At 64.7% G+C, this 114020-nt stretch carries 111 protein-coding genes and 1 tRNA gene (1 of these 112 cut by a window edge); 63 read left to right on the top strand and 49 right to left on the bottom strand.

Going from position 1 to position 114020, the window contains the following annotated elements:
• From R4P47_RS07055 to R4P47_RS07035, 5 genes are all read left to right on the top strand, one after another.
• Positions 1-134 carry the 3' end of a DivIVA domain-containing protein gene (locus R4P47_RS07055; RefSeq protein ID WP_094640120.1) on the top strand. The gene continues 718 nt to the left of window position 1, outside the view, so only the last 134 of its 852 coding nucleotides appear in the window; its start codon lies off the left edge, out of view; its stop codon occupies positions 132-134.
• Positions 135-674: 540 nt separating this feature from the next.
• Positions 675-3812, top strand: a complete 3138-nt coding sequence (ileS, locus tag R4P47_RS07050) for an isoleucine--tRNA ligase (RefSeq protein WP_317784370.1) — start codon at positions 675-677, stop codon at positions 3810-3812.
• Positions 3809-4456, top strand: coding sequence for a peptide deformylase (locus tag R4P47_RS07045; RefSeq protein WP_317784369.1), 648 nt, complete (start codon positions 3809-3811; stop codon positions 4454-4456). The genes ileS and R4P47_RS07045 overlap by 4 nt, the downstream gene beginning before the upstream one ends.
• Positions 4457-4458: 2 nt before the next feature.
• Positions 4459-5817 carry a DNA polymerase IV gene (locus R4P47_RS07040; protein ID WP_317784493.1) on the top strand — a complete coding sequence of 453 codons (1359 nt, stop codon included), beginning with the start codon at positions 4459-4461 and terminating at the stop codon, positions 5815-5817.
• 197 nt (positions 5818-6014) lie between these two features.
• The gene (locus R4P47_RS07035; RefSeq protein ID WP_176460298.1) at positions 6015-6500 is read left to right on the top strand and encodes a hypothetical protein; all 486 of its coding nucleotides are present in this window, start codon (positions 6015-6017) and stop codon (positions 6498-6500) included.
• A 94-nt stretch (positions 6501-6594) separates the two neighbouring features.
• Here the strand turns inward: R4P47_RS07035 and R4P47_RS07030 are convergent, their stop codons facing one another.
• Together R4P47_RS07030 and R4P47_RS07025 are read right to left on the bottom strand one after the other, a co-directional pair.
• The gene (locus R4P47_RS07030; RefSeq protein ID WP_317784368.1) at positions 6595-7338 is read right to left on the bottom strand and encodes a hypothetical protein; all 744 of its coding nucleotides are present in this window, start codon (positions 7336-7338) and stop codon (positions 6595-6597) included.
• Positions 7335-8312, bottom strand: a complete 978-nt coding sequence (locus tag R4P47_RS07025; RefSeq protein WP_317784367.1) for a hypothetical protein — start codon at positions 8310-8312, stop codon at positions 7335-7337. Before R4P47_RS07025 ends, R4P47_RS07030 begins: the two co-directional genes overlap by 4 nt.
• An 89-nt stretch (positions 8313-8401) precedes the next feature.
• Between R4P47_RS07025 and lspA the strand changes: the two genes are divergently transcribed.
• The 4 genes from lspA (at position 8402) to dnaE (ending at position 14305) form a co-directional block, all read left to right on the top strand.
• Positions 8402-9034, top strand: coding sequence for a signal peptidase II (gene lspA, locus R4P47_RS07020; RefSeq protein ID WP_411567310.1), 633 nt, complete (start codon positions 8402-8404; stop codon positions 9032-9034).
• Positions 9031-9957, top strand: a complete 927-nt coding sequence (locus R4P47_RS07015) for an RluA family pseudouridine synthase (protein WP_032394372.1) — start codon at positions 9031-9033, stop codon at positions 9955-9957. Before lspA ends, R4P47_RS07015 begins: the two co-directional genes overlap by 4 nt.
• The gene (locus R4P47_RS07010; RefSeq protein WP_317784491.1) at positions 9957-10622 is read left to right on the top strand and encodes a hypothetical protein; all 666 of its coding nucleotides are present in this window, start codon (positions 9957-9959) and stop codon (positions 10620-10622) included. The genes R4P47_RS07015 and R4P47_RS07010 overlap by 1 nt, the downstream gene beginning before the upstream one ends.
• Positions 10623-10768: 146 nt before the next feature.
• Positions 10769-14305 (top strand): DNA polymerase III subunit alpha, encoded by a 3537-nt coding sequence (gene dnaE, locus R4P47_RS07005; RefSeq protein ID WP_317784366.1) that lies wholly within the window; start codon positions 10769-10771, stop codon positions 14303-14305.
• Here dnaE and R4P47_RS07000 read toward each other — a convergent pair.
• Positions 14276-14545 carry a hypothetical protein gene (locus R4P47_RS07000; RefSeq protein ID WP_317784365.1) on the bottom strand — a complete coding sequence of 90 codons (270 nt, stop codon included), beginning with the start codon at positions 14543-14545 and terminating at the stop codon, positions 14276-14278. The genes dnaE and R4P47_RS07000 overlap by 30 nt on opposite strands.
• A 157-nt stretch (positions 14546-14702) precedes the next feature.
• Between R4P47_RS07000 and R4P47_RS06995 the strand changes: the two genes are divergently transcribed.
• Positions 14703-15137, top strand: coding sequence for a nitroreductase family deazaflavin-dependent oxidoreductase (locus tag R4P47_RS06995; protein WP_269593913.1), 435 nt, complete (start codon positions 14703-14705; stop codon positions 15135-15137).
• Positions 15138-15243: 106 nt separating this feature from the next.
• Positions 15244-16599: a threonine ammonia-lyase IlvA gene (gene ilvA, locus R4P47_RS06990; RefSeq protein WP_317784364.1), complete on the top strand. Its 1356-nt coding sequence runs from the start codon at positions 15244-15246 to the stop codon at positions 16597-16599.
• Between the two features lie 27 nt (positions 16600-16626).
• Here ilvA and R4P47_RS06985 read toward each other — a convergent pair whose 3' ends face one another.
• Complete coding sequence (locus tag R4P47_RS06985; protein WP_317784363.1) at positions 16627-17151, bottom strand: TetR/AcrR family transcriptional regulator; 525 nt, start codon at positions 17149-17151, stop codon at positions 16627-16629.
• Positions 17152-17276: 125 nt separating this feature from the next.
• Between R4P47_RS06985 and R4P47_RS06980 the strand changes: the two genes are divergently transcribed.
• Positions 17277-18833, top strand: coding sequence for an MFS transporter (locus R4P47_RS06980; RefSeq protein WP_411567309.1), 1557 nt, complete (start codon positions 17277-17279; stop codon positions 18831-18833).
• On the opposite strand, the gene treZ is transcribed toward R4P47_RS06980, so the two are convergent.
• The 4 genes from treZ to R4P47_RS06960 are packed head-to-tail and all read right to left on the bottom strand — an operon-like array spanning position 18806 to position 27437.
• Complete coding sequence (treZ, locus tag R4P47_RS06975; RefSeq protein ID WP_317784489.1) at positions 18806-20551, bottom strand: malto-oligosyltrehalose trehalohydrolase; 1746 nt, start codon at positions 20549-20551, stop codon at positions 18806-18808. The genes R4P47_RS06980 and treZ overlap by 28 nt on opposite strands.
• A 26-nt stretch (positions 20552-20577) precedes the next feature.
• A complete protein-coding gene (gene treY, locus R4P47_RS06970) occupies positions 20578-22953 on the bottom strand; it encodes a malto-oligosyltrehalose synthase (protein WP_317784362.1) in 2376 nt (791 codons plus the stop codon).
• A 3-nt stretch (positions 22954-22956) separates the two neighbouring features.
• Positions 22957-25248 (bottom strand): glycogen debranching protein GlgX, encoded by a 2292-nt coding sequence (glgX, locus tag R4P47_RS06965; protein ID WP_317784361.1) that lies wholly within the window; start codon positions 25246-25248, stop codon positions 22957-22959.
• Positions 25249-25304: 56 nt separating this feature from the next.
• Positions 25305-27437 carry an acyltransferase family protein gene (locus R4P47_RS06960; protein ID WP_317784360.1) on the bottom strand — a complete coding sequence of 711 codons (2133 nt, stop codon included), beginning with the start codon at positions 27435-27437 and terminating at the stop codon, positions 25305-25307.
• A gap of 293 nt (positions 27438-27730) precedes the next feature.
• Between R4P47_RS06960 and R4P47_RS06955 the strand changes: the two genes are divergently transcribed.
• Positions 27731-28945 (top strand): MFS transporter, encoded by a 1215-nt coding sequence (locus tag R4P47_RS06955; protein ID WP_317784359.1) that lies wholly within the window; start codon positions 27731-27733, stop codon positions 28943-28945.
• Between the two features lie 214 nt (positions 28946-29159).
• Here the strand turns inward: R4P47_RS06955 and R4P47_RS06950 are convergent, their stop codons facing one another.
• Positions 29160-29957, bottom strand: coding sequence for a MerR family transcriptional regulator (locus R4P47_RS06950; RefSeq protein ID WP_317784358.1), 798 nt, complete (start codon positions 29955-29957; stop codon positions 29160-29162).
• A 147-nt stretch (positions 29958-30104) separates the two neighbouring features.
• Between R4P47_RS06950 and R4P47_RS06945 the strand changes: the two genes are divergently transcribed.
• Positions 30105-30974, top strand: coding sequence for a sensor domain-containing diguanylate cyclase (locus R4P47_RS06945; protein ID WP_317784357.1), 870 nt, complete (start codon positions 30105-30107; stop codon positions 30972-30974).
• Positions 30975-30977: 3 nt separating this feature from the next.
• On the opposite strand, the gene R4P47_RS06940 is transcribed toward R4P47_RS06945, so the two are convergent.
• The 8 genes from R4P47_RS06940 to R4P47_RS25090 form a co-directional block, all read right to left on the bottom strand.
• Positions 30978-31574 carry a CHAP domain-containing protein gene (locus tag R4P47_RS06940; RefSeq protein ID WP_317784356.1) on the bottom strand — a complete coding sequence of 199 codons (597 nt, stop codon included), beginning with the start codon at positions 31572-31574 and terminating at the stop codon, positions 30978-30980.
• A gap of 639 nt (positions 31575-32213) precedes the next feature.
• Positions 32214-32696, bottom strand: a complete 483-nt coding sequence (locus tag R4P47_RS25095) for an HNH endonuclease (protein WP_411567308.1) — start codon at positions 32694-32696, stop codon at positions 32214-32216.
• A 543-nt stretch (positions 32697-33239) separates the two neighbouring features.
• Positions 33240-34544: a phage major capsid protein gene (locus R4P47_RS06935; RefSeq protein WP_317784355.1), complete on the bottom strand. Its 1305-nt coding sequence runs from the start codon at positions 34542-34544 to the stop codon at positions 33240-33242.
• A 1-nt stretch (position 34545) separates the two neighbouring features.
• Complete coding sequence (locus tag R4P47_RS06930) at positions 34546-35157, bottom strand: HK97 family phage prohead protease (protein ID WP_317784354.1); 612 nt, start codon at positions 35155-35157, stop codon at positions 34546-34548.
• Between the two features lie 169 nt (positions 35158-35326).
• Positions 35327-35542, bottom strand: a complete 216-nt coding sequence (locus R4P47_RS06925) for an HNH endonuclease signature motif containing protein (protein WP_317784353.1) — start codon at positions 35540-35542, stop codon at positions 35327-35329.
• A gap of 758 nt (positions 35543-36300) precedes the next feature.
• Positions 36301-36558, bottom strand: a complete 258-nt coding sequence (locus tag R4P47_RS06920; RefSeq protein ID WP_317784352.1) for a hypothetical protein — start codon at positions 36556-36558, stop codon at positions 36301-36303.
• A gap of 343 nt (positions 36559-36901) precedes the next feature.
• A complete protein-coding gene (locus R4P47_RS06915; RefSeq protein WP_317784351.1) occupies positions 36902-37120 on the bottom strand; it encodes a hypothetical protein in 219 nt (72 codons plus the stop codon).
• Entirely contained in the window at positions 37117-37224 is a 108-nt protein-coding gene (locus R4P47_RS25090; protein WP_411567312.1) for a hypothetical protein, read from the bottom strand. The genes R4P47_RS06915 and R4P47_RS25090 overlap by 4 nt, the downstream gene beginning before the upstream one ends.
• Between R4P47_RS25090 and R4P47_RS06910 the strand changes: the two genes are divergently transcribed.
• The gene (locus tag R4P47_RS06910; protein ID WP_317784350.1) at positions 37180-37317 is read left to right on the top strand and encodes a hypothetical protein; all 138 of its coding nucleotides are present in this window, start codon (positions 37180-37182) and stop codon (positions 37315-37317) included. The genes R4P47_RS25090 and R4P47_RS06910 overlap by 45 nt on opposite strands.
• 258 nt (positions 37318-37575) lie before the next feature.
• Here R4P47_RS06910 and R4P47_RS06905 read toward each other — a convergent pair whose 3' ends face one another.
• From R4P47_RS06905 to R4P47_RS06885, 5 genes are all read right to left on the bottom strand, one after another.
• Complete coding sequence (locus R4P47_RS06905; RefSeq protein WP_317784349.1) at positions 37576-38061, bottom strand: hypothetical protein; 486 nt, start codon at positions 38059-38061, stop codon at positions 37576-37578.
• Positions 38061-38687, bottom strand: coding sequence for a hypothetical protein (locus tag R4P47_RS06900; RefSeq protein ID WP_317784348.1), 627 nt, complete (start codon positions 38685-38687; stop codon positions 38061-38063). Before R4P47_RS06900 ends, R4P47_RS06905 begins: the two co-directional genes overlap by 1 nt.
• 13 nt (positions 38688-38700) lie before the next feature.
• Entirely contained in the window at positions 38701-38946 is a 246-nt protein-coding gene (locus tag R4P47_RS06895; RefSeq protein ID WP_219519430.1) for a hypothetical protein, read from the bottom strand.
• Between the two features lie 1210 nt (positions 38947-40156).
• A complete protein-coding gene (locus R4P47_RS06890; protein WP_317784347.1) occupies positions 40157-40390 on the bottom strand; it encodes a hypothetical protein in 234 nt (77 codons plus the stop codon).
• An 80-nt stretch (positions 40391-40470) separates the two neighbouring features.
• Positions 40471-41895: a recombinase family protein gene (locus R4P47_RS06885; protein ID WP_317784346.1), complete on the bottom strand. Its 1425-nt coding sequence runs from the start codon at positions 41893-41895 to the stop codon at positions 40471-40473.
• A gap of 62 nt (positions 41896-41957) precedes the next feature.
• Here R4P47_RS06885 and R4P47_RS06880 point away from each other — a divergent pair, with 62 nt between their 5' ends.
• A complete protein-coding gene (locus R4P47_RS06880; protein ID WP_317784345.1) occupies positions 41958-42638 on the top strand; it encodes an NAD-dependent deacylase in 681 nt (226 codons plus the stop codon).
• A 38-nt stretch (positions 42639-42676) separates the two neighbouring features.
• Here R4P47_RS06880 and R4P47_RS06875 read toward each other — a convergent pair whose 3' ends face one another.
• Positions 42677-43057 (bottom strand): helix-turn-helix transcriptional regulator, encoded by a 381-nt coding sequence (locus R4P47_RS06875; RefSeq protein ID WP_317784344.1) that lies wholly within the window; start codon positions 43055-43057, stop codon positions 42677-42679.
• 62 nt (positions 43058-43119) lie between these two features.
• On the opposite strand from R4P47_RS06875, the gene R4P47_RS06870 reads away from it, so the two are divergent.
• From R4P47_RS06870 to R4P47_RS06860, 3 genes are all read left to right on the top strand, one after another.
• Positions 43120-43509 (top strand): hypothetical protein, encoded by a 390-nt coding sequence (locus R4P47_RS06870; RefSeq protein WP_317784343.1) that lies wholly within the window; start codon positions 43120-43122, stop codon positions 43507-43509.
• Positions 43510-43576: 67 nt separating this feature from the next.
• Positions 43577-45880, top strand: coding sequence for an accessory Sec system translocase SecA2 (gene secA2 / locus R4P47_RS06865; RefSeq protein ID WP_317784342.1), 2304 nt, complete (start codon positions 43577-43579; stop codon positions 45878-45880).
• Positions 45873-46280: an META domain-containing protein gene (locus R4P47_RS06860; protein WP_317784341.1), complete on the top strand. Its 408-nt coding sequence runs from the start codon at positions 45873-45875 to the stop codon at positions 46278-46280. Before secA2 ends, R4P47_RS06860 begins: the two co-directional genes overlap by 8 nt.
• 4 nt (positions 46281-46284) lie before the next feature.
• Here the strand turns inward: R4P47_RS06860 and R4P47_RS06855 are convergent, their stop codons facing one another.
• On the bottom strand, positions 46285-46872 hold the full coding sequence (locus R4P47_RS06855) for a TetR/AcrR family transcriptional regulator C-terminal domain-containing protein (protein ID WP_317784340.1): 588 nt from the start codon (positions 46870-46872) through the stop codon (positions 46285-46287).
• A 125-nt stretch (positions 46873-46997) separates the two neighbouring features.
• Here R4P47_RS06855 and bioB point away from each other — a divergent pair, with 125 nt between their 5' ends.
• Genes bioB through R4P47_RS06840 form a run of 3 tightly spaced genes read left to right on the top strand, consistent with a single transcriptional unit; the run spans position 46998 to position 48834 of the window.
• Positions 46998-47990, top strand: a complete 993-nt coding sequence (gene bioB / locus R4P47_RS06850; protein ID WP_068052684.1) for a biotin synthase BioB — start codon at positions 46998-47000, stop codon at positions 47988-47990.
• Between the two features lie 22 nt (positions 47991-48012).
• Positions 48013-48237, top strand: coding sequence for a hypothetical protein (locus R4P47_RS06845; protein ID WP_317784339.1), 225 nt, complete (start codon positions 48013-48015; stop codon positions 48235-48237).
• Entirely contained in the window at positions 48238-48834 is a 597-nt protein-coding gene (locus tag R4P47_RS06840; protein ID WP_317784338.1) for a DUF2567 domain-containing protein, read from the top strand.
• A gap of 10 nt (positions 48835-48844) precedes the next feature.
• Here the strand turns inward: R4P47_RS06840 and R4P47_RS06835 are convergent, their stop codons facing one another.
• Positions 48845-49555, bottom strand: coding sequence for an NUDIX hydrolase (locus R4P47_RS06835; RefSeq protein ID WP_411567307.1), 711 nt, complete (start codon positions 49553-49555; stop codon positions 48845-48847).
• Positions 49556-49622: 67 nt separating this feature from the next.
• On the opposite strand from R4P47_RS06835, the gene nadA reads away from it, so the two are divergent.
• The 5 genes from nadA (at position 49623) to R4P47_RS06810 (ending at position 53780) form a co-directional block, all read left to right on the top strand.
• The gene (gene nadA / locus R4P47_RS06830; RefSeq protein WP_052047833.1) at positions 49623-50681 is read left to right on the top strand and encodes a quinolinate synthase NadA; all 1059 of its coding nucleotides are present in this window, start codon (positions 49623-49625) and stop codon (positions 50679-50681) included.
• A complete protein-coding gene (locus R4P47_RS06825; protein ID WP_317784336.1) occupies positions 50678-52246 on the top strand; it encodes an L-aspartate oxidase in 1569 nt (522 codons plus the stop codon). The genes nadA and R4P47_RS06825 overlap by 4 nt, the downstream gene beginning before the upstream one ends.
• A gap of 1 nt (position 52247) precedes the next feature.
• A complete protein-coding gene (nadC, locus tag R4P47_RS06820) occupies positions 52248-53123 on the top strand; it encodes a carboxylating nicotinate-nucleotide diphosphorylase (RefSeq protein ID WP_317784335.1) in 876 nt (291 codons plus the stop codon).
• Positions 53124-53156: 33 nt separating this feature from the next.
• Entirely contained in the window at positions 53157-53531 is a 375-nt protein-coding gene (locus R4P47_RS06815; RefSeq protein WP_149406105.1) for an RNA-binding S4 domain-containing protein, read from the top strand.
• A gap of 66 nt (positions 53532-53597) precedes the next feature.
• Positions 53598-53780, top strand: a complete 183-nt coding sequence (locus R4P47_RS06810) for a hypothetical protein (protein WP_149406104.1) — start codon at positions 53598-53600, stop codon at positions 53778-53780.
• Positions 53781-53833: 53 nt separating this feature from the next.
• Here R4P47_RS06810 and R4P47_RS06805 read toward each other — a convergent pair whose 3' ends face one another.
• A complete protein-coding gene (locus R4P47_RS06805; RefSeq protein ID WP_317784334.1) occupies positions 53834-55549 on the bottom strand; it encodes an HNH endonuclease signature motif containing protein in 1716 nt (571 codons plus the stop codon).
• Between the two features lie 80 nt (positions 55550-55629).
• Complete coding sequence (locus R4P47_RS06800; protein WP_317784333.1) at positions 55630-56613, bottom strand: LysR family transcriptional regulator; 984 nt, start codon at positions 56611-56613, stop codon at positions 55630-55632.
• 78 nt (positions 56614-56691) lie between these two features.
• Between R4P47_RS06800 and R4P47_RS06795 the strand changes: the two genes are divergently transcribed.
• A complete protein-coding gene (locus R4P47_RS06795) occupies positions 56692-57108 on the top strand; it encodes a DUF5997 family protein (RefSeq protein WP_317784332.1) in 417 nt (138 codons plus the stop codon).
• Here R4P47_RS06795 and R4P47_RS06790 read toward each other — a convergent pair.
• Genes R4P47_RS06790 through rhtB form a run of 3 tightly spaced genes read right to left on the bottom strand, consistent with a single transcriptional unit; the run spans position 57105 to position 58272 of the window.
• A complete protein-coding gene (locus R4P47_RS06790) occupies positions 57105-57488 on the bottom strand; it encodes a YchJ family protein (protein ID WP_149406100.1) in 384 nt (127 codons plus the stop codon). The two genes, R4P47_RS06795 and R4P47_RS06790, sit on opposite strands and share 4 nt — an antisense overlap.
• Entirely contained in the window at positions 57485-57634 is a 150-nt protein-coding gene (locus R4P47_RS06785) for a hypothetical protein (protein ID WP_155289322.1), read from the bottom strand. The genes R4P47_RS06790 and R4P47_RS06785 overlap by 4 nt, the downstream gene beginning before the upstream one ends.
• An 11-nt stretch (positions 57635-57645) precedes the next feature.
• Positions 57646-58272, bottom strand: coding sequence for a homoserine/homoserine lactone efflux protein (gene rhtB / locus R4P47_RS06780; RefSeq protein ID WP_317784331.1), 627 nt, complete (start codon positions 58270-58272; stop codon positions 57646-57648).
• An 82-nt stretch (positions 58273-58354) separates the two neighbouring features.
• Between rhtB and R4P47_RS06775 the strand changes: the two genes are divergently transcribed.
• From R4P47_RS06775 to hisI, 12 genes are all read left to right on the top strand, one after another.
• Complete coding sequence (locus R4P47_RS06775; protein ID WP_317784330.1) at positions 58355-58822, top strand: SRPBCC family protein; 468 nt, start codon at positions 58355-58357, stop codon at positions 58820-58822.
• A 21-nt stretch (positions 58823-58843) separates the two neighbouring features.
• Positions 58844-59362 (top strand): DinB family protein, encoded by a 519-nt coding sequence (locus R4P47_RS06770; protein ID WP_317784329.1) that lies wholly within the window; start codon positions 58844-58846, stop codon positions 59360-59362.
• Positions 59363-59468: 106 nt separating this feature from the next.
• Positions 59469-60821: a histidinol dehydrogenase gene (gene hisD, locus R4P47_RS06765; protein ID WP_269593940.1), complete on the top strand. Its 1353-nt coding sequence runs from the start codon at positions 59469-59471 to the stop codon at positions 60819-60821.
• Positions 60818-61948: a histidinol-phosphate transaminase gene (locus tag R4P47_RS06760; protein WP_317784328.1), complete on the top strand. Its 1131-nt coding sequence runs from the start codon at positions 60818-60820 to the stop codon at positions 61946-61948. The genes hisD and R4P47_RS06760 overlap by 4 nt, the downstream gene beginning before the upstream one ends.
• Positions 61945-62568, top strand: a complete 624-nt coding sequence (gene hisB, locus R4P47_RS06755) for an imidazoleglycerol-phosphate dehydratase HisB (RefSeq protein WP_032394340.1) — start codon at positions 61945-61947, stop codon at positions 62566-62568. Before R4P47_RS06760 ends, hisB begins: the two co-directional genes overlap by 4 nt.
• A 61-nt stretch (positions 62569-62629) precedes the next feature.
• Positions 62630-63748 (top strand): MFS transporter, encoded by a 1119-nt coding sequence (locus R4P47_RS06750; protein ID WP_317784488.1) that lies wholly within the window; start codon positions 62630-62632, stop codon positions 63746-63748.
• Positions 63745-64374 (top strand): imidazole glycerol phosphate synthase subunit HisH, encoded by a 630-nt coding sequence (gene hisH, locus R4P47_RS06745; protein ID WP_094612626.1) that lies wholly within the window; start codon positions 63745-63747, stop codon positions 64372-64374. The genes R4P47_RS06750 and hisH overlap by 4 nt, the downstream gene beginning before the upstream one ends.
• Entirely contained in the window at positions 64371-64577 is a 207-nt protein-coding gene (locus tag R4P47_RS06740; RefSeq protein WP_094612625.1) for a hypothetical protein, read from the top strand. Before hisH ends, R4P47_RS06740 begins: the two co-directional genes overlap by 4 nt.
• Before the next feature lie 56 nt (positions 64578-64633).
• Entirely contained in the window at positions 64634-65368 is a 735-nt protein-coding gene (priA, locus tag R4P47_RS06735) for a bifunctional 1-(5-phosphoribosyl)-5-((5-phosphoribosylamino)methylideneamino)imidazole-4-carboxamide isomerase/phosphoribosylanthranilate isomerase PriA (protein ID WP_008715867.1), read from the top strand.
• Between the two features lie 7 nt (positions 65369-65375).
• Complete coding sequence (locus R4P47_RS06730; protein WP_317784327.1) at positions 65376-66206, top strand: inositol monophosphatase family protein; 831 nt, start codon at positions 65376-65378, stop codon at positions 66204-66206.
• On the top strand, positions 66203-66976 hold the full coding sequence (gene hisF / locus R4P47_RS06725; protein WP_317784326.1) for an imidazole glycerol phosphate synthase subunit HisF: 774 nt from the start codon (positions 66203-66205) through the stop codon (positions 66974-66976). The genes R4P47_RS06730 and hisF overlap by 4 nt, the downstream gene beginning before the upstream one ends.
• A 14-nt stretch (positions 66977-66990) precedes the next feature.
• Entirely contained in the window at positions 66991-67344 is a 354-nt protein-coding gene (gene hisI, locus R4P47_RS06720; protein WP_068052616.1) for a phosphoribosyl-AMP cyclohydrolase, read from the top strand.
• On the opposite strand, the gene R4P47_RS06715 is transcribed toward hisI, so the two are convergent.
• Both R4P47_RS06715 and R4P47_RS06710 read right to left on the bottom strand, forming a co-directional pair.
• Positions 67335-67841, bottom strand: coding sequence for a MarR family winged helix-turn-helix transcriptional regulator (locus R4P47_RS06715; RefSeq protein WP_068052632.1), 507 nt, complete (start codon positions 67839-67841; stop codon positions 67335-67337). The genes hisI and R4P47_RS06715 overlap by 10 nt on opposite strands.
• A gap of 88 nt (positions 67842-67929) precedes the next feature.
• The gene (locus R4P47_RS06710; RefSeq protein ID WP_317784325.1) at positions 67930-68391 is read right to left on the bottom strand and encodes a peroxiredoxin; all 462 of its coding nucleotides are present in this window, start codon (positions 68389-68391) and stop codon (positions 67930-67932) included.
• Positions 68392-68512: 121 nt separating this feature from the next.
• Here R4P47_RS06710 and R4P47_RS06705 point away from each other — a divergent pair, with 121 nt between their 5' ends.
• The 12 genes from R4P47_RS06705 to R4P47_RS06650 all read left to right on the top strand — a co-directional run bounded on the left by R4P47_RS06705 (position 68513) and on the right by R4P47_RS06650 (position 85207).
• On the top strand, positions 68513-70081 hold the full coding sequence (locus R4P47_RS06705; protein WP_317784324.1) for an anthranilate synthase component I: 1569 nt from the start codon (positions 68513-68515) through the stop codon (positions 70079-70081).
• Entirely contained in the window at positions 70078-70743 is a 666-nt protein-coding gene (locus R4P47_RS06700; RefSeq protein WP_094688506.1) for a TIGR02234 family membrane protein, read from the top strand. Before R4P47_RS06705 ends, R4P47_RS06700 begins: the two co-directional genes overlap by 4 nt.
• A gap of 79 nt (positions 70744-70822) precedes the next feature.
• Positions 70823-71632 (top strand): indole-3-glycerol phosphate synthase TrpC, encoded by an 810-nt coding sequence (trpC, locus tag R4P47_RS06695; protein ID WP_037192691.1) that lies wholly within the window; start codon positions 70823-70825, stop codon positions 71630-71632.
• A gap of 135 nt (positions 71633-71767) precedes the next feature.
• A complete protein-coding gene (gene trpB / locus R4P47_RS06690; protein ID WP_317784487.1) occupies positions 71768-73039 on the top strand; it encodes a tryptophan synthase subunit beta in 1272 nt (423 codons plus the stop codon).
• Entirely contained in the window at positions 73036-73839 is an 804-nt protein-coding gene (trpA, locus tag R4P47_RS06685; protein ID WP_317784323.1) for a tryptophan synthase subunit alpha, read from the top strand. Before trpB ends, trpA begins: the two co-directional genes overlap by 4 nt.
• Positions 73836-74855: a prolipoprotein diacylglyceryl transferase gene (lgt, locus tag R4P47_RS06680; protein ID WP_317784322.1), complete on the top strand. Its 1020-nt coding sequence runs from the start codon at positions 73836-73838 to the stop codon at positions 74853-74855. Before trpA ends, lgt begins: the two co-directional genes overlap by 4 nt.
• The gene (locus R4P47_RS06675) at positions 74848-75702 is read left to right on the top strand and encodes a TM2 domain-containing protein (RefSeq protein ID WP_317784321.1); all 855 of its coding nucleotides are present in this window, start codon (positions 74848-74850) and stop codon (positions 75700-75702) included. The genes lgt and R4P47_RS06675 overlap by 8 nt, the downstream gene beginning before the upstream one ends.
• 38 nt (positions 75703-75740) lie before the next feature.
• Complete coding sequence (locus R4P47_RS06670; protein WP_317784320.1) at positions 75741-76388, top strand: TM2 domain-containing protein; 648 nt, start codon at positions 75741-75743, stop codon at positions 76386-76388.
• Between the two features lie 266 nt (positions 76389-76654).
• Entirely contained in the window at positions 76655-81238 is a 4584-nt protein-coding gene (gene gltB, locus R4P47_RS06665; protein WP_317784486.1) for a glutamate synthase large subunit, read from the top strand.
• The gene (locus tag R4P47_RS06660) at positions 81231-82736 is read left to right on the top strand and encodes a glutamate synthase subunit beta (RefSeq protein ID WP_094640088.1); all 1506 of its coding nucleotides are present in this window, start codon (positions 81231-81233) and stop codon (positions 82734-82736) included. The genes gltB and R4P47_RS06660 overlap by 8 nt, the downstream gene beginning before the upstream one ends.
• Before the next feature lie 122 nt (positions 82737-82858).
• On the top strand, positions 82859-84277 hold the full coding sequence (pyk, locus tag R4P47_RS06655; RefSeq protein WP_082073683.1) for a pyruvate kinase: 1419 nt from the start codon (positions 82859-82861) through the stop codon (positions 84275-84277).
• Between the two features lie 105 nt (positions 84278-84382).
• Complete coding sequence (locus R4P47_RS06650; protein ID WP_300521631.1) at positions 84383-85207, top strand: acyl-CoA thioesterase; 825 nt, start codon at positions 84383-84385, stop codon at positions 85205-85207.
• On the opposite strand, the gene R4P47_RS06645 is transcribed toward R4P47_RS06650, so the two are convergent.
• Complete coding sequence (locus R4P47_RS06645; protein WP_317784319.1) at positions 85173-85691, bottom strand: DNA-deoxyinosine glycosylase; 519 nt, start codon at positions 85689-85691, stop codon at positions 85173-85175. The genes R4P47_RS06650 and R4P47_RS06645 overlap by 35 nt on opposite strands.
• A gap of 57 nt (positions 85692-85748) precedes the next feature.
• On the opposite strand from R4P47_RS06645, the gene R4P47_RS06640 reads away from it, so the two are divergent.
• The gene (locus R4P47_RS06640) at positions 85749-85952 is read left to right on the top strand and encodes a hypothetical protein (protein WP_141215240.1); all 204 of its coding nucleotides are present in this window, start codon (positions 85749-85751) and stop codon (positions 85950-85952) included.
• Here the strand turns inward: R4P47_RS06640 and R4P47_RS06635 are convergent.
• The gene (locus R4P47_RS06635; RefSeq protein WP_317784318.1) at positions 85928-86419 is read right to left on the bottom strand and encodes a DUF1772 domain-containing protein; all 492 of its coding nucleotides are present in this window, start codon (positions 86417-86419) and stop codon (positions 85928-85930) included. The genes R4P47_RS06640 and R4P47_RS06635 overlap by 25 nt on opposite strands.
• Positions 86420-86437: 18 nt before the next feature.
• On the opposite strand from R4P47_RS06635, the gene R4P47_RS06630 reads away from it, so the two are divergent.
• Positions 86438-87532, top strand: a complete 1095-nt coding sequence (locus R4P47_RS06630) for an AraC family transcriptional regulator (RefSeq protein ID WP_317784317.1) — start codon at positions 86438-86440, stop codon at positions 87530-87532.
• Here the strand turns inward: R4P47_RS06630 and R4P47_RS06625 are convergent.
• The 3 genes from R4P47_RS06625 to R4P47_RS06615 form a co-directional block, all read right to left on the bottom strand.
• Positions 87517-88248, bottom strand: a complete 732-nt coding sequence (locus tag R4P47_RS06625; protein ID WP_269593954.1) for an AAA family ATPase — start codon at positions 88246-88248, stop codon at positions 87517-87519. The genes R4P47_RS06630 and R4P47_RS06625 overlap by 16 nt on opposite strands.
• 3 nt (positions 88249-88251) lie before the next feature.
• Positions 88252-88428: a hypothetical protein gene (locus R4P47_RS06620; protein ID WP_188078653.1), complete on the bottom strand. Its 177-nt coding sequence runs from the start codon at positions 88426-88428 to the stop codon at positions 88252-88254.
• Positions 88429-88486: 58 nt separating this feature from the next.
• Positions 88487-88563, bottom strand: a tRNA-Leu gene (locus R4P47_RS06615).
• 120 nt (positions 88564-88683) lie between these two features.
• On the opposite strand from R4P47_RS06615, the gene R4P47_RS06610 reads away from it, so the two are divergent.
• Positions 88684-89316, top strand: coding sequence for an ANTAR domain-containing response regulator (locus tag R4P47_RS06610; protein WP_317784316.1), 633 nt, complete (start codon positions 88684-88686; stop codon positions 89314-89316).
• A gap of 173 nt (positions 89317-89489) precedes the next feature.
• Entirely contained in the window at positions 89490-90824 is a 1335-nt protein-coding gene (locus R4P47_RS06605) for an ABC transporter substrate-binding protein (RefSeq protein WP_068052226.1), read from the top strand.
• A 143-nt stretch (positions 90825-90967) separates the two neighbouring features.
• Here R4P47_RS06605 and R4P47_RS06600 read toward each other — a convergent pair whose 3' ends face one another.
• From R4P47_RS06600 to R4P47_RS06585, 4 genes are read right to left on the bottom strand one after another with little or no spacing between them, the layout of a single operon-like run.
• Entirely contained in the window at positions 90968-91768 is an 801-nt protein-coding gene (locus R4P47_RS06600) for an ABC transporter ATP-binding protein (protein WP_032394315.1), read from the bottom strand.
• Positions 91768-92862 carry an ABC transporter ATP-binding protein gene (locus tag R4P47_RS06595; RefSeq protein WP_230594646.1) on the bottom strand — a complete coding sequence of 365 codons (1095 nt, stop codon included), beginning with the start codon at positions 92860-92862 and terminating at the stop codon, positions 91768-91770. The genes R4P47_RS06600 and R4P47_RS06595 overlap by 1 nt, the downstream gene beginning before the upstream one ends.
• The gene (locus R4P47_RS06590) at positions 92855-93844 is read right to left on the bottom strand and encodes a branched-chain amino acid ABC transporter permease (protein WP_068052136.1); all 990 of its coding nucleotides are present in this window, start codon (positions 93842-93844) and stop codon (positions 92855-92857) included. The genes R4P47_RS06595 and R4P47_RS06590 overlap by 8 nt, the downstream gene beginning before the upstream one ends.
• A gap of 7 nt (positions 93845-93851) precedes the next feature.
• The gene (locus tag R4P47_RS06585) at positions 93852-95192 is read right to left on the bottom strand and encodes a branched-chain amino acid ABC transporter permease (protein ID WP_269593956.1); all 1341 of its coding nucleotides are present in this window, start codon (positions 95190-95192) and stop codon (positions 93852-93854) included.
• 263 nt (positions 95193-95455) lie between these two features.
• On the opposite strand from R4P47_RS06585, the gene polA reads away from it, so the two are divergent.
• Positions 95456-98197 carry a DNA polymerase I gene (gene polA, locus R4P47_RS06580; protein WP_317784315.1) on the top strand — a complete coding sequence of 914 codons (2742 nt, stop codon included), beginning with the start codon at positions 95456-95458 and terminating at the stop codon, positions 98195-98197.
• Between the two features lie 84 nt (positions 98198-98281).
• Here polA and trxA read toward each other — a convergent pair whose 3' ends face one another.
• The 3 genes from trxA to R4P47_RS06565 form a co-directional block, all read right to left on the bottom strand.
• On the bottom strand, positions 98282-98653 hold the full coding sequence (trxA, locus tag R4P47_RS06575) for a thioredoxin (protein WP_037192657.1): 372 nt from the start codon (positions 98651-98653) through the stop codon (positions 98282-98284).
• Between the two features lie 86 nt (positions 98654-98739).
• Positions 98740-99738, bottom strand: coding sequence for a GlxA family transcriptional regulator (locus tag R4P47_RS06570; protein WP_317548568.1), 999 nt, complete (start codon positions 99736-99738; stop codon positions 98740-98742).
• Between the two features lie 210 nt (positions 99739-99948).
• Complete coding sequence (locus R4P47_RS06565; protein WP_317784314.1) at positions 99949-100455, bottom strand: 2'-5' RNA ligase family protein; 507 nt, start codon at positions 100453-100455, stop codon at positions 99949-99951.
• 10 nt (positions 100456-100465) lie between these two features.
• Between R4P47_RS06565 and R4P47_RS06560 the strand changes: the two genes are divergently transcribed.
• Positions 100466-101563, top strand: a complete 1098-nt coding sequence (locus R4P47_RS06560) for an isocitrate/isopropylmalate dehydrogenase family protein (protein ID WP_317784485.1) — start codon at positions 100466-100468, stop codon at positions 101561-101563.
• 15 nt (positions 101564-101578) lie between these two features.
• Here R4P47_RS06560 and R4P47_RS06555 read toward each other — a convergent pair whose 3' ends face one another.
• A complete protein-coding gene (locus R4P47_RS06555) occupies positions 101579-102406 on the bottom strand; it encodes a class I SAM-dependent methyltransferase (protein WP_269593959.1) in 828 nt (275 codons plus the stop codon).
• A 215-nt stretch (positions 102407-102621) separates the two neighbouring features.
• Between R4P47_RS06555 and rpsA the strand changes: the two genes are divergently transcribed.
• Positions 102622-104100, top strand: coding sequence for a 30S ribosomal protein S1 (gene rpsA, locus R4P47_RS06550; RefSeq protein ID WP_027497255.1), 1479 nt, complete (start codon positions 102622-102624; stop codon positions 104098-104100).
• Positions 104101-104257: 157 nt separating this feature from the next.
• On the opposite strand, the gene R4P47_RS06545 is transcribed toward rpsA, so the two are convergent.
• The gene (locus tag R4P47_RS06545; protein WP_068050934.1) at positions 104258-104467 is read right to left on the bottom strand and encodes a hypothetical protein; all 210 of its coding nucleotides are present in this window, start codon (positions 104465-104467) and stop codon (positions 104258-104260) included.
• Between the two features lie 129 nt (positions 104468-104596).
• Here R4P47_RS06545 and coaE point away from each other — a divergent pair, with 129 nt between their 5' ends.
• On the top strand, positions 104597-105814 hold the full coding sequence (gene coaE, locus R4P47_RS06540; protein ID WP_317784313.1) for a dephospho-CoA kinase: 1218 nt from the start codon (positions 104597-104599) through the stop codon (positions 105812-105814).
• A gap of 16 nt (positions 105815-105830) precedes the next feature.
• Here the strand turns inward: coaE and R4P47_RS06535 are convergent, their stop codons facing one another.
• The gene (locus R4P47_RS06535) at positions 105831-106376 is read right to left on the bottom strand and encodes a DUF402 domain-containing protein (protein WP_269593961.1); all 546 of its coding nucleotides are present in this window, start codon (positions 106374-106376) and stop codon (positions 105831-105833) included.
• Between the two features lie 78 nt (positions 106377-106454).
• On the opposite strand from R4P47_RS06535, the gene uvrB reads away from it, so the two are divergent.
• Together uvrB and R4P47_RS06525 are read left to right on the top strand one after the other, a co-directional pair.
• Positions 106455-108617, top strand: a complete 2163-nt coding sequence (uvrB, locus tag R4P47_RS06530; protein WP_128645895.1) for an excinuclease ABC subunit UvrB — start codon at positions 106455-106457, stop codon at positions 108615-108617.
• A gap of 19 nt (positions 108618-108636) precedes the next feature.
• Positions 108637-109503 carry an SCO6745 family protein gene (locus R4P47_RS06525; protein ID WP_317784312.1) on the top strand — a complete coding sequence of 289 codons (867 nt, stop codon included), beginning with the start codon at positions 108637-108639 and terminating at the stop codon, positions 109501-109503.
• Between the two features lie 6 nt (positions 109504-109509).
• On the opposite strand, the gene R4P47_RS06520 is transcribed toward R4P47_RS06525, so the two are convergent.
• Positions 109510-110367 (bottom strand): ABC transporter permease, encoded by an 858-nt coding sequence (locus R4P47_RS06520; RefSeq protein WP_317784311.1) that lies wholly within the window; start codon positions 110365-110367, stop codon positions 109510-109512.
• A complete protein-coding gene (locus tag R4P47_RS06515; protein WP_317548565.1) occupies positions 110364-113237 on the bottom strand; it encodes an alpha/beta fold hydrolase in 2874 nt (957 codons plus the stop codon). Before R4P47_RS06515 ends, R4P47_RS06520 begins: the two co-directional genes overlap by 4 nt.
• A 184-nt stretch (positions 113238-113421) precedes the next feature.
• Between R4P47_RS06515 and R4P47_RS06510 the strand changes: the two genes are divergently transcribed.
• The gene (locus tag R4P47_RS06510; RefSeq protein WP_068050983.1) at positions 113422-113874 is read left to right on the top strand and encodes a universal stress protein; all 453 of its coding nucleotides are present in this window, start codon (positions 113422-113424) and stop codon (positions 113872-113874) included.
• Positions 113875-114020: the final 146 nt, after the last annotated feature.

The raw sequence follows: 114020 nt of genomic DNA, 5'->3' as shown, positions 1-114020 counted from the left end.
AGTCCTACCTGGAATCGCAGCTCGAAGAGCTCGAGAACCGCTCCTCGGCGCTGCCGGTGGACAACGGGCAGGACAACTTCAACCAGGACAGCCAGTCGTCGGGGTACAGCCAGTCGTACGCCAAGGGCAACTGACGCAGGAGTTCGTGCCGATGCTGCCGAACACGGCAGCATCGGACCCTGACGTCGCGTCGAACGGTGAGCGAGGAATCACGTGCTGGTCCTGACTCTCGGCGCAGCGGCTATCGGTTTCGGCTTTCTGGTTCTCGCGTTGATGACGGGGTCGGTTGTGTGGGCGTGGGCCTGCATCGTCGTGTGTATCGTGGGAGCAGTTCTGCTACTTGTCGGTGCACTGACGGGCAAACGACCACCGCCGGAACCCGATAAGTAATATGTGCTGATTTCTCCAGTTGTTTCAGGCGTCGATCCGGCTATCACCGGGGAGCCTTCGGAAGAACGACTCGGTTCGATGGGCAACCACCTCGAATCGACGTCCAGTAGAACCGAACGGGTGAGCCCGTCACAGCTCACGTGGAGAGGCTTGCTCCGGCGACGCAGTCGTCGGAGCCGAGCAAGCGGGGTGGTACCGCGGTATCCGACGTCCCGATCGTCGAATGTCGTCCCCGTGCCAAGAGGTGTCGCGTCCAGTACGCGTCCGGCACGGAGGAGACAGATATGACAGATGCGAGCGCACGTCCGAAGAATGCGTCGTACCCGCTGGTCGATTTGGCCGAGGGCCGATCGGGCAGTGTCCCGTTCCCCGATCTCGAGCGCATCGTTCTGCACGAGTGGGCCGAGGACGGCACTTTCCGAGCCAGCATCGACAATCGAGCGGGTGCCGAGGAGTTCGTCTTCTACGACGGCCCTCCCTTCGCGAACGGTCTGCCGCACTACGGCCACCTCCTCACCGGTTACGTCAAGGACCTCGTCCCGCGATTCCAGACGATGCGGGGCAAGAAGGTCGAGCGTCGCTTCGGCTGGGACTGCCACGGTCTGCCCGCAGAGCTGGAAGCGGAGAAGCAGCTCGGTATCAAGGACAAGTCCGAGATCGACGAGATGGGTCTGGCAAAGTTCAACGCCTACTGCAAGCAGTCGGTACTCCAGTACACCGACGAGTGGCGGGACTACGTCACCCGGCAGGCGCGGTGGGTCGACTTCGACAACGACTACAAGACCCTCGACGTCGACTTCATGGAGTCCGTCATGTGGGCATTCAAGACGCTGCACGACAAGGGCCTGATCTACCAGGGATACCGAGTTCTGCCGTACAGCTGGTACGAGCAGACACCCCTGTCCAATCAGGAGACCCGCCTCGACGACGCGTACAAGATGCGTCAGGATCCCGCGGTCACCGTCACGATGCCGTTGACGGCTCCCGGCTCGCCCCTGGACGGCGCGAACGCGTTGATCTGGACCACCACGCCGTGGACCCTGCCGTCGAACCTGGCGATCGCGGTGCATCCCGAGGTGCACTACGTACAGGTGCGAGGAGCCGACGGTGAGCGTTACGTGCTTGCCGCGCAGCGACTCTCGCACTACGCGAAGGAACTCGGCGAGGAGCCGGAGGTTCTGTCTGAGCACACCGGTACCGAGTTGGTCGGACTTGCTTACGCACCGCCGTACGATTTCTTCCTCGGCCACGAGAACTCGCACCGCGTGCTGCAGGCCGACTACGTCACGACCGATTCGGGCACCGGAATCGTCCACCTCGCACCGGCTTTCGGTGAGGAGGACATGGACGTCGCCACCGCGAACGGCATCGAGGTGGTGCAACCGCTCGACGCAGGCGGCAAGTTCACCTCGCTGGTGCCGCCGTACGAGGGCCTGATGGTGTTCGACGCCAATCCGGTGATCATCAAGGACCTCAAGGCCTCGGGTCGGTTGTTGCGGCACGAGACCATCGAGCACTCGTACCCACACAGCTGGCGCAGTGGTCAGCCACTGATCTACATGGCGGTGCCGTCGTGGTTCGTCGCGGTGACCAAGTTCCGTGATCGGATGGTCGAGCTGAACCAGGAGATCACTTGGGTTCCCGAGCACATCAAGGACGGCCAGTTCGGCAAGTGGCTCGAAGGTGCACGCGACTGGAACATCAGCCGAAACCGATACTGGGGCAGCCCGATTCCGGCGTGGACCTCCGACGACCCGGCCTACCCGCGGCTGGATGTGTACGGCAGCCTGGACGAGCTCGAGCGTGACTTCGGCGTGCGGCCGACCGATCTGCACCGGCCCTACATCGACGATCTGACGCGTCCCAACCCGGACGACCCGACGGGTGAGTCCACGATGCGCCGCGTTCCCGAGGTGTTGGACTGCTGGTTCGAGTCCGGCTCGATGCCGTATGCGCAGGTGCACTTCCCGTTCGAGAACGAGGAGTGGTTCTCCACGCACAACCCGGGCGATTTCATCGTCGAGTACAACGGGCAGACACGCGGCTGGTTCTACACCCTGCACGTGCTCGCGACCGCACTGTTCGATCGTCCGGCGTTCAAGACCGTTGCCGCACACGGCATCGTGCTCGGTGACGACGGCTTGAAGATGAGCAAGTCCAAGGGCAACTACCCGGACGTCAAGGAGGTCTTCGACCGCGACGGCTCCGACGCCATGCGGTGGTTCCTGATGTCCTCACCGATCCTGCGAGGCGGCAACCTCATCGTGACCGAGCAGGGCATCCGCGAGGGCGTCCGCCAGGCGCTGCTGCCGATCTGGAATGCGTGGAGCTTCCTTCAGCTCTACGCTTCGAGGCCCGGGCAATGGCGGACCGATTCTCCGCACGTGCTCGATCGCTACGTTCTGGCCAAGCTGTCGGCCACCCGCGACGCGATCACCGATGCGCTCGAGGGCAACGACATCGCCGGTGCCTGCGACGAGCTGCGCACGTTCTGCGATGCGCTGACCAATTGGTATGTGCGACGGTCGCGTTCGAGGTTCTGGAGCGAGGACGCCGACGCGATCGACACCCTGCACACCGTGCTCGAGGTGCTCACGCGCATCGCCGCCCCGCTGTTGCCGCTGATCAGCGAAGTGGTGTGGCGGGGCTTGACCGGTGGCCGCTCGGTGCACCTGACGGACTGGCCCGAGGCCGACGAACTGCCGTCGGATCCCGAACTCGTCGAGAGCATGGACGAGGTCCGCACCGTGTGCTCGACCGTTCTGGGTCTGCGCAAGGCACAGAACCTGCGCGTGCGGTTGCCGCTGCCCGAGGTGACCGTCGCGGCCGCCGATGCGGAGCGGCTGCGTCCGTTCGTCGACATCATCGCCGACGAGGTCAACGTCAAGAAGGTCGATCTGACCGAAGACGTTGCGGTACACGGAAAGTTCGAGCTCGTCGTCAATGCGCGTGCTGCGGGCCCGCGTATCGGCAAGGACGTCCAGACCGTCATCAAGGCCGTGAAGGCAGGCGATTGGTCCGAGGACGCGGACGGTGTGGTGAGCGCAGCAGGAATTGCGCTCTTGCCAGAGGAGTTCACTCGCAGGCTCGTTGCCGCCGAGCCCGAATCGACGGCACCGTTGCCCGGGAACGCCGGACTGGTCGTGCTCGATTCCGCCGTCACCGAGGAGCTCGAAGCGGAGGGCTGGGCCAAGGACCGCATCCGCGAACTGCAGGACGCGCGTCGCAATCACGGGTTCGAGGTCTCGGACCGCATCGACATCGTCATCGAGGTCCCCGAACATCGACAGGCGTGGCTCGACACGCACCGCGATCTGATCGCAGGTGAGGTGCTCGCACTCTCGCTCGTCGACGGACGCGTCGGCGACGACGGCAGCGATCTCGGTGAGGGAGTGCGGGCAGCGATCACCAAGTCGTCATGATCGACGGCGACGTATCGGTCGGTGCCGTCCGCGAGCTTCTCGCCGAAGCTCGCGGCGGCGTCGTGCCTATCGTCGCGGCGGGTGACCCGGTTCTGCGGTCCGGGGCTGCCCGCTATACCGGTCAGCTCGATTCCGAGACGTTCGCGGAGTTGATCGAGGTGATGCGCGCGACCATGCACGACGCGCCCGGTGTCGGCCTGGCCGCACCGCAGATCGGCATCCCGTTGCAGATCGCAGTGATCGAGGACCTGTACGACGTCGAAGCGGAGGTGTCCCGGGTCCGGGAGCGCACACCGCTTCCGTTCCGGGTACTGGTCAATCCCCGGTACACCCCGGTCGGATCGCGGACCGCAGGCTTCTACGAGGGTTGTCTCAGTGTTCCCGGTTATCAGGCCGTCGTGACGCGAGCGGCCGAGGTGCGGCTCGAGTGCACCGACGAAGCCGGTCGCGAGATCGACGAGGTGGTTGCCGGCTGGCCGGCCAGGATCGTGGCCCACGAGACCGACCATCTCCACGGCACCCTGTACATCGACACCGCGCACATGCGATCGCTGACGACGAGCGAGGTGTACGGCGAGCTGTGGTCGGATCCGACACCCGAACGGGCGGCGCAGGCGCTCGGCTTCACCGTCGATCTCGGCTGACGATGTCGAACATCGCCGACGACACTCTGCGGAGTCGCCGATGGGTGCTGCACCTGGACATGGACGCGTTCTTCGCGTCCGCCGAACAGCTCACTCGCCCCACATTGCGGGGCCGCCCGGTTCTCGTCGGCGGCGCGGGTGGGCGGGGAGTGGTGGCCGGTTGCAGCTATCAGGCGCGTGCGTTCGGGGCGCGTTCTGCCATGCCGATGCATCAGGCCCGCCGACTCGTCGGAGCCGGGGCCGTGGTGTTGCCACCGCGGTTCGTTCTCTACTCCGAGCTCAGCCGACGCGCTTTCGAGGCACTACGCGGACCCATGCCCGTTCTCGAACAACTCTCGATCGACGAGGCGTTCGGTGAGCCGCTCGAACTCGCCGGTGCGACGGTTCACGAGGTCGAGCAGTTCTGCGCGGGCCTGCGCGCACTGATACTCGCCGAGACCGGACTGGTCGCCTCGATCGGTGCCGGATCCGGAAAACAGATCGCCAAGATCGCGTCGGGACTGGCCAAACCCGACGGCATCACCGTCGTTGCTCCGGGAATCCAGGCCGAGTTGATGGCTGCCCTGCCGGTTCGGAAACTGTGGGGGATCGGACCGGTGGCCGGAGAGCGCTTGCGGCGCTTGGGAATCGACACCATCGGCAAGTTCGTGGCCACGCCGGAGTCCGAGGTGGCCTCGATTCTCGGGGCCACGATGGGTCCGAGCCTGCATCAGCTCGCACGCGGGATCGACAATCGCGTCGTGGCCGAGCGGGCCGAGGCCAAGCAGGTCAGCGCCGAGACGACGTTCGCGCAGGACGTGATCTCTCTCGCTCAGCTCCGCCCGGCCATCGAGTCCATCGTCGAGTCGACGCATCGCCGGTTGCTGAAGGACGGTCGGGGTGCCAGGACGGTGGTACTGAAACTGCGCAAGTCCGACATGAGCATCATCACCCGATCGGCAACGTTGCCGTACGCGACGGTGGACAAGCAGACCATCGTGGCCACGGCGCAGCGACTTGCCGTCGATCCGGTCGACGTCGGGCCGATCAGGCTGGTCGGCGTCGGGCTGGCCGGGCTGTCGGCCGTGCGACAGGGTTCGCTGTTTCCCGAGCTGGAGTACGAGCCTGCCGCGGATGCGACCGAGGAGTCGCCCGCACCGATCGAGGCAGCCGCCGATGTCGTCGTCCCGGACGGTCCGCGGTGGCAACCGGGCATGGACGTCCGGCATCCCGACTTCGGTCACGGCTGGGTGCAGGGGGCCGGTCACTCGGTGGTGACCGTGCGATTCGAGACGCGAACCAGCGGGCCGGGAATCGCGCGCACCTTCGCCGAATCGGACGAGAACCTGGTCGTTGCCGACGTTCTCGACAGCCTGAAGTGAGTTGTGGCGTCGCTGAGGAAACTCTGTGAGGTTTCACAGGTATGCCGATCGCGTTGTGACTCGGGCGTGTCGAGCTGACATAGTGGACCAGGTCCGAGACGACCCCATTCCAGACGACCGACGAGTCACAGAACGATCGAGACGTGACTCAGAGTGAAAAGGACAAGCACTTGAAGCTTCGTAACACCCGACGGGCAATGGTTGCCGGCATCGCCATCGCCGGAGCGCTCACCATGACCGCCTGCAGCTCCGGAGGCGACGAAGAGCCCACCGCGACGACGACGGCGGTCACAACGTCTGCCGCTGCCGCTCCCGACGCCGGTGCGTACCCGCCGGTGCCGACCGTGGAGGACCTCAACGCTCAGCTCGTACGCGGGCTCGACCCCAACGTTCCGGTCGAGGAGAAGGCCGCCCTGATCCAGGGTGCATCCGAGGACCCCGAACTGATCAACCAGGTCGCCGCCGCTGCCGTCGCCAACAACGCGCAGATCGAGATCACCAGCATCGACGATCTCGGCACCGGCGTCCTCAACGCAGGCATCACGATCACGCTCAACGGCCAGGCCAACCCCGGCACCTTCCAGTTCGTCCCCGAGGACGGCGTCTGGAAGCTTTCCAAGGACAACGCGTGCGGCATCGTCTCGCTCGCGCAGCTGACCAGCCCGGCGTGCCCCGCACCCTGAGTCCTGCCGATCGTCTCTGACCGACAAGAACACTGCCGGTGACATGTCCCCTCGGGGACGTGTCACCGGCAGTTTTTCGTGGGCCCGGCTCGATTCACATGCTCGGTGTCACCGATCGAATGCGTTCGACGGCAGCCTCGGCGACAGCGGTCACGGTCTCCGGTTCCAGGCCGGCCTGATCCGAGACGACGATCTGGACGACGGTCGAGTCGACCACGGCCACCACCACATCGGAGACCAAGGTGAACCCTTCACTGCTGGTGGTCAGGCGTACCGAGGCCGATGCGTCGCCGACCGAGGACTGCTCCCGGCCCGCCAACGCGTAGTCGACGCTCACCCCGTCCGCGTCCGTGCCGCTGAACGTCGTGCACCCCACCCAAGCCTGCTGGATCGCCGTGAAGGCCTCGGCCGTGCCCGTATCGGGGTAGCTCGCCGCATCCTCGTCGATCGAGGAGAAGTTCGGTCCCGAGAAGCGGACGACTGCGTTCGAGGCCGCACCGCCCCGCTGCTCCGAGATCGGTGCCAGTACCGCAGCGCACTCGGCAGGGTCGGTACCGGACTCGTCGGGTGAGTCGTACTCGGGAGCCGGGTCGAGACCGAGATCCTGGACGGGGTCGGGAATCGAGGAGAAACCGTCCGGAAGGTCGCCGAGACCCAACATCGCTGCGGCAAGGACACCGGAGTCGGTGATCGGGGCACCGAGCAGGGGGTCGGGTGCGGGGACGGAGCTGGGCGCGGGTGCAGGGGTCGGGGCCGGCTCGTCTGCGCTGCACCCGGACGCGGCGACGCCGAGGACAGACAGCGCCGCCAGCAGCTGCGTCGCGGTCCGCGCCGTCATCGGGCAGCCCAGGTGATCGAATCTCCGACGGTCTGACGCAGCACGGTCGTGCTTTCGGGGTCGGTGTACATCTGCTCTCCACCTGCGGTGATCGATCCGCCGACGGGAAGCGGTCGGGTCAGATCGATCTCGAGCGTTCCCGATCCGGTGAACGTGTAGGTCTCGATGTTCAGCGTCCCCGCGTCGTCGGGCAGGTTCCAGGTGGTCGATTCGGGTGTCTGGGTGATCGCGACGTCCAGGGTCGCTCGGTCACCGTCGAGTGCTCGCAGCGTGACCGTGGTGCGCTGGTTCAACGTGATGCCGCTCAGTACCTGTTGATCGACGGTCCATGTCGCGCCCACTCCCACCTCGGCCTCGGGGAAGTCGACGGAGCGGTACACCGCGGCGTTCAACGAGCGTTCGATCGCCGCGCGGGCGGTGTCGAGCGCGGCGTCGGCGGGGGTGATGTGCAGTGCGGTGATCGCTCCCGAGTCGGTGGTCGCCAGCCGTGCCGACGAGCCCTCGGATGCGGAGAGGGCGTCGGTCAGTCCCTCGTCGGGCGACGTCGCAGCTCCGATGGTCAGCTCGACGGACCGGGTAGCGCCGGTCGAGGCGTCGTCGTCCGGGACGGTGTCGGACGTCGATGCGGACAGGGGCACGGTCAGTTCGGGGCTGGAGAAGTCCTGTGGAGCCCCGTCGCTGATCTGCTGCGAGACGGTGGAGGTGGTGGTGAGGTCCACGTTCTGCTCGTTCGCGTCGGAGGTTTCGAAGGCCAGTACGCGTCGCGGTTCGGTGCCGGGGTCGACCACGGTGGTGGTCGTCGGCGTCACGGCGATCGTCACCTCGTTCGAGGACGCCGCCTGCTCGGGAGCGGGATCGGTGTCGGTGTCGGTGCTCGAACATCCGGCGACGAGGACCACTGCACAGCAGGCAGCGAGGAAACCGGAGCGGACGGTGCCGGAGCGGACGGTGCGGAAACGATCGGTCGACTTCACGGCCACCAGGCTACTGACACCGCCCGTGGAGACCGGTGGTGCGCGGCACGGATGAGGACCCGCCGCCGTCCATACGCCATGATGGACAGGTGAGTGAAGACCGCGCCGACGATCCGCCAGCCGAGACGAGTAGTGTTCCGGCACCGAACGAGACCGCGGACTCGCAGGTGACCGATACCGACAGCGCCGTGAATCGACTTCCGAAGCCGCTCAGGACGCGGTTGCTGATCGCGATCGCGGCCGTGATTCTGTTGTTCGACCTCGTGACCAAGATCGTGGTGGTGCACTACGTCAAGCCCGGCAACCCGATTTCGGTCGTCGGAGATGTCGTGACGTTGCGGTTGGTACGCAACCCCGGTGCGGCGTTCTCGATGGCCACCGGGATGACCTGGTTGCTCACGGTCGTGGCAGTCGCGGTCGTCATCGGTGTGATCAAGATCGGTCGGACGCTGCGATCACCGTGGTGGGCACTGGGATTGGGTCTGGTTCTCGGCGGTGCACTCGGCAACCTGATCGACCGTTTTTTCCGCGCACCGGGGCCGTTCCAGGGACACGTCGTCGACTTCGTGTCGGTGGGCTGGTGGCCGGTGTTCAACGTTGCCGACTCGTCCATCGTCTGTGGTGCGATCCTGCTCGTCGTGCTGAGCCTGTTCGGGTTCGAGCCGAACGGCGAACGGGTGACCAAGGCGAACTCCGATGCCGCAGCCGAGGCCGACAAGTGAGGGAATCGCGCTCGATGCCGGTGCCCGACGGTCTGGACGGAATGAGGGTGGACGCCGGTCTCGCTCGGCTGCTCGGGCTCTCGCGTACCGTCGCCGCGACCCTGGCCGAGGAGGGCTCGGTTCTGGTCGATCACGGTGCCGTCGGCAAGTCCGACCGGCTGGCCGCTGGTTCGTGGCTCGAAGTGACGCTGCCCGAGCCGGCCCGCGAGTTGACGATCGAGGCGGAGCCGGTCGAGGGGATGGAAATCCTCTATGCAGACGACGACATCGTGGCCGTCGACAAGCCCGTCGGGGTGGCCGCGCATGCCAGCGTCGGCTGGACCGGCCCCACCGTCATCGGTGGTCTCGCGGCCGCCGGTTTCCGGATTTCGACCTCCGGTGCGCACGAGCGGCAGGGCATCGTCCATCGTCTCGACGTCGGCACGTCCGGAGTCATGGTGGTCGCCACGTCCGAGCGGGCGTACACCGTGCTCAAGCGGGCGTTCAAGGCGCGCACCATCGACAAGCGTTACCACGCACTGGTGCAGGGCCATCCGGATCCGAGCAGTGGAACGATCGATGCTCCGATCGGTCGACACGGCAGCAACGACTGGAAGTTCGCCGTCCGTGCCGACGGCAAGCCCAGCGTCACCCACTACGACACGGTCGAAGCGTTCCAGGCCGCGAGCCTGCTGGACGTGCACTTGGAAACCGGTCGCACGCACCAGATTCGGGTGCACTTCTCGGCTCTGCGACATCCGTGCTGCGGCGATCTGACCTATGGTGCCGATCCGCGGCTGGCCGAACGGTTGGGCCTGGAACGGCAATGGCTGCACGCACGGTCGCTCGGCTTCGCGCATCCGTCCGACGGCCGCTGGGTGGAAATCGAGAGCAAGTATCCGGCCGACCTCGAGCACGCACTCGAGGTGCTTCGGAAGGCGTGATGCGCACCAGCGGAGTCTCCGGTGTGCTCGGCGGCGTCGTTGCCGCTGCGCTCGTCCTGGGGTCGCTCGCCGTGGTCGGCCACCTCAATCCGGTACGACAGCTGAGTGTGAGCACCGACCGGCTCGGCCCGGACAGCGGAGAGCAGGTGACCGACTACCTGGCCCGTGCCGAGGCGAGCCTGCGAAGCGACAACGCCGAACCTCGGTGGGGTTCGGTGTCGTTCGATCGCGAACTCACCGCCGAACAGGCCTATGCCGTCGCCGACGGGGTTCGTATCTCGCAGGTGCTCCTGCGTGTTCCGCTCGATCGCGTGCAGACTCCCATACTCACCGTCGGCGTGCCGGGCAGCGAACGGTCGGTACTGAATTCGGCCGCGCGCGCAGCGAGCCTGGCGACCGAATCGTTCGGGGTGGGGGATCGGCAGGCGCAGATCGCCGCAGTGTCGCAGCGACGTCTCCTCGACGGGTGTGCGTGTGTGGTGACGGTGGTGGTGCGCGGGACCCCTGCCGAGTTGACCGAGCTGGCCGGCCGCGCCGATGTGCGAGCGGTGCAGGCGCTTCCGCCGGATGCGGTGTCCGGCAAGTTCGCGGTCGAGCCACTCCTGCCGGAGTACGTCGACGTCGTCGGGCCGCTTCCGGACGACGGTCCCGTGCCGACCGAATGAGGTGAATCCTCGTCGCATCCGTCACACCTGTCACGTCCTCCCAGGACACACCGGCAGCGTGAAAATTCTGTCGGTTCGACCGCTTACAGTTAGTACGTTCGCGGCTCGTTTCTTCGCCGACGCTCGACCTTCAGGAGAGAACCTTCGTGGCCGATTCGTTCGTTCATCTGCACAACCACACCGAATATTCGATGCTCGACGGTGCCGCCAAGATCGGCGCGATGTTCGCCGAGGCAGCACGGTTGGAGATGACGGCAGTCGGCATGACCGACCACGGCAACATGTACGGGGCCAGCGAGTTCTACAACGAGGCCAAGAAGGCCGGAATCAAGCCGATCATCGGCATCGAGGCCTACATTGCCCCCGAGTCCCGGTTCAACAAGAAGCGCGTGCTGTGGGGTGACCGCAGTCAGAAGTCCGACGACGTCTCCGGTAGCGGTGCTTACACGCACATGACGATGGTCGCCGAGAACGCCACCGGGGTCCGCAACCTGTTCAAGCTGTCCTCGCTCGCCTCCATCGAGGGTCAGCTGGGCAAGTGGGCCCGGATGGACGAGGAGATCATCGCCTCGCACGCCGAGGGCATCATCGCCACCACCGGCTGCCCGTCGGGCGAGGTGCAGACTCGGTTGCGACTCGGCCAGGAGCGTGAGGCGCTCGAGGCCGCCGCCAAGTGGCGCGAGATCTGGGGCCCGGAGAACTTCTTTCTCGAACTGATGGATCACGGCCTGTCCATCGAGCGGCGTGTCCGCGAAGGCCTGCTCGACATCGGCAAGAAGCTCTCGATTCCGCCGCTGGCCACCAACGACTGCCACTACGTCACCAAGGATGCCGCCGAGAACCACGAGGCGCTGCTGTGCATCCAGACCGGTAAGACGCTCAGCGATCCCACTCGCTTCAAGTTCGACGGTGACGGCTACTACCTGAAGTCCGCCGCCGAGATGCGCGAGCTCTGGGACGATCAGGTGCCCGGTGCCTGCGACAGCACCCTGCTCATCGCCGAGCGAGTGCAGCCGTACGACGAGGTGTGGGCGCACCGCGACCGGATGCCGATCTTCCCCGTACCCGAGGGCCACACTCAGGGCACGTGGTTGCGCCACGAGGTCATGACCGGGCTCGAGCGTCGGTTCCCCGACGGACCGGCCGAGGACTACCTCGCGCGCGCGGAGTACGAGATCAAGGTCATCCTCGAGATGGGCTTCCCGGCCTACTTCCTCGTGGTCGGCGACCTGATCAACCACGCCAAGGCCGTCGGCATCCGCGTCGGGCCCGGCCGAGGATCCGCAGCCGGATCGTTGGTCGCGTACGCCATGGGCATCACCAACATCGACCCACTGCCGCACGGTCTGCTGTTCGAGCGATTCCTCAACCCCGAGCGTGTGTCGATGCCCGATATCGATATCGACTTCGATGATCGTCGCCGCGGTGAGATGGTCCGCTACGCCACCGAGAAGTGGGGCAGCGATCGAGTGGCCCAGGTGATCACGTTCGGCACCATCAAGACCAAGGCCGCCATCAAGGACTCCGCACGAGTGCAGTTCGGCCAGCCCGGCTTCGGAATCGCCGATCAGATCACCAAGGCGCTGCCGCCGCCCATCATGGCCAAGGACATCTCGGTGGCCGGCATCACCGACCCCGCGCACGAGCGCTACAAGGAAGCCGTCGAGGTTCGAGCGCTGATCGACTCCAACCCCGACGTCGCGACCATCTACAAGACGGCCAAGGGACTCGAAGGCCTGATTCGCAATGCAGGCGTGCACGCCTGCGCGGTCATCATGTCCTCCGAGCCGCTCACCGATGCCATCCCGGTGTGGAAGCGCGCGCAGGACGGCGCGATCATCACCGGCTGGGACTACCCGTCGTGCGAGGCCATCGGCCTGCTCAAGATGGACTTCCTTGGTCTGCGAAACCTCACCGTCATCGGTGACGCCATCGACAACATCAAGGCCAACCGCGGCATCGAGATCGACCTCGACGCTCTCCCGCTCGACGACCCGGCGACCTTCGACCTGCTCTCTCGCGGAGACACTCTCGGCGTCTTCCAGCTCGACGGCAGCGCCATGCGTGATCTGCTCCGCCGTATGCAGCCCACCGGTTTCGAGGACATCGTCGCCGTCCTGGCCCTGTACCGGCCGGGTCCGATGGGCATGAACTCGCACAACGATTACGCCGACCGCAAGAACGGTAGGCAAGAGGTCAAGCCGATTCACCCGGAGCTCGAAGAGCCGCTCAAGGTGATTCTCGGCGAGACGTACGGCCTGGTGGTCTACCAGGAGCAGATCATGCAGCTCGCGCAGAAGGTGGCCGGCTACACGCTCGGTCAGGCCGACCTGCTGCGTCGAGCCATGGGCAAGAAGAAGCTCTCCGAGCTGGAGAAGGCCTACGCCGGGTTCCGGCAGGGCATGTTGGACAACGACTTCTCCGAGGCGGCCATCAAGGCGCTGTGGGACACCGTGCTGCCCTTCGCGGGCTACGCGTTCAACAAGTCTCACTCCGCGGGCTACGGCCTGGTGTCGTACTGGACGGCATACCTCAAGGCCAACTACCCGGCCGAGTACATGGCAGGCCTGCTCACCAGCGTCGGCGACGACAAGGACAAGGCCGCGATCTACCTCGCCGACTGTCGCAAGCTCGGTATCACGGTGCTGCCACCGGACGTCAACGAGTCCGAACTCAACTTCGCGTCGGTGGGCAAGGACATCCGGTTCGGTCTCGGCGCTGTCCGCAATGTCGGTACCAATGTGGTCGCGTCGATCATCAGGGCGCGATCGGAGAAGTCGAAGTACACCGACTTCTCCGACTACCTCGGCAAGATCGACGCGATCGCGTGCAGCAAGAAGGTCACCGAATCCCTCATCAAGGCAGGTGCTTTCGACTCGCTCGATCATCCGCGCAAAGGTCTGATGCTCATTCACGCCGATGCGATCGACGCGGTGATGGGTACCAAGAAGGCCGAGGCGATCGGCCAGTTCGACCTGTTCGGCGGCGAGGACGCCGACGAGTCGATCTCCGCGGTGTTCAACGTCCGGGTGCCGGACGAGGAGTGGGAATCCAAGCATCGGCTCGCCCTCGAGCGCGAGATGCTCGGTCTCTATGTCTCGGGCCACCCGCTCCTGGGCGTCGAGCACATGCTGGCGGCGAAGTCCGACTGCAACATCCCGACCATCCTCGAGGGTGACATCAAGGACGGCACCCAGGTCACCGTCGGCGGCATTCTGGCCTCGGTGAACCGTCGGATCAACAAGAACGGTCTGACGTGGGCGTCGGCTCAGCTCGAGGACCTGGCCGGTGGTATCGAGGTGCTGTTCTTCCCACAGGCGTACTCGGTGTTCGGTGCCGATGTCACCGAGGACTCGGTGGTGCTGGTCAAGGGTCGGGTTTCGGTGCGTGACGACCGAGTTTCCTTGATCGCGAACGACCTTGCGGTGCCCGATCTTTCGGCCATCGGTATCGACAAGCCGCTCGCAGTGAGTCTACCGACGCGACTGTGCACCGCCGACAAGGTCGGCGCGCTCAAGCGGGTGTTGATCAGTCACCCCGGGACCTCGGACGTCCATCTGCGGCTGGTCAGCGGCGACAAGATCACCACGATGAAGCTGGACGACAGCCTGAGGGTGACGCCGACCTCGGCGTTGATGGGCGACCTGAAGGCGCTACTGGGGCCGGGCTGCCTGACGGGCTGACGCCGGCGCGGTCGAACCCAGCTCGGTCAGCCGCAGCGTCCACCAGGCGACTACGGCGACCGCTGCGCCGGCCAGCACGGCTGCCTGCAGCGAGCCTGCGATGACGAGGGTCGCGGCGAACACGAGAAATCCGAGTGCGATGGCTTCGAGCTTGTATACCGGCCACGCGGTGCCTGCCACGTCCGTGGTGCGCAGGGTAGGAGCGGGTCGACGGCTCACCTGGGTGCTCGTGTAGGTCATCGCGTTCTCCTCTGGTGCCACCGGCAGATTCGGGTCTCCGCTGCGGGAAGTTCAGACTATACCCAACAAAAGATTCGGTCTACCGAACTTGCCCTCCGGACTGGCATTGTTGGCGATCTCCTGGCGTCGCCACGTCGGTGGGTGTTGACTGAAAGCCATGCCATTGACAGGAGAATACGAACCGAGTTCATCCGACTGGGCCCGCGAGCAGGCCGAGCTGTACGAGAACTCCGGCGGAACCGAAGGCACGATGATGAACGGCATGCCGGTCGTGCTGCTGACCACGAAGGGCAACAAGAGCGGCAAGCTCCGCAAGTCGCCGTTGATGAGGGTCGAACACGACGGCGAGTACGCCATCGTCGCCTCCCTCGGCGGCGCACCGAAACACCCCGTCTGGTACCACAACGTCAAGGCCGAGCCACTGGTCGAGCTGCAGGACGGTCCCGAGAAGCACGACTACATCGCACGTGAAGTGACCGGCGACGAGAAGGCCGTGTGGTGGGAACGCTCGGTTGCCGCGTACCCCGACTACGCTGACTACCAGAAGAAGACCGACCGCGAGATACCGGTTCTGGTTCTCTCGCGCGCCTGAGTCGCCGTGGCCGGCGTTCCGGAGTCGAGCCTGCGGAACGACCCGGTGTCCAGCGTGGAACGGTCCCGGATGGGCAACCGTTCCACGCTGGTGGCAGCATGTCCTGGTGTCTTCATCCCCTGAACTCGCCTCCCAGCACTCATCGTCGGTAGCCGTCACCGCTGCCGACATCGATGCCGCTGCGGTGCGAATTTCTTCGGTGGTGGCCGCGACACCCCTGCAGCTGTGCGAGCGGCTGTCTGCGGAGACGGGCGCGAAGGTCTACCTCAAGCGCGAGGACCTGCAGATCGTGCGGTCGTACAAGATTCGCGGGGCATACAACCTGATGGATCAGCTGACGGACGCCGAGCTCGCCGTGGGCGTGGTGACGGCGAGCGCCGGGAACCATGCGCAGGGCGTCGCATTCGCATGCCGCACGATGCAGGTGCGGGGGAGGATCTACGTCCCGGCCAACACCCCGAAGCAGAAGCGTGACCGCATCCGGGTGCACGGTGGGGAGTTCGTCGATCTCATCGTCATCGGCGACACGTTCGACGCGGCGGCTGCCGCCGCTGCCGAGGATGTCGCTCGTACCGGTGCCACGATGGTGCCGCCGTTCGACGACCCCCGAACCGTGGCCGGCCAGGGCACCATCGCCGCCGAGATCGTCGACCAGCTCGGCGGCGCGCCGGATGTCGTCGTGATGCCGGTCGGCGGCGGCGGATGCATCGCGGGCATCTCGAGCTACCTGCGCGAGCGAGCACCGCAGACCTCACTGGTCGGCGTCGAGCCGTCCGGAGCCGCGTCGATGACCGCCGCACTGATCGCCGGTGGTCCGGTGACGCTCGCCGACATCGATCCGTTTGTCGACGGAGCAGCCGTCCGCCGCATCGGAGACGTGCCGTACGCCGCGCTGCGGTCGCTGGGAGCGAGTGTGGTCTCGCATGCCTCGCTGCCGCTGCTCACTGCGCCGGTGTTCAACAGTGCGGGCCCGGGCGCGTTCCTGATCACGCAGATCGACGAGGGCGCGATCTGCACGGCGATGCTGGCGCTCTACCAGAACGAGGGCGTCATCGCCGAGCCCGCGGGCGCACTCGCGGTGGCTGCGCTCGAGCACCTCGACATCGCCCCTGGCAGTACCGTCGTGTGCCTGGTCTCGGGTGGTAACAACGACGTCTCCCGTTACGGCGAAATCCTCGAGCGCTCTCTGGTCCACCTGGGGCTCAAGCACTACTTCCTGGTCGATTTCCCACAGGAACCCGGGGCGCTGCGCCGATTCCTCGACGAGGTGCTCGGCCCCGAGGACGACATCACGCTGTTCGAGTACGTCAAGCGCAACAACCGCGAGACCGGTGCGGCTCTGGTGGGCGTCGAACTCGGGTCGGCGGCCGGATTGAGCCCGCTGCTCGAACGTATGCGGGATTCGCACCTGCACGTCGAGCAGCTGGAGCCGGGCTCTCCGGTGTACCGCTACCTGACCTGAGTCGGCGCACCGGACCTACCCGCGGAGTTACCGGCCGAGGAGGCGATCGACCACCCGTCGATGCAGGTCGGGGTCCACGCCCGGGAGATCGAGAAGGGCTCCGAGGTAGATGCCGTCGCCGACGAGTCGGATGATCTCGGCCTGAACCGGATCGTCGATCTCGGTGCGCAGACCCTCGTCCCACAACCGCATCATCTCTGTGACGGCGTCCTGCACCTCGCCGGAATTACCGTCGACGCTGCGCAACGCGGCCAGGGTCGATCGATACAGCGCGATCTCCTTCTCGGAGATGGAGTCGGGTGGTTGCAGATACCACTCGGCCACCGAGGTACCGCCTGCTGCGGCGTCGGCGCGTTGCTTGTCGGCTTGGGCACCGAGTCGTCGCACCATGGCGGCAATCAGCGCGTCCTTGGTCTTGAAGTGATAGAGCAGGCCGCCCTTGGAGACGCCTGCGGCGGCGGCGACACTGTCGAGGGTCACTTTGGTCATGCCGTGTTCGATCAGCATCGATTCGAGTGCGTCGAGTATTCGGTCGCGGGTGTCCGATGACATGAAAGTCACTTTACCGGCTGGACGGTTCGCGGTACTCTCGATCACTGTACCGGCTGGACGGTCGGTACGTGTCGTCGCTTCGGCCGGCCTGTACGGTCGCCGAGCGCAGAACGTAGGAGATCGTGGTGAGTGACGTGCGCACCGGTTCGGTGCACGAGGTCGACGGAGCGTCCGAGCATCGGGCCGGCCCCCGAGATTGGCTCGGGTTGGTGGTGCTTGCCTTCGCGGTGCTGCTCATCGCTGTGGACGGCACCGTCCTCGATCTCGCCCTGCCGTTCGTCAGCGCGGATCTGGCACCCACCAGCAACCAGCTGCTGTGGATCATCGACGTCTACTCGTTCGTCCTGGCCGGCCTGCTCATCACCATGGGCACGCTCGGCGATCGAATCGGTCGTCGTCGACTGCTGCTGATCGGAGCAGCGGGCTTCGGTCTCGCCTCGCTCGTCGCCGCGGTGTCGACCAGCGCCGAGATGCTCATCGCCGCCCGGGTGCTGCAGGGCATCTCCGGCGCAACTCTGATGCCCGCGACTCTCGGCCTGATCAGGACCATCTTCCTGAACCCGCGTCAACGCGTCGCCGCGATCGGCGTGTGGGGCGCGATGGCAGGCGGCGGTGCCGCCGCAGGCCCGCTCGTGGGCGGCTGGCTGCTCGAGCATTACTGGTGGGGATCGGTGTTCCTCATCAACATCCCCGTGATGATCGTGCTGATCGCGCTCGGGCCCCTGGTCATCCCCGAGTCCAAGGATCCGAACCCGGGGCGCTTCGACCTGACGAGCTCGGCACTGTCGATGCTTGCCATCGTCCCCGTGGTGTTCGCGGTGAAAGAGACTGCGGCACACGGATTCGACGTGGTCTACCTGCTCTCCGCGGTGGTCGGCGTCATCGCCGGGTACGTGTTCGTCCGTCGGCAGCGGACTCTTGCCGCCCCGATGATCGACCTACGACTGTTCGCCAACCGGGCGTTCTCGACGGGCGTGGCCACGAACTTCCTGTCGGTGTTCGCCCTCGCCGGGGTCTTGTTCTTCGGCTCGCAGTACCTGCAGCTCGTGCTCGGCAACAGCCCACTCGAAGCCGGACTGTTGCTGCTGCCCGGCACCGCCGCCAGTATCGTCACCTCACTGCTGGTCGCGGTCCTGGTTCGATACTTCAGCGCGGGAACGGTTCTGGGTGTTGCGATGATCGTCGCCGCCGCGGGCGCAGGCATCCTGGTCGGACTCGCGACCGACAGCGGACCGGCGTTGTTCATCGCCGGATTCGTCCTGGTGGGAGCCGGGGTCGGTGTGGCGCTCACGCTGACCTCCGAGTTGGTCGTCAGCTCCGTCGAACCCGAACGAGCGGGAGCGGCCTCGGCGGTGTCGGAGACCGCATACGAGTTGGGTATCGCGTTGGGTGTCGCCGTACTCGGCACCGTGGTCATGGCCATCTTCCGCCGCGGAATCGACGTCACCCAGTTGACCCCGGAACTCGGAGCCAGGGCAGGGGAGACACTCGGCGGCGCGGATGCGGTGGCTCGTGAGTTGCCGGACTCGGTGGCGACGGTTCTGCTCGATTCCGCGCATGCTGCGTTCGTGTCGGGCATGCATGTCGCGGCCGTCGCCACCGCGGTGGTGCTGGCGATCACCGCCGTGTTCGTCCTGGTCAATCTACGTAAGCGTCAGGACTCCAGCACGACGACGGAGTGACCGGGAACCGTGGTGGCAGAGCCGGTCTCGTCCGAGGTCGTCGGCTCCCACTCGAGCAGTGCGGAGCCGCCGACCGGCACCGTCACCGCGGATTCGGACAGGTTGCACACCACGCTGATGCGGCCTCGGCGAACGACGATCCACTGCGCGTCCTCGTCGTACTCCACCTTCACGTGGTCGAGCCACGGATCGGTCAGTTCGGTCCGGTCACGACGCAGCCGCAACAGATCGCGGTAGACGGCCAACAGTCGCCCATGATCGCCGTCGCCCAGCTCCGACCAGTTCAGCTTGGACCGCGTGAACGTCTCGGGATCCTGCGGATCGGGGATATCGCTCTTGTCCCAACCGTGTTCGGCGAACTCCGCCTTGCGCCCCTCTGCGGTGGCCTTGCCCAGCTCGGGCTCGGGGTGCGAGGTGAAGAACTGGAACGGCGTCGACGCTCCCCATTCCTCGCCCATGAAGAGCATCGGAGTGTAGGGCGAGGTCAGCACCAGGGCGGCCTTGATCGCGAGCTGGCCGGGTGAGAGGTAGAAGCCCGGTCGGTCGCCGATCGCGCGGTTGCCCACCTGATCGTGTGTGGTCGTGTAGGTCACCAGGGAACTGGCCGGGATACGCCGGGTGTCCAGTGGGCGACCGTGGATGCGACCGCGGAAACTCGAGTACGTTCCGGCGTGAAAGAAGCCCTGCCGCAGCGTGTTCGCAAGCCCCTGCAGTGAACCGAAATCACCGTAGTAACCCTGCCGCTCACCGGAGACTGCGGCGTGGATCGCGTGGTGGATGTCGTCGTCCCACTGGGCGTCGAGTCCGTAACCGCCACCCGACCGAGCAGTGATCAGCATCGGATCGTTGAGATCGCTCTCGGCGATCAGGGTCAGTGGCCGGCCCAGATGAGCGGAGAGGCTTCGGGTTTCGATCGAGAGCTGTTCGAGGAGGTGCATCGCAGTGTGGTCGACGATCGCGTGCACCGCGTCGAGTCGCAGCGCGTCGATGTGGAACTCGGAGAACCATCGCAGCGCGTTGTCGAGGGCGTAGCGCCGCACCTCGCCCGAGTCGGCCTCGGCGTAGTTGATCGCCTGGCCCCAACTGTTGGCACCCTCGGTCATGTACGGGCCGAAGCGGTCGAGGTAGTTGCCGGACGGGCCGAGGTGGTTGTAGACCACGTCCAGAACGACGCCGATGCCGTGGCCGTGGCACGCATCGACCAAGCGCTGCAAGCCTTCCGGGCCGCCGTACGCCTCGTGCACGGTGTACCAGAGAACACCGTCGTAGCCCCAGTTGTGCACGCCGTTGAACCCGTTGACCGGCATGATCTCGATGAATGTCACGCCGAGATCGACGAGATGATCGAGCTTGGTGACGGCCGCATCGAACGTGCCCTCGTCGGTGAACGTGCCGATATGGAGTTCGTAGATCGACGAGCCGGGCAGCTGCCGGCCGGTCCAGGCCGCGTCGGTCCACAGCGTCGGATCGACCTCGAAGACCTGGGACAGCTCGTGGACTCCGTCGGGCTGCCGCGGCGACCGCGGATCCGGGAGCGCCTTCTCTGCGTCGTCGAGCAGGAAGCCGTAACGACTCGTCGGGCTGCACTCGACGTCCTCATGCCACCACCCGTTCGAGGAGCGCTGCATCGGATGCACCGTGTCGTCGAGTTGGAGGCGGACCGTCTCGGGGGTCGGTGCCCAGACCTGGAACCGACGAGTCGCGGCTGCCGAGGTCACTGCCGGTGATGTCACTCCGGAAGACGTCACTGTGTCACCGTTCCTTCGTTGTCGCGCACCAGAAGTGCGACCGGGAGCGAGGCGAACACCTCGGCCACCGACACGGTGCCGGTGTGTTCGACGTCGGTGAGCCGATCGCGCCAGCGACCGTCGGGCAGGGTCACGGTTGTCTCGCCCCACCCCTGCTCGGCCAAGCCGAGGGAGAGTCGGGTGGCCAGCGCCACCACGTCGGCGTTGCCGGGCAGAGGGCCACGTGTGAATCCGACGAGGTGCTCGGCTGCGGATCCGTCCGCGACGATGGGTGCGTAGGTTCCGCCGACGAAACTCTCGGGTCGCTCGCGTCGCACGTGCAGGGCGGAGCGAACGACGGCGAGCTTGGCGGCACCCGTATCGACCGAGAGCGCAGCGGGGTTCGACGCGGCGAGCATCGATCGACGAACCGAGTAGTCGACGGGCCTGCGGTTGTCGGGGTCGACGAGCGAGTCCTCCCACAGCTCTGTGCCCTGGTACACATCGGGGATGCCGGGCCCGGCCAGATTCAACAGCTTCTGGCCCAGAGCGTCGGAATGACCGTGCGGAGCGAGCTTCTCGACGAGCATCGACATCGAACGGGCGACCGCACCGTCGAAGATCGCATCGAGCCAGCTGTGTACCGCGGACTCGAATTCCTCGTCCGGATCGGTCCACGTGGTGCGAAGGGCGGCCTCGCGAATCGCCTTCTCCGCGTAGGCGTGGACGCGTTCACGCAGCGAGGACGTGACCACTCCGTCCGCCGGCCAGACTCCGAACAGGTTCTGCCACAGGAACATTCCGGTGGTGCCGTCGGGGCTCGGGGTCAGTTCCTCCCAATCCGTGATGCATCGGGCCCACAGCTCGGGAGTCTGCGACAGCACACCGATGCGCGCTCGCACGTCCTCGCCTCGCTTGGTGTCGTGAGTCGACAGCGTGGTCATCGCCGCCGGCCATCGCTTCGCGCGGTCCGCATTGGTGAGATGGAAGAACTCTGTGCTGCAACCGAATCGGCCGGGATCGCCGCCGACCTCCTGCAACGAGATGAGCCGGTTGGCGCGGTAGAACAGGCAGTCCTCGACGCCCTTGGCGGTGACGGCACCGCACACCTGATCGAATCGCACCGGCGATTCGGCACCGCCGATGAGAGCTGTCGTCAACGCACCGAGGCCGGCTGCCAGTTCGGGCTGCTCCTCGCCGATGTCCGCGATCACGCCGGGCAGTACGCGGGCCAGCGGTGCGTAGTCGGTCCTGTACACGGGAACGGCCGCGACGACGGCGACGATCGCGTCGATGACGGACTCGAGCTCGACGGTGGTGCCGGACTCGCGAACGACCGCCCGGGCGAGGCGTCGTACCTCCGGGGACAGATCGCCGCGGGCGACACCGGTCTTGAGGTCGAGTTCCGTCTCGTGCAGCGTCTCGCTGTCGTAGGCGATGCCCGAGCGCACCTGAGACAGTGCGGTGAGCGCGTGCACGCCCTCGGGATCGACGAAGACTCCGCCGACCGCGGCCAGGGCGTCGTATCCGGTCGTGCCGTCGACGGGGAGCGATTCGTCCAGCGGTTCGCCGTCGGCCAGAATCTTCTCGATGACCAGCCACCGGTCGGGGCCGAGGAGCCCGCGTAGTTCGGTGAGGTAGCCGGCCGGGTCGGCCAGGCCGTCGGGATGGTCGACGCGAAGTCCGTCGATCAGACCGTCCTCGATCCAACTGGCCACCTGGCGATGGGAGTCGGTGAAGACGTCGAGGTCTTCCTGCCGAATTCCTGCCAGACCGTTCACCGAGAAGAACCGTCGGTACCCGATCAGTCCGTCGGACCAGCTCACCAGTCGGTACGCCTGACGATCGTGTACGGCCTGCGCGTCGCCGCTGTCCGTGCCGTCGGCGATGGGGAAGCGGTGCTCGTAGAACGCGAGCAGAGGCTGGTCCTCGGAGCGGTCGACGGTCAGTTCGCCCACGTCGCTCGCGCTACCGAGGACCGGAATGGCGATCTTGCCGTCGACGCCGTTGTCGGCTCCGAAGTCGATGTCGAAGTACGTCGCGTAGTCGGAGTCACGGCCGCGTCGCAGCACGTCCCACCACCATGCGTTCTGCCGCGGGTCCTCCACTCCGACGTGGTTGGGGACGATGTCGACGATGATCCCCATGCCCAGCTCTGCTGCACGAGAATGCAACTGCGTCAACGCTTCCCGGCCACCCAGTGCGGCCGAGACCGTGGCGGTGTCGGTGACGTCGTAGCCGTGGGTCGAGCCCTCGGTCGCAGTCAGGATGGGCGACAGATACAGGTGGGTGACCCCGAGGTCGTGCAGGTAGTCGACCACGTCGGAGGCGTCGGCCAGGGTGAAGGCATCGCCCCGCAGTTGTAACCGGTATGTACTGGTGGGCAGCGGCATATGTCAGGCAGTCTTTCGTAGAACGAGCAGGGAACGAGCGGTGACTTCCACCGGTGTACCCGCTTCGATCGATTTCTCACTTGTCCCGGTTCGCGACGCGGTGTTCAGCGCCACCGTCCATTCCTTGGCGTAGTTCCCGTCCGGGGTCACGAACTCGATGGTCTCGTGATGTGCGTTGAAGCACAACAGGAACGAGTCGTCGACGACTCGCTCGCCGCGCTGGTTCGGTTCCGGGATTCCGTCACCGTTGAGGAACACCGTCAGCGACTTGCCGAAGCCGCTGTCCCAGTCCTCCGGGGTCATCTCCTCGCCCGCCGGGGTGAGCCAGGCGATGTCTCGGGCCTGCTCGCCGGTTCGAATGGGACGGCCCTCGAAGAACCGTCGACGTCGGAACACCGGATGCTCGGCGCGCAGCGAGATGGCGTTGCGGGTGAACTCGATCAGTTCGGCGTTCTTCTCGGCCAACGACCAGTCCATCCAGGCGAGTTCGGAGTCCTGGCAGTAGACATTGTTGTTGCCCTGCTGAGTACGCGCCATCTCGTCGCCGTGGGCGATCATGGGCGTGCCCTGGCTGAGCAGCAACGTCGCCATGATGTTGCGGATCTGCCGGGCACGCAGGTCCAGGATCTCCGGATCGTCCGTCGGGCCTTCCACGCCGCAGTTCCACGAGCGGTTGTGGCTCTCGCCGTCGTTGTTGTCCTCACCGTTGGCGTCGTTGTGCTTGTCGTTGTACGACACCAGATCGTTGAGCGTGAACCCGTCGTGCGCGATGACGAAGTTGATGCTTGCACCGGGGCGACGGCCGGTGGCCTCGTACAGATCCGAGGATCCGGTCAGCCTCGACGCGAACTCGCCCAGCGTGGCCGGCTCACCCCGCCAGTAGTCGCGCACGGTGTCGCGGTACTTGCCGTTCCACTCCGTCCACAGGCCGGGGAAGTTGCCGACCTGGTAGCCGCCTTCGCCCACGTCCCAGGGCTCGGCGATGAGCTTCACCTGGCTGACGACCGGATCCTGTTGCACCAGATCGAAGAACGCGCTCAGGCGATCGACGTCGTGCAGTTCGCGCGCCAGGGTGGACGCGAGGTCGAATCGGAATCCGTCCACGTGCATCTCGGTGACCCAGTAGCGCAGTGAGTCCATGATGAGCTGCAGGGTGTGCGGGTGTCGCGCATTGAGGCTGTTGCCGGTTCCGGTGTAGTCCATGTAGTGCTCGAGGTCGCCGTCGACGAGCCGGTAGTACGCGGCGTTGTCGATGCCGCGGAAGCTGATGGTCGGGCCCATGTGGTTGCCCTCGGCGGTGTGGTTGTAGACCACGTCGAGGATCACTTCGATGCCTGCGGCGTGGAACGAACGAACCATGGCCTTGAACTCGGTGACCGCGGCACCGGGGGACTTGTGTGAGGAGTACTCCGCGTGCGGGGCCAGGAAGCCGAAAGTGTTGTAGCCCCAGTAGTTTCGCAATCCCTTGTCCAGCAGAACCTGGTCCTGCATGAACTGGTGCACCGGCATGAGCTCGATGGCCGTGACACCGAGGTGGTTGAGGTGGTCGATGATCACCGGATGCGCCAGGCCCGCGTAGGTGCCGCGCTCGGCTTCGGGGATGTCGGGATGGTTGATCGTCATGCCCTTGACGTGGGCCTCGTAGATCACCGTCTCGTGGTACGGGCGCTTGGGGGCGCGATCGGCCTGCCAGTCGAAGAAGGGATTGATGACGACGGTGGTCATCGTGTGTCCGAGCGAATCGTGCTGGGGGAAGTCGTTGTTCGGCGCGTCGTCGTGCGCGAGGGGAGCGTCCTCGATGATCTCGTCGTCGGGATCGGTGAGATCGGTGGTGTCCTCGAACGGTGCCTCGGAGTCGAGCGAATCCGCGGATTCGTCGTCGGTCGGTACCGCGGCCTCGGGTTCGGGAGCCGGCGCGTCCATGTTGTACGAGAACAGCGATCGGTCGCCGTCGAACGATCCCTCGAACGCCTTGCCGTACGGATCGACGAGCAGCTTGCTCGGATCGCAGCGGTGCCCGGCTGCCGGATCCCACGGGCCGTGCACGCGGTAGCCGTAGCGCTGACCCGGTTCCACCGTGGGCAGATATGCGTGCCAGACGTAGCCGTCGGACTCCTCGAAACGGATGCGGGTCTCGGTTCCGTCAGCGGCGATCAGGCACAGATCCACGGCCTCCGCGGCCTCGGAAAACAGTGCGAAATTGGTTCCTGCTCCGTCGTAGGTCGCGCCGAGCGGATAAGCGGATCCCGGCCATACTGCGATGGCAGGCGTGTCGTCGGAGGATTCGTGGAGCATGGATCAACCCTACTGTGGCGGGTGGGCCCGGGCTTACCGAGCGCGGGCCGCTCCGCTCACGGTCCGGCCCACCAGCCGGTCGCCGATCCGATCTGTCGGCCCAACTCGGTGGTGAGCGTTCGCACGTAGGTGGCGGTGAGATGGTGTTCGTCACGGTAGATAAGAACGTTTCCCTGCTCGGCGCGGCACATGGTGTCGTCGCACACCGCATCGGACAGGTCGAGAGCAGAGAATCCGGGCAGCTGGAACGAGGAGGCAAGGGCCGGGTTGACGGGGTCCAGCGCCTCGTCCCTCGGGATACCGCAGGAGGCGGCCGTGCCGCCGTCCGCGAGGCAGTCGATGGCCCGATACGCGAGCCACGGGGTGTCTCGGATGCCCAGAATTCCGACGCCGTTCGCGGTCAGTTGCTGCCACACCGAGGCGTACCAGGGCGGTGTGAAGTCGCCGGGCGCGTCCTCCCTGGGCCGGGTGGCGGTGGTGAACACGTAGTCGGGTTGCATCTCGGCCACCTCGGCCAGCACGGTCTGTGTCCAGTCCAGGCAGTCGGGGTATTCGTTGGGACCGAGCATCGGCATCGTGTCCGTGCTCAGCGGGCAGCCCATCTTCAAGAATGTGACGACCGCGAAGCCGTGCCGAAGACCGAGCGTGTCGAGGGCGGTCACCCAGTGTTCGGCGTGCGAGCTGCCTGCAAGCACGATCGTCCGGTCCGAGTCGACGTCGCCGTAGGTGCACGAGACCGCGTCGCGCGTCTCGAAGTCCGCGATGCAGCCCTCGAGGGTGGTGGCCGGCAGATCCTCGGGGGCGGAGTACAGCGGGGGACTGACGTCGGCCGGCTCCACGCGAATACCGTCGGTCAGTTCGAGCGCTCCCGGGTGAGTCTGCTCGTCGACCGATCCGTCGGCTTGCACCGCGTTGATCGACCGATCGATGTGGAAGTTCCATCCGATCGAACCTGCCGTCACCGTGACGGCAGCGATCGCCGCAGTCGCAGTCACCGCGATGCGTGCCGGCGTGAACGTCGGCGACTGCGTGGGTCGCTCGACGAGGCGGACGGTGAGCCATGCCAGTGCAACCGAGGCTCCGACGATGCCGAGACCGCCGAGAATGTCGGCGTGGGCTCGGCCGGTCGCCGACAGGTAGAAGATCAGCAGCGGCCAGTGCCACAGGTACAGCGGGAACGCAATGGATCCGAGCCAGGCGAAGAACCGATTGGAGAGCGTGGCCGCCACTGCGGTCTCCGAGCCCGCGACGATCAACGCGAGGGTGGCCAGCACCGGAATCAGGGCCAGCGGACCGGGAAATGCAGCTACACCGTCCACGAGAAAGCCGCACGCGACGATGACCGCTATCCCGATACCGGCAAGGGCCGCGCGTAGCTGCGACCGCGTTCGGGTCTCATCGGAGGACGGCTCGGACGACGGCTCGCCGTTGCGTGCGGCGAACACGGCGGCGACTGCGGCTCCGAGCATGATTTCCCACAGCCGGGCACCGGTGTCGTAGTAGTTCCACGCCTGGTGGCGTTGCACACCGTCCGCCGCGTAGGCGAAGGACAGCACGGCGATGAGCGAGAAGATGACGGCGAAGGTGCGTGGGTCGACACTTCGAGGTCCCTCGGGTCGCGCGATGCGTCGGACCCATGCGAGACCGAACACGACGGCAATGGCCAGCAGATAGAACTGGAACTGGACGGCCACCGACCACAGGTGCTGAAGTGGGCTCACCGAGGGGTCGGCCGCAAGGTAGTCGTTCGCCGTCGTCGCCAGCTGCCAGTTCACGTAGTAGAAGACGCCGGATACGAGTTGATCGCCCAGGTCGGCCCAGCGCGTGCGCGGCAGCAGGAATACCGATGCGACGGCAACCGCGAGCAGCGTGATCAGCAGGGGAGGCCCGAGCCTGCGCAGCACCCGAGTGATGCGGGTGAACGGATTCAGGCTCGCCCCGGCCTCGGCCGATCTCAGCAGAGATGCGGTGAAGAAGAAGCCGGACAGGGTGAGAAATACATCGACGCCTCCCGACACCCGACCCATCCAGATGTGGAACACGACGACGAGTGCGATCGCGACACCGCGAAGGCCGTTGAGATCTCGGCGTTGCGGTGGCCGACGCGGTCCGCTGGGCGGCGGAGCTGTGTCCCCCTGAGCCGGAACAACCGGAGCCGACGTATCGGAGCTGCTGTGGGGTACGTGCATGGAGGAGAAGTGACTTCCCGGCTGTGTATCGACCACTCGGTCGGGGGTCGCGGACGGTGGTATCCGATCCTGATGAGATCGGGATTCTGGGGCAAACAATACGTGTACGTGAGGTGAAGTAACCCTCGGAGTCTGCTTTGCCGCGATATGCCCAGTTCGGGGACGGTTTCGGTCCGATCGAACAGTGTCCGGCTTGCGCATATATGACGCGCATGCAAGCATTTATCAAGCGCGTGCAACTACACGCGGTAGCTCGATAATTGCGTACGCATCTTCCAATCAGGAGTTCAGACATGCCACTCGGCCTGCTCGCCCTCGCCATCGGGGGATTCGGGATCGGTTTGACCGAATTCGTCATCATGGGGCTACTGCCCGAAGTCGCGGCCGATTTCGCGGTCAGCGAGGCCACGGCCGGATGGCTCATCACGGGCTACGCGCTGTCCGTCGTCGTCGGGGCCCTGCTCGTCACCGCCGCCGTGACACGGTTTCCTCGCAAGAGTGTCCTGCTCGCACTGATGTGCCTGTTCATCGTCGGCAATCTCGTTTCCGCACTGTCGAGCAGTTACGAGATGATGCTGCTCGGCCGCGTCGTCGCTGCGCTGTGTCACGGAGCGTTCTTCGGTATCGGTGCCGTCGTCGCGGCCAGCCTCGTCGAGCCTGCGAAGAAGGCGGGAGCCATCGCCATGATGTTCGCCGGTCTTACCGCCGCCAACGTCCTCGGAGTTCCGTTCGGGACGTTTCTGGGTCAGAACCACGGTTGGCGCTCGACGTTCTGGGCGATCACGGTGATCGGCGTCGTCGCGCTGATCGGTATCGCCGCCCTCGTTCCTCGTGACACCGGGAGCGGTGAGGTGAGCAATCTGCGTCGAGAGCTGCGCGCGTTCCGGTCGGTGCAGGTGTGGCTGTCCATCGCGGTCACGGTGCTCGGGTACGGCGGCATGTTCGGTGCGTTCACCTACATCGCGTTCACGCTCACCGACGTCAGTGGCTTCGCGTCGAGTTCGGTGCCGTGGCTGCTCGTGCTGTTCGGCGGTGGATTGTTCGTCGGCAACTACCTCGGCGGCAAGGCAGCAGACCGCAACCTCACCGGAACGCTGACAATTTTGCTGGGTGCACTGACCGTCGTACTCGTGTGCTTCGCGCTCACCGCGGAGAGTCGCCCGGCGACGATCGCATCCCTCGTGCTGATGGGTGCGTTCGGCTTCGCGACGGTCCCGGGGCTGCAGATGCGGGTGATGTCGTTCGCATCCGACGCTCCGACGATGGCGTCCGGCGCGAACATCGCCGCGTTCAATCTGGGAAATGCGTTGGGCGCGTGGCTCGGTGGTGTGACGATCTCGGCCGGTCTCGGCTACACCTCGCCCATCTGGGCCGGATCCGGTATCACCGCGGCGGCCTTGATGGTGCTGTTGTTCGCAACCGGACTGCTCCGACGCGCCGACGGGGATCCGATCGAGGGGGCGGACCGACCGAGCGCTGCGACCAGTGCCGCTGGATCGTCCACGTGAAGGCCGAAGGAGTGGGCACTACCCTCGAGCCTCCATCGCTGCAGGGGTGCGGGCACGGACACCACTGTTGCGCAGGACAAATCGATGTCGACGGTGGTGCCGTCCTGATTCGGTAGGACGAGTCGGCCGCCGTCGAGCGTCGGCGACACGACGCCGAAGCGGTGGTGAATTCGGGCGGAGACGATGCTCGCTCGGTCCACCGTCGCGACGACCGTCATCGACTATCACCCGGTCGGCTCGGTTCGGTGGTCTGCAGACGTGTGGTGGCTTCGATGATCACTGCGCGCTGGGCGGGATCGGGCACGATGTCGTCGATACTCAGCGGGCCGGTCTGGTCGGCAGTGTCGTCGGGCGCAGCCGAGAGAGGAGCGCCGATATCGAGCATCGAGGCCAATTCTGCTGCGAGCGAATCGATGTCGTCTGCGGCATCGTCGACGTCTCGGCCTTCGAGCGCGCTGAATCTGCGCAGGAGCGCCAGGTACTTCACCCGGGTGTCGGGATCGGCCAGCGCCGCTGTCGTCGTGTCGAAGAACGATGCGGGGACGGTGCCCGCGATCGCCATCACCTCGAGCAGGTCACGCTCACGGAGTAGCGCTTCTCGCTCGGTCTCCGCAGCGGCATCGATCAATGCGGCAAGTGTGTCCGCCGCATCGCGCGGCAGAGCGGTCAGTGGACGATGCTCGACTGCGTCGTCGAGCAGGGCCGACAATCGAGTGTGCTTGTGCGCCAATGATTTCCGCTCCGTTTCGATACCGGCCAGCAGAGCGCGTAGATCGGCGACCACGTCGCTCTCGTCCGTTGCCCGCTGGTCCAGCGCTGCCGCGATCGCGCCGAGGGGCATTCCGGCATCGGCGAGCCAGCGGATTCTCATCAGTCGAACCACGTCGTCGATCGTGTACTCGCGGTAGCCGTTGGACAGACGGCGTGGCTCACCGAGCAGGCCGAGACGGTGATAGTGCCGCACTGTTCGAGGTGTCGTTCCGGCGGCGTCGGCCAGGGATCCGATTCTCATGTGTTCAGAGTGCACCGTGACGCTACGTCAAGGTCAAGATCGGCAGAGCGCTGCTCACGTGCCGCCCGTGTGCGACGCACCGAGTATTCTCGGTGGTCCGTGCGATTCGACGTGGCTTGCACTGTTCGAGGAAGAGACCGGCTGAAGATGGTCGACACCGAACGTTGGTATCGGGAGATGTTCGAGGCCAGCACGGTCGGATTGGCCCTGGCCGACGAGAACGGATTGTTGGTTCTCGCGAACGAGGCGTACGCGGCCATCGTCGGTTGTCCCCGTCACCTGTTGGCCGGCCGGTCTTCTCGCGAGTTCACCCATCCCGACGATCTGGCCCAGCATGCCGCCATGGAACAGATCATGGCCGACGCCAAGGCGCGTGGGGAATCGGTGCACGTCGAGAAGCGCTACCTGCATGCGGACGGCGCTATCCGGTGGGGATGGGTCTCGGCCAGTGAGGTTCCTGGCCCCGCGGGCATTCGGTGGACGATGGCCGTCGTGCACGACACCACCGACCGTCGGCGCGTCGAGGACGACCTCCGTCAGGCCGCGCAGACCGATGCCCTCACCGGATTGCTCAACCGGCGTGGATGGCGAGATCGGCTGCATCAGTTGACGACACCGCGAGGTGCCGATGTCGTATTGGCTCTGGCGATGCTCGATTTCGACCGGTTCAAGTCGTACAACGACAAGAACGGGCACGGACGCGGAGATCGGCTGTTGATTCAGTTCTCTGCTGCTGCCGAGGACCTGCTCGGTGGCCGCGCGTCCCTCGCCAGGTGGGGCGGCGAGGAGTTCGCTCTGGTGATGCCCGGCGCGGGTGCGACGACCATGTCGGCCGTGCTGGCCGAGTTGTCGGCGGTCGTGCCCGACGGACAGAACTTCTCTGCCGGCTACACGACACTGCGTGCCGGGGAGTCCGTCGACGACTGCTTCGACCGCGCGGACATGTTGCTCTATCGAGCCAAACGAGACGGCGGCGCTCGTTCGTACGGTGACGCAGACGCGATCCCGCCGGAGTGACCGTCAGCTCTGGAGTCGACCGAATCCGACTATTCCGGAATCGGATCCGTAGTGCAGCGTGTGCACTCTGATCTTGCCGGCTTCGTTGCCGCCGACGGTGACGGCCTCGTCGCCGTCGACTGCGACGATCACGTTGGTGTGTTGGCCGCTGAAGCTCGTGTTGTCGTAGAGCACCACGTCGCCCACCGATGGCGTGTAGTCGCCGACGGCCTCGAATCGTCCCTGCTCCTGGTAGTACTCCTGCAGGGTGTAGACGCCGGGAATGCGCCACGAACCCGAATGGGGATTCGACAGCGGCAGGCCGGCCTCCTTCATGATCCAGCTGACGAAATCGGCGCACCACGCTTCCTCGACGCCCTCGGCGTAGAACGTTCCCGGACGCTGCAGTTCGTGCTCGGTGCGCAGGAGTTCGACCACCCGAGCCTGATCGGCGGCCAGCTCGCCGATGCTCACCTCGGGGAACGCTTCGGTGTCCCACGGGAGGTACCGGCTCGGTGCCAGCCACAGAACCCCGACAGCCACCATCACGACGACGGCGGCGCAGGCGGCCAACCACAGAGGCCGGCGTCGTCGAGTGCGCGCGGTGGTGTCGATGCTCATGCGACCACGGTAGCGCGACGTGGCACACCGCTCGGCACAATAACCGGGTGAGCACTTCCGAGAACCAGTCGCCCGTAACCGTTCCGAAGCCCGTGGTGGACTCCGCGCGAGGAGCATCGCGGATCACCGTACTGACCGGCGCGGGTATGTCCGCAGAAGCTGAGATTCATAACCCACCTTTCACTCAAAACTGTTGGGACGCAATAGATAAGGCTCAAATGGGCTCTCGAAAATTCGAGGCTTTCCTGTCGTCATCTCGGGCGTGTCGAGCCATCGGTACAGCAGCAGCTGAGAATTAATTACTCAGGGAAATGATTTCTTGGAGTTTATTAATCGCACCGAGAAAGTTTATCGACGTGCACCGAATTGTTTACCGAGTGCATTCTTTCGTCCCGTCTGATGGCGGGTCGTTCGAGGTAGGGGTTTGGGCGTCACTCATAAGCCTCTGACCAGGCGTTTTGTGATTCGCGATGCCGGAATTCTGGATACTTAGAGGGAAAAACGCACGATCACTCCGGGGTCACGCTGCCCTCGTTAATAACGGGTTTATGCCCCCCCGGTCCCTTTCGGGCAGCGTGCACACCATAAACGCATTCGGACCTTGCAATTAATTCAAAAGAATGCGGACGACAGGAATTGCTAAATGAATTCCATTTCTGGATGGCGCGCTTTCCATGCGTTGTATTCGTCGCGTCGTTCACGATGATATTCGGTGCAATGCGCGCACGGTGCAGTGACGTGACCGCAATTCCAGTCTCGACTGACCAATAACGGCTTAGGGTCACCAACAGGCTTAGTCACTGCAACAGGAATTGCTTTAGGTGATTTCGATGAATGAGTATGTGGTGAATTCGGTTTCGAGATGTGGTTAGGCATCGAACTCGATCGAGACGCATTGCAGTGGAGATGTGCACTAGCAAGGTTGGTGTATTCATCGGCTAGATCAGGACGTTGTTGGATAGGAATGATGTGATCACAACTGAACGAGTACTTGTGTGGATACTTCAGTGACAGGTCGATTGGCAGTTGGCATATGTGGCAGACATGGTGGTCTGTCGAGGCGAGTAGCTTCTTGCGGTTGCGTCGGTAGGCAGCGGTATCGCGTCCAGGTCGTAGCGTCATGTCGATTATTCCTTTTGCGTGTAGTTGGATATTCGCATTACTGTTGTCTCACTGCGCTTCTCACGGACTCGGTCTGTCGTCTGGCACGGTTGGGCTAGGCAGGGGTGCAGTCGTGTCTCAGCGTGGCAATGAGAGCGTGTTTAGGGGTACATACAGAAAATGCCCGACCATCACGGGCGAAGAGGCGAGGCGAATCACCTGTAAACCGTGATGGTCGGGCATCTGTGATCGAGTAGCTAGTTCGACCGGACGAACTCGGCGTCGATAGTGTGAGCGGCTACGCTCCGAACATCCGAGATCGGTTGTCTGGGTTACGAATCCAGACGCTTTGAACTGTACTGCATTTTCAGACGACGCGCGGGTTCATCGAATGACTATGCGGTGGTTACTGTTCCGAGCTATCAGTCTTGCCAATTGCCCGCCACAGTTCGAGGTCGATTCCTTCGCGCTTGCTCCGGTCGAACTTGGACCAGAACTCGCTCTCAGCACTGACCGCGTTCTTATTCCAGATCCGAGCCAGGAACTCGAAACCACCACCGGGCATTACCGGACGCCCTTGTCGATCACGAACGCCGTCTCATCGAGCAATGCGAAGTCCAATCGAGCGTGCCCGACCAGTGCCAACTCACCCGTATCTGCGAATCGTTCTGTGAGCCACGTCAATTCGAGCGATTCACGGACACCCATCACAAGGCCGTTCGGGAAGTCGCCGGTGAAGACGTAGCTCGTGTCGTTCGAGGTACCCACGGTGACGTTGTTCGGAATGCGGTTGGTCGGCAGGATCGGCAGAAGTCCCTGCGGTGCAGCGAGATACGCACCGGTCGAGTCCTTCGTCATACCGAGCGCGGTCAGTCCGCGAGAACTCAACAGGTGAGCTGTCGGCTCGTGATTCGCTGCCCGAACGGCACCGGCCGCTGCGAGGAGATAGTCATAAGTCAAAGCGCCGCCGTTGGCACCGTGACTCGTGACCGGGATTGCACCGTAGTTCAGCAACCCTCGTGGTTCCGGTGCGACACCCGATCCGAAAAGCCCGATCCGGTCGATTTCGTCAGCGAACGAGTCCGAAAGTGCCTTTGCGACAACGCCGGTCGTGTTCGGATTGTCCATAACCAGTTCTCTGGACACCCTCACGATGCGAGCGACAGACCGCGCGACCAATTCCACGCCGGTAAACGTGATGTCGTTCTGCACGATGGCGGCGTTCTCGTTTCGAGCGGCGGGTGCCGGGTTAGTCACGATCTTCGGCACCGTCAATTTGTTCGACAGCATCGGGACCACGGACACGCCCGCGTTCAAGAGCTGCGACTTCGAGCGCGCCATATCGAGGACACCGGCCGCAATCTGCACGGGGACCATCACGCCGCCAGCGGTAGACGTGTTCTCTGCGAGGCTTCTCTCGTACTCAGCACCGGCCCAACCGCCACCGAGCACACCACGGAGGTATCGGTCGAGATCGGCCTTTTCCTCGCGCTTTTCCATCCGGCCGTTGTCTACTGCCCACTGTTCGAGGCTGTCGCCGCTACGGAGCACCTGGGCACCCTTGAGAGGGTTCTCTGCGCGCTCACGAGTCTGAGCACCACCGGTCTTACGAACGGGGGACGTGTGCTCGACAGCACCGGCTTCGACAAGCGCCCGTAGACGCTCCTGCGAATCGAGGGCCGCGTTGATCCGTTCGACCTCGGCTTCGATTTCGTCAAAGCGCTCCTGGTCGTCGTCTGCGACCGAACCGGCTTCTTGCGACCGTTCCAGAATCTCTGCGGCTTCGGCCCGAAGATCATCGAGAGCCGACGTGTCTACGAACGAGTCGCGAGACTTCGGAGCTGCCTTCTTCTTTCGTGGATATGCCATTTCAGTTCCAATTCATAAGTACGAGCCGCATTTTCAGCAACTCAGGTGGGTTGTTTGTTTTGCCGGATCGGACGCCTACCGAAGTACCGGCGTAAGCCGGGAAGACGACAGGACCGAGTTCGGCTAGATCGACTTCCTTGATATTCCGCTTCAGGGGACCACGAGAGTCGTTACCGCCGAACAGAAGTTGTTCGAGTTCATCAGGTCGGACGCGCTTGCCTTTTGCATCTCGCCATTCATCACGGGTGACGCGAAACTTGAAGCTTGCGCCGTGAATAGCCTGTGCCGCAATAGCTTGCCTGATCGGATCGACTACCGGATTGTCGAACATACGCGCTTCGAGCCATAGGCCCTTTGCATCTTCTCGTAGCTCGATGATCTCGGCAATCGGAATCGACCCGACTCGCGAGTCCCGACCGTGATCATATTGAACGACAGGCTTTTTGGTGCGCAACGTCTTCGTGAATGCTCCGCGTGAAATCCTTTCGAGAAACTTCCCCTCGAAGTTGGAATTGATCTCCGTATCTTGATCGAAGACGGCCATGTAGCCGCTCAGGTCGAAACCTGTACCAGTCGATTCGGATTCGCGTTGCTCGAAGTCGGCGGAGCGCACAATCATACGTTTGTGCATTGTCTGCCTTCGGTTTTGGATAGAGGTGTGTCTACACTCTGAGAACGCATGTGCTGGCGTTACATTCGGGCGTCGTGACCATGAACCCCACCGGTTGTGGTCGTGCCTAGAACATGTTGCGGCTGTGCGTAACTCAGAAGTGTAGCGCAACTCATGCGGTCAGCGCTGGGTCGAAGTCATCACGTTCGGATTCGATCAGCGCGAAAAACTCCTGTTCGGTCTTGGCGTGCTTTCGCAAATTACAGGTGGGGCACGCGTTGACAAGATTCGTCCAGTCGTCGGTTCCACCGCGCGCCAGCGGGATTGCGTGATCGACGTGCATAACGGGCTCGAGCTTGCCGCAATACCAGCAACTTTCGCCTTTCATGTCGATCCGAGCCCACGTTGACAAAGTCGTATCGAAACGCGTCCTTCTCCTGCCTAGTCTCTCGCGACGTAACGCGGCATGAGCTTTTCCTCGATCCGGGTTGGCCTGCTTGTAATTCCGATTCTGACAAGCTAGGCACAGGCCGTGCGCGTAGTGAACGCCGCTGCATCCGTCTGTAACGCAAACACGTTCGGGATCGTACGTTCTGATCGGCACGCTCATGTTCCAGCCGTTCGCATGTCGGTTGTAGTGCACCCCGCACCAACCTTTGCAGTAATGCGGCCTAGTACAACCTGTCTCGGCGCAACCGCGATCTGGGTCTCTAATCTGCCTCGGATCATTCAGTGGCTTTCCTATACGGGAGCGCGTGTAATGGAAGAGGCACAAACCCATCGCACTGTAGGGCTCGTCGCAGTCTTGATATGAACAACTCCGCGACGAATCGTGTTCGACATACGGATCATCGAGCGGCTTACCCTTTTTTGCACGGGCATAGTGGAACTCACAGTAACCGCCACATGAATACGGCCTTTCGCAACCATCATGCGAGCACACGTCGCAAGACTCGCAGAATTTCTTAGTCGAACCGTTTGGGGTGAACAAGAGACCGCAGGCTTCACAACGCTTTTCGGCGTACCTACGTCCGACTACGCGTGGAGGTAACGCTCCCGCTCTTTTGCGAATCCCGTAGTGACGTTGACACAGTCCTCTCGCGCCTCTCGGGCCTAGCGGCTCTCCGCAGTCAGTGCATTCTCGCGTCACTGCCACTCCTCTGGCACCGTTTCCGGCATTGTCGTGTCGAAAGTCATTGCGTCGACCTCGGTTTGAGTGTCATCGACTAACCATGCGTGTTCGATCCACGCGAAATCCTCGCCGTTGCAACTTGCGATGACGTAGCGGCCCTCACGGCGCACGGACACACCAGGATTCGCCGCGAACCGAGCCTGAATCGTCGGGTCCAGTCGGTCGTATGCGTCGGCTAGAACTTGGCCTAGTTTGATCGTCAGAATGTCCACGTGCTTCTCCTGTGCTTCGTGAATCTTGCGGTCCCTGCGCTGTTTACGGCTTTCACTCACCAATTGAACCCACACTTGAACCCACGGCAGGAAATGTGATCCTTCGTGTCGATGTTCGGAACTACATCGGGGAACGGCTCCGATTCGGTTGGTGGTAGCGGCATCTCGGTCGTCCTAGTCGTCGGTAGGGGTGTCGTTGTCGCTGTCGTAGTCGTCGGTGGTGGCAGGTAGGGCGTTCCATTCACGTTGCGAGTTGGCGCGAAACTGTTGCCCACCATCGAAAGTGCGCACGCCGTGAAGATCAACAATCCGACAAGTATCGAACTAGCGATGAGAAAAGCTTTCATGGTGTCTCCTGTTGTGGCCTAATGACTTTGACGTGAACGACGTGCGTTGGTATGAGCGCCAGATCGGCTATGAGCGCGGCTAGCGCCCTGACGACATTGGTGGTCGGCATCTCGGGGTGTTCGCGCCGAATCTCGAATAGCAGGTCGGTCAGGTCGATTTCACCCTGGTTGATGATCCTCAGGATGGTCTCCTGTAGGCGCGGGTGCTCGATCATCGCGGCGTGTAGACAGCGCCCGACCGCCCTACGAGTCGACACCGCAACAGGATTCCGAGATGGGACTCGATCGTGTCGGGTGGTTTTCCAGTGCGCTGGTGGATCTGTTCGGCCGTCATCGGCCCGTGTTCTCGGAGCGCGTCGAGAGTGGTTCGGATCTGCGCGAGTTCGTGATCTGTCATCATGCCTTGTCCTGAGTTCTGGGTGTAGTCTGGCGAGAGTTGTTACCCCGCTCTGCTATTGGAGGATTGCTATGAGCGCTCCTGTATTGGTTCGTAACTCGGTCGACTGGTCTGCCGTCAGGACAACCCTCGGTGATTCGGTCGTGTGGCACGACGACTCAGACGAGGTTTCGATCATCGAAGGTCGGCCCTGCCGAACACTTTTCGAGTTCTAGACGCTTGACGACCTAGCGGCTCTGAGATCAATTCTCCGGGCCGCTAGGTCGTGCCCTGCTACTGAGTGACACCGCGACGGTGTTCGGCTTGCAGCGTGCGAATCAGGGGCACGGAATCGAGCAACAGCGATGTACTCCTGCGCTCCTCGACAGCAATTTGCCTGACCTCGGCCATGAACTCGGCATTTGGGACGAAGCTTTCGGTTTCGTTGTCCCACTCCCACGGAACGGTTAACCGGACATAGATTTCGTCGTAGTTTTCGATGCCATCAGGATTGCCGGGGGCTGGTCTTTGGAGGCAGTGCCCGATGTGGGCCGCTCCTTCGATGCGCTCGGCAATGTCCTTCGCAACTCCCATCAGAATCCAGAAGATCGAATTGTGATCGGTGGTCTTCTGCGCGCCGAACGCGTCGAACGGCAGATCCGTTGTCAGGCGTAGGTACACCACGAGATCGTCTTCGTCGTTTGTGTGGTCATCGAAGATCGGCTCTTCGAACGGTTGCTCGGCTTTGAACTTGAGCGCGGCTTCGAGGTTGGGCCACATCAGAACTCCTCTTCCCAATCCCGTTTCGGCTTAGTCTTCTTCGGTGCGCTGTTCTCCTCGGGAGCGGGCGAGGCAGCGCCCCCCGGCGCTGTTCCGAGCGGAGCGACCTCTCTCTTTCCCTTACCCTTGTCCCTTTTGGGAAGGGACGGGACGGGAAGGGAAGGGGTAGCGTCACCTGACTGGTCAGCTGACGAATCACGTGACGCGTCACTGGTATTGAGGTGCTGGTCATCGGTGTTGACGGTGTTATGTGACGCGTCACTGTCGGTCTTTAACCGATCTGTCTGTTTAGCAACCAGATTCGCGCGGTATCGTCGCTGTCTTTCGGCAGCATTCAGCTTGCGCTGTGACACCGTTTCGGCGAGTTCCTGATCATCCCAGGGGACTTCGTATGTACCATCTTCGTTGGCTGTCCAGTCGAATTTTTCGACCAGCTCCTCCAAGAGATCGGGCACGTTCTCGAATACAGCCGCCAGCTTTGCAAGTGAGCGCTTGCTCAGGTGTCCGTTGCTTCCAGCTTTGTTGCACACCACAAGAGCGCGCACGTGGAATCGTTCAGCGTCAGGAGATAGTTCGAGGTTGTCTACGCGGTCTGCCCAGTCGTCGGGTATCCGTGTCCATGTCATCGTGGCGCGTCCTTCACTTCTTCAATTCGGCTTTGACAGCTTCGATTTCGAGCCGATCGACCATGTGGCACTTCGGTCCGATCTTGTAAATGGTGAGGATGCCCCTTTCGACGCGGGCTTTCACAGCTACCGAACTGAGTCCGAGTAGGTGGCCCGCTTCGGTCAGGGTCATTAGCCTCGGGTCGATGGGTTGTTCGATCTTTGGAATTCCCTTCACGGCAATACCTTTCATGTGGTTGTGTGCTTTGCTAATGCTCACTGTAACCACGGTGTCCCCCCACTGCGGAGGAGCAGACGTGTCCCCCTCCGACCAGCTAGTATTAGAGATGTCGTCGTGGCCGTCGACAACGAAAAAGCCACCGCAACAGGCGAATACGCGCTCGGCATGGCGCGCTCCTGATCTGTTGCGGTGGCTTTCTCTATTTCACGAGAGGAATTGCTTATGCCTAAGGGGCATCCGAAAAGTGGCCGTCTCGCTCCGAAAAAAGATCAGGCGTACGGGGGCGCAAAATGTTCGTACCAGTCGATAGAGGGATTGCGGTGCACCAGATCTGGTCCGTTCGCGCTCGACTGGGAGATGGGCAGCTTCTGCCGGGATCATGCGCTAGAGCTGATGCTAGAGCGCTCGAAGGAACCGTCGCGCCAGGTCCGCAAACGGGAATCAGACAGGTACTCAGCCGAATTCGGTATGGGCCGCGCTCCCGAGTACGTGTAGGACTTCTACTGTCTCAAATGAGACGCACGAAAGAGCCGCCCCTCGGTGTCCGTACCGGTGAGCGGTTCCTGTCGTCTGTAAGTGTTCCGCACGGTGAGGAGTGGTTGACCACCGTCAGGACTACTTAGCGTTTCATCAATGCCGTCAGCCTCGCGTGTGCCTCGCGCATTTCGGCGTGCTGTTCGGCAGTCATCGGTGGTCGTCCGTCTGTCGGCTTCGAGGGGTCGAATAGCTTGTCGGCGGCATCTGCCCATCCTTCGCCCCGTGGAACAGTGATCGAATCCATGAGTCGTTTCGACTCGGCCAGCTGAACATTCATCACATGACCGACCGGCATTCCTTCGTGATAGAACTCTGTGTCCCTCGCTGCGACGTAGCCCGGTTTCATGGGCCACGGTTCACCCTCGCGAACAATGACTGTCGGTATCTCGCTCTCCCACTTGTAGCCGAATTTCTGACGGAGCGGACCGTACTTGCCTACGCCTTTGTGTGCCCTGGTGTCTGTCGTCCGCGAGAACCCAGCAGGCGGCGACTCGACCGTGATGACCACCAGTCCGCGCCTCTCCAGCGACCGAAGCGCCGTGCGTACTTGCCGGTCGTTCATTCCCAACGCCTGCGCGAGTTCGGGCGCTGTACCTCTGCCGAACCGGTCTTTATCCAGCTCGGCCAGTATTCGACGTTGCGCCGTTCCTAGTCCTCGTGACATCTAAGTACTCCTCACGGATGGGTAAAACGTTGTGTCCGTGCGGATCACTTACAGGTAGTCCTCAGCGTCGAGGAAGATCAGGTAGGGCTCGCCCCATTGCTCCCGAAGTGCGTCCGTAGTGGTGTCGACGCTCTCGTGACGTACACGAAAGAGGTCCGGCCGGACTCGATGACTGGGGGATTCGACAACGGTTGCAAGGATGGTCGTCGTCACGATTTCGCCCGTCGACGGGCGTCGAATCCTGAACGGCGCTTCGGGCTTCGGGCTGAATCCGTGGATCATGGCGCTTCCTGTCGTCGGGTGAGTTCTATCTCACTTAACGCCGACCTATTGACTTTTGTTCCCATGCGTGGGTTGGGCGATCAGCGGCGTCTCTCGACAGTCACCCCGTTCGGATCGAACACATGAGTACCGCCCTTGCCGACCGGTTGAATCGTCACCACCACGGCCGCACGGATCATGGCGCGGCGCTCGGTTACGTCGGCGGCTTTCCACGCTCCTGCGGCTCCTGCGGCCAGCTTCGCCAGTAGCGGGTTCGACGTACGTTCGGCGGCTGATCGGCGCTCCTGATCGATCTGGGGGAGTAGAGCGGCCTCGATACGTCCCAACGTCGCAGCGGTGAGTCGACCAGCGATGAACTCGGCTGTCGCGTCGTCTAGTTGTTGCTGTAGCTCGGCGGCTTTCGTCAGGTGGTGCTCGCTCGGGGAGTCCATGCCATCGGCCGCGCCGGTCTCGTCCATCAGGAACTCATCGGCCAGCCTGTCGTCCATGATCCGCAGTAGCTCGGACACGACGTGCTTATCGACCTCGGCCTGATTTCTGCCGACGTGACGATCGGGGCAGGCGTAGCGCGATTCGCGTTGGAGTTTCGGGTTCGGGGACATGCGAACGACGGGCTTACCGCACTTGCCGCACACGGCCACATTGCTCAGCAGGTGCTTAACCTCGCTGCCGCGCTGCGTCTTACGGCTCGGGTCGGTAAACGTCGCTACCAGGGCGCGGTGCTGTTGTTCCGTGATGATCGGAGGCCATACCGCTTTGACGGCCGTCGTCTGGCCCTGGTGCTGCCGTAGTCCGGCGATAGCGGGGCGCAACAACAATTGCCGAAGCGTGATCGATCGCCAGTCGTTGCCTTTGAACGTCTTTATGCCGCGCTGGTTCCAGTCCTTCACAATCGAGTTCAACGATGCGCCCGCGAGGATGGCTGTAGCGGCTTCTTTCACGAGTGGCGCTGTGATCGGGTCGAGTGTCCACACTTTCTCGTGCGTTACCGGATCGATGGTCGGCATGAACCCGAATCCGAGTGCTCCATTCGGTCGACCTCTTTCGGCATCGGCGCGCTTCGCCCTGAGGACACGTTCTCTCGTCTCGTCGGACGACTTCGCGGCTATGGCCGATTCGAGGGTGCCTATGAACCGATCCTCAGATTTGCGGAAGTCGTAGTTTCTGCTACCGGCTCGAAACAGGACGCTCCGCTCCTCGCAGAGTTCTTGCAGTGCAAGGTGTTCTTGAGTTCGTCGGCCAGCTCGGGAGAATTCCCAGACGACCAACACCATTCCAGGCTTGAGAATGCGCGTCAGGGATTCGTAGCCGGGTCGGTTTCGGAGTTCGTAACGTGAGGCGCTTATCGAGTTGTCGGTGACGATCTCGGCTATCTGCCAGCCTTCGTTTTCGCACGTCGTTCTGCATTCGGCTATTTGTTGTTCGACGCTTTTACCTCGGCCCGTCGTATCCCTCGACACGCGAGCGTAGATAACGGCGGTCAGCGCCTCGTCGGTGGCGTTCATTTCCGGTCCTCCTGGCCCTGGTGGTGCTCCTGGAGACAACGGTAACGGAAAGTCTGTTAGAAATGTCGGCCGAGTCGGGGATCGCCACGTTCCGGGACGCCCAGAGCGGGTTGTGGAAGGACTTCGACCCCAAGGATCTCGCCAGCCCGGAGGGGTGGCTGGCCGACAGCGATCTGGTGTGGGGCTGGTATCGATGGCGAGCCGAACTGGTCCGACGCTCCCAGCCCAACGCCGGTCACGTGGCACTTGCGCAGTGGCAGCAGCGGGCGCACGTGGACATCGCCACCCAGAATGTCGACGACCTGCACGAGAGGGCCGGGGCCACGGTTCTCGCGCACGTGCACGGCAGTCTGTTCGAGCCGTACTGCAGCGACTGTGGAACACGAGCATCGTTCGACGACGGTGCGGCCGACGCCCTGGCCGAGGCCGATCAGCGGGTTCCGCCGCCGGAATGCCCGCTGTGCGGCGGGCTGATCAGGCCCGGAGCAGTGTGGTTCGGGGAATCTCTGCCCGAGGCCGCGTGGGAGGCGGCCGAGCACGCGGTTCGTGAGGCCGACCTCGTTCTCGTCGTAGGCACGTCCGGAGTCGTGTACCCGTTTGCCGGGCTGCCCGCGATCGCCCGCAGCGCCGGAGCGACGGTGGTCGAGATCAACCCGGTCGAAACCGAGGTCTCGGACATGGCCGATCACCGGTGGCGCACCACGGCCGCGACGGGATTGCCTGCCTTGGTTGCGCAACTCTGACCCTGGTGGCGTGGAAAACGGTGATTCCCACTCCCAGATCACTCGGTGGTCAATGCCTCGATCAAAGCGTTCATTGCCGATGCGGCACTGTCGGTTTCGGTAGGCCCCAGAGCGGCGAGGCTGGCGATGAGTGCTGCTATCTCGGGAGCGGTCAACCCCACAGGCCGGGGCGAGGCGACACTCGCCAGCCGAGATCCGCCGTGCACACCCGGCACCGCATCGACAGGGACCCCGGACTCACGCAACCGGGCGAGGTCGCGTTCGACGGTGCGCACGGAGACCCCGAGCCGCTGCGCGAGTTCGGGCGAGGTCAACGGCCCAGCCGCGGACCCCAGCCATTCGACGATCCGCTGCTGACGCGCGACGCGGCGCAGGGTGAGCACGCTGTCGAGCGACTGGGGCGCATTCTGCTTCGGCACCGTCCGAATTTTTCCCGATTCCCGACACAGCCCTGACGGGAATGGGTCCTACCGTTGTCGATATGACACCTGACAACGAATCGGTCGACAGCTTCTTCGCTCGTTATACGGGGTACCTGACCTCGGGTGATCTCGACGGTCTAGCCGAGATCTACCACTATCCGGCTCTGGCGGTCACAGCGCGGGGATGTGCGGCGATCGCCGAGCCGCAGCAGACCCGAGAGTTCTTTCGGCAGGGGCAGACCTACTATCGGTCGCGCGGAATCGAGGGTGTGCGGGCCCGCGACATCGTCACCGAGGCAGAGGTGCCGGGTATCTGGGTCGGGCATCTTCTACTCGAGAACCTCGACTCCGACGGTTCGCCGGTGGGAACCGAGCGCAATGCCTATCAGGTGGTGACGCTGGACGACGGCACGCGCCGGATCGCGGTGACGACGCCGCTCGATGCTTAGAGCTGGGGCGAGCCGCACTCGGTACTGTGGGTGAGAACGGTTTTTCTTTCTCAGGTAGGGATAACAGATGGCTTTGGGCTCCGACCGATTCTGGCGTGTACTCGGCCGATCCGCGCAGAAGGCGCAGAGCACCTCGCGTCGAAGCGTCGACCGAGCCCAGGAGCACGCGGAGTGGGCAGCTGCCCTGAGCGAGAGTGAATTGGCGACCGAGGCGGCCGCGCTGCGTGTCGACACCGCCGAGCGTCTCGACGTTCCGCGGTATCTGGCGTTGACGCGCGAGGCGAGCGAGCGTGCGCTGAAGCTACGGCCGTTCGACGTGCAGCTGCACGGTGCCGTGCGGTTGCTCGCCGGTGACGTGGTGGAAATGGCTACCGGCGAGGGCAAGACGCTGGCCGGTGCCATCGCTGCCGTCGGATACGTGTTGTCCGGACGCGCGGTGCACGTCATCTCGGTCAACGACTTTCTCGCGCAACGTGACGCGCAGTGGATGCAACCGCTGTTCGAGTCCCTCGGTATCACGGTCGGTTCCATCGGCGAGTCCTCGACTGCCCAGGAGCGGCGCACCGCCTACGCCTGCGACATCACCTATGCCTCGGTCAACGAGATCGGTTTCGATGTTCTGCGTGATCATCTGGTGAACGACCGCGACGATCTGGTCGCGCCCGTTCCGGACGTTGCCCTGATCGACGAGGCCGATTCCGTGCTGGTCGACGAGGCGCTCGTTCCGCTGGTGTTGGCCGGTTCGGTCTCCGGTGACGTCTCGACTTCGACGGTCATGGATGCAGTCCGGTTGTTGGACAAGGGCGTTCATTTCGACACCGATGCCGAAGGACGCAACGTGTTCCTCACCGACGAGGGCGCGTTGCGGATGGAGAAGGAACTGGGCGGAATCGACCTCTACTCCGAGCAGCACGTCGGGACGACGTTGGTCGCGGTCAACGTGGCCCTGCATGCCCAGGTGCTGGTCCAGCGCGACGTCGATTACATCGTTCGTGACGGTCGTGTGCAGCTGATCAACGCCTCACGTGGCCGAGTTGCCGAACTGCAGCGCTGGCCGGACGGGTTGCAGGCCGCGGTCGAGATCAAGGAAGGGCTCGCCCCCACCGAGACCGGTGAAATTCTCGACACCATCACTGTGCAGGCGTTGATCAATCGGTACGCAACGGTGTGCGGTATGACCGGTACGGCCATGGCGGCGGGGGAGCAGCTTCGCACGTTCTACAGTCTCGGTGTCTCGGTCATCGATCCCAATGTGCCGACGGTGCGCGTCGACGAGGACGACCGTGTGTACGACACGATCGAGCACAAGAACGCTGCAATTGCACTGCAGGTGAAAGAGATTCACGAGACCGGTCAGCCGATTCTCATCGGTACCCACGATGTCGCCGAGTCCGAGGCGCTGGCCGAGACGCTCACCGCCTCGGGCGTCGACGTGGTGGTACTCAACGCCAAGAACGACGCCGAGGAAGCGGCGGTCATCGCCGCGGCGGGTGTGCACGGCGCAGTGACGGTGTCGACGCAGATCGCCGGGCGCGGAACCGACATCAAGCTCGGTGGTCCCGACGGCACCGATCGCGAACGTATTGCCGAGCTCGGCGGACTGTTCGTTCTCGGTACCGGTCGGCACACCACCGAGCGTCTCGACAATCAGCTCCGCGGACGCGCGGGCAGGCAGGGAGATCCAGGGCGGTCGCTGTTCTTCGGCAGTTGGGAGGACGACGTCGTCAAGAACAACATAGGCGACAAGGATGCACCGAAGGATACCGACGAGAGCGGAATGTTCACTTCCCCGGCCGCGGCCGCCCGCGTCGATCATGCACAGCGCATCGCCGAAGGTCAGATGCTCGAAATACATTCGCGTACCTGGCGCTACAACCAGCTGACGGCTCAGCACCGTGAGATCCTGGATCGCCGCCGGGCCACGTTGCTCGACACCGACGAGGCGTTGACGCTACTCGAGCAGCACGCGCCTGCGCGCTCGAAGGAGTTGCGCGAGAACGTGTCCGAGGAGACTCTGGTCGAGGTCGCCCGCCAGATCGTTCTGTACCACCTCGATCGGTCGTGGTCGGATTATCTCGCACACCTCGCCGACGTGCGCGAGAGTATTCACCTGCGCGCACTCGGTCGAGAGAATCCGTTGGACGAGTACCACCGGATCGCTGTCGAGGCGTTCAAGACGGTGTCCTCCAAGGCGATGGATCTCTCGCACGCTACGTTCGAGTCGGCCGAGATCACCTCGGACGGAATCGATCTGGACGAAGCGGGCTTGCGACGCCCGACGTCGACCTGGACGTACATGGTGCACGACAACCCGTTCGCGTCCCGCGGAAATGCCGGTGCGGCCGGTCTGGGGCCGATCTTCGGTGGCTGACGCGCGGCGCGCGCTGGTCGCTCTCGCGTTGGGTGCGAGTGCGGTGGCCTCCGGGTGCACCGACTCGTACGGTGAATTCCCGGCCGGCAAGACGTACTCGTCGGTCGAGGCACCCGACTCCTACACGCCGGTCGCCGGAACGACGGTCAGGCTCGAGTTCGTCGACGACCGAATCTCGGCCGAGGCCGGGTGCAACAGGTTGTTCGGCACCGTGGACACCTCGCAGGGCAGGATCACCATCGACTCTCTCGGGTCGACGCGGATGGCCTGCCCGGAGGCGTTGATGGAGCAGGACCGATGGCTGTCGGCGTTCCTGACCTCCACCCCGCGGTGGTCTCGGGACGACGGAACCATGGCCTTGGACAACGGGAACGGGCGGATCGTCTTCGCCGAATTCTGATCGACTAGTGGCGGATGCGGTCCGCCGCGGTATGCCGTACTCCGTCGAGGAAGAGCTGCAGTCCGAAATCGAATCTGCTCGTCGGGTCGGGTTCCTCGAACAGCGGTGACGCGTCGGGCGCGAGGGCTCCGACGGAGTCCATCTGTAGGCGCGCTTGCTCGTCCACGGTCTGCCCCAGGATGTAGTACAGCAACGTGTCGGCGGTGAGTTCCGCGTCGCGTCGCGGCAGTCCCGCTCGAATGCACACGGCGGCAATGCGTTCGCGAATGTGGTTGGTGGTCAGCCTCGACGCGTACGTCGCGGCCACCAATTCGGCACCGTCGCGTCGGGAAAGTAGGGCGTCGCGCAGTCGGTGGGCGATCTGCCCGATCTGTGCGTCCCACGAATCTTCGGTGGACGGCGCATCGGCACCGGAGAGTATGTGATCGGCGATGGCACCGAGCAGCGTCTGTTTGTTGGGGAAGTGCCAGTACAGCGCGCCGGGTTGTACGTGCAGCGACGTAGCGAGTCGCCGCATCGTCAGGTCTGCCAGGCCGTACTCGTCGAGAATGGCGATCGCGCCGTCCAGGACGTCCTGCCTGTTCAGTTGCACTGCTGCCCCCAAGTCGTTCGACGCATCTTCGCTTTGACAGTAGCCGAGCCCGGCGCCTAACGTGAACACCGTTCAACTTGAACGGTGTTCAATAGTGATGCCGTTCGACTACGAGGGGACCAGGAATGGACATTTTGCGCACGGCGCGTACTCAGGTGCTCGGCGACGGCATCGCGCTCGATCGATCTCAGGTTCTCGAGGTTCTCGAGCTCGGCGACGACCGTCTCGAGGAGACGATGCTGTTGGCCCACGAGGTGCGGATGAAGTGGTGCGGGCCCGAGGTCGAGGTGGAAGGAATCATCAGCCTCAAGACCGGTGGGTGTCCCGAGGACTGTCACTTCTGTTCGCAATCCGGTCTTTTCGCTTCCCCGGTTCGTGCTGCGTGGCTCGACATTCCGTCGCTGGTGGAAGCTGCGAAGCAGACCGCGAAGACCGGAGCAACGGAATTCTGCATCGTCGCGGCGGTACGCGGCCCCGACGCTCGGCTGCTCGCGCAGGTCGCCGCCGGTATCGAAGCCATCCGGAACGAGGTCGAGATCGATATCGCGTGCTCGCTCGGCATGCTCGACCAGGATCAGGTCGATCAGCTCGCGGCGATGGGCGTGCATCGGTACAACCACAATCTCGAGACCTCTCGCTCGTATTTCCCGAACGTGGTGACCACCCACACCTGGGAGGAGCGGTGGAATACCCTGCGCATGGTGCGGGAGGCGGGCATGGAGGTGTGCTGCGGCGGAATTCTCGGCATGGGGGAGACGCTCGCGCAGCGGGCCGAGTTCGCCGCTGATCTCACTGCTCTCGAACCCGACGAGGTGCCCCTGAACTTCCTCAACCCGAGGCCCGGAACGCCGTTCGGAGATCTCGATGTGCTGCCGGCATCCGATGCTCTGCGCGCCGTCGCCGCGTTTCGTCTCGCTCTGCCACGCACGATTCTGCGATTTGCAGGCGGACGCGAGATCACCCTCGGCGACCTCGGTGCCAAGCAGGGGATTCTCGGCGGGATCAATGCCGTCATCGTCGGCAACTACCTGACGACACTCGGCCGCCCAGCGGAGCAGGATCTCGATCTTCTCGGCGAGCTGCAGATGCCGATCAAAGCGCTGAACTCGACGATCTGATGGGCGTATTAGGGTGGGTCGAATGACGAGCGAGACCCACTACGACCCGTACACCGGTCGGCCTGTCGACGCCGGATCCGAGGTGGGTGCGGGTTCGTTGTCGGTCGCCGTCCGGCTCGGTTTGGAGCCGCCGCGGTTCTGCGCAGAATGCGGTCGCCGCATGGTGGTGCAGATCGTCCCCGACGGGTGGACGTCGCTGTGCTCGCGTCACGGCCTCGTCGATTCGGCCGCGACGGGTAGGCGCTAGGTGGTCACGTCGGACGTTCTCGAAGTGCCGCCGCGGAGCAGCACCGTTCGGGTGTTGTCGGTGGTTGTCGGAATCTCGGTGGCAGTGTCGGCTCTGGGCGGGATGCTGTGGGGATTCCTGGCACCGGCGCAGCAGTTGCTCGTGGTGGCGCAGGATCGCGGGGCGGCCCTGACCGGGGAGAGTCTGCACAGCTTCGACGGCCTCGCGATGTTCTCGTTCCTTTCCTTGGCCCTCGGTCTCGTTCTCCCGATCGGGTGGTGGCTGTGGAGGTCCGAGCGGGGTCCACGGCTGTTCGGTGCCGTTTTCGTCGGCGCACTCGCCGGCTCGGTCGCTGCGATCCTGGTGGGCAACGGGATTGCTGCTCTTCGGTTTCCGAAGGTCACCGACCCGGCGGTCGGGTCGATCGTCACCGTTGCGCCCAGTATCGAGACTCCGCAGGTGCTGATCGTTCAGGCACTGATGGCTTCGCTGGTGATCATGCTTCTGGCGGCGATGAATCCCAACGACAATCTGCAACACACCGATCCCGATCCGGACGACCTCGATGTCGAGTTCTTCCCGCCGCCACCGTCGTTCGACTCGAATCGAGCCGACTGACAGCAGCCGTTCACGCCTGGGGCGGTCGCAATGCGGCGAACTCGTCCGTGACTCGAATACTGTTGTCGGCAAAGCGGAACAGTGCGGGCGGTCTGCCACCGGCCTTGCCCGACGGCGCGCGCCGTCCGGTGGGTTCGATGACACCGCGCCGGCTCAGCACCCGCTGCAGGTTGGTGGCATCGACCTGATATCCGAGTGCGGCACCGTAGATCTCGCGCAGCGACGAGATCGCGAAATCGACCGGAGCCAGTGCGAATCCGATGTTGGTGTACGAGAGTTTCGCGACCAGTCGATGTCTCGCGTGCGCGACGACGGTTCCGTGATCGAACGACATGTCGGGCAGTGCCGAAACCGGGTGCCATGCGGTGTCCGAGGGGAGTGTCGGCTCGGCCGAGATCGGTACCAGGCCCAGGAAGGTCGACGCGATCCGCCGGTCTCCCGGTACGCGTTCGGGTTCGCTGAAGACCGACAGCTGCTCGAGGTGCGCCACCGAGCGCACGTCTACCTTCTCGGCGAGCTGACGGCGCGCGGACGCGGCGAGGTTCTCGTCGTCGCGCAGCGTGCCACCGGGCAGCGACCAGGTGTCGGCCTCGGGGTCGAGGGCGCGCTGCCACAGCAGCACCGCCAGTTCCGGGGCGTCGGGGTCGGAAAAGGCTCGAACTTGGAACACCGCAATGAGTACTTCGTGGACGGTGCTACGATAGGTCACGTTTTCGATCATAGGTCGAAAACTCCCTCGGAGGAAATTCGGTCACCGACGACCGGATGATCGGTGAAGGAGAACCGTCATGACCAGCAGCGCTACCCGGGTGAACATCCTGGACTCGGCATTCGCCGGAGTTCGCGACATCGTCGACGGAGCAGGTGGTTACGGGGGAGTGGAGGCAACTCCCGAGTGGGCGGCAGAGGTTCGACGGCTCGCCGATCTGCGCGGCGCGACGCTGCTCGCGCACAACTACCAGCTGCCCGCGATTCAGGACGTTGCCGACCATGTCGGCGACTCGCTCGCGCTCTCGCGGATGGCCGCCGAGGTGCCCGAGGACACGATCGTGTTCTGCGGAGTTCATTTCATGGCCGAAACCGCCAAGATCCTGAGCCCGCAGAAAACGATCCTCATCCCGGACCAGCGCGCCGGCTGCTCACTGGCCGATTCCATTACCGCAGACCAGCTCCGCGAATGGAAGGCCGATTTTCCCGACGCCGTCGTCGTCTCGTACGTCAACACCACCGCCGAGATCAAAGCACTGACCGACATCTGCTGCACCTCCTCGAACGCCGTCGAGGTCGTCGAGTCGATCGATCCGGGCCGCGACATCCTGTTCCTGCCCGATCAGTTCCTCGGCGCGCACGTCAAGCGCGTGACCGGGCGCGAGAACCTGCACATCTGGGCCGGAGAATGCCATGTGCACGCCGGTATCAACGGCGACGAGTTGGCCGAGAAGTCTCGCACCCACCCCGATGCCGAGCTGTACGTGCACCCCGAATGCGGCTGCGCCACATCGGCTCTGTACCTCGCAGGCGAGGGATTCGTACCCGCCGACAAGGTCAAGATCCTCTCCACCGGCGGCATGCTCGACGCTGCCCGCACCACCGCGTCCAAGCAGGTTCTGGTCGCCACCGAGATCGGCATGCTGCATCAGCTGCGGATGGCGGCACCCGACGTCGACTTTCTCGCCGTCAACGACCGCGCATCGTGCGGCTACATGAAGATGATCACCCCTGCTGCTCTGCTGCGCTGCCTCGTCGAGGGGCGCGACGAGGTGCACGTCGACCTCGAGACCGCGAACATCGCGAGCAAGTCGGTGCAGCGGATGATCGAGATCGGCACCCCTGGCGGCGGCGAGTGAATCCATCGGTCGCGTGGGAAACCGCGGCCGATCTCGTCGTGGTCGGCGGTGGGATTGCCGGACTCACCGCGGCTCGCACGGCGGCAGCTCGCGGCCTGCGGGTGCTGACCGTCAGCAAGGGGAGTTCCACCGCCACCGCAACGCAGTACGCCCAGGGTGGGATCGCGGTCGTCGGCCCCGAACTCGAGGATTCGATCGAATCGCATGTGGCCGACATCTGTGTCGCCGGCGCCGGCCTGTGCGACGAGGACGCGGTGCGTTCGATCGTCTCCGGCGGACGGGCGGCGATCACCTCGCTCGAAGCTGCGGGCGCACAGTTCGACCTGGCGGCCGACGGCACCGTTGCGCGGACCCGCGAGGGTGGCCACAGCGTCCGTCGCATCGTTCATGCCGGGGGAGACGCCACCGGGGCAGAGGTGCAGTGCACGTTGGACGCGTCCGTGCCCACGGTGCAGTTCGACACCACCGCGCTGCGGGTACTGACCACCCACGGCGAGGTGGTCGGTCTGCTCGTGCGCGGGCCTCGCGGTGTCGGCGTCGTTCATTGCCCGACGGTGCTGCTCGCCACCGGCGGACTGGGACAACTCTTCTCGTGCAGCACCAACCCGTCCGGCGCGACGGCCGACGGCATCGCACTCGCCCTCGACGCCGGTGCTCGGATCGCGGATCTGGAATTCGTGCAGTTCCATCCGACGGTGCTGTTCGCCGCGGGGTCGACGGGCCGTCGCCCGTTGATCAGCGAGGCAGTGCGGGGCGAGGGAGCCCGCCTGGTCGATGTCACCGGCCGTGCCTTCATGGCGGGAGTGCATCCACTCGGCGACCTCGCGCCACGCGACGTGGTGTCCCGCACCATCGCCGAGCTGCTGCACGAACGCGGTGACGACCACGTGTTACTGGATGCCCGCACGGTGGAACGCGTCCACGAACGGTTCCCGACCGTGACCGCCTCATGCCTACAGGCCGGCATCGATCCGGCGAAAGACCTGATTCCGGTGGCACCTGCAGCGCATTACTCCTGCGGGGGCGTGGCGACGGATACATCCGGGCGCACCTCGGTTCCCGGCTTGCTTGCCGCAGGTGAAGTGGCGCGCACCGGCTTGCACGGTGCCAACAGGTTGGCGTCGAACAGTCTGCTCGAGGGTCTCGTCGTCGGTGAGCGTGCGGCCTACGTGGCTGCCGAACGGGTCGGCCGACGCGGCAGCATTTCCGATGTCGCAATGCCCACGTATTCCCGTATCGGCCGCGCGGTACTGCAGCGAACCATGACCGCCGAGGTCGGCGTGGTACGAGATGCAGCGGGTGTTGTTGCAGCGCAACGCGTTCTGGCGCACGGCGTGGTATCGGAACCGCCGGTGGATGCGCGCGCCGTCGAGGACGCAGCGTTGACCGCTGCGGCGGAGGTGATCGTGATGGCCGCGGCCGAGCGCCGTGAGAGCCGAGGGTGCCATACCCGACGCGATCATCCGGAGAGCGCGCCTGCGCAACGCCGAAGCCTGTTCGTCGAACGAGATCTCGACGGACGGTTGGCGATCGTGAACGACGACGTGATGACGGGAGCACGCTGACATGACCGACACCGCGAACGAGGTGAACCCGGGCGTCGATCGCGCCGAGGTACTCGCACTGATTCGGACCGCGCTCGACGAGGACCTGCGGTACGGGCCCGACATCACCACGCTGGCAACGGTGTCCGAGGATGCCGTCGCCACGGCGTCGGTGGTCTCGCGCCAGTTCGGCACGATCGCCGGGATCGATGTCGGCCTCCTGGTTCTCGACGAGGTGATCAGAGCTGACGGATACTCCGTCGTGCATCGCATCGAGGACGGATCCGAGGTCGAACCGGGACAGGCCGTTCTGACGGTCGAGGCGCCGACGCGGGGTCTGCTCACTGCCGAACGCACGATGCTCAACATCGTCTGCCATCTCTCTGGAATCGCCACCGCGACGGCCGGCTGGGTCGCCGAGGTCGCAGACACCGAGTGCAAGATCCGGGACAGTCGAAAGACGTTGCCGGGGTTGCGTTCGCTGCAGAAGTACGCAGTACGCGCAGGTGGTGGCGTCAATCACCGGATGGGTCTGGGCGATGCCGCGCTGATCAAGGACAATCACGTGGCAGCGGCCGGTTCGGTCGTCGCCGCTCTGAACGCGGTGCGGGCTGCGGCTCCCGACATCGCGTGCGAGGTCGAGGTCGACAGCCTCGAGCAACTCGACCAGGTGCTGGCGGAGAACGTGGAACTCGTTCTGCTGGACAACTTCGCGCTGTGGCAGACGCAAATGGCCGTGCAGCGCCGAGACAAGTTCGCGCCGCAGACGAAGCTGGAATCCTCGGGTGGCCTGACCGTCGACGTGGCACGCGACTATGCGCGCACGGGGGTCGACTTTCTTGCTGTCGGCGGTCTGACACACTCGGTGACAGTGCTCGATCTCGGCCTGGACATGTAGTCGAGCCTCGCGATGTGAGGAATTCGTTCGAAGATGGAAGTTCAGAGTGTCCGCCTCGACAGTTGGATCTGGGCGGTCCGGTTGTTCAAGACGCGGTCTGCCGCTGCTGCTGCCTGCCGCGGCGGGCACGTTCGCGTCAACGGAACACCCGCCAAGCCAGGGCATCGCATCGGCCCCGACGACGAGATCAGGCTTCGAGCCGACGGGCTCGAGAAGATCGTCGTCGTGGTGCGGGCCATCAGCAAACGCGTCGGCGCAGCGGTCGTTCCCGAGTGCTTGATCGATCGCAGTCCGCCGCCACCACCGAAGGAAGTTCTGGCTTCCGTACCAAGGCGTGATCGAGGGGCAGGCAGGCCCACCAAGCGCGATCGTCGTGAGATCGACCGACTGCGGGGCCTTGGCCTCTAGTGCACTCGGCTCTCTTCAGTTACCTTCGGTAACGACAAGTAGTTCGTACGCGCAAGGAGGTGTGGAATGGACTCCGTCCTGTGGACTCCACGTTTCGCCGCCGTGTATTTCCTGGCAGCAGCGTTGCTGCTCATTCTGTTCGTGGCGATCGACGCTTCCCTCGTCATCGCCGCACCGCTTCTGTTGATGTCGGTGGGACTCGGAGTAGCTGTTCTGATTCACAATCGGAAGCGCCACCCGGTTCGCTGAGGCACGTCAGCGCGGGTGCAGGCAGGGCTGTGCCCTGAGACTGGTGTGGGTCGTCAGGCGGGTTGTCGTGGTTCCTCGTCGCCGGTGTCGTCATGCTGGTCCGGCGGGTACAGCACCTCTTCGGGGTGGTGTGCGTGATTGATCAGCCCACGCCTGCGTGGGTCCATCCCGGCTGGTGGGTGCCACAGGGTCCGGCCTGGGTAGCGATGTGCTGCTGTGGTTTTGGTGGTCGACCACTTTCCTGGTCCGGTGCCGACGAGTGCGTGGTGCATGTCGCAGCCGAAGGTCAATCCGTCGATGTCGGTGTTGCCACCGTCGATCCAGTCGGTGAGGTGGTGGGCTTGGCACCAGGTTGCGGGGCGGGTGCAGGAGGGGAAGCTGCAGCCGCGGTCTCGGGCGATGAGCACGATGCGTTGGTCTGCGGAGGCGATGCGTTTCGATCGACCCAGATAGAGGGCTCTGCCGTCGTCGTCGAAGATCGTCAGGTAGTGGTGGGCGTGGGAGGCCATGCGGATCGCGTCGCGGATCGACACTCGTGATCCGGTAGCGGTCTTCGCGTAGCCGCAGCCGGCTTCCAGATCTTTCAGGCTCATGGTGACGATCGCGGTGACGGGCAGGCCTCGGTGGGTGCCGAGGGTTCCGGATGCCAGTACCTGCCGGAGCGCCAGTTTCAGGGCGTCGTGACGACGTTCGTTCTGGGTGCGGAGATCGCGTGCGGCGGCCGCGTCCCGCGTTGCTGTCTTGTCCGCGGCAGGATCGTCGACACCAGTGTCGCTGTCGTCGTCGCCGGTGTCAGGCGTGTCACCTGACTCAGTGCCGCAACCACAGTCGGCACCCTCGCCGCATTCGCCCTCACCGTCACAGCCGGTGTTGTCCCACAACCGTGCATCATTGGACGTCGACTCGGGCTGCGGCGCAGTGGCACTGCCGTCCCCTTCGGTCTCGTCGTGGACGATCGATGTCGGGTCTGCGGGGTTGTTCACTCCCGGTTTCGCGGCTTTGGAGAACAGGGCCTCGAGGTAGGCCCTCAGTTCGGGGTCGACGCAGAATTTTCCTTCCGACATCCCGTCGACCCCTTGCTCGCCGAGGTAGAAGAACGCATCCCTCCGCTTCCGTGGCTTCGGCGGGTTTCCGTCGTCATCGTCATCATCATCGTCGTGGTCGCCGTCCGGGTTCAGCATCGCGTCCAGGCACGCCACCACCGGCGCGAAATCGTCCGGCCGCAATTTCACTGCCTGTTCCACCAACTGTTGTTCGGCGAGATCGCGGGTCTGCGGATCGACACTCGAGGGCAGATGGCGGAAGAATTCGCGGATCATCTGCACGTGCTTGGCGTCGAGCAACCCGGCCCGTAATGCTTCGGCAGTTCGCGGTAGCAACGGGGCCAGTACTCCTCCGGACAACGACGTTCGATCACCCAATTGTGCAGCCAGACGGACTCGTGCTCCTGCTGCTCGAGGCGTGATCCGCAGCATCCACGCCACCGAGGACGGGACCGAGCCCGGATACACGTCGAGGCCGTGCTGCGCGATCAGCTCGTTGAGCCAGGTGTACGAGTAGGCCGACAAGGATCGGGTCACCGTCTCCATGCGTTGGATCACCGCACGCCGGTCGGCGTTCGTCCACGACACCGACGCCTGCCGCGCCAACTCCGCGACCGCGGACTCGACCCGCTCCACGAATGCCGACAAGTCGGGATCGGACACGTCAGGGGCAGGCGGCACCACATCGATGCCGTCCACCCCTGATCCGCCGTCCCCCGAAAGCATGAACGAAATCTACCGCGACCCACCGACAAACTTTCGAACACACGTTTGTCACGATTCGGGAGCGGCGCAACAGTGCAGACTCAGCGACGCTTCCCGCTGCGTCGGGCGTTCGTTTTCGTCTTGGCAACGGGGCGAGCAGGTTTGGAGGGGTGCGCTTTCTTCTTCTTGACCGGTGCCTCGTCGGATGCGCCTCGTGAGCTGCGGGTCGAGCGGCCTCGGACGATGCCGATGAATTCCTCGATGCGGTCGTCCTCGCGTTCGGCGACCCAGGCCAGTGCGATCTGCGACTGCTCGACGTCGGTCACCGGGCGGTAGACGAGGTCCTTACGGGCGTTGAAACGCGCCACCGAGTGCGGCACGATCGCCACCCCCAACCCGGCGGCCACGTACTCGAACGTCTCCGCGGCGGAATTCATCGGCGGAAGTTCCGGGCGATTGCCGGTCACGAGTTCGGTTGCCACAGCTGCCCATTCGGGCACCGTCGCGGGGTCGGCGAGCAGATGTTCGTCGGCGAGGTCGGTGGCGGTGACCGAATCGAATGCGGCGACTGCGTGGTCCTTCGGTACCACCACGACCTGCACCTCTTGATAGAGACCGATCGCGTTGAGGCCTTCGCGATCGATCGGCGGACGAACGAAGCTCACATCGACCGTGCCGTCGTGCAAGGCCGCCACCTGTGTCTCCGGGGTTGTCGCCACCACGGAGAGAGTGACATCGGGGAACCGATCGGCCCAGATGCGTGTCCACTTGGTGAGCGTGACCCCCTCGGCGTACCCGATGGTGAAGGTCGTCGGCTCGGCTGCAGCAACCTGCGCGAGTTCCGACAGCCGGTCGTCCTCGGCGATCGCCGCCAGCGCCCGCTCCAGTAGATCGCGGCCGTCCGCGGTGAGCTCGGTGGGCGAGGCACCCGGTACGAACAGGTCGACGCCGAGCTGCTCCTCCAGTTCCACGACCGTCTTGCTCAATCGGATTCGCGAAATTCCCAGCGACTGAGCAGCGCGCGCGAAATGCAGTTGCTGCGCCACGGCCGCATACCAGCGCAGTGTCTGCACATCGATGTTCACGGTGTCGACCCTATGGGACGACGCGGGCCGCGAGCGACCGTGGCGTCGAGAGCGCTCATGGCCGGATAAGCTGTTCCGGTGAGCCCGGAGAACAAGCAGCAGACCATGAAGCCATTGACCGCGGCGAACAAGCTCGGCATCTATCTTCCCGCAGCACCCGAAGAATTCCAGAGTTCGATGGTCAGCAGGTCCGAACTGGACGCGTTGCGCAGCGATCCGCCTCAGTGGTTGACCGACTTGCAGACCAACGGACCCTTCCCGCGCGACGTCATCGCGAAGAAGCTCGGCGTGTCCATCGCAGGACTGGCCCGCGGCGGTGTCACCGAAGCGTTGACCAGTGATGCCATCGATGAGCTCGTTGCCAGCCCGCCGCAGTGGCTCGTCCGGGAGCGTCGCACCCAGATTCAGGTGCGCAAGGATGCCGAACGCATCAAGGAGAAGCAAGAAGCACGTCGTACCGCCGGTAATCGGCCGACAAAGCTCCGCAACCTCTAGCGGGAGACCACCCCGTCGAGGTAACGCCAGCGGCCGTCCACTCGAACGAAGCGGCTCACCTCGGTCATCGAGCCCGCCCCATCGGGATGCTTGTACCGAGCTCGGAATTCGACGGTTCCTGCGTCGTCGAACAATCCACCGGCGTCGGTTGCCAGAATGTCGAGTCGATACCACCGCTGATCGGGGTCCAATTCCAGCTCGGACGGTGCGGTGTCGGAATGCCACGATCTGCGGAGGTAGTCCACGTCTGCGACGGCGAACGCGGTGAATCGCGAACGCATCAGTGTCTCCGCCGTCGGTGCGTTCGCTACTCCGAGCAGATACGGCTCGCAGCATGCGTCGAACGTGTCACCGCTCGAACACGGACACCGCCGACTCACTCCGCTGCTTCCACTTCCACTGTGTAAGTGCCCAGTTCGTGCTCGTCTCGCTTGCCGACGTCCTGGATCCACGTGTTGGCCTCGAGGAGTGTGTCGAACAGTCCCAGTGGGATCGGGTCGCCGCCGAGTGCGTTCTTCATGATCACGCGGTATTTCCTCACGGAGTCACGCGCCGGACGGTCGCGAGAAACGTCGCAGCGGCGAAGAACATCCCGGCGAACGTGCGATTCATCGTTTTCTGCTGGCGCTGCGATTTCATCAGCCGCAGCACCCGAGATGCCAGGGATGTGTATCCGGTCATCACCAGCATGTCGACTGCCACCATCGTGGCCGCGATCGCCAGGTACTGGGCCAGTAGGGGCCGAGCCGGGTCGAGGAACTGGGGGAGCACTGCGACCATGAAGACGACCGCCTTCGGGTTGCTCGCGTTGACGAGGAATCCTCGGGCGAGCATCGTCGTTCCGCGGTCGGCCACCGCTGGAGCGTCGGCGACGTCGGTGGGGGCCGCACGCCATTGCCGAATGCCCAGATAGACCAGGTAGGCGACGCCGAACCATTTGATGGCGGTGAAGGCCAGCGCGGAGTTCGCCAGAACAGCTCCGAGCCCGACGGCGACGATGCCGATCTGCAGGAGCAACCCGATCTGCAACCCGAAGATGTTCCAGTATCCGCGGCGTAGGCCGTAGCGAAGCCCGGTGGACATCGACGCGATGGCACCGGCACCGGGGGAGAGACTGATGACGATGCTCGCGCCGAGGAATGCGAGCCACACTGACCAGGACATGCGTTCATTGAACTACGCCCGTCAACTCCGATTCCGCCCGGCCGCGGGTGTCGAACGCAGCGCGACGGGGTAGACCTCCCGAATGGCAGACATCAGATCCATCGACACAGGACCGCAGCAAGTTTCCAAGCAGACCGAGGTTCGAGCGCCTGCGGCCGAATTGTTCGCGATCGTGGCCGATCCGCGCCGCCATGGCGAACTCGACGGGTCCGGCACCGTCAAGGACACCGTCAAAGGCCCCGATCGTCTCAGTAGCGGTGCCAAATTCTCGGTCGGCATGAAGCAGTACGGCGTGCCGTACAAGATCACCAGCACCGTCACCGAGTTCGTCGACGCAGACAAGCACAAGGTCGTCGAGTGGCAGCATCCGCTGGGGCACAGCTGGCGCTGGGAGTTCGAGGAGAAGCAGCCGGGACTGACGACGGTCACCGAGAGCTTCAAGTACGGAACAGCGAAGTCCCCGAAGATGCTGGAACTGTTCAAGATGCCGCAGAAGAACGCGCAGGGCATCAAGAGCACGCTGCGCAACCTGGCCGCCCGCTACGCCTGACCTGCATCTATTCTGACCGGCATGCCGGTCGATCCCGACACCAAGAACTGGACCTGGGTACTCGAACGAGCCTGCCCGGACTGCGGGTTCGACTCCAGTGCCGTCGTATACGACGACATCCCGGACCTTATTCGCGCCGACGTCGAGCGTTGGGAAGCGGTTCTGCGGCGCAAAGACGTTGCTCTGCGCCCCGACGACTCGACGTGGTCCGCCCTCGAGTACGCCGCGCACGTACGTGACGCGCACCGGATCTTCCGTACCCGGCTGGCGCTGGTGCTGACCGAGGACGATCCCGAGTTCGCGAACTGGGACCAGGACGCCACTGCGCTGGCGGACGACTACAACTCCCAGGATCCCGCGACAGTGGCGTCGGAACTCGGTGACGCCGCGCGCGCCCTCGCCGACGATTTCGCCGCTGTTCCGCCCGAGAATCGGCATCGGACCGGTCGGCGCAGCGACGGATCGAACTTCTCGGTCGAATCACTGGCCGCCTACTACATTCACGACCCCATCCATCATCTGTGGGACGTGCGGGGCTGAGCGGAATTCGGTGGAACTATCCTGGGTGTTCGAACCACACTGTTACGACCGAACCCCGGCTTCGACCGAACCCCGGCACCGAACCGACTTCACGAAGGGGCCCACTATGCCTGCCCGCATCGAGCTCGCCCGCGTCGATCTACGCGGACGAACTCCATCCACCGCCGAACTACGCGGCGCACTTCCTCGAGGCGGAGTGGATGTCGATTCGGTGCTGCATCAGGTTCGCCCCGTCGTCGATGCCGTCCGCGAACGCGGCACCGAGGCTGCGCTCGAGTTCAGTGAGAAGTTCGACGGCGTCCGGCCGGATCGCATTCGCGTCCCGCAGGAAGAACTGGTCAAGGCCCTCGCCGAGCTCGATTCCGATGTTCGCGCTGCCCTCGAGGTCGCGATCGAACGAACCCGACTGGTGCACTCGGATCAGCGTCGAACCGACCACACCACCCAGGTGGTACCCGGCGGCACCGTGACCGAACGCTGGATCCCCGTCGATCGCGTCGGCCTGTACGTGCCCGGCGGCAACGCCGTGTATCCGTCGTCGGTCGTGATGAACGTGGTGCCCGCGCAGATCGCAGGCGTCGGCTCATTGGTGGTGGCATCGCCGCCGCAGAAGAACTTCGGCGGCCTGCCGCACCCGACGATCCTGGCTGCGGCGCAGCTGCTCGGCGTCGACGAGGTCTGGGCCGTCGGCGGTGGACAGGGTGTCGCGCTGCTCACCTACGGCGGCGTCGACACCGACGGCGGCGAGTTGGCACCGGTCGATCTGATCACCGGTCCGGGCAACATCTACGTCACGGCCGCCAAGCGACTGTGTCGCTCGCTCGTCGGAATCGACTCCGAGGCAGGGCCGACCGAGATCGCGATTCTCGCCGACGCCACCGCGGACCCGATTCACGTGGCAGCGGACCTCATCAGCCAGGCCGAACACGACGTCATGGCGGCCAGCGTGTTGGTCACCGACAGTATCGAACTGGCCGATGCCGTGGACGAGGCCGTCAACGCACAGATGGCGTCCACCCGGCATGCAGAACGCGTGGCCACCGCACTGAACGGAAGCCAGTCCGGCATCGTGCTGGTCGACGACGTCACGCAGGGATTGGCCGTGGTCAACGCCTACGCCGCCGAGCACCTCGAGATCCAGACGAAGGACGCGTCCGACGTCGCAGCCCGGGTGCGCAGCGCCGGTGCCGTGTTCGTCGGTGCGTGGTCTCCGGTGAGCCTCGGCGACTACTGCGCCGGCTCCAATCACGTCCTGCCGACGGCGGGATGCGCGCGCCACTCGTCCGGCCTCAGTGTGCAGACGTTCCTGCGCGGAATCCACGTGGTGGACTACAGCGAATCCGCGCTGAAAGATGTTGCAGCACACGTCATTGCGCTGGCGAACGCCGAGGATCTGCCGGCTCACGGAGAAGCGGTGCGGCTGCGGTTCGAAGGGTTGCGTACCGGTGATCCGTCATGACCGATGCTCTGGGACAAGCGGTCTCGCTGGACGACCTCCCACTGCGTGAGGCACTGATCGGCAAGTCGCCGTACGGTGCGCCGCAGCTGACCGTGCCGGTTCAGTTGAACACCAACGAAAATCCGCACCCGCCGACGCAGGCCTTGATCGACGATGTGGCGGACTCCGTTCGGCTCGCCGCCGGGCAGTTGCACCGCTACCCGGATCGCGATGCCGACGAATTACGGGCAGACCTCGCCCGCTATCTCACCGAGCAGACCGGCTTCGCGGTCGACGCGGCAAATGTGTGGGCGGCCAACGGCTCCAACGAGATTCTGCAGCAGTTGCTGCAGGCATTCGGGGGACCGGATCGCACCGCGCTGGGCTTCGTACCGTCGTACTCGATGCACCCGATCATCTCCTCCGGGACGCAGACCGAATGGATTCCGGCGAAGCGTCGGGCAGATTTCTCTCTCGACGTCGACTACGCAGTGCAGGCGATCGAAGAACGTCGACCCGATGTCGTGTTCGTCACCAGCCCCAACAATCCGACGGGCCACAGCATCGACGAGGCTGATCTGCGCCGAATCCTCGACGCGGCACCGGGAATCGTGGTGGTCGACGAGGCCTACGCGGAATTCTCCTCTGCGCCGAGCGCGATCGGCTTGATCGAGAGCTACCCCAGCAAGATCGTGGTCAGCCGAACGATGAGCAAGGCGTTCGCGTTCGCCGGCGGTCGGCTGGGATATCTGGTGGCTGCCCCGGCCGTGGTCGACGCAATGTTGTTGGTGCGCTTGCCGTATCACCTGTCGGTCGTCACGCAGGCAGCTGCGCGAGCGGCGCTGCGGCATGCCTCGGACACCCTCGGGAGCGTGGCCGAACTCTCCGCCGAACGAGATCGGGTGGCAGCGGCTCTCGGCCGCCAGGGGTACGACGTGGTGCCGTCCGACGCCAACTTCCTGCTCTTCGGTCGGTTCTCCGATGCGGCCGCGACCTGGCAGCGGTACCTGGACGAAGGCGTGCTCATCCGGGACGTCGGAATTCCCGGATATCTTCGCGTCACCATCGGACTGGCGCACGAGAACGACCGATTCCTCACCGTCAGCGCAGCACTCGCATCGACCGAAACAGCAGAGGCACCGAAGTGACCACACCCGCTCCCCGCATCGCCAAGATCGAGCGCACCACGAAGGAATCCGACATCTCGGTCGAGCTGAACCTCGACGGCACCGGCATCGTCGACATCTCCACCGGCGTTCCGTTCTACGACCACATGCTCACCGCGCTCGGCACCCATGCTCGTTTCGACCTGACGGTGCGCGCGAAGGGCGACATCGAGATCGAGGCGCACCACACCGTCGAGGACACTGCGATCGTGCTCGGCCAGGCCCTCGGTCAGGCCCTCGGCGACAAGGCGGGCATCACTCGGTTCGGTGACTCGTTCATTCCGATGGACGAAACGCTCGTGCACGCGGCCGTCGACGTGTCCGGTCGTCCGTACTGCGTACACACCGGCGAGCCGGACTACATGGTGCACTCGGTGATCGGCGGCTACCCCGGTGTTCCGTACTCCACGGTGATCAACAAGCACGTGTTCGAGACGCTGGCCTCGAACGCCCGCATCGCACTGCACGTTCGGGTGATCTACGGTCGCGATCAGCATCACATCACCGAAGCCGAGTTCAAGGCCGTGGCTCGGGCACTGCGTCAGGCCACCGAGTACGACCCTCGCGTGACCGGTGTGCTGTCTACCAAGGGAAGTCTGTGACCGGTCGATCGGCGCTCGTGCGTTGAGCGGCCTGAGCTCCATCCGTGGTCTTCCGGCCGCGATGGCCATGGGTGCGGCCTCGTTCGGCGGCTGGGGATTGCTGCTCCCGGTGGTTCCCCTCGCGGTGTCCCAGTCGGGGGCATCGGACGCGGTGGCTGCGGCCAGCACCGCGATCTTCATGGCCACCACGGTGATCACGCAGCTGTTCGTGCCGAGCATGCTGATGCGAGTCGGCCACCGCGCGGTTCTGGCCGCCGGGTGTCTGCTCCTCGGGTTGCCCGCGCTGCTGTTCATCGTCTCCGTCGAGGCCGCACCGGCGCTGGCGGTGTCCGCGCTGCGGGGTACCGGGTTCGGGATGTTGACGGTCGCCGGTGCCGCCATCGTCGCCGAGCTCGCGCCGACAGCGCTGCTCGGCCGGGCCACGGGCGCGCAGGGGATCGCTGTCGCCTTGGCTCAGATGGTGACGCTGCCACTGGGTCTGGTGATTTTCGCGGCGAGTCCGACGGCCGTGTTCGTGCTCGGCGCTCTGGTGCCTGCAGCAGGCCTGATCGGCGTGGCGCTGTTGCCTCCCACCCGGCCCGCCCCGCAGCCGCCCAGGATCGAGCGAGTTCGTCTCGACGTTCGGCAGTTCCTGGTGCCGTGTCTCGTCGTGGCTTCGGTGTCCGCGGCCTACGGGGGAATCACCAGTCTGTTGCCGATCGCCGAATCGAATCGGGCCGCGATGATCGGACTGGCACTGGCCGTTGTCAGTGCCTCTATGCTCGTCGGGCGCTACGCCGCGGGGTCGGTGGCGGACCGAATCGGAATCGGGCGTTCGGTGTTTCCGGCGCTGGTGTCGGCGGCGGTCGGAATCGCTCTGTTCGCGATCGCCGCGCTCGGCGGTATGCCGGCGGCGCTGTTCTTCGTCGCAGCCGTTCTGTTCGGAATCGGGTACGGCGCATGCCAGAACGACAGTCTCGTGATGGCGTTCGACGCAGCCGGTCCCGCCCGCTACAGCAGCGCGAGCGCCGTCTGGAACATCAGCTTCGACGCGGGTACCGGGGCGGGCGCACTCGCCCTCGGTGTCCTGGCGACGAGTGTGGGTTACACCGCGGGATTCACCGCAGCCGCTGCCACGGTGGTCGTCGTCGCGGCGGTGGCGCTCGTCGCCAGACCACGCCCCGATAGACTTCCCGCATGACTTCTGTGGTGTTGCTCGATTACGGCTCGGGCAATCTGCACTCGGCGAAGCGGGCTCTCGCCCGGGTCGGTGCCGATGTGACCGTGACCTCGGACTTCGACGAGGCCCTGAATGCAGAAGCTCTGGTCGTTCCCGGTGTCGGTGCGTTCGCTGCCTGCATGGAAGGTCTGCTGGCGGTGAAGGGCGAGCGCATCATCGGTCGACGCCTGGCCGGTGGACGCCCCGTCCTGGGCATCTGTGTCGGAATGCAGATCCTCTTCGACCGCGGGGTCGAGTTCGGTGTCGAAGCGGACGGGTGCGGGGAGTGGCCGGGCACGGTCGAGCGTTTGCAGGCCGAGGTGCTGCCCCACATGGGGTGGAACACCGTCGAAGCACCGGAGAAGAGCGTGCTCTTCGACGGCATCGATCCCGAGACCCGGTTCTACTTCGTCCACTCCTACGCCGCGCAGCAGTGGGAGCTCGAACCCAGCGACACCATCGCGGCCCCGTTGCTCACCTGGGCCGATCACGGCGGCCGGTTCCTCGCCGCTGTCGAGAACGGCGCGCTCTCGGCCACCCAGTTCCACCCCGAGAAGTCCGGTGACGCCGGGGCCGCGCTGCTGGAGAACTGGGTCCGATCGGTGTGACCGACCGCGAGTTCTCACTCGGACGCTTGGCCTTTCGAGCCCTCGGTGCGGCTGTCGCCGTGCTGGCCCTCGCGACGGCACTGATCGCCGTGCTGCAGCCGAGTGCCGGGGTGGGCTTGGTCATCGCGCTGGCCGGTGTGGTCGGCGCGATCGCGGCGATGGGTGTGGTGTCCACCCGCATGACGCGCAAGGAACTCCGGTAGGACCACAGGCGACCCGTTTTGAGTTCACGCCCGCTCGGCCCGTAGCATAACCGCACGTGAGCCTGGTCTTATTGCCTGCTGTCGATGTCGCAGGCGGCGAAGCTGTCCGTCTCGTTCAAGGAGAAGCAGGAAGCGAAACGAAGTACGGGTCGCCTCGCGATGCCGCACTCGCGTGGCAGAACGACGGTGCCGAGTGGGTCCATCTCGTGGATCTCGACGCTGCGTTCGGACGCGGCTCCAACCGCGAGCTGCTGGCGTCCGTCGTCGGCGAGCTCGACGTCAAGGTGGAGCTGTCGGGCGGAATTCGGGACGACGAGTCGCTGCGCGCGGCGCTGGCGACCGGTTGCGCACGAGTCAATCTCGGCACCGCAGCTCTCGAGGACCCGCAGTGGTGCTCCCGCGCGATCGGCGAGTTCGGCGATCGCGTCGCCGTCGGTCTGGACGTGCTGATCGTCGACGGAGCACCGCGGTTGCGCGGTCGCGGCTGGGTGAGCGACGGCGGCGACCTGTGGGAGGTTCTCGAGCGGCTCGAGCGCGACGGGTGCTCGCGCTACGTCGTCACCGACGTCACCAAGGACGGCACGTTGACCGGGCCCAACCTGGAACTGCTCGCCGACGTGTGCGCCAAGACCGACAAGCCGGTCATCGCATCGGGCGGCGTGTCCACGATTGCAGACCTGGAAGCTATCGCCGGACTGGTCGACCGCGGTGTGGAGGGTTCCATCGTCGGAAAGGCCCTGTACGCCGGACGTTTCACACTCCCGGACGCCCTCGCTGCGGTGTCTCGGTAACCCAGGAATGACCCTTCCCGAGGAACCGACCCGCCTGCTCGAGATCGCCGGTGGTCTGCTCGACGGCATCCACGATCGGTTCGTCGCCGGTGTCGGCGCACCGAGCGCCGTGCAGAAGGGCCCCGACGACTTCGCCACGGCGGTGGACCTGGAACTCGAGCGGCGGCTCACCGCGGAACTGAACGAGGCCACCGGAATCGCCGTTCACGGTGAGGAGTTCGGCGGACCGGACCTGAACTCGGGACTCGTCTGGGTGTTGGACCCGATCGACGGCACCTTCAACTACTCGTCGGGATTGCCCTCGGCCGGAACGTTGTTGGCGTTGCTCGACGATGGCGAACCGGTCCTCGGGCTGACCTGGCTGCCGCTGGTGGATCAGCGTTTCGCCGCTGTGGCAGGCGGCCCACTGTTGCTCAACGGTGTCGCCCTTCCGGCGTTGGAGCCGAAATCGTTGCGCGAGTCCATGATCGGGTTCGGCGCGTTCAACGTCGCAAGCCGCGGATCGCTGCCTGGTCGGTTCCGATTCCGCATTCTCGAGGAGTTGTCGATGCATTCCTCGCGGCTGCGGATGCACGGTGCCACCGGGGTGGATCTGGCCTACACGGCCAGCGGAGTACTCGGCGGAGCAGTCGTCTTCGGTCACCGTGCCTGGGACAACGCGGCCGGTGCGCTGCTGGTACGCGCAGCAGGCGGAATCGTCACCGACCTCGCGGGTGAACCCTGGACCGTCGACTCTGCATCGGTCCTGGCAGCCGGACCGGGCGTGCACGAAGAATTGCTGAAGGTGATCACCGAACTCGGTGATCCCGTCGACTATCTGGAAGGACCGGTGCGATGAGCGTCGCGGTCAGAGTGATTCCGTGCCTCGACGTCGACGCCGGACGCGTCGTCAAGGGAGTCAACTTCGAAAACCTCCGCGACGCAGGCGATCCCGTGGAGCTCGCGGCCGCCTACGATGCGCAGGGAGCCGACGAACTGACCTTCCTCGACGTCACCGCGTCGACCTCGGACAGGGGCACGATGCTCGACGTCGTCAGCCGCACCGCCGAGCAGGTCTTCATCCCGCTCACCGTCGGCGGGGGAGTGCGCACCGTCGCCGATGTGGATCGGCTGTTGCGAGCCGGTGCGGACAAGGTCAGCGTCAACACCGCTGCGATCGCCCGACCGGAGTTGCTGCGCGAGCTCAGCGAACGGTTCGGCTCACAGTGCATCGTGCTCTCGGTCGACGCCCGAACCGACCCTCAGGGGCAGCAGGACACCCCGTCGGGCTGGGAGGTCACCACACACGGCGGTAAACGCGGCACCGGCATCGACGCCGTCGAATGGGCAGTGCGCGGTGCAGAACTGGGCGTCGGGGAGATCCTGCTCAATTCGATGGACGCCGACGGAACGAAGGCCGGATTCGATCTACCGATGATCGCCGCCGTTCGGTCTGCGGTGCATGTGCCGGTGATCGCCAGCGGTGGAGCCGGTAGTGTCGAGCACTTCTCGCCGGCTGTGCACGCCGGAGCGGACGCCGTTCTTGCCGCGAGTGTCTTCCACTTCGGCGATCTCACCATCGGCCAGGTCAAGGATGCGATGCGCGCCGAGCACATCGTCGTTCGATAGCGAAGAGGATTCCGATGACACTCGACCCGACGCTGTCCGCGCGGCTCAAGCGCAACGAGGCCGGGCTGTTCAGCGCCGTGGTGCAGGAAAGATCCACCGGTCAGGTACTCATGGTTGCGTGGATGGACGACGAGGCACTCGCTCGAACCCTCGACACCCGTAAGGGCACTTACTACTCACGGTCCAGGCAGCAGTACTGGGTCAAGGGCGAGACGTCGGGTCACACGCAGTACGTGCACGAGGTTCGACTCGACTGCGACGGTGACACCGTGCTTCTGGTCGTCGATCAGGTCGGCGCGGCGTGCCACACCGGCACACATACCTGCTTCGACGCCGACGTCCTGTTGGGCCCCGACACTCAGGCGTGACCGGTCCCCGCTGCTATTCCCTTGTCCAACTGCGCCAGCAGAGTCGAACTCAGGGTCCCGAGCTGCTCGACCTCCGCGTCGGACAGACCCTCGAACACCAGCGACTGCACCGTGCCGACGTGCCCGGGTGCCGATTCCACGACTTTGGCCATACCTGCGTCGGTCAGCACCGCATAGGATCCCCGGCTGCCCGGGATGCTCTCGCGCTCGACCCACCCGGCCTTCTCGAGCTTCGTCACCACGTGTGAGAGGCGCGAGAGCGACGCATTCGCGTATTCGGCCAAGTCGCGGAGTTGGATCCGCCGCTGGGGATTCTCGCTGACCGTCGCGAGGACGAAGTAGTCGAAGTGGGTCAGCTGCGAATCGCGCTGCAGCTGAGCGTCCAACGCTGCCGGCAACCGAGTGACCAGCGCGACGAGTGATCGCCAGGCCTCCTGTTGACTCTCGGTGAGCCAACGGGGATCCACCGTGTGTTGCGGTGTCGCCGACGTATTCATCGCGGGGAACCTCTCGATCGAGTTGGTTGTCGCCTGCACATGATGCCTCGAGGTTCCCCCCACCCGAGGCATCGCGTCGGACAGTGCTCTAGCTGCGATGTGCCCGGAGGTACTCCAGAGCCTTGTCCGCATGGGCTTCGAACCGTACTTCGCTCGAGAAGGTCTCGAGTACCTTCCGGTCGGTGCCGATCACGAACGTCGCGCGTTTGACCGGGGAGAGCTTTGCCAGCAGACCGCGCTTGACGCCGAATGCGGTGGCGACACTGCCGTCCTCGTCGGAGAGCAGCGGGTAGTCGAAGGACTTGGCGGCGGCGAACTCTGCCTGCTTGGCGACGGCATCGGCGCTGATGCCGACGCGGGTTGCTCCGACCTCGGCGAACTCCGATGCCAAGTCCCGGAAGTGGCACGCCTCGGCGGTGCAACCGGGAGTGAAGGCCGCGGGGTAGAAGAACAGCACGATCGGACCGTTCGCCAGCAATTCGGTCAGTGTTCGGGTCTCTCCGGTCTGGTCCGGCAGGGAAAAATCGGGAACGAGCTCGCCTGGTTTCATGCTCGGCAGGTTACCGCGAGCGACGCCCCTGCTGCCGGAGCGGAGCCTGCGGAGTGACCCGTTGGGTCCGGAGCGGAGCCTGCGGAGTGACCCGTTGTGCCGCACCTGGGAGGATGGAGTGATGCACGGCGAGACGACCACCGACCCCAGCCCCACTCCCGATACCGAGAACTCGGACTCGACCACCTCACGTGAGGTGTTCCGGCATCTCGCCGCAGAGCACCGCGTGGTGCCCGTGACGCGAAAGGTGCTCGCCGACTCCGAGACTCCACTGTCTGCATACCGCAAGCTCGGTGCCGACCGGCCCGGAACCTTCTTGCTCGAATCCGCGCAGAACGGCAGCTCGTGGTCCAGGTGGTCGTTCATCGGTGCAGGCGCTCCGGCGTCGCTCACGGTCATCGACGGGGAGGCCGCGTGGCGCGGCAACGTCCCCGCGGGCGTGCCGAGCGGCGGTGATCCTCTCGAAGTGCTGGCGCGGACATTGGAGCTGTTGCACTCGGAGCGGCTGCCCGGTCTACCTCCGTTGACCGGCGGCATGGTGGGTTACCTCGGATACGACTCGGTGCGGCGCATCGAAAAACTGCCCGAGCACGCGCAGGACGACCTCGGTGTCCCGGAGATGGTCATGCTGCTCGCCACCGATCTCGCGGCCGTCGACCACCACGAGGGAGCGATCACCCTGATCGCGAACGCGGTGAACTGGAACGGCACCGACGAGCACGTCGACGAGGCGTACGACGACGCCGTGCGTCGCCTCGATCGCATGTGTGCGGACCTGTCGAAGCCCGCGGCCTCCACCGTCTCCACCATCTCCAGGCCCGCGCCGCAGTTCCGGCGTCAGCGCACGTCCGAGGGCTTCGGTGCCGACGTCGCTCGCCTGGTCGAGGAGATCGAAGCAGGAGAGGCGTTCCAGGTTGTGCTCTCGCAGCGTTTCGAGATGGACACCGACGCGTCACCCCTCGACGTCTACCGAATGTTGCGGGCCTCCAATCCCAGCCCGTACATGTATCTGATGCACGTACCGGGCGAGAACGACGAGACGGCGTTCTCCATCGTCGGATCGAGCCCCGAGGCATTGGTGACGGTGGTCGACGGTCTGGCCACCACACATCCGATCGCGGGTACGCGGTGGCGCGGCACGTCCGAGGAAGAGGACGTGCTGCTCGAGAAGGATCTGCTCGCCGACGAGAAGGAGAACGCCGAGCACCTGATGCTCGTCGATCTGGGCCGTAACGATCTCGGACGCGTCTGCGCTCCCGGCACCGTTCGCGTGAGCGACTACCGCCACATCGAGCGATACAGCCACGTCATGCATCTGGTGTCGACGGTCACCGGACGGTTGTCCGAGGGCAAGCGCGCCCTCGACGCGGTCAAGGCCTGCTTCCCGGCAGGCACCCTCTCCGGGGCCCCGAAAGTGCGCGCGATGGAACTGATCGACGAGCTGGAGCCGACGCGACGCGGTATCTACGGCGGCATCGTGGGTTACCTCGATTTCGCGGGGGACGCCGACACGGCCATTTCGATTCGGACCGCTCTGATCAAGGACGGCACCGCCTACGTTCAGGCCGGGGCAGGCGTCGTGGCCGACTCGGTTGCGGAGTACGAGGACGACGAGGCACGGAACAAGGCGATGGCGGTGCTGGGAGCCGTCGCGGCAGCGGAATCGCTCCGTGAGGTCGGCGGCCGATGACCGAGCGATCCGGTCGCCGCGGGTCGGCCGCTCTTCCCGTCGCGCTTCTGGTCGTTGCAGCGGCGTGCCTGTGGGGCGCGTCGAGAATGACCTGGGTTCGGGTGACGTCGTTCGACGGCCTCGGTGAGAGCCGGACCGACGAGCTGCTCGGCAGCACCTGGGCTGCTGCCACGACGCCGCTCGCGCTCGTGCTGGTGGCAGCGATCGCAGCGTCGTTCGCCGTGCGAGGGTGGGCCTCTCGGGTGCTGGCCCTGTTGATCGCCGTCGTAGCCGTGGCGGCCGCGATTCCGGCAGTTCGACTGCTCACTGCCGGGGCTTCGGATTCCGAATCCGCGGCGCTGGCTGAGCTTCCTGCACGCGCCCAGGTCTCGATGACGGACGTCTCGATTCTGCCGGCGATCGTCACCCTCGTAGGTGCAGTCTGCGCCTTCGCTGCTGCTGTGGTGTCGATTCGGAAAACGTTTGCCCCGCAGGTACTCTCGTCCAAGTACGACGCCCCGGCGGTGCGTCGCGACGAGGTCGCTCGGCGCGCGCGCACCACGGCATCCGGTGCCGGCGCGGAGGACGAGGGAGAGGACCTCACCGAACGCATGATGTGGGACGCGCTCGACGCAGGCGAAGACCCTACCGACGAGTCCGGTACCCGGCGTTCGTCGGATTGAAACGGACCTCTACGCTAGGTCCGACCCCGATGAGATTCCTCACATCGGACGTCGACGCTCAGAAAGGACTGGGGGCACCATGACTGTTCTCGACTCGATTCTCGACGGTGTGCGAGCCGACGTGGCCGCGCGTGAATCGGTGGTCGATTTCGCCGCCGTGAAAGCAGCAGCGAAAGCAGCCCCGGCCCCCCTCGACGCGGCAGCTGCCCTCCGTGAGGACGGCATCGGCGTCATCGCCGAAGTGAAGCGGGCGAGCCCGTCCAAGGGCGCGTTGGCAGACATCGGTGATCCGGCTGTTCTCGCTCGCGCATACGAGCAGGGCGGCGCTCGCATCATCAGCGTTCTCACCGAGGAGCGTCGGTTCCACGGTTCACTCGCGGACCTCGACGCGGTCCGTGCCGCCGTCTCGATTCCCGTGCTGCGCAAGGATTTCATCGTCGGTCCGTACCAGATCCACGAGGCTCGTGCCCACGGTGCCGATGTCATCCTGCTGATCGTCGCGGCACTGGAACAGGATGCGTTGACCTCGTTGCTCGACCGCACCGAGTCGCTGGGTATGACTGCGCTCGTCGAGGTGCACACCGAGGCCGAAGCGGATCGCGCCCTCGAAGCCGGTGCCAGCGTCATCGGTATCAACGCCCGCAATCTGAAGACGCTCGAGATCGACCGTGACAGCTTCGGCCGTATCGCGCCCGGGTTGCCCAGCGAGATCATCCGTATCGCGGAGTCCGGGGTGCGGGGCACTGCAGATCTGCTCGCCTACGCCGGTGCCGGTGCCGACGCGGTACTCGTCGGCGAAGGCTTGGTCACGGCAGGGGATCCACGCACGGCCGTCTCGGACCTGGTGACGGCGGGAACACATCCGTCGTGCCCCAAGCCCGCACGCTGACCCGAACGCGACCGACCCGGCACCCGACCCGAGCGCGGCTGCGGTCCGCCGTTGGGGCACACTGGACCGGTGAGCACCAGCAATTCTTCTTCCACCACGGACGCCCCGCAGGCAGTCCGTTTCAAGGGCGCTGATCTGCCGCAGAGCAGCATCGGCCTCACCGATCGCAGCGCGCACGAGCCCGATGTGGGTGGCCACTTCGGCGTCTACGGCGGCAGATTCGTGCCCGAGGCTCTGATGGGTGTGATCGAGGAAGTCACCGCCGAGTACGAGAAGGTGCGCAGCGACAACGAGTTCCTCGCTGAACTCGACCGACTGCAGCGCGACTACACCGGTCGCCCGTCACCGGTCTTCGAGGCGACACGGCTGTCCGAGCACGCAGGCGGCGCTCGTATTCTGCTCAAGCGAGAAGACCTCAACCACACCGGTTCTCACAAGATCAACAACGTTCTCGGCCAGGTTTTGCTCGCCAAGCGGATGGGCAAGACTCGTGTCATCGCGGAGACAGGTGCCGGTCAACACGGCGTCGCGACCGCCACGGCCTGTGCGCTGATGGGTCTCGACTGCGTCGTCTACATGGGCGAGGTCGACACCGAGCGCCAGGCCCTCAACGTCGCACGAATGCGTTTGCTCGGGTCGGAAGTCGTCGCAGTGAAGTCCGGTTCACGCACTCTCAAGGACGCGATCAACGAGGCGCTGCGCGACTGGGTCACCCACGCGGACAACACGTATTACTGCTTCGGCACTGTCGCCGGGCCGCACCCGTTCCCGGTCATGGTGCGCGACTTCCAACGCATCATCGGCCTCGAAGCGCGGCAGCAGGTGCTCGCGTCCACGGGCAGGCTGCCCGACGCCATCGCTGCCTGCGTCGGAGGTGGCTCCAACGCGATCGGCATCTTCCATGCCTTCATCGACGACGCCGACGTTCGACTGATCGGTTTCGAGGCGGCAGGTGACGGCGTCGAGACGGGTCGCCACGCCGCGACCATCAGCGGTGGAACCCCGGGAGCGCTGCACGGTGCGTACTCGTATCTGCTGCAGGACGAGGACGGTCAGACGGTCGATTCCCACTCCATCTCGGCGGGGTTGGACTACCCGGGCGTGGGTCCGGAGCATTCGTACCTGCACGACATCGGGCGCGCCGAGTACCGCGGCATCACCGATACCGAAGCCATGAACGCCTTCAAGCTGCTGTGCCGCACCGAGGGCATCATTCCGGCGATCGAGTCCTCGCATGCCATCGCCGGCGCTTTGACCCTCGGCAAGGAGCTGGGCGAAGGTGCGATCATCCTCGTCAACCTGTCCGGGCGTGGCGACAAGGACGTCGACACCGCGGCCGAATGGTTCGGGCTGATCGACGGAGACGGCGAAGCGAACGTGGACGACGAAGTGGGTATCAAGCCATGAGCAACAACGACTCTCGCCTCTCCGGGACCTTCGCGCAGTGCCGCGCCGAAGGGCGCGCAGCACTCGTCGGATACCTACCCGCGGGTTTTCCGACCGTGCCGCGCTCGGTCGAGGTGTTCAAGACGATGGTCGACTCTGGATGCGACCTCGTCGAGGTCGGTATTCCGTATTCCGATCCCGTGATGGACGGCCCCACGATTCAGGCCGCAGCCGACGTTGCGCTGCGAGCCGGTGCTCGGGTCAAGGACGTGTTCGCAGTGACCGAGCAGGTCTCTGCCGCGGGCGGAAAAGCGGTCGTCATGACCTACTGGAACCTGGTGCTCAAGTACGGCATCGAGAACTTCGCGCGGGATCTCGCAGGCGCGGGTGGGCTCGGAATCATCACTCCGGATCTCATTCCCGACGAGGCGCAGGAATGGATCGAGGTCTCGAACCGCTACGAACTCGACCGAATCTTCCTCGTCGCGCCGTCGTCGACCGAGGAGCGGCTCGTCAGCACCGTCGAAGCCAGTAGCGGCTTCGTCTACGCGGCCTCGACGATGGGCGTCACCGGAGCCCGCGACGCGGTGTCCTCGATGGCCCCCGCGCTCTCGGCGCGCATTCGTGAGCACTCCGACATCCCGATCGGTGTCGGCCTCGGTGTCCGTTCCGGTGCGCAGGCTGCCGAGATCGCCCGTTATGCCGACGCCGTGATCGTCGGTTCGGCATTGGTCAGTGCCGTGGACAAGGGACTCGACGCCGTGCGTGACCTGACGACGGAACTCGCCGAGGGTGTCCGTTCCGCTAACGTAGCGTCGTGACTTCGACCGCGATCCTGGCCTACATTCCCAGTCCGCCGCAGGGGGTGTGGCACGTCGGACCGTTGGCTCTGCGGGCCTACGCCCTGTTCATCATCATCGGCATCGTCGTTTCCGTGGTGTGGGGTGATCGGCGCTGGGTGGCCCGAGGCGGAACCAAGGGCACAGTCCTCGACGTCGCAGTCTGGGCCGTCCCGTTCGGGTTGCTGGGCGGGCGTCTGTACCACGTCGCAACCGACTGGAAGACCTACTTCGGTCCCGGCGGAAACCCGATCGAAGCGTTGTACGTCTGGAACGGCGGATTGGGAATCTGGGGAGCGGTGTTCCTCGGCGGCGTCGGTGCCTGGATCGCCTGCCGTCGACGCGGAATTCCGTTGCCGGCATTCGGTGACGCTGTCGGCCCACCGATTCTTCTCGCCCAGGCGATCGGTCGCATCGGTAACTACTTCAACCAGGAACTGTACGGCCGTGCCACCACTCAGCCGTGGGGTCTGGAGATCTACGAGCGGGTCGACGCCAACGGACGGCTCGATCCACTCAACGGAGTCTCGACCGGTTTCGTGGAAAAAGTGGTGCATCCGACGTTCCTGTACGAGCTGTTGTGGAGCGTCGCGGTCGTAGTCCTTCTGGTTCTCGTGGACCGCAAGTACGCGATCGGCCACGGTCGACTGTTCGCGCTGTACGTTGCCGGATACTGCGCGGGGCGGTTCTGGGTGGAGCTCATGCGCGATGACTTCGCCACGACGATCGCCGGTATCCGCATCAACACCTTCACCTCCGCCATCATCTTCGTTCTGGCGGTCGCGTACTTCGTGATCGCCACCAAGGGCCGAGAAGAACCGGCGACGCTGAGGTCGAACGACGACGAGGATCGCGAGGTCTCCGAGGTCACCTCGTCGGATGCGACAGGCTCGCGCCCGACGCCGGTCGACGACAACACGGACGCGGGCACCGCCGACGTGCAGCCCGCTCGGACGTCCGACAAGAAAGCCGAGGAAGAAGGCAGTACGCGTGGTTGATTTCGACAAGACCCCTGGACCCGAGCCCGAGCCGGGTTCCGGCACTGCCGATTCCAGCGACAACGCGACCGAGCCGACCGCATCGTTCGGCACGCCGTTCGACTACGACGCCACTGCCGAAGCGTCGCTCTCGGAGCCTCCTGGAACCTCGGAGTCCGCGCCCTCGCACGGTCCGACCGGCCCCACGGGTCCGGGGTGGGACACGTACTCGGGTATCGGAAACGGGCCGGGTTGGTCCAGCACGCCGAGCTACCCGGCACCGAGTCCGGACGGCAGTACCGATAATCCGCTGGGTGGATTTCCGCCACCCCCCGGTTACCCGCAGCAGGGTTACGGCCAGCAGAGTTATCCGCAACAGGGGTATCCGCAACAGGGGTACGGCCAGCCACAGAATTTCGGTCAGCAGGGTTACCCACAGCCGGGTTATCAACAGCAGGGCTACCCACAGCAGGGGTACGGCCAGCAGGGTTTCCCGCAACAGAGCTACGGTCAGCAGGGCTATGGCGTACCCCCTGGCTACCAGGGCGGACCCGGGTTCGGTGTAGGCCCCGATGCGCCGTACGGGCGTGATCCGATGACCGGCGAGCCGCTGTCGGACAAGTCCAAGATCGTCGGCGGCCTGTTGCAGATATTTCTCGGCTGGTTGGGTGTCGGTCGCTTCTATCTCGGCAGTATCGGGATCGGTGTCGCCCAGCTGCTCCTGTTCTTCTTTGGGGTGCTGCTCACCGCAGTGTTCGGCCTCGGACTGATCGTGTTGTTCGGGCTGTTCGTCTGGCACCTCGTCGACGGCGTGCTGATACTGGTGGGCAATGTGACGGACCCTCAGGGGCGAAAACTGAGAGACTGAACCCTTGTTCGCACCGCATCCGCACAAGGGAGCCCGAAGTGAGTGACTCAGGTAAATGGCCGTCCAACGGTTCGCCGGAAGACGGATCCGGTTCGACGGAGCCGACGATCTCGTTCGAGAAGAACGCCCCTACAGGATCGGGTCCCGTCTACGGCGCACCCGACCCCAAGTACACGACCCCGAACCACGGCACCCCGAACACCCCTGGTGCCGGTGCCGGTGATCAGGGTCAGCAGTTCGGACCTCCGCCCGGCACCGGTTACCCACCGCCGTCCGAGGGTTCCGGCCAGTACGGTGCGCCGCCGCACTATGCGGACGGTCAGTACGGCGCTCCCCAGTACGGCGGTCCTCAGTACGGCGCTCCCCAATACGGCGCTCCCCAATACGGTGGTCCCCAGTACGCGGGCGGGCCCGGATACATGGACCCGATGGCTCCGTACGGTCGGCACCCGGTCACCGGTGAGCCGTTCTCGGACAAGCAGAAGCTGACGGCAGGTCTGCTCGGCATCCTGTTGGGCGCGTTCGGAGCAGGTCGCTTCTATCTCAACCAGCCGGGCATCGCGGTGGCGCAGATAGCCGTCACGTGGCTCACCTGCGGTATCGGCGGAATCTGGCCGTTGATCGACGGCATCTTGATGCTCACCGGCAGCGTGCGTGATCAGCACGGTCGACCGTTGCGCGACTGACGATCGCATTCGTCACAGCCGACATTCGTGATTGCATCGATGCGAATGCCAGCTGCTACGATTTCGCCATCCGGGAGAGATCCCGGATTCTTTCGCGGGCCAGAGCTGTCCCGGTGAATTCCCGATAGGCAGTTCAATTCGGCTCATCCGACCGTTTCGGTCGATCCGAGCCGACCAGCCGACGGGGTTGCCGAGACTTCCGATGCAGGGTCGTAGACACTGCACCGCTTGCACGCACCCCACCGGCCTACGTGGAGGTGATCGTGGTGCTGTTTTCTCGGATGCCTGCGGAGCAAGGTCTGTACGACCCGAGCTCGGAGAAGGATTCCTGTGGCGTGGCGATGATCGCCGACATCGCGGGTCGCCGCTCTCACGCGATCGTCGCCGACGGGGTTCTGGCACTGGAGAACCTGGAACATCGCGGAGCTGCCGGTGCCGAGCCCAACAGCGGTGACGGCGCGGGCATTCTGATTCAGCTCCCTGTCGAACTCCTCGACTCCCTCGCGCCGTTCGACCTGCCCGCGCCCGGAGCCGACGGTGACAACACGTTCGCGGCCGGAGTGTGTTTTCTGCCGCAGGGCATCCGCGAGCGGGCCATCGCCGTCGAGCGCGTCGAATCCGTTGCGGCCGAAGAAGGTCTGGACATCCTGGGCTGGGTTCCGGTCGAGGTCGATCCCGATCGAGCCGATGTGGGCCTCACCGCCCTCGGTTGCATGCCGTACATGAGCTACCTCTACGTCACCGCTCCCGAGGTCGACGGCACGCGTCCGGCCGGTCTGGCTCTCGACCGTCTCGTCTACGGATTGCGTAAGCGTTCCGAGCGAGTCACCCCCGAGATCGAGGCCGAGGGGTCGGGACTGTTCTTTCCGTCGTTGTCCTCGCGCACCATCGTCTACAAGGGCATGCTCACCACGATGCAGCTTCCGCTGTACTTTCCGGAACTGCGTAACCCGTTGTGCAAGAGCGCCATTGCCATCGTGCACAGTCGCTTCTCGACCAACACGTTCCCGTCGTGGCCGCTGGCGCACCCGCATCGCTACGTCGCGCACAACGGCGAGATCAACACCGTCAAGGGCAACCGAAACCGGATGCGGGCTCGCGAAGCGTTGCTGTCGAGCGACCTGATCCCCGGCGACCTGGAGCGCTTGTTCCCGATCTGCAACCCCGATGCCTCGGACTCTGTGTCGCTGGACGAGGTGCTCGAACTCCTGCACCTCGGCGGACGCAGCGTGCCGCACGTGGTGATGATGATGGTGCCCGAGCCGTGGGAGAACCACCGCACGATGGATCCGCGGGTAAGGGCGTTCTACCAGTTCCACTCGTCGATGATGGAGGCCTGGGACGGTCCGGCCTGCGTGACGTTCACCGACGGCAGTTATGTCGGAGCTGTGCTGGACCGCAACGGCCTTCGCCCCGGCCGCTGGTGGCAGACGGCGGACGGCCGTGTGATCCTCGCCAGTGAGGCAGGCGTGCTGGACGTGCCCCAATCCGAGGTCGTCGCCAAAGGTCGCCTCGAGCCAGGAGAGATGTTCCTGATCGACACCGTCGCCGGACGTCTCGTGCCGGACGAGGAGATCAAACTCCAACTGGCAACCGAACATCCGTACCAGGAGTGGCTGCACGCGGGCCTGCTCGAGATCAAGAGCCTGCCCGAGCGGGCTCACATCCAGTACAACCACGACTCGGTGGTGCGTCGGCAGGTCGCTTTCGGCTACACCGAGGAAGACCTACGCGTGGTGCTGACGCCGATGGCCGCATCCGGGGGCGAGCCGCTCGGGTCGATGGGTACCGATACCCCGGCCGCAGTGATGTCGCAGCGGTCGCGTCAGCTCTACGACTACTTCATCGAACTGTTCGCGCAGGTCACCAACCCGCCGCTGGATTCGATCCGCGAGGAGATCGTGACCTCGCTCGCGCGGGTGATGGGTCCGGAGCAGAACCTGCTCGAGCCGACTGCGGCGTCGTGCAGGCAGATCGTGTTGCCGTGGCCGGTGCTCGACAACGACGAGCTCAACAAGATCATTCACATCAACGACGATGGTGACCATCCGGGACTGTCGGCCACGGTGTTGCGTGGGCTGTACGAGGTCGAGCGCGGCGGCGAAGGTCTCGCCGAGGCCATCGAGGAGTTGCGTGCTCGGGCATCGGAGGCGATCGCTGCGGGGTACACCACGCTGATCATCTCCGATCGCGATTCGGACCACACTCGGGCCCCGATCCCGTCGCTGCTGGCCACCTCGGCGGTACACCATCACCTGGTTCGCACCAAGGAGCGCACCAAGATCGCGCTCGTCGTCGAATCCGGTGACGCGCGCGAGGTTCACCATCTGGCGCTGCTCATCGGCTTCGGTGCCGCAGCGGTCAACCCGTATCTGGCGATGGAGTCGATCGAGGATCTGGTCGGCGAGGGCGAACTCACCGGAGTCGAAACGACGATCGCGGTACGGAACTATCTGTACGGCCTCGGCAAGGGCGTACTGAAGGTGATGTCGAAGATGGGCATCTCCACCGTCGGGTCCTACACCGGCGCACAGGTTTTCGAGGCCGTCGGTCTCGACCGCGAGGTGGTGCGCGAGTACTTCAAGGGCACGGTCAGCAAGCTCGGCGGCGTCGGTCTCGATGTGCTTGCCGAGGAGGTCAAGCTGCGCCATCGTCGGGCGTATCCCGAGAATCCGACCGACCGCGTCCATCGTCGGTTGGAGATCGGCGGTGAGTATCAGTTCCGACGCGAGGGCGAGCTGCACCTCTTCACCCCCGAGACGGTGTTCCTGCTGCAGCATGCAACGCGTACCGGCCGATACGACGTGTTCCAGAAGTACACCGACGAGGTGGACCGGCTCGCTCGCGAGGGCGGTGCCCTGCGCGGTCTGTTCGAGTTCAAAGACGGTGTCCGGCCGCCGGTTCCGCTCGACGAGGTGGAATCGGTCGAGTCGATCGTCACGCGGTTCAACACCGGCGCGATGAGCTACGGATCCATCTCCGCCGAGGCGCACGAGACGATGGCCGTCGCGATGAACAATCTCGGCGGACGGTCCAACTCGGGGGAGGGCGGCGAGGACGTCGACCGGCTCTACGATCCGACGCGCCGCAGTGCCGTCAAGCAGGTCGCCAGTGGTCGGTTCGGTGTCACCAGCGACTACCTGGTCAATGCCACGGACATTCAGATCAAGATGGCGCAGGGTGCCAAGCCGGGTGAGGGCGGTCAGCTGCCCGGCTACAAGGTGTATCCGTGGGTGGCCAAGACCCGACATTCGACGCCCGGTGTCGGTCTCATCTCGCCGCCCCCGCACCACGACATCTACTCGATCGAGGATCTCGCGCAGCTGATCCACGATCTCAAGAACGCCAACGAGAAGGCGCGTGTACACGTCAAACTCGTCAGTTCCGTCGGCGTCGGCACGGTGGCGACGGGCGTGAGCAAGGCACACGCCGATGTCGTCCTGATCTCCGGATACGACGGCGGAACCGGTGCTGCGCCGTTGACCTCGCTCAAGCATGCAGGCGCTCCGTGGGAGATCGGCCTCGCCGACGCCCAGCAGACGCTGGTGCTCAACGGCTTGCGTGATCGCATCACCGTGCAGTGCGACGGCGGCATGCGCACCGGACGCGACGTCATCGTTGCGGCGCTGCTCGGCGCGGAGGAGTTCGGGTTCTCGACGGCCCCGCTGATCGTGGCGGGGTGCATCATGATGCGCGTCTGCCACCTCGACACCTGCCCGGTCGGTGTCGCGACGCAGAACCCGGAGCTGCGCAAGCGGTTCACCGGTAAGCCCGAGTTTCTCGAGGACTTCTTCAAGTTCATCGCCGAAGACGTGCGAAAGTACCTCGCGCAGCTCGGTTTCCGGAGTATCGACGAGGCGGTCGGTCACGCCGATGTGCTCGAGACGGCAGCCGGAGTGGCGCACTGGAAGAGCAAGGGACTCGATCTCGCGCCGATCTTCGCGATGCCCGTCGACCGCCACGGTGCCCCGATGACGCAGCGGCGACGCCTCCGCGCGCAGGACCACGGTCTCGATCTCGCGCTGGATCGGACGCTGATCCAGTTGGCCGAGGGAGCGCTCGAGGACGCCCATCCGGTGAAGCTGGAGTTGCCGGTACGCAACGTCAATCGCACCGTCGGAACGCTGCTGGGGTCCGAGGTCACCCGGCGCTACGGCGCGGTCGGGTTGCCGGACGACACCATTCGCATCGAGTTCACCGGATCGGCCGGCCAGTCTCTCGGGGCTTTCCTGCCGCCGGGTATCACCATCGATCTGGTCGGTGACGCGAACGACTATGTCGGTAAGGGATTGTCGGGCGGCCGAATAGTCGTGCGCCCTGCCGACGATGCCCCGTTCGTCGCAGAGGACAACGTGATCGCAGGAAACACGATTCTCTACGGTGCCACCTCGGGCGAGGTGTACCTGCGCGGCAAGGCAGGGGAGCGGTTCGCGGTCCGTAACTCGGGAGCCGTCGCGGTGAACGAGGGCGTGGGCGACCACGCGTTCGAGTACATGACCGGCGGTCGCGTCGTGGTGCTCGGGCCGACCGGTCGCAACATGGCTGCGGGTATGTCCGGTGGCATCGCGTTCGTTCTCGGTCTCGATCCGGCGGACGTGAACATGGCGATGGTCGAACTGCAGGTGCCCAACCCGGACGATCTGGTGTGGCTGCGCGAGACCGTCGAGAATCACCGCCGGTGGACCGGTTCCACCGTCGCGACCTCGCTGCTGGCCGACTGGCCTCGCCGGTCTGCGCTGTTCACCAAAGTCATGCCCGTCGACTACCAGCGAGTGCTGGAGGCGACACGAATGGCGCGTGCCGAAGGGCGCGACGTCGATGCTGCGATCATGGAGGCTGCACGTGGCTGATCCACAGGGATTTCTGAAAGTCGTCAAGCGTGAGGCTGCCAAGCGTCCGATCGGCGAGCGCGTCAAGGACTGGAACGAGGTGTACTCGCACCAGCCGACGAGCGAGCGTGCCGCCGAGGTCTCCGATCAGGCGCGTCGCTGCATGGACTGCGGTATTCCGTTCTGCCACTCGGGGACTGCGGGTTGCCCGCTGGGAAATCTGATCCCCGAATGGAACGACCTGGTGCGCCGCGGCCGCTGGGATGCGGCCAGCGACCGGCTGCACGCGACCAACAATTTTCCGGAGTTCACCGGGCGGGTCTGCCCGGCCCCGTGTGAATCGGCATGTGTGCTGTCGATCTCCGAGGCGGCCACCGGCGGAAGCGTGACGATCAAGCGGGTCGAGCAGACCATCGCGGACCTGGCCTGGGAAGACGGCAGCATCGTTCCGCAGCCGCCGACGATCACCACCGGCAAGCGGGTCGCCGTCGTCGGATCCGGCCCTGCGGGATTGGCTGCGGCGCAACAGCTCACGCGCGCCGGGCACGACGTCACCGTGTACGAGCGGGACGATCGTCTGGGTGGTCTGCTGCGCTACGGCATCCCCGAGTTCAAGCTCGAGAAGTCCGTGCTGGATCAGCGCCTCATGCAGATGCGGGCCGAGGGAACGCACTTCGTCACCGACTGCGAGGTCGGGATCGACTTCACCGTCGAGCAACTGCGTGAATCCTTCGACGCAGTCGTTCTCGCAGTCGGAGCTCTACGCGCTCGCGACAACGCCGAGGTCATCGGTCGCGAACTCGACGGCATCCACCTGGCCATGGAGCATCTGGTGCCGTCGAACAAGGAATGCGAGGGCGACGGTCCCACGTCGATCTCCGCTGCGGACAAGCACGTGGTCATCATCGGCGGCGGCGACACCGGAGCCGACTGCCTGGGAACGGCCCACCGCCAAGGTGCTGCGTCGGTGACGCAACTCGATTACAACCCCGCTCTGCCCGGGGCTCGCGACGACAGTCTCTCGCCGTGGCCGTCGTGGCCGCTGGTGCTGCGCACCTCACCCGCGCACGCCGAGGGTGGCGTCGTGCGTCATCAGGTCGCGGTGCAGCGATTCCTCGGTGACGAGCGCGGGCACGTTCGTGCGATGGTGCTCGCCGAGGTGGAGGTGCAGCGCGACGCGGACGGTCGACGCATCGTCACGCCCATCGGGGAGGAGATCGAATTGCCCTGTGATCTGGCGTTGTTCGCGATCGGTTTCGAAGGTGTCGAGCACGGTCCGCTGCTGGACGAGTACGGCCTGGCGCTGACCAAGCGGGGTGCGCTCTCGTGTGGTCCCGACTGGCAGACCACGGCACCGGGCGTGTTCGTGTGCGGGGATGCGCATCGCGGTGCGTCGTTGGTCGTGTGGGCGATCGCGGAGGGTCGATCCGCGGCTCACGGAGTCGATGCTTTCCTCACCGGACACTCGGAATTGCCGTCGCCCGTACACCCGACCGCGCTGCCTCTTGCGGTCGTGTGACCCCCGTCTCTGAACCGGTACAGACCGTCCCAGCAGCGGGGTAGCGCGGCTACCCGTCGGTAGTATTTGAGTGGATGCGTCTGCGATAGAGAACGCGGCGTCCAGCGGCTAGGCTCGCCTTCGTGAGCCGACGTACGAAGATTGTCTGCACCCTTGGACCCGCAACCGCAACCACAGAGCGCATCCGCGAACTCGTCGAGAGTGGAATGGATGTCGCACGACTGAACTTCAGCCATGGTGATCACCCCGATCATCAGGCCAACTACGAGAGGGTCCGCGCAGCATCGGACGCCACCGGCAAAGCCGTGGGTATCTTGGCCGACCTGCAGGGACCGAAGATTCGTCTCGGCCGATTCGCCGAGGGCTCGACCACCTGGGCGGCCGGTGAGCTGATCCGCATCACCGTCGAGGAGTGCGAGGGCACTCACGACCGGGTGTCGACCACGTACAAGGAGCTGGCCCAGGACGCCAAGGAAGGCGACCGCCTCCTCGTGGACGACGGCAAGGTGGGCCTCGTGGTCACCGGAGTCGAAGGCAACGACGTACTGTGCCGTGTCACCGAAGGTGGACCGGTCAGCAACAACAAGGGCGTGTCCCTGCCGGGCATGGATGTGTCCGTCCCCGCCATGAGCGAGAAGGACATCGCCGACCTCGAGTTCGCCCTTGCCCTCGGTGTCGACTTCATCGCGCTCTCGTTCGTCCGTTCTCCCGCGGACGTCGAACTCGTCCACGCCGTGATGGACCGCGTGGGCCGTCGAGTTCCCGTCATCGCCAAGCTCGAGAAGCCCGAGGCAGTCGACAATCTCGAAGCCATCGTGCTCGCATTCGACGCGATCATGGTCGCCCGCGGTGACCTCGGCGTCGAGTTGCCCCTCGAGCAGGTACCGCTGGTGCAGAAGCGTGCCATCCAGATCGCCCGCGCCAACGCCAAGCCCGTCATCGTCGCGACCCAGATGCTCGAATCGATGATCGAGAACTCCCGCCCGACGCGCGCCGAGGCGTCCGACGTCGCCAACGCAGTGCTCGACGGTACCGACGCGGTCATGCTCTCCGGTGAGACCTCGGTCGGTAAGTACGTGATGGAAACCGTGCGGACCATGGCTCGCATCGTCGAGACGGTCGAGACCGAGGGCGACAGTGTTCCCCCGCTGACGCACGTCCCGCGCACCAAGCGTGGCGTCATCTCCTACGCCGCCCGCGACATCGGCGAGCGCCTGGACGCGAAGGCACTCGTCGCGTTCACCCAGTCGGGTGACACCGTTCGACGGTTGGCTCGTCTGCACACCAAGCTTCCGTTGCTCGCCTTCACCTCCATCTCCGAGGTCCGCAGCCAGCTGTCGCTGAGCTGGGGAACCGAGACGTTCCTGGTCCCCGATGTGGGCTCGACGGACGCGATGGTCAAAGAGGTCGACAAGGCGCTGCTGGAACTCGGTCGGTACAACAAGGGCGATCAGGTCGTGATCGTGGCCGGTGCCCCTCCCGGCACAGTAGGCTCGACCAACTTGATCCATGTGCACCGAATCGGAGAAGAGGACCGGTAAGTGGTCGAAGCGGGGGGAACCGGCGTCAGCGAAAGCGCGCCGAGCAGTACAGCTGTACGCAGGACAGATCTAGAGACGCTCCTCGATCTCCTCGCACTCGAGGAGATCGAGGAGGACGTGTTCGTCGGGGTTCACCCCGAGCAGGTGGGCAGTCGAACGTTCGGGGGGCAGCTCGTTGCTCAGGGCCTGATCGCGGCGGGCCGGACCGTATCCGGTACGTCGCGGGACGTGCACGCGATCAATGCGCACTTCATTCGCGGGGGTGACGTCAAGAAGCCCATCGAGTACCGGGTCTCGCGTCAGCGCGACGGCCGAGCCTTCGCCAACCGGCAGGTCACCGCCGTACAGGACGGCAACGAGCTGTTCGTCATGCTCGCGGCCTTCCAGGATTTCGGTAAGGGCCTAGAGCACAGCGTCGAGGTTCCCGAGGTTCCGTATCCCGACGCACTGCCTCCGCTCGGCGATCATTTCGTGGGGTACGAGGACCGTCTGCAGATGTTCGTCGACGCCCTCAAGCCGATCGACATGCGCTACGCGAACGATCCCGCGTGGATCATGCACGGCACCGGGGAGAAGCTCAATCACAATCGCGTGTGGATGAAGGCCGACGGGGATCTGCCCGACGCCTCGATCTTCCACGCCGCGACCATGGGCTACGCGTCGGACACCACCGTGCTCGATTCGATCATCACCACCCACGGCCTGTCGTGGGGACTCGACCGCATCGTCGCGGCGACGGTGAATCACTCCATCTGGTTTCACCGGCCGTTCCGGTTCGACGAATGGGCTCTCTACGCCACCGAGTCGCCGGTCGCGGCCGGCTCGCGCGGACTGGCCACCGGCCGCTTCTTCTCGATGGACGGGCAGCTGCTCGCCACCGTCGTTCAGGAAGGTCTCATCCGGCACTTCCCGAAACGGGTCCGCGACTGAGTGCGTCGGCCCATATTCGCGTCTTCGCCTGCAGATCGAGTGCTGCGTGCGCCGGACTGGTCGACGGTAGTCGCGTGAATTCCACCTGGGGCGTTGCCGATTTCACGTACCGCCGGTAAGTCTCGGCGGCCTTGGCTCCGTTGAAGAACACCCTGTCGATGCCGGGATTCTCGGCGAACAATTGCTCGAAATCGTTTGTCTCGATGGACGATTCGACGATCGCCGAGTCCAGGCTTCCTTCGCGCGTGCACAGCTTCAGCACGTCCCATATCGCGACGCCCTGGCTGCGCAGACGCTCGGTGCGCGCATCGTAGGGAAGTTCGGGGCCTGCACCGAACAGCGTTCCCATGATCGGCCAGAACGCATTTCGTGGGTGCGCGTAGTACTGCTGCGCGGCCAGCGACGCGACGCCGGGCATCGATCCCAGAATCAAGGTGTTCGCGCCGCGGCCGAGAATCGGTGCGAAGCTGTGCACGACGTTCATTGCGTGATTACAGCAAATCCCCGCGGGGGCACCGGACGGGGGACCACAATGGAGGTCATGCTGGATCCACGTGTACTCGACAACAACGAACTCGAAGCCGAACTTGCTGCATTGCGTCGGGGTCGTGACGCCTCGATGGACGAGGGCGCGCGCGATGTGTCCACGGCAGACACCGACCACCTCATCGCGCGGTTCGAGGAAGAAATCCGTAAGCGACACCAGGACTCGGTGTCCGATCAGCCCAGCGCCGATCTACCCTGACCGAGGATCAGAACGGCGCAGGCCGCAGTCGCGGCCACTGTTCTGACGGTGTTCCATCGCGTCCACTTCTCGGTGAAGTTCTGCCACACCTGGGTGCCGGCAGCACTGCCGGGATCCACCCCGGCCAACGCGTCGTTGAGGGGGACGTTCGCAACGGCCGTGATCGCGAGGCATCCGAGAACGTAGAGAACGGCTCCGCTCACGACCAGCACCGGTGAACCCCGACCGGTCGATACGGCGAGAATCGCTGCGAGAGTGCACGATACGGCGGTCCCGACGAACAGTGTCAGGAACAGTGGGTTCAGAATTGCAGCATTGAACCTCTGCATGGCGGCAATCGCGTCGGGTGCCGGCAGTGCTGCCAGGCCGGGGAGCACGCTGATGGAGAAGGCGAGCAGCACTCCGGCAACGAGCCCACATCCGACGGCGGCAACGGCGGTCGCGACTGCGAGCATTCGATCCAACACGGTGGTTCCCTCCAGTAGGTGAGCGTTCAGTTGTCCACCCTCGTCCCGAGGGGCGGGATGAGCAATGCGCACACAGCCGCATTCGATGTCCGATCGTCCATTTCGTGGGACGATCGGTGCATGCGCGGCGCAGATCCCTGGAAGTCGTCCGACCCTCTGGGCGAAGCGCTGCACTTTCTACGGATGACCGGATCGTTCTACGTGCGCTCCGAGATGAGCGGATCCTGGGGTCTCGCACTGCCCGCCATGGAGGATGCGCTGTGGTTTCACACGGTCGTCGACGGCAGTTGCGCATTGTCGGTTCCCGGCGAGCCGACGCGTGAGTTGGTCCCCGGCGATTTCGCGTTGGTACCGCACGGGCGAGGGCACGTGCTCACTGCAGCCGGCGACGCTTCGGTTCGGGCGACGAGCGTTCACGATCTCCCGCACGAGTACATCAGCGATCGCTACGCGGTGCTCACTCACGACGCGGGCGGTGCCGGCCGTGCTGCGACTCTCGTGTGCGGGGCGGTGCGGCTGGATCATCCTGCCGCGCAGAAGCTCGTTCGCCTGTTGCCCGCGCTGGTGGTGGTCGACGCTGATCCGGGCCCGAGGCAATCGAGGATGCAGAACGTGCTGGCCATGGTCGCGGACGAGGCGCGTGTGCTCGAGCCCGGGGGAGAAGCGGTGATCACCCGGCTGTCCGACATTCTGGTGATCCATGCGCTGCGGTCGTGGATCGCGAATACGCCAGGTGCGCAGTCGGGTTGGCTCGGTGCATTGCAGGACGATCGGATCGGAACGGCGTTGGCGCTGATCCATCGACACCCGCACGAGCGGTGGACCGTTGCGGGTCTGGCATCGAGGGTGAACATGTCTCGCTCGGCGTTCTCGGCACGTTTCACCGAGCTGGTCGGTGATTCCGTGATGAGCTATCTCGCGACGTGGCGGATGCAGGTCGCGTACGGCACGTTGCGATCCGAGGACGTGGTGATGGCCGAAGTGGCCCGGCGCAGTGGGTATCTGTCGGAGGCTGCGTTCGGGAAGGCGTTCAAGCGCGCCACGGGCGTCTCGCCGGGAAGTGTGCGTCGCCGTCGTGAGGTGTCGATGGCCGACGGTCAGTCGAGCAGGTGACGGAGATAGCTGTTCGGGTCGTCGAGGTAGCGGCGCCAGTGCTGTACCAATTCGAGTTCGTCCCAAGTGCTTCGGCGTAGACCGTGTTCGCCTACTTCGACGATGTCCGCACCGGGCGTCGACGCCAGAATCGGTGAGTGGGTGGCGCAGACGATCTGCGCGCCGTCATTGCCCAGCTCGGACATCAGTGCAACGAGCTGCAGGCTCGCGGTGAACGACAGGGCCGATTCGGGCTCGTCCAGAACGTAGAAACCGGGTTCGGCCAACATTGCACCGAACATGGTCAGGAAGCCTTCACCGTGGCTCATCTCGGCGGTGTTCTCGTCCCAGAAACCCGGCACGCCGCCGAGGTTCTCGGCCATGTCGAACGCGGTCTCGGCGCGCAGGAAGAAGCCGCGCTTGTTCAGTCGTGGGCCACGAAGCATTCGAGAACCTCGTGGAGTGGTCTCGAGTTCGAGTACCTCTCCGAGCGCGCTGGTCACCTCGTCGAGTCGACGCGACTGCTGCGCCGCCCGACCGCCGCGGGCATCGATTCCGAATCCCTCGGCAATTGCTTCGACGAGAGTCGATTTACCGGAACCGTTGTCTCCGACCAGAATTGTGACCGGTGCCAGGAACTCGAGTCCGTCGCGAGCGAGGTCGGCGACAGCAGGCACGGTGAAGGGCCAGTCCGATCCGACATCGTCGGCATGGACGTACGCGCGTTCTACGAACATGTTTCAGGCAGTGACCAGGCGGTCCACGTAACCGGTCTCGTGGGTGGAATCGGCGCTGCAGGTGTAGAAGACCCACTGGGCGGACTGGTCCGCCGAATCCCCGAAACGATGGTCGACCTTCGCTGCGCACAAATTGCCCGCACTGGTGTCGTGGCAACGAAGACTGCTGGGTATGTACATCACTCCACTGTAGGCGCGATCACGAGCGGCCTTTACCGATACCGATTCGTGGCTGCTGTGGTGCCCTCGGTGAGACTCGAACTCACACTGGACGGGTTTTGAATCCGTTTCCTCTGCCAATTGGGATACGAGGGCTGGCGTCTTTCAAGCAACGATTGACGAGTTTAGAAGATGCGCTTTCGGCCTCGCGCACCGGTACCCTTCAGATGCTCGACGGCCCTGATGGGCGATGACTGTCAAAGGAGACCGATACAGATGAATGCTCCTGGTGCGCACGGTACTGGCAAGCCCCCGCTTCGTGTGGTGGTGGCAGAGGACGAATCCCTGATCCGATTGGACCTCGTGGAGATGCTCCGCGAGGAGGGGTACGACGTGGTCGGTGAAGCGGCCGACGGTCAGCAGGCGGTGGAGTTGGCCGTCGAACTGCGTCCCGATCTGGTCATCATGGATGTGAAGATGCCGCGTCGGGACGGAATCGATGCGGCGTCGGAGATAGCCGAGAAGCGCATTGCGCCCGTCGTCATTCTCACCGCGTTCAGTCAACGCGAGCTCGTGGAGAAGGCGCGCGATGCCGGGGCCATGGCGTATCTGGTCAAGCCGTTCACCAAAGCCGATCTGATGCCTGCGGTGGAGTTGGCCGCCAGCCGTTTCGGTGAGATCTCCGCCCTCGAATCCGAGATCGTGGATCTGCAGGATCGGCTCGAGACGCGCAAGCTCATCGAGAAGGCCAAGGGCATCCTGATGGAATCGCAATCGCTCACAGAACCGCAGGCGTTCAAGTGGATTCAGCGCGCTGCGATGGATCGCAGGACGACGATGAAGGCCGTCGCGGAGGTCGTGATCGACACGCTCGGTACCCCTGCGAACAAGCCCGCGGGAGAAAGCTGATCGGCCGGCGAAAGCTACGGCCACGTAAAACTTCGACTCTCTAGGTCACAGTCAGGTCACGAGCGTCGTTCTAGGCCTTGCGAATCGGCTCCGAGCATTAGCGTCTGACCCACACGTGAGCCACATGTAACTCAGGTGCGCTTCATCGACGAGCAATTTCAAGGAGAACCTAGATGGCAATTCGGACCTATGTCCGCACGGCTGCGGTGCTGAGCGTTACCTCGCTCGCACTGTTCGGCTGTTCGTCGAGCGACGACTCGGGCTCGACCGACTCCACCAGTGCCAGCGGCGGCACTGCAGCCGCGGAAACGACCGTCTCCACCGACTGCACGCCCGAGCAGGCCACTGCCGGGGCAACCCCCGACACGGCCCCGCTGGTGGTGGGAACCCTCCTCCCCGAGACCGGAACCCTGGCCTTCCTCGGCCCGCCCGAAGTTGCCGGTGTGCAGCTGGCCGTCAACGACGTCAACGAAGCCGGTGGCGTCCTCGAGCAGCCCGTCACGCTCATCCCCGGTGACTCGGGCGACACGACGACCGATACCGCCAACACCACGGTGGACCGCTTGCTCGCCGGCGGTTCCGACGTCATCGTCGGTGCAGCGTCGTCCTCGGTCTCGCTCAAGGTCATCGACAAGATCGCCAGCGCAGGCGTCGTGCAGTTCTCGCCGGCCAACACGTCCGATCAGTTCGTCTGCTACCCGGACAAGGGTCAGTACTTCCGTACCGCACCCACCGACGTGCTGCAGGCGCAGGCCCTGTCCCAGCTGATCGCCCAGGACGGTGCGCAGCGCGTCGCCATCCTCGCGCTCAACGACCCGTACGGCACGGGCCTGGCTGCGAACACCGCGGACAACCTCGAAGAGGCAGGCATCGCGGCGGACCAGATCCAGACCACGATCTACGACCCGAACGCACAGTCGTTCAACGCCGAGGTCGACGGTGTGAAGAACTTCAACCCGGACGCCGTGGCCATCATCGGCTTCGAGGAGTCCGCGAAGATCATCACCCGTATGCACGAGATCGGCATCGGACCGTCCGACGGCACGCTGGTCTACGGCGTCGACGGCAACATGGGCAACGCTCTCGGTGAGTCGGTCGCAGCGGGTCTGCTGGACACGATGCGCGGCACCACTCCGTTGACCGATGTCGGCACCGGATTCCAGGATCGTCTCAAGGTCGTCGATCCGGCTCTGGTCGACTTCAACTACGCGGGTGAGTCCTACGACGCAGTGATCATCTCGGCGCTCGCTGCCGAGCAGGCCAAGTCGACGGCAGGTACCGACATCGCTGCCAACATCAACAGCGTCACCAAGGACGGCACCAAGTGCACCAGCTACGCCGAGTGCCTTCCGCTCGTCAAGGCCGGAACCGACATCGACTACGACGGAATCACCGGCGCGCTGAACTTCAGTGACGCAGGAGAGCCCGCCACCGGTTCCTACGGCAACCTGGTCTTCGGACCGGACAACACCCTGACGACGGAAGATTACATCGTCGTCGGTGAGTGATCTGTAACTGTCACACAGCCTCTGGGCCCGAGTCCTCGATCAGGACTCGGGCCCAGAGGTTTTCGTAGGTGTCGCACGTTCGACGGCAACGACGAAGGCCCCGGTTCGACATCGAACCGGGGCCTTCATCGTTTGCCGAGCAGCTACTTCTTCTCTTTGCTTCCCGCCAGTGTGCCGAGGTACAGCTCGATCACCTTCGGGTCGTTCATCAATGCCGGACCGGTGTCGGTGTAGGCGTTGCGGCCCTGATCGAGTACATAGCCACGGTCGCAGATCTGGAGGCAGCGACGGGCGTTCTGCTCGACCATGATGATCGAGACGCCCGCTGCATTGATCTTCTTGCAGCGGATGAACACCTCGTCCTGGAACATCGGTGACAATCCGGCCGACGGTTCGTCGAGCAGCAGTACCGACGGCTCCATCATCAGAGCGCGTCCCATGGCGACCATCTGTCGCTCACCGCCGGACAGCGCACCTGCCTTGACCTTCTTGCGTTCGCCGAGCAGCGGGAACAGCTCGCTGACGAACTCGAAACGCTCACCGAACTTCTTGGGACGCAAATAGATTCCCATTTCGAGGTTCTCTTCGATGGTGAGCGACGGGAACACGTTCTGCGTCTGCGGAACGTAGCCGACTCCCTTGGTGACCAACACATGCGCTTCCGCGGAGGTGATGTTGTCGCCGCGCAGTTTGACGCTGCCCTCACGGACGGCGACCAGCCCGAACAGGGTCTTGAGGAGGGTCGACTTTCCGGCACCGTTGGGTCCGATGATGCCGACGATCTCGCCGTCGTTGAGGAAGAAGTTGCACTCGCTGAGGATGTTGACACCGGGGATGTATCCGGCCACCAGTCCGTCGGCGCGCAGCAGTGCACCTTCGGCGAGTCGAGCATGTTCCTCGGGTGTCGCGGCGAATTCCGCCGGCGTCAATGTCTGTTCGCTCATCAGTTGTCCTCCTTGGCCCGGTGTGAGCCGCCCTCGGCCACGTCGGGCGTCACTGGGCTGACGAACTCCGGTTCCGAAAGATCGCCTCCCGCTTCGAGTTCTTCCTTCTCGGCCTGCTTCAGTGCCTCCGCCAGTTCGGCGGTTGCCCCGACCGGATTGCCGTCGGCATCGAATTCGAGAGCCTGATCGTGATGGCTACCGAGATACGCGTCGACGACGGCTCCGTTGTTGGAGAGCTCCTCGGGGGTGGACTCGGCAATGATGCTGCCTTGAGCCATCACCACCACCCAGTCACTGATGTCGCGGATGACGTCCATGTCGTGCTCGACGAACACCACCGTCATACCGTCGTCGCGAAGCGACTTGATGTGCCCCAGAAGTGACTGCGTCAGAGCTGGATTGACCCCGGCCATGGGCTCGTCGAGCATGACCACCGACGGATCGGTCATCAACGCACGCGCCATCTCCAGCAGCTTGCGCTGGCCGCCGGACAACGAGCCGGCGAGGTCGTCGGCCTTGGCGTCGAGCTTGAAGCGGCCCAGTAGCTCGTAGGCGCGTTCGGTGATCTGACGTTCTTGGGCTTTCCATGTCCACGGCATGAAGGTGTTGATCATGCGCTCACCGCGCTGACCGGTTGCACCCAGCCGAACGTTGTCCAGCACAGTCAGTTTCGACAGTGCCTTGGTCAACTGGAACGTGCGCACCACACCTTTGCGGGCCACCTGATGCGGATGCATCCGGCCCAGTTCCTGGCCGTCCATCGACCAGGTCCCGGTGTCGGGTCGATCGAATCCCGTGAGCAGGTTGAACAGGGTGGTCTTGCCTGCGCCGTTGGGCCCGATCAGGCCGGTGATGCAGCCACGCTGAATCTCCAGGTGCGCCACGTCGACGGCCTTGAGGCCACCGAAGGTGCGCGAGACGCCGTCGACCACCATGGTGGCGTCCGGTTTCGGTGCGCCGGGTTCGTTGGGCACACCGGCGAACAGGGCCGCGCGTTGATCGCTCGACAACGCCTGCGCAGCGCGTGATTCGAGTGTGCTTGCTTTCTTGCTCGGTGCGGCCGTTGCAGCAGCATCCTTGCTCGGGTCAGGCATTGAGTTGAACCTCTCGCTTGTTGCCGAGAATGCCCTGAGGTCTGAACACCATCAAGACGGCGATCAGGATTCCCAGGAGCACGAATCGCGTGGCACCGACCTGGGCACCGGTGAGGTTGAGCACCGGGTCGTCGCCGGAGATCAATTGCCGCAGAATCGCATCGGGAATGGACAGCAGGAACCAGAAGAGCATCGCGCCCAGTACCGGGCCGAACACTGTTGCCGCCCCACCGAGAATCAGTGCGCCGAAGGCGAAGAACGTCTGGGCTGTCGAGTAGAAGTCCGGGTTGATGGATTGGGTCTGCAGTGCGTTGAACACACCGCCCATACCGCCGATGACGCCACCGAGAACCAGTGCCTGCATCTTGTAGACGAAGACGTTCTTACCCAGCGAACGGGCTGCGTCCTCGTCCTCACGGACAGCCTTGAGGACGCGTCCCCACGGGCTGTGCGTCAGCAGGTAGACCACGCCGCACAGCAGCAGGACCAGCGTCCAGCCGACGAGCATGGCCCACAGATCGTTGCCGAGGAACCGCACGCCGATGAATTCGTAGGACTTACCACCCTCGAACGGGCTCATGCTGGTGAACGGGCCGGCGAAGCCGGTGATGCCGTTGGTGGATTTGGTCACCGAATCCGTTGCGGTGGAACGAAACACCAATCGGAGAATCTCCGAGGCGGCGATGGTGACGATCGCGAGATAGTCGGCTCGCAGTCGCAGGGTCGGAATGCCGAGAACCAGGGCCAGTAATCCGGCTGCAGCGAGGCCGACCAGAATGCCCAGCCACAGCGGCTGTTCGTAGGTGATCGTAGTGATGCCGACGCCGTAGCCGCCGAGCAGTGCGAAGCCGATCTGACCGAAGTTGAGCAGTCCGGCGTAACCGAAGTGCAGGTTCAGGCCGATGGCGAGTAGAGCGTAGAAGATGGCCGACGGGCCGACCAGCTGAGCGAGTGAGATCTGAAGTGCGCCGATGATATCCATGTGAAGGTCACCCGATCCTTTGTCGCGAGCCGAGGATGCCCTGTGGACGGACGACGAGGATGAGAATCAAGACGAGCAACCCTCCGATGTATTTGAGATCGGGATTGATGACCAGCGTCGACCACTGCACGAGCAGACCGACGATGACGCAACCGAGGAAGGCGCCGTAGGCCGTTCCCAGTCCACCGAGTGTGATGCCGGCGAACATGAGCAACAGGAGTTTGAAGCCCATCTCCCACTGGACGCGACCGCCGAGTTCGGAGAGCCCGAACAACACGCCGCCGAGGGCAGCCAGGCCGCCGCCGAGGCACCAGACGAACGTGACCACGCGCTCGACGTTGATGCCGGAGGACGCAGCGAGGTCCCGGTTGTCGGCAACCGCACGCATGGCCTTGCCGATCTTGGTGCGCTGCAACATCAGTGCGACGCCGACCAGGACGACGATGCTGATGACGATGCAGGCGAGGTTGACGTTGGTGATCGAGAGCGGACCCCAGTTGTTCTCGGTCTGAGCCTGGTAGTCGTCGAAGGGTTCGGAGCGGTCCGAGAAGAAGATCAGGATGAGATAGCGCAGTGCGATTGCGAGGCCGATCGTCACCACGAGCTGCGCGATGAGGCCGGTCCGTCGCTTGCGCAACGGCCGCCATATCAGGGCGTTGTTGAGCCAGCCGATCGCGACTCCTACGACGATTGCCAGCAGCGTGGCCGGGATGAGTTGTATCCCGACACTGACGTTGAAGAACCACGCCGCGACGGCACCGAGCGTGACCATTTCTCCGTGCGCGAAGTTCGTCAGACCGGTGGTGCCGAAGATCAGACTCAGTCCGACCGCGGCGAGCGCGATGACGAGGCCGAAACGAAAGCCGTCGACCGTGGTGCGGACGAACTTCTCGTAGAACGGAATGCTGGTGGCGGTTCTGGCCTCACCGAACGAGAAGATGACGGTGTTGGAACGCCCGGCCTGCACATCGCGCTGGACCTCGCCCTGGACGCTGACGCCGTCGGGGAGCGTTTCCTGAACCACCTGGAATGTGTATGTGCCGGGCGACAATTCGAGGGTCCACCGACCGCCGGTTTCACTGGTGGTGCGGGCGACTTCGGCGCCGGACGCGTCCAGCGCCGCGACGTCGACTCCGATGAGTCGTTCGCCACCGTTGTTGAGAGATCCGGCGACGCTGACGGCGTCCGCCGGCGGTGCCTGTTCGGCGCTGGTCCCCGGTGCTGCCGGGGGAGTGGGGGTAGGTTCCTGGGCCAATGCCGGCGCACTGAACAGCAGCGCGGCAATGGAACTCAGAACGGCGAGTAGGAGTGTTCGCTGGAAGAGCCGAACGGCAGATCTTGCGCGCAACCTCGGCGGTTGCACCTTTCTGGTCCATCGAACATTTGGAGCCACGCACGTCCTCCGGACGGGTTGTCGTTGAGCCACGGGTATGTGGGGTTTCCTGCAATTGTCGGACTCTATCCGCTGAAACGACGCAAAATCGGCGACTGAGATTTCCGGAAAGTATCGGTTGTGTTTCGCGGTGCACGACGCGCGCCGTGAGAGCGATCGCGTCGCGGCACCTGCATCCGGCTTCGAGTTGTCGGACCCGCTCCCTAGACTGGTCAACCGTGAGCCCAGTAACGGAGAAAAGTGCAGCGCCCGCAGCCGAGACCGACGCGAAGGCGGGCGGGGAGCGGCCCACGTTGCTGCTCATCGACGGCCACTCGATGGCGTTCCGTGCTTTCTTCGCGTTGCCTGCGGACAACTTCAAGACCACCAGCGGTCAGTCCACCAACGCGGTGTACGGGTTCACCTCGATGTTGATCAATCTGCTGCGGGACGAGAAACCGACGCACATCGCGGCGGCGTTCGACGTCTCGCGGCAGACCTTCCGCGCCGAGCGGTTCCCCGAGTACAAGGCCAACCGCAGCAAGACTCCGGACGAGTTCGCCGGCCAGGTCGACATCACCAAGGACGTACTCGGGGCCATGGGTATCCCGGTGATGGCAGAGGCCGGCTTCGAGGCGGACGACATCATCGCCACTCTGGTGACCCAGGCGGAGGCGCTCGGCTACCGCGTCCTGGTGGTCACCGGCGACCGCGATGCGCTGCAGCTGGTGACCGACAACGTCACGGTGTTGTATCCGCGCAAGGGCGTCTCGGATCTGACTCGGTTCACTCCCGACGAGGTCGCCACCAAGTACGGGTTGACGCCGTCGCAGTACCCGGACTTCGCGGCCCTGCGCGGAGACCCGAGCGACAACCTTCCTGGCATTCCTGGGGTCGGCGAGAAGACGGCCACCAAATGGATCATCGAATACGGTTCCCTCACCGCCCTCGTCGACAACGTGGACAAGGTCAAGGGCAAAGTGGGAGACGCACTGCGCGCCAACCTGTCCAGTGTGGTGCTCAACCGCGAGCTCACCGAGATGGTCCGAGATGTGCCGTTGCCCTACACCCCCGATCAGCTCGAACTCGCTCCGTGGGACCGCGAGAAGATCCACGCCTTGTTCGACGACCTCGAGTTCCGCATTCTGCGGGACCGGTTGTTCGAGACACTCGCGTCGGTCGAACCCGAGGCGGAGGAAGGGTTCGACGTCCGCGGCGGCATCGTCGCACCGGGTGAACTGGCCGCCTGGTTGGCGGAACACGCAGCCGACGGCAGGCGCAGTGGGCTGTCGATTCTCGGCGCGCGTCGGCCGTTCGACAGCGATGCGACGTCGGTGGCGATCGCCGCGGCCGACGGCGAGGGCGCGTTCGTCACGACGACCGCTCTGGACGAATCCGACGAGCAGGCACTCGCGGCCTGGCTCGCAGATGCAGCGCAACCCAAGGCCTTGCACGAGGCCAAGTGGGCTCTGCATGCGGTTCGTGGGCGCGGCTGGACCCTCGGCGGCTTGACCACCGACACCGCACTGGCGGCGTACCTGGTGCGGCCCGGTCAGCGATCGTTCAATCTCGACGACCTGTCGTTGCGCTACCTCAAGCGCGAACTCCGGGTGGAGGATGCGGGTGAAGGTCAGATGTCGTTGCTCGACGCGGAGGACACCGCCGATGCGGCGTTCGCGGAGGGCGAGATTCTCAAGGCGCGGGCCGTCATCGACCTGGCCGATGCGCTGGACGCCGAGCTCGCCGCCATCGAGTCGACCACCCTGCTCTCCGAGATGGAGCTGCCTTTGCTGACGGTGTTGGCAGATGTCGAGGCAACGGGTATCGCCGTGAACGGTGATCACCTGCGCGCGCTGCAATCCGGATTCGCCGCGCAGGTGGACGAGGCCGCGAACTCCGCCTACGGCGTGATCGACAAGCAGATCAACCTCGGGTCTCCGAAGCAGTTGCAGGTGGTGTTGTTCGAGGAACTCGACATGCCCAAGACGAAGAAGACCAAGACCGGGTACACCACCGATGCCGATGCGCTGCAGGGGCTGTTCGAGAAGACCGAGCATCCGTTCCTGAAGTTCCTGCTCGATCACCGGGACGCGACGCGGATGAAGGTGACGGTCGACGGCCTGCTGAAATCCGTCGCCGACGACGGCCGCATTCACACCACGTTCAACCAGACGGTCGCGGCCACCGGACGACTGTCGTCCACCGAGCCGAACCTGCAGAACATTCCGGTGCGCAACGAGGCGGGACGCCACATCCGTGACGGCTTCGTCGTCGGGGCCGGATACGACACACTGCTCACTGCCGACTACAGCCAGATCGAAATGCGCATCATGGCGCACGTATCCGGCGACGAAGGTCTGATCGAGGCGTTCAACACCGGCGAGGATCTGCACAGTTTCGTCGGTGCCCGGGCGTTCGGCGTGCCGATCGAGGAGGTCACCCCCGAACTGCGTCGCCGGGTCAAGGCGATGTCGTACGGATTGGCATACGGACTCAGCGCATTCGGTCTCGCCGCGCAGCTCAAGATCTCCACCGACGAGGCGAAGCAGCAGATGGAGGCGTACTTCGCGCGGTTCGGCGGCGTCCGTGACTACCTGCGCAACGCCGTCGAGGAAGCGCGCAAGGTGGGATACACCTCCACGCTGTACGGCAGGCGCCGCTACCTGCCCGATCTCAACAGCGACAACCGTCAGCGCCGCGAGGTCGCCGAGCGGGCAGCTCTCAACGCCCCGATCCAGGGCACCGCCGCAGACATCATCAAGGTCGCGATGATCGACGTGCACCGATCACTGGCGGAGTCGACGCTGAAGTCACGAATGCTGTTGCAGGTCCACGACGAACTGGTGCTCGAGGTCGTCGAATCCGAGCGTGAGGAAGTCGAAGCGCTCGTACGCGACAAGATGTCCTCGGCCATCGAACTGTCGGTGCCCTTGGAAGTCTCGGTCGGCACCGGCCGCAGCTGGGATGCCGCTGCGCACTGATTCGAGGCCGCGCAGGACGAACGACGAAGGGCCGCTCACCGAATTCGGTGAGCGGCCCTTCGCGTCGTGTGCAGCGGCGAGAAACTACTCCGCCGCGGGAGCCTGCTCGGCGATCTGCTGGCGCACGACGTCCATGTCGAGTGCCTTGATCTGACCGACGAGGTCCTCGAGCGCCGGCGCAGGCAGTGCACCGGGCTGTGCGTACACCAGAATTCCTTCGCGGAACGCCATGATCGTCGGGATCGACTGGATCTGCGCCGCGGCAGCAAGTCCCTGCTCGGCCTCGGTGTCCACCTTGGCGTGCACCACGTCGGGGTGCGCGTCGGACGACTTCTCGAACGTCGGCGCGAACTGGCGGCACGGTCCGCACCAGGACGCCCAGAAATCGACCAACACCACGTCGTTGTTCGTCACGATCTCGTCGAAATTCTGCTGGGTCAAAGTCTGAGTGGCCACGCGGTCCCTTTCGATTGATTGCGCTTCTGGAGTGTTCCAACGCAGGTACTCACCGGAATCATCCCGGCCGGGTCGGAGCGCCTGCGTCAGGCGGGCTGGGGTGCGGCACGGAACGTGCGGCGATACGCATTCGGCGTGGTGCATCGCAACCTCACGAAATGCTGCCGCAAGGCTGCCGCATTTCCGAAACCGACCACCTCGGCGATCGAATCCATCGGCAGATCCGAGTTCTCCAACAGCTGCTGCGCCGCCAGTACTCGTTGGTCGTTGAGCCAGCGCGCGGGCGTGGTTCCGGTTTCGGCCGCGAACTTGCGGGCGAAGGTTCGCGCCGACATGTTCACCCTCGCCGCCAGTCGACCGATGGTCAGCTCGGAGTCGAGGTTCTCGGTCATCCAGTCCAGCAGCGGAGCCAGTGTCTCGGTACGAGTGGCGGGCAGGGGACTGGTGACGAATTGAGCCTGGCCGCCGTCACGATGCGGAGGAACGACCATCCGGCGAGCGATCCCGTTGGCCACGACGCTGCCCTGGTACTTGCGCACGATGTGCAGGCACAGGTCGATTCCGGCCGCTGTGCCCGCGCTTGTCAGCACGTTTCCGTCGTCGACGTAGAGGACGTTCGGATCGACCTGCGCGAGTGGATATTTCGCGGCCAGCAAAGCGGAGTGCCGCCAATGCGTCGTACAGGGGCGGCCGTCGAGCAGTCCGGCCTTGCCCAGTACGAACGCGCCGTTGCACAGGCTGGCGACCATGGCACCCCTGTCGACGGCCGCGCGAAGTTTGGCCAGTAGTGGCTCGATGGACGAGTTGTATCCAGCTCCGCAGACGTATGTACCGTCCTCGGCGGCTTCGGTGCCGCCGGCCGGAATGATGATCAGATCGGCGCTGTCGAGACTGTCGAGATCGTGAGGGACGTCGATGGTGTAACCGACGCGGGTGCGGATCGGTTGGGGGACACCTGCGATCAGAGAGAAGTCGTAGGTGGGTAGGCCCTCGTCCGAGCGATCGAATCCGAACACCTCGCAGGCGACGCCCAGCTCGAACTGTTCGGTCAACGGCATCAGCGCGACAACCACTCGTTTCAGCATGAAAAGAAGTATGGCAGAAAGTCGTCGATATATGGCTTTACTGCCACTCGTGCGCATTCTTCGCAGGTTGGAAGCTTGCGGCATGACAATTGTATTGGTAGTTGTGCTGCTGTTCCTGGCCCTCGACGCCGTCGTGCTCGCAGGCTTCGCTCCCGATACCCACGCGGAGGTGACCCAGTTCGGCGACTTCCGGTTCTAGAGTGCCCCGGGTCAGCCGATCCGCCATTCGCGCTTGGCCTCGCCGTCCCATCGGCGCAGCGCCACCGCAGATCCCACCAGATCATCGATGTCCGCCGAGAGCAGGCGCACCGCCGCTCCTGCCTCCTCGGGCGTCAACCGTCGAGCCAACGTCGCGTGCGGCGTCCATCGGCCGGGTTCGAGGTGGTCGAGCGAACGTTCGCCCACTGCCTCGTGCATCCGGGCGTGCAGATCGAGCAACTCGCTCGACGGAACGACCAGTCGCGCCAGGGTGATCGTTCGACCGCCGAACACGACGAGCCCGCCCAGGCGCACATCGAACGGATCGAAGCGGACCGCATCGCCGTCGTCCCCCGCGGCCGGCATCGACGACGCCACTGCGACGGTGACGTGCGGGCGATTCGACTCACCGCGGTGGCGGTTCTGACTCGGGAGCCCGGCCTCGGACAGCGCCGCCCACTCGCGGCGCACCGCTGCGTCGAGGCCGGAGTCGAGTAGTAGTTCAGCGGACTGCACCATGGAGCCCATGATGTCGCAGACGGACGCACGGAATACGACGACGCTCAGGATCGGGGCCATGACCGGCGACGGGATAGGCCACGAGATCGTGCCCGCGACGATCCGGGTGGTCGACGCGGCCCTGGCGTCCGTCGGCGGACCGGCCGTGGACTGGGTGCGCCTCCCTCTGGGCATGGACGCCATCGACCACCACGGAACGCCGATACCCGGGAACACGCTGGACGAATTGGGTGAGCTCGAAAGCTGGATTCTGGGACCGCACGACAGCGCGTCGTATCCGGAGCCGTTCCGATCCGAACTGACTCCAGGCGGACGGATTCGCAAGAAATTCGACCTGTTCGCCAACATTCGGCCGGCGAAGGCACTGCCCGGCGTACGGGCGGTGTCTCCGCGGATGGATCTTGTGGTCGTGCGAGAGAACACCGAGGGTTTCTACGCCGATCGCAACATGTTCGTCGGCAGCGGGGAGTTCATGCCCACTCCCGATGTGGCGTTGGCCGTCGGAGTGTTCACGCGTGCGGCCTGCGAACGCATTGCACGTGAGGCATTCTCGCTGGCTGAGCGACGCAGCAGGAAACTGACCATCGTGCACAAGACCAACGTGCTGTCCATGACGACGGGGCTGTTCCGCGATGCGTGCCGCGCCGTGAGCGAGCAATTTCCGCACGTCCAGGTAACCGAGGAGCACGTCGACGCGCTCGCGGCGCACCTGGTTCGGCGGGGCGAGGACTACGACGTCATCGTGGCCGAGAACATGTTCGGTGACATTCTGTCGGATCTGACGGGTGAGCTGTCCGGGTCGTTGGGCACCGCGCCGTCGATCAATTCCTCGGAAACCCAGGCGATGGCGCAGGCCTCGCACGGATCGGCCCCGGACATCGCAGGGAAGAACCGGGCCAATCCGACGGCACTCTTCCTGTCCGCTGCAATGCTGCTCGAGTGGCTCGCCCCGCGGCACAGGGACGATCGGCTGGCCGCGGCCGCCGGCCGGATCCGTGACGCCGTCGACGCCACGGTCGAATCCGGGGTCGCGACAGCCGACCTCGGTGGGCAGGCGTCGACCAGCGCATTCACCGAGGCCGTGGAAGCCCGGGTGCACCGGCGCTGATCGCGGCGGACTCCGTCAGTGCGGTTTGCGGCTGCTGAAGATCGCGGTGCCCGGAAAGAGCTGGCCGCGCAGTGGGCTCCACTGTCCCCACTCGCGGTCGAGCCATTCCGGCCAGTCCGGTTCGACGATGTCGCGCACCTCGAGACCTGCGGCGACCAGTTCGCGCACGCGGTCACCGATCGTGCGGTGATGCTCCACGTAGTTGGGAGTCCCGTCGGCGTCGTATTCGACGTACGGGGTTCGATCGAAGTACGGAATCGTCGCGGTCAGACCGCCGACCCCGGGATCGTCCGGAAACACCCAGCGCATCGGATGGTTGACGGCGAACACCCAGATCCCGCCCGGCCGGAGTACCCGCGCGACTTCCTTCATCACATTGGCCGAGTCCGCGACGAACGGCACCGCACCGAAGGCCGAGCAGACGATGTCGAACCGTTCGTCGGCGAACGGCAAGGACTCGGCACTGGCCTGCACCAGCGGAACCGTCGACCCGCCCGCGGTCATTGCATCGACGCCGCGCTGCAACATGCCCATCGAGATGTCGAGACCGATCGCGCGCGCACCCTGGGTTCCGAGCCAGCGGGCGCACGGTGCACTGCCGCAGCCCACTTCGAGGACGTCCTTGCCCGCGACGTCGCCCAGCAGATGCACGTCGCCCTCGTGCAGCCCCTCCGGGCACCAGACGAACTCCCCGGATTCGGTCGACACTCCGAGAAACGCGCCGTGCGTACGGTGGTAGCTCTCGGCGTCGGAATCCCACCAGAGACGACTCGCGCGGTCGCTCGCGACCGAATCGATTCGGCCGCGGCCGGGAGTGGACGACGGTGTGGAAAGATCGGTCACACGCCGACTCTAACCGGGTTTGTGCTGGTACTGCGGCATCGCGTACCCTGTTCAACGCGAGTGTGTTCATGCTGCGCCCAGGTCGGGTTCCCTCGACCTCGGCGCACACGGATCCGGCAACGGATTCGCCGAAGATGCTCGTGTTGCACACGTTTCACCAAGTCCGACCGAACATCCATCAACCGATACCCAACCCGTCCGGAGCAACTCAACACATGCCCTCAACCACAACCTCACCGCAGGTAGCCGTCAACGATATCGGCTCCGCAGAGGATTTTCTCGCCGCCATCGACGCCACGATCAAGTACTTCAACGATGGTGACATCGTCGAGGGCACCATCGTCAAGGTCGATCGTGACGAGGTTCTACTCGACATCGGTTACAAGACCGAAGGCGTCATTCCTTCCCGCGAGCTCTCCATCAAGCACGACGTCGACCCCAACGAGGTCGTCTCCGTGGGAGATGAGATCGAAGCACTCGTCCTCACCAAGGAGGACAAGGAAGGCCGTCTGATCCTGTCCAAGAAGCGAGCTCAGTACGAGCGCGCTTGGGGCACGATCGAGGAGCTCAAGGAGAAGGACGAGGCCGTCAAGGGCACCGTCATCGAGGTCGTCAAGGGTGGACTCATCCTGGACATCGGTCTTCGTGGCTTCCTTCCCGCCTCGCTCGTCGAGATGCGTCGCGTCCGCGACCTCCAGCCGTACGTCGGCAAGGAGATCGAGGCCAAGATCATCGAGCTCGACAAGAACCGCAACAACGTGGTCCTGTCGCGCCGCGCATGGCTCGAGCAGACCCAGTCCGAGGTCCGCAGCGAGTTCCTGCACCAGCTCCAGAAGGGCCAGGTCCGCAAGGGCGTCGTGTCCTCCATCGTCAACTTCGGTGCCTTCGTGGACCTGGGTGGCGTCGACGGACTCGTGCACGTCTCCGAGCTGTCCTGGAAGCACATCGATCACCCGTCCGAGGTTGTCGAGGTCGGCACCGAGGTCACCGTCGAGGTTCTCGACGTCGACCTGGACCGCGAGCGTGTTTCGCTGTCGCTCAAGGCAACTCAGGAAGATCCGTGGCGCCAGTTCGCTCGCACCCACGCGATCGGCCAGATCGTGCCCGGCAAGGTCACCAAGCTCGTTCCCTTCGGTGCATTCGTGCGCGTCGAAGAGGGCATCGAGGGCCTCGTGCACATCTCCGAGCTGGCCGAGCGCCACGTGGAGGTTCCGGACCAGGTCGTGGGTGTCGGCGACGACGCACTCGTCAAGGTCATCGACATCGATCTCGAGCGTCGCCGGATTTCGTTGAGCCTCAAGCAGGCCAACGAGGACTACGCAGAAGAGTTCGATCCGTCCAAGTACGGCATGGCCGACTCGTACGACGAGGGTGGCAACTACATCTTCCCCGAGGGCTTCGACTCCGAGACCAACGAATGGCTCGAAGGTTACGAGAAGCAGCGTGAAGAGTGGGAAGGTCGCTACGCCGAGGCGGAGCGTCGCCACAAGATGCACACCGCTCAGATGGAGAAGACGGCCAAGGACGAAGCTGCCGAAGCCGCCAACACCAACTACTCCTCCGAGTCGGGTCAGGCCCCCGCCGATGCAGAAGGCGACGCTCCCGCAGCGTCGGCTCCGGCCTCGACCGGTGGTTCGCTGGCCAGCGATGCGCAGCTCGCTGCACTTCGCGAGAAGCTGTCGGGCAACGCCTGATAGAAGTGGTCCACCCGTGAGGGTGTGACACCGAGCCCCGGTTCTCCACGTGAGAACCGGGGCTTTCTCGTTTCGAATCAGGGGAGCAGAGAAGCTGCGGACACGACAATGGACCCGGTTCCGATGAACCGGGCCCATGTGTGAGGGGGAGTGCGAACTACGCGGCGGTGGCTGGACTCCACTGGCCGACGCTCTCCGTGCGCTTGCGCATGCTGGCGAAGCTGTGGCGGGCGGGGGTCAGGAGGTTGGTGAACCAGTTACGCCGATGGTCGGCCAACGCCGAGGCTACTTCCGGGATGAGAATGCAATGAACGCCTGCATCCATGCCAAGGCGGTGCCGACCCGGTTGGATCTGATTGCTTCGCATGGGTGTCCTTTTCAATAGCTGTGGGTCGGCACATCGAGGTCGCGCTCGTCGAAGATAACCGACCCACCTCCGAAAACGGTGCATTTGAGGCTGGTGTGATTCGGCGTGTTCGAGTGTCAGACTGGGTGCATGCTGAGACTGGGACTGACCGGTGGAATAGGTGCCGGAAAATCGACCGTTGCCAAGGTGCTGACCGAGCTCGGGGGAGTGCTCGTCGACTCCGACGTGCTTGCCCGTGAAGTCGTGGAGCCGGGAACACCTGGGCTGCAACGACTGACGGACACCTTCGGAGCCGACATTCTCGCACCCGACGGCTCGCTCGACCGTCCGGCATTGGCGGCCAAGGCATTCGGCGACGAGGAATCCCGCAAGAAGCTCAACGCCATCGTTCATCCGTTGGTCGGCGAGCGCACCGCCGCGATCATCGACGGTGCAGCGCCGGATGCCGTAGTGGTGCAGGACATTCCGCTCCTCGTCGAGGGATCGATGGGCCCGTTCTTTCACCTGGTGGTCATCGTGTGGGTCGACGCCGAGGAACGGGTGCGTCGTCTGACGGGACAGCGAGGCATGCCCGAGGCCGACGCTCGCGCGCGGATCGCAGCACAGGCAACCGATGATGCGCGCCGCGCCGCAGCAGACGTGTGGATCGACAACACCGGTGCGCTGGGCAGCGTCGACGACGTCGTCCGAGCCCTGTGGAGCGAACGTCTGATTCCCTTCGAGCGCAACATCAGGGAGGGGATCATCGCGCGCGTTCATCCGGAACAGGTGACAGCCGACCCCACGTGGGAATCGCAGGCCCGACGCATCATCTCGCGCCTGGCCCTTGCCTGCGCGGACAAAGCGGTCCGAATCGACCACATCGGCTCCACCGCGGTGCCCGGTCTCGACGCGAAGGATGTCATCGACATCCAGATCACCGTGCGCGGGCTCGACGACGCCGATGCTGTCGCCGAGCAGCTGCGCGTGGCAGGGTTCCCTCGGCGAGAGGCCAGCAACTTCGACTATCCAAAGCCCGCATACGGAATCGGCGGAGAAGCCGATCCTGCCGTGTGGGCCAAGCGTTTTCACGGCAGCGCGGACCCCGGCCGGCCGGCGAACGTACATATCCGGGTCGACGGCTGGCCGAATCAGACGTTCGCCCTGCTGTTCCGGGACTGGCTGCGGGCGGACGACAACATCACCACCGAGTACGCCGGAATCAAGCGACGCGCCTCCGAGGCGGCTGCCGGAATCACCGACTTCGAATCGGCCATCGAGGCCTACGAGAACGCGAAAGCCCCATGGTTCGACGTGGCATACCGTCGGGCATGGCAGTGGGCGGAGCAGACCGACTGGACCGCGTGAATCGGGGCCGACCGAGTCAGGACGGCTTGCCGTTCCACTCGGTCGGCATTCCGAGGGATGCGAGCCACGCGTTCAGGTCGTAGTCGTGCCGCGTCAGTCCTTCGATGGCCGTGATCGATCTGGCCAGCGCGAGCTCGGCCGTGGGGGTGTCGAGATGGTGCGCCACCCGAGCGTCGAACAACTCGTCGACGTCGAGCAGGTCGTAATCGCGGCCGGTACGCACGCTGAGGTCGAGATAGTGGTCGACGGATGTCCATCGGGTGGTGCCTGCGGTGTACTCGCCGATGTCGACGTAGTAGTCCTGATCGCGGGCGTGCGCGGGCAGATAGTGGAACACCGAGGCCCGTAGCCCCAGAGCGGGCAGCAACCAGGACTCCAGGTAGTCGAAGTGGGCGTGATCGGACGGGCGGGCCATGTACAGCCCCCACGGCTCGACGCGGTATTCGTCGACGACCCGGACGAACCCCTTGGGATCCACGTTCGTCTTGGCGACGAGGTCGAACGTCTCGTGCTTGGGGGCATGAACGACGGTGTGCGCACCGGCTGACGTGTGAGCGACCATGCCTGTAGAAGCTACCGGGAACCGACGTCCGGGGTCTGCCCGACGGAACTTGTCGGTGGTCGCGTCTACGCTTGTGAAATGGCGTTTGCATCCGAACATCCCGTTGTCGCGCACTCCGAGCACCGTCCGGTGGGCGCAATCGAGCGCACCGGACCGGCGTTCGAGGTCGTCAGCGAACACACGCCGGCAGGCGATCAGCCGACCGCCATCGCCGAGCTGGAACGGCGGATCAAGGCGGACGAGAAGGACATCGTGTTGCTCGGTGCCACCGGTACCGGTAAGTCGGCCACCACTGCCTGGCTGATCGAGAAGCTGCAGCGCCCCACTCTGGTGATGGCACCGAACAAGACCTTGGCGGCGCAGTTGGCGAACGAGCTGCGAGACATGTTGCCCAACAACGCAGTCGAATACTTCGTCTCGTACTACGACTACTACCAGCCCGAGGCGTACATCGCGCAGACCGACACCTACATCGAGAAGGACTCGTCGATCAACGACGATGTCGAGCGTCTGCGGCACTCGGCGACGGCATCTCTGCTCTCGCGCCGCGACGTGGTCGTGGTGGCGTCGGTGTCGTGCATCTACGGTCTCGGTACTCCGCAGTCGTACGTCGATCGGTCGATCGAGCTGGAGGTCAACGTCGAAGTGCAGCGTGACGCGCTGCTCCGGTTGCTCGTGGACGTGCAGTACACCCGCAACGACATGGCCTTCACCCGCGGATCGTTCCGAGTTCGCGGTGACACGGTCGAGATCATTCCGTCCTACGAGGAACTGGCGATTCGCATCGAGTTCTTCGGCGACGAGATCGAAGCGCTGTACTACCTCCATCCGCTGACCGGCGACATCGTTCGGCAGGTCGATTCGGTGCGCATCTTCCCGGCCACGCACTACGTTGCCGGGCCGGAGCGGATGGAACGAGCCGTCAAGGACATAGAAGCCGAACTCGAGGGTCGGCTCGCGGAGCTGGAGGGCAAGGGAAAGCTGCTCGAGGCTCAGCGGCTGCGGATGCGGACGCAATACGACCTGGAGATGATCAAGCAAGTCGGATTCTGCTCGGGTATCGAGAACTACTCGCGGCACATCGACGGACGCGGTGCAGGTACCGCGCCTGCAACGTTGATCGATTACTTTCCCGAGGACTTTCTGCTCGTCATCGACGAGTCTCACGTGACGGTTCCGCAGATCGGGGCGATGTACGAGGGCGATATGTCCCGCAAGCGCAACCTCGTCGACTTCGGTTTCCGCCTGCCGTCCGCGACCGACAACCGACCGTTGACGTGGGAGGAGTTCACTCAGCGGATCGGTCAGACGGTCTACCTCTCGGCAACTCCGGGCAAGTACGAGCTGGGCCAGACCGGGGGAGAGTTCGTCGAGCAGGTGATCCGTCCGACCGGACTCGTCGATCCCAAGGTCGTCATCAAACCGACCAAGGGCCAGATCGACGACCTGGTCCATCAGATCCGAGAACGCGCGGAGAAAGACGAGCGTGTGCTGGTGACCACGCTGACCAAGAAGATGTCGGAGGATCTGACCGACTACCTGCTCGAATTGGGCATTCGTGTCCGCTACCTGCACTCGGACATCGATACGCTGCGCCGCGTCGAACTTCTCCGGCAGCTCCGACTCGGCGAGTACGACGTGCTGGTGGGCATCAACCTGCTCCGTGAGGGTCTAGACCTGCCCGAGGTCTCGCTGGTGGCGATTCTCGACGCCGACAAGGAAGGCTTCCTCCGCAGCGGCACCAGCCTCATCCAGACCATCGGTCGTGCCGCCCGAAACGTCTCCGGCGAGGTACACATGTACGCCGACAAGATGACCGATTCCATGACCTACGCGATCGAGGAAACCGAGCGTCGGCGTGAGAAGCAGATCGCGTACAACAAGGAAAGAGGCGTCGACCCTCAGCCGCTGCGCAAGAAGATCGCCGACATCCTCGACCAGGTTTACCAGGAAGCCGAGGACACCGATTCCGTCGTCGAAGTCGGAGGGTCCGGTCGCAACGCCAGCCGGGGCCGGCGAGCGCAGGGCGAGGCGGGCAGGTCGGTCAGCACCGGGGTGTACGAGGGCCAGGACGTCTCGTCGATGCCGCGCGCCGAACTGGCCGATCTGATCAAGAACATGACCGATCAGATGATGAACGCGGCACGCGAGCTCAAGTTCGAGCTCGCCGGCCGACTGCGCGACGAGATCCAAGATCTGAAGAAAGAACTGCGCGGGATGGATGCGGCCGGCCTCAAATAGGTTCGGTTACGGTTCAACGATGGACGCAACCACCGCCGGCCGCACCTCTCGCGCGCTCGAGCTCATTCACTCGATGACCTATTTCCTTCCGGAGACGCAGGACGCTCTCGTCGCCGCCGGGTTGCCGCCGCGGGCCTGCTATTTCGCGGGCCGGGCAGCGCCTTTGGGGCGGGTCGGTGCAGGTGTCGTCACCGCCACGTTCTACAACTTCAATCGTGAACTGATCGCGCCGCTGATTCCGGCCGCCTGGGACATCGCGTCACCCGACGAGATCATGGCAATCCGGTACGACACGCTCGATGCCGCCTTCGCCCGACTGCTCGGGCCCGAGGTCCTGACGTCCGCGGACATGGCCGAGGCCGCAGACCTGGCATCGATCGCAGCCCGTGGCATTCCCGGTGACGACGGCCGACCCCTGTACTCCGCGTATGCCGAGCTCGACTGGCCGACAGCTCCGCATCTCGTGCTGTGGCACGCCCTGACTCTGATTCGCGAATACCGCGGCGACGGTCACCTCGCGGCGCTGCAGACGGCGGGACTGAGCGGTCTCGAAGCACTCATCACCCATACCGCCACCGGCTACGGCTTCGAGAAGGAGTTCGCCCGCAAGCGTCGCGGATGGTCGACCGAGCAGTGGGACGGGGCCGTTGCGTCTCTGGCCGACCGTGAGCTGCTCTCGTCCGACGGCGCGCTGACTCAGGACGGAAAGGATCTCCGGACGTTGGTCGAGGACATCACCAACGACCTCGCCGCCGCGCCGTGGGCTGCGCTCGGCGAGGACGGTGCGGCGCGGCTGGTCTCGCTCGCGACGCCGTGGCGCGAGTCGATCGTCGGTGCGGGCGTCATTCCCGATGGTGTGTTCGGGCCCGCGATCAAGAAGAAGTAGCCCGCCTCAGCTGGTGATGTCCTTGGTGCCGAAACGTCGCCACGCGATCAACCCGAACAGTGCCGCGTACGTGACGGCCGAGAACGAGCCGACCACCATGTCGTTCCAGTCGATGCTCGTGCCGAATGCATCGATCCACGAATTGGCGTAATGCCCGGGCAGGTAGTTGCGGAGTGATCCCAGTGCCGTGATCTGGTCGAGAATCTGCATCAGAATCGATGTCATCACCGCGCCGCCGACGGCCCCGAGAGGGGCGTCGGTGAGCACGGACAGCAGCATCGCCAGGCCCGCGACCCACAGCAGGTTGATGCCGATGTACGCGACCGCGATCAGTAGCCGAACCAGTGAGGTGCCGTAGGGCAGCCCCTCGCCCAGCGGGGTGATCAGCGACTCCGCGCCGTACATCGCGGTGCCGATCAGCAGGGACACCCCGACGAGCACAAGAATCGCAGCACTGGACAGCGTCGCCGACACCAATGCCTTCTGCGTCAGCAGTCGACTCCGGGGCACAGGAATGGCCAGCAGGTATCGCAGACTCGACCACGAGGCTTCGCTTGCCACCGAGTCGCCGAAGAATAGGGCCACCACCACGATCAGCAGAAATCCCACGGACATGAACAGAGCGAAGACCGTGAAGTTCATGCCTCCGCGAGTGCCGAGTTCGATCAGCCCACCGGCGTCCGAGTCCGCATCCGAGCTGCCGACTGTGAACGCAATGGCCAGAATTACCGGCAGCAGCGCCAGGAAGCCGATCGCCAGCTGAGTGCGTCGACGTCCCAGTTGCCTGCGCAACTCGGTACGGAACGGCAAGGTGCTGCCGCCGGTGTATCCGGCAGCGCGCCCGTCTGCGTGTGTGGTGCTCATGAACGATCCTTGCTGGTGGAAGACCCGGGGGTGTCTCGGTGGACGAGGTCTAGGAACACGTCTTCGAGGCGCGTCGATTGCGAGAATCCGCGCACCGAGATCCCCGCGGTGACGAGCTCTCGGATCACGACGGCGGCATCCGCGTCGGTCAGGTCGACGGTCACCGTGCCGTCGTCGACGACGACTGCGCCGTCGTGGCCGGAGGTAGCAAGCACGGACTGCGCGCGGGTGGCGTCGTCGACCCTGATCTCCGTTTGTCCGCCTGCCGCGGTCAGTTCGCGGACAGTGCCGGAACTGATCACCGATCCGCGATTCATGACGACCACGTGGGTGCAGGTCTGCTCCACTTCGGCGAGGAGATGGCTCGACACCAACACGGTTCGTCCGGTCTTCGCGTAGTTGATCAGCACGTCGCGCATCGTCCTGATCTGCGGTGGGTCGAGTCCGTTGGTCGGCTCGTCCAGGACCATCAGATCCGGCAACCCCAGCATGGCCTGGGCGATGGCGAGCCGTTGCCGCATGCCCTGGCTGTACGACTTGACCTTGCGTTCGATCGCGGTGCCGAGGTCTGCGATCTCGAGGGCTTCTTCGAGATGGGCGTCCTCGATCGGGCGACCGGTCGCTTCCCAGTACAGCCGCAGATTCTGTGTTCCGGTCAGGTGCGGCAGGAAGCCCGATCCCTCGACGAAGGAGCCCAACCTGGACAGCACCGGTGCTCCTGGCGTCACCTTGTGACCGAAGACCCTGATGTCACCACCGGTGGGAGTGATCAGGCCCATCAACATGCGCAGGGTCGTGGTCTTGCCTGCACCGTTCGGCCCGAGCAGACCCAGAACCTGGCCCTGCTTCACCTCGAAGCTGACGCCGTCGACTGCCCGAAAACCGTTGGAGTACGTCTTGGCCAGATCGGTGATCACCAGAGGGGTGTCGATCAGACTCTCGTCCACTTCGGCGACCGCGCGGCGTCTGGTCTGCACGACTCCGGCCACGATCGCACCGGCGACCGCGAGCAGGACGACCCCGATGCCGATCAGTGGTGCCACCGGAACAGTGCTGTTCGCGCTCGCTTCCGCGGGGACGGTGGGCAACGCAATGGTGTTGTCGGTCATGGCCACGCTGAACTGTGCGGGTTCGAGCGGCACGGCATACGCCTGATCGGTGGTGGAGATGCTCAGTTCGAGGCGATGACCCTGCTGGACGAGGTAGCTGATGCCAGGCAGGGCAACGGTGACGTCGACGGGATCGATGCCCTCGGTGTCTGGCAGGCGGATCGCCGAGACGGCCCCGCCCGGAAGCGTTCTCGTGCCGTTCGGCGCGACGTCGTAGAGCTTCGCGAACAGGACCGCTTGACCCGGCGAGGCCAGCGACGCCACGCGCAGATTCACCCGCGGCACACCGGTGACCGTCACGGACGAATCGACGGGTTCGCTGGTGAACGTTGCCGACTGGCCCGGCAGGTCCGCGGTCAGGGCTGCTCCGGCCCCGGTCGATCCCAGGGTCGAGAGCACCGAGCCCAAACCGGGTATCGACGAGATCGCCGACGGCGACGCCCCGGGCGGACGGATGATCGACTGGTTCTCCGCAGCGGGAGTGAACGTCACCGATCGAGTCTCGGTGGGGTCGGAGTCGGGGCTGAGCCCCGGGTAGTCAGGAGCCGTCATTCGGCGGTTGCGGTCGCCGCCGCGTTCGTCGGCTGCCCGCTGAGTGGAGTAGACGAACGGCTGGCTGTCTGTAGCAGCATCGCTCTCACGCAAGGTCGTGTCGAAGAAGTCGGCGATGGCCTGATCGCTCGTGCCGTCCGTCCCACCTGCGTCGTGACCGCCGTCGAACCATCGCACGGTGACGTTCCCACCGGCCGCCGCGATCTGACGAGCCGTCGCGTCGGCCTGATCCAGACCGAACAGCGTGTCCTGGCTGCCCTGAACCAGCAGGGTCGGCGCGGTGATGTTCGACGCCACCGCGACCGGCGAGTGGGCCGTGAGCAGATCGAGGAGCTGTTGGCTGGGGATTCCGGTCACTGCGGACTGGGCGTAGGCGTCGCAGAATTCGGGTGCGAACCGTCCGCAGGCGGATGTCTCCTCGGCGGTGCCGGCTTCGTTGCCGTCGGTTCCGGTTCCGGTGCCGTTGCCGTTTCCGTCGCCGGCCGGTGCTGCACTGGAGGCGCCCACTCCGAAGAACACTCCGGCCCAGCCGCGCTTGAGGACGCCGGGTCCGCCGTATTCGGCAGCTGCGGGGGTGGCGGTGTCGCCGAGGGCTTCTCGGCCCTCGGCGGAGGTGACGCCGTAGTTGGGGAACAGTGCCTGACCCAGGTCGTTCCAGGTGATCGCTGCGGCTATCGAATCGATCCGGGGGTCGGTGCCGCCTGCGCTCAGAGCCAGTGCGCCGCCGTACGATCCGCCGGCGACACCGACGTGCGGGTCACCGGGGGCGTCGAGTTCCACCTCCGGTTGTTCGGCGAGCCAGTCGATGAGTCCGCGTGCGTCGGCGACCTCGCGGTCGGGGTCGTTGAGCGAGATCGAACCCGTGCTGTCGCCGAACCCGCGTGCACTGTAGGCGAGCACGGTGTACCCGCGGGCGGCGAGGTCACGTGCCTCGCCGTCGACCGAGTCCTTGCTGCCGCCGAAGCCATGGGCGAGCAGCACCGTCGGTGCGGGGGTGACGGCGGGGACGTACAGACGAGCGTCGATGTCGACGGTGCCCGTCGATCCGGGGCTGTCCGGTAGCGTGATGCGCGCATCACGCGTGGATGTGTCGGCGCTCGAATCCTGGGGGAGGAGTACGAATGCGAGGGCGGCTACAGCCAGAACCGCAATCACGGCGGCACCGACAGTCATGGCCCGTCTCGACAGTGGCGGGCGGGGAATCGGCATGGAAACCAATGTATGTGAGTGGCGCGGATCGTGTTGTTCCCCAAGTTCACGTGCCGATCGGCCGGTTCCGGCTAATGTCAGCGAATCAGTCCCCGGACCACGTTTTTCGGTCCTGTGACTTGCACCAATCGAGTTCGAGCAGAAGTGTCACATCTGTGTGTGTGACCGACAAATGGAGGAATGAATGAGCGCCTACCGCACCGTCGTCGTCGGGACCGATGGCTCCGAATCGTCACTGCGGGCAGTGGAGAAGGCCGCGGCGTTGGCGGGAGACGCCGCTGCCACCCTGGTGATCGCTTGTGCGTACTACCCGGCCGATCCGAAGGACACGTCCGCTGCCGCCGACGCATTGCGCGAGGACGCCTACCAGATCACCGGATCGGCACCGACGCGTGAGATTCTGCGCACGGCGCGCGAGCACGCCACCAAGGCCGGTGCGAAGAACATCGAGGAGAAGGCGATCGTCGGTGCTCCCGTCGAGTCGCTGCTGGCACTCGTGGACGAGGTCAAGGGTGACCTGCTCGTCGTCGGCAACCGCGGCCTGAACTCGTTGACGGGCCGGCTGTTGGGTTCGGTTCCGTCGGACGCCGCTCGCAAGTCCACCTGCGACGTTCTGATCGTGCACACCGTCCGCTGATTGCACGCCGCACACACCACCGGCCCCCGCCCGCGTATGGAACGCGCGGGGCGGGGGGGGGGGGGGGGGTGGTTGGTGCCGGCGCGCAACGCGGCCCCCGCCCGCTGGTCCCCCGGCGTGCGTCCCCGGGGCCCCCCCCGCGTCCC

This window comes from Rhodococcus sp. IEGM 1370, assembly GCF_033142325.1.
In the GTDB taxonomy this organism is placed as follows: Bacteria; Actinomycetota; Actinomycetes; order Mycobacteriales; family Mycobacteriaceae; genus Rhodococcoides.
This window is presented reverse-complemented; position numbering and strand designations above follow the sequence as displayed.

Coding starts and splice junctions, on each gene's coding strand:
- ileS (WP_317784370.1), top strand. CDS start 675: ATGACAGATGCGAGCGCACGTCCGAAGAATGCGTCGTACCCGCTGGTC.
- R4P47_RS07045 (WP_317784369.1), top strand. CDS start 3,809: ATGATCGACGGCGACGTATCGGTCGGTGCCGTCCGCGAGCTTCTCGCC.
- R4P47_RS07040 (WP_317784493.1), top strand. CDS start 4,459: ATGTCGAACATCGCCGACGACACTCTGCGGAGTCGCCGATGGGTGCTG.
- R4P47_RS07035 (WP_176460298.1), top strand. CDS start 6,015: ATGGTTGCCGGCATCGCCATCGCCGGAGCGCTCACCATGACCGCCTGC.
- R4P47_RS07030 (WP_317784368.1), bottom strand. CDS start 7,338: ATGACGGCGCGGACCGCGACGCAGCTGCTGGCGGCGCTGTCTGTCCTC.
- R4P47_RS07010 (WP_317784491.1), top strand. CDS start 9,957: ATGCGCACCAGCGGAGTCTCCGGTGTGCTCGGCGGCGTCGTTGCCGCT.
- R4P47_RS07000 (WP_317784365.1), bottom strand. CDS start 14,545: ATGACCTACACGAGCACCCAGGTGAGCCGTCGACCCGCTCCTACCCTG.
- R4P47_RS06995 (WP_269593913.1), top strand. CDS start 14,703: ATGCCATTGACAGGAGAATACGAACCGAGTTCATCCGACTGGGCCCGC.
- R4P47_RS06985 (WP_317784363.1), bottom strand. CDS start 17,151: ATGTCATCGGACACCCGCGACCGAATACTCGACGCACTCGAATCGATG.
- treY (WP_317784362.1), bottom strand. CDS start 22,953: ATGCCGCTGCCCACCAGTACATACCGGTTACAACTGCGGGGCGATGCC.
- glgX (WP_317784361.1), bottom strand. CDS start 25,248: ATGCTCCACGAATCCTCCGACGACACGCCTGCCATCGCAGTATGGCCG.
- R4P47_RS06960 (WP_317784360.1), bottom strand. CDS start 27,437: ATGCACGTACCCCACAGCAGCTCCGATACGTCGGCTCCGGTTGTTCCG.
- R4P47_RS06955 (WP_317784359.1), top strand. CDS start 27,731: ATGCCACTCGGCCTGCTCGCCCTCGCCATCGGGGGATTCGGGATCGGT.
- R4P47_RS06950 (WP_317784358.1), bottom strand. CDS start 29,957: ATGAGAATCGGATCCCTGGCCGACGCCGCCGGAACGACACCTCGAACA.
- R4P47_RS06945 (WP_317784357.1), top strand. CDS start 30,105: ATGGTCGACACCGAACGTTGGTATCGGGAGATGTTCGAGGCCAGCACG.
- R4P47_RS06940 (WP_317784356.1), bottom strand. CDS start 31,574: ATGAGCATCGACACCACCGCGCGCACTCGACGACGCCGGCCTCTGTGG.
- R4P47_RS25095 (WP_411567308.1), bottom strand. CDS start 32,696: ATGACGCTACGACCTGGACGCGATACCGCTGCCTACCGACGCAACCGC.
- R4P47_RS06935 (WP_317784355.1), bottom strand. CDS start 34,544: ATGGCATATCCACGAAAGAAGAAGGCAGCTCCGAAGTCTCGCGACTCG.
- R4P47_RS06925 (WP_317784353.1), bottom strand. CDS start 35,542: ATGAAAGGCGAAAGTTGCTGGTATTGCGGCAAGCTCGAGCCCGTTATG.
- R4P47_RS06915 (WP_317784351.1), bottom strand. CDS start 37,120: ATGATCGAGCACCCGCGCCTACAGGAGACCATCCTGAGGATCATCAAC.
- R4P47_RS06910 (WP_317784350.1), top strand. CDS start 37,180: ATGGGACTCGATCGTGTCGGGTGGTTTTCCAGTGCGCTGGTGGATCTG.
- R4P47_RS06905 (WP_317784349.1), bottom strand. CDS start 38,061: ATGTGGCCCAACCTCGAAGCCGCGCTCAAGTTCAAAGCCGAGCAACCG.
- R4P47_RS06900 (WP_317784348.1), bottom strand. CDS start 38,687: ATGACATGGACACGGATACCCGACGACTGGGCAGACCGCGTAGACAAC.
- R4P47_RS06890 (WP_317784347.1), bottom strand. CDS start 40,390: ATGATCCACGGATTCAGCCCGAAGCCCGAAGCGCCGTTCAGGATTCGA.
- R4P47_RS06885 (WP_317784346.1), bottom strand. CDS start 41,895: ATGAACGCCACCGACGAGGCGCTGACCGCCGTTATCTACGCTCGCGTG.
- R4P47_RS06880 (WP_317784345.1), top strand. CDS start 41,958: ATGTCGGCCGAGTCGGGGATCGCCACGTTCCGGGACGCCCAGAGCGGG.
- R4P47_RS06870 (WP_317784343.1), top strand. CDS start 43,120: ATGACACCTGACAACGAATCGGTCGACAGCTTCTTCGCTCGTTATACG.
- secA2 (WP_317784342.1), top strand. CDS start 43,577: ATGGCTTTGGGCTCCGACCGATTCTGGCGTGTACTCGGCCGATCCGCG.
- bioB (WP_068052684.1), top strand. CDS start 46,998: ATGGACATTTTGCGCACGGCGCGTACTCAGGTGCTCGGCGACGGCATC.
- R4P47_RS06845 (WP_317784339.1), top strand. CDS start 48,013: ATGACGAGCGAGACCCACTACGACCCGTACACCGGTCGGCCTGTCGAC.
- R4P47_RS06835 (WP_411567307.1), bottom strand. CDS start 49,555: ATGATCGAAAACGTGACCTATCGTAGCACCGTCCACGAAGTACTCATT.
- nadA (WP_052047833.1), top strand. CDS start 49,623: ATGACCAGCAGCGCTACCCGGGTGAACATCCTGGACTCGGCATTCGCC.
- nadC (WP_317784335.1), top strand. CDS start 52,248: ATGACCGACACCGCGAACGAGGTGAACCCGGGCGTCGATCGCGCCGAG.
- R4P47_RS06815 (WP_149406105.1), top strand. CDS start 53,157: ATGGAAGTTCAGAGTGTCCGCCTCGACAGTTGGATCTGGGCGGTCCGG.
- R4P47_RS06810 (WP_149406104.1), top strand. CDS start 53,598: ATGGACTCCGTCCTGTGGACTCCACGTTTCGCCGCCGTGTATTTCCTG.
- R4P47_RS06805 (WP_317784334.1), bottom strand. CDS start 55,549: ATGCTTTCGGGGGACGGCGGATCAGGGGTGGACGGCATCGATGTGGTG.
- rhtB (WP_317784331.1), bottom strand. CDS start 58,272: ATGTCCTGGTCAGTGTGGCTCGCATTCCTCGGCGCGAGCATCGTCATC.
- R4P47_RS06775 (WP_317784330.1), top strand. CDS start 58,355: ATGGCAGACATCAGATCCATCGACACAGGACCGCAGCAAGTTTCCAAG.
- R4P47_RS06770 (WP_317784329.1), top strand. CDS start 58,844: ATGCCGGTCGATCCCGACACCAAGAACTGGACCTGGGTACTCGAACGA.
- hisD (WP_269593940.1), top strand. CDS start 59,469: ATGCCTGCCCGCATCGAGCTCGCCCGCGTCGATCTACGCGGACGAACT.
- R4P47_RS06760 (WP_317784328.1), top strand. CDS start 60,818: ATGACCGATGCTCTGGGACAAGCGGTCTCGCTGGACGACCTCCCACTG.
- R4P47_RS06750 (WP_317784488.1), top strand. CDS start 62,630: ATGGCCATGGGTGCGGCCTCGTTCGGCGGCTGGGGATTGCTGCTCCCG.
- hisH (WP_094612626.1), top strand. CDS start 63,745: ATGACTTCTGTGGTGTTGCTCGATTACGGCTCGGGCAATCTGCACTCG.
- R4P47_RS06730 (WP_317784327.1), top strand. CDS start 65,376: ATGACCCTTCCCGAGGAACCGACCCGCCTGCTCGAGATCGCCGGTGGT.
- hisF (WP_317784326.1), top strand. CDS start 66,203: ATGAGCGTCGCGGTCAGAGTGATTCCGTGCCTCGACGTCGACGCCGGA.
- hisI (WP_068052616.1), top strand. CDS start 66,991: ATGACACTCGACCCGACGCTGTCCGCGCGGCTCAAGCGCAACGAGGCC.
- R4P47_RS06715 (WP_068052632.1), bottom strand. CDS start 67,841: ATGAATACGTCGGCGACACCGCAACACACGGTGGATCCCCGTTGGCTC.
- R4P47_RS06710 (WP_317784325.1), bottom strand. CDS start 68,391: ATGAAACCAGGCGAGCTCGTTCCCGATTTTTCCCTGCCGGACCAGACC.
- R4P47_RS06705 (WP_317784324.1), top strand. CDS start 68,513: ATGCACGGCGAGACGACCACCGACCCCAGCCCCACTCCCGATACCGAG.
- R4P47_RS06700 (WP_094688506.1), top strand. CDS start 70,078: ATGACCGAGCGATCCGGTCGCCGCGGGTCGGCCGCTCTTCCCGTCGCG.
- trpC (WP_037192691.1), top strand. CDS start 70,823: ATGACTGTTCTCGACTCGATTCTCGACGGTGTGCGAGCCGACGTGGCC.
- trpA (WP_317784323.1), top strand. CDS start 73,036: ATGAGCAACAACGACTCTCGCCTCTCCGGGACCTTCGCGCAGTGCCGC.
- R4P47_RS06645 (WP_317784319.1), bottom strand. CDS start 85,691: ATGAACGTCGTGCACAGCTTCGCACCGATTCTCGGCCGCGGCGCGAAC.
- R4P47_RS06640 (WP_141215240.1), top strand. CDS start 85,749: ATGCTGGATCCACGTGTACTCGACAACAACGAACTCGAAGCCGAACTT.
- R4P47_RS06625 (WP_269593954.1), bottom strand. CDS start 88,248: ATGTTCGTAGAACGCGCGTACGTCCATGCCGACGATGTCGGATCGGAC.
- R4P47_RS06620 (WP_188078653.1), bottom strand. CDS start 88,428: ATGTACATACCCAGCAGTCTTCGTTGCCACGACACCAGTGCGGGCAAT.
- R4P47_RS06610 (WP_317784316.1), top strand. CDS start 88,684: ATGAATGCTCCTGGTGCGCACGGTACTGGCAAGCCCCCGCTTCGTGTG.
- R4P47_RS06605 (WP_068052226.1), top strand. CDS start 89,490: ATGGCAATTCGGACCTATGTCCGCACGGCTGCGGTGCTGAGCGTTACC.
- R4P47_RS06600 (WP_032394315.1), bottom strand. CDS start 91,768: ATGAGCGAACAGACATTGACGCCGGCGGAATTCGCCGCGACACCCGAG.
- R4P47_RS06595 (WP_230594646.1), bottom strand. CDS start 92,862: ATGCCTGACCCGAGCAAGGATGCTGCTGCAACGGCCGCACCGAGCAAG.
- R4P47_RS06590 (WP_068052136.1), bottom strand. CDS start 93,844: ATGGATATCATCGGCGCACTTCAGATCTCACTCGCTCAGCTGGTCGGC.
- R4P47_RS06570 (WP_317548568.1), bottom strand. CDS start 99,738: ATGCTGAAACGAGTGGTTGTCGCGCTGATGCCGTTGACCGAACAGTTC.
- R4P47_RS06565 (WP_317784314.1), bottom strand. CDS start 100,455: ATGGTGCAGTCCGCTGAACTACTACTCGACTCCGGCCTCGACGCAGCG.
- R4P47_RS06560 (WP_317784485.1), top strand. CDS start 100,466: ATGTCGCAGACGGACGCACGGAATACGACGACGCTCAGGATCGGGGCC.
- rpsA (WP_027497255.1), top strand. CDS start 102,622: ATGCCCTCAACCACAACCTCACCGCAGGTAGCCGTCAACGATATCGGC.
- R4P47_RS06545 (WP_068050934.1), bottom strand. CDS start 104,467: ATGCGAAGCAATCAGATCCAACCGGGTCGGCACCGCCTTGGCATGGAT.
- coaE (WP_317784313.1), top strand. CDS start 104,597: ATGCTGAGACTGGGACTGACCGGTGGAATAGGTGCCGGAAAATCGACC.
- R4P47_RS06535 (WP_269593961.1), bottom strand. CDS start 106,376: ATGGTCGCTCACACGTCAGCCGGTGCGCACACCGTCGTTCATGCCCCC.
- uvrB (WP_128645895.1), top strand. CDS start 106,455: ATGGCGTTTGCATCCGAACATCCCGTTGTCGCGCACTCCGAGCACCGT.
- R4P47_RS06525 (WP_317784312.1), top strand. CDS start 108,637: ATGGACGCAACCACCGCCGGCCGCACCTCTCGCGCGCTCGAGCTCATT.
- R4P47_RS06520 (WP_317784311.1), bottom strand. CDS start 110,367: ATGAGCACCACACACGCAGACGGGCGCGCTGCCGGATACACCGGCGGC.
- R4P47_RS06515 (WP_317548565.1), bottom strand. CDS start 113,237: ATGCCGATTCCCCGCCCGCCACTGTCGAGACGGGCCATGACTGTCGGT.
- R4P47_RS06510 (WP_068050983.1), top strand. CDS start 113,422: ATGAGCGCCTACCGCACCGTCGTCGTCGGGACCGATGGCTCCGAATCG.